A 115,343-nucleotide genomic window follows, 5' to 3' on the forward strand; every position below is an offset into this window, starting at 1 on the left:
GTGCACCGGAACGATGCTGATCGTCTGGCCCCTGGGTTACGACTTCAGACGTACCACCCCCCTCCCCAAAGCCCGTTCTGGGCACCGCCTATCCCTTCTTGTTGCAGACTACGCCTCTTGGCCCAAGCCGAGGGGGTTGGTCATTGCGTATGCTTCCTGGGCTTGAGAGTTGATGTTTAGTCCTCTGCGGGTGCTACCTGTACGATGGCAGCCCTGCGAGGGGCGGGTTCAGCCTTAGCGGCTTGCTGAACCTCAGCCTCTCGCATCAAGCCGTTGTCTATCTGCCGGGTGATCGCGCTACGCTTAGTGCTTTTTCCTCTTAGCGTGCGTTGCGAGTAACTGGTGTTCCCCTTTTGTGCGGCTGTTGTCTTCTTCTTCTTCTTCTTCTTCTTCTTCTTCTGCTGCCCACCTCGGGTAGTGACGATGTTTGGCGTTCGGTGATCCAAACACGCCTTGAGCCGCTGGCTTCATCGAGTTGTTGACTGCTAGCAGCTTATTCACAATTCCGTAGTCGGCCTATCTATCTATCTATCTATCTATCTATCTATCTATCTATCTATCTGTCTATCTGTCTGTCTGTCTGTCTGTCTGTCTGTCTGTCTGGCTATTGACCACAAGCTACTGCTCCGGCGCTCCGTGAGGCTTAGTCTCAGCCTCAGTCTTAGTTGCTGAGCTGCTTACCAGCGTCAGCTCAGACCAAGGCAGCGCCTCCCAGCTGCAGGCTCTGGCGCCCGTCTGTCTGTAGAAGGTGCCCAGACCACTGTCTAAGTTCGTTCTGCCGATCCACCCTTGATGCGCTCTGAAATTCCTACTCAGTTTCCCCGTTGCACCGTAGAATACGGATAAATACTTTAGAGCTAAAGGAGTTGCCCGTGGGTGGAGAGACAGCAGTAGACGCGATCATAATTGGCGCGGGGCATAATGGATTGGCGGCTGCCGTGGAGTTGGCCAGCAAAGGCTGGAAGGTTCTGGTCGTGGAGGCCAAAAGCTCGGCAGGTGGTGCGGTTAGCACTCAGGAACTGACTTTGCCAGGCTTCAAGCATGATGTGTGCGCCATGAACCTGTCCTCCTTTGCAGGTTCTGCATTTTTTCAACGTCATAAGGATGCGTTGGTCCGCCATGGCTTGGCCTTCGTCCCCGCAGAACACTGCTTTGCCAGTGTGTTCCGGGATCAACGCTATTTGGGCGTCAGCACGGATCTGGAAACGACTTTACAGCGGATTCGAGCCGTCTCTGAAAAAGACGCGCAGGCCTGGCAGAGCATGCTGGAGGACTTTCAGCGCAAAGCTCCTCATCTGTTTGCGGTCTTGGGTAGTCCTATGCCTTCCTTGGCTTTGTTCAAAAGCGCGTGGACAAGCTGGCGTGAGCTGGGTAAGGATGGTGTTGCGGAGTTGATGCAATTGCTGCTGGCGACACCCCGTGACTTTTTGGACCGCCATTTCGAGAGCGACTCATTAAAAGCCATGATGGCAGCTTGGGGGCTGCATGTGGATTTCACCCCAGACACCGCCGGCGGTGCCTTGTTCCCTTATCTGGAATCCATGGCTAATCAAGCCTTCGGTATGGTGATCGGGCAGGGCGGTGCTGATACGATAATCCGCGCCATGACGAGCTTGTTGCAGGAGCTGGGTGGGGAGTTGCTGTTGAATGCCCCTGTGCAAACAATTGAGCAAGAGAATGGTCGTGCCAGGGCCGTTGTTCTGGCCGATGGGCGTCATCTGAAAGCAGACAAGGCAGTGATCGCGAATCTGAATCCTCAGCTGGTCTTTGGTCGCCTGGTGCAATCTGCTGCTGTTCCCAAGGAATATCAGAAGAAAGTGGATGCGTTCCGGCCGGGGCTGGGGACCATGATGATCCATTTGGCACTGGATGGCCTGCCCGACTGGAAAGCTGGTGCCGAGTTGCAGCGTTTCTCCTACGTGCATCTGGCACCCGATCTGGCCATGATGAGTCGTGTCTATGCCGAAGCAGCCGCCGGTTTGTTGCCTGCCGAGCCTGTGTTGGTGGTTGGACAAGGTACGGCTCTTGATCCTTCTCGTGCTCCAGAGGGTAAACACACCTTGTGGATTCAAGTGCGAGTGCTGCCTGCTCAGGTCAAGGGCGACGCTGCCGGCAAGATGGCTGCAGGTGACTGGGCACAGCTGAAAGACGCATACGCCGAACGGGTTCTGGATCTGCTTGAAAGCTATGCGCCTGGTTTGCGTAGCCAGATTCTGGCCCGCCATGTCATGTCCCCCCAGGATCTGGAGCAGTTCAATGCGAATCTGATTGGGGGTGATAATCTCTCGGGTAGCCATCACCTGGATCAGAACTTCTTCTTCCGCCCGGTCGCCGGTTACTCCAAATACAAAACGCCGATCAAGGATCTGTATTTGTGCGGAGCTTCGACCTGGCCCGGTGCGGGGACTGGGGCTGGATCGGGCTATATGCTGGCCAATCTATTGGCGAAATAAACCTAGAGGCCATTCAGACGTTGCCGGGCATGCTCCAGGCGCACCTGTTTGGCTTCCATCTCCTGTAGTTGCCGCCGTATCCCATCTATATGTTCTTTAGCCGCTCGCCGGGCCAAGTCCGCTTGACCTTGCGTGACGGCATTGCATAACCGGGCATGCTGCCTGTCCAGCCTGCGTTTGGAGTCATGATCGGGATAGAGGTGCTGCACGGATACGCGTACCGTGGACAGCATCAGCTCATTGAACAGGCTGATCATGTGTACCAGCACCGGGTTGTGTGACGCCTCACAGATCGCTGAATGAAAAGCATGGTCAGCCCGAGCAATTTGTTCCGGCGCAGCATCCTGCATCTGCAGATCTTCCAGTTCCTGAAAGCGCCTCCGAATCATGATGTGATCGGCTTCCGTACCTCGGGCAGCAGCCAGTTGCGCTGCTTCGCTCTCCAGTAGTTCGCGTACTTCCAGTAGATCGTACAGCGTGCGTCCCTGTGCTTGCAGCAGGTGTTCCAACGGCGTGCTGACGCTGGAGTCAATCAGATTGGCGACGAAAGAGCCTTTGCCATGCTGCGTTTCAATCAGCCCCCGTGCTCGTAGTACTTGCAGCCCCTCACGCAGGGCAGAGCGAGATACCGTGAGTCTCTGCGTCAGTTGTCGCTCGGAAGGCAGTGCTTGCCCCGGTTTGAGGACGCCGTCCATGATCAAGGTTTCAATACGTTGGGCAACCAGTTCCGCGGTTGCCTCCAGACGTCGGGACTCCTGCATTTTCATACGTGGTCGGACCAGTTGTGTGCCTGAGTCAATGATAGCAAGCTGATTATCTATCTGTCTGATTTTTAAGTGTAAAGATAAACCCTGAGAGCTGCTTAGGGTAAAAACTGGTCGGACCAGTAGGCAAGTGGCTGGACAAGCTCATCGTCATCAAAGACCATCGGCTTTAGGAGACTTTAAAGACAGGAGGCGTCATGAGTTTGCGCTACGACGAAAAACTGGACGGCGTGCTGCCCCGCGTGGACAAGATGCAGCTGCTTAGCCGTTTACGTGATGATATTCCCGGCCTGGAGGTACTGCATACCGACGAGCAACTGCACCCTTACGAGTGTGACGGCTTGAGCGTCTATCGCAGTAAACCCTTGCTGGTGGTGCTGCCCCGTAATGTGGAGCAGGTGCAGGCGGTGATGCGTCTGGCCCATGAGGTTGGCGTGCCCGTAGTGGCTCGCGGTGCGGGTACGGGCTTGTCCGGTGGTGCCATGCCGCTGGAGCAGGGTATTTTGCTGGTGATGGCCCGGCTGAACCAGATTCTGGATCTGGACCCGGTAGCCGGAATTGCCCGTGTACAGCCCGGCGTGCGCAATATCGCAATTTCTCAGGCCGCGCAGCCTTTTGGACTGTATTATGCGCCGGACCCCTCTTCGCAGATTGCCTGTTCAATTGGCGGCAATGTGGCGGAGAATGCCGGCGGCGTTCACTGCCTGAAATACGGCCTGACTGTACACAATATCTTGCGGCTGGAAGTCATTACCGTCACGGGCGAACGACTGATTCTGGGCTCGGAAGCCTTGGATAGCCCCGGCTTTGACTTGATGGCCCTGTTCACCGGCTCTGAAGGCATGCTGGGTATTGTGACGGAAATCACGGTCAAGCTGCTGGCGCGCCCACCGTGTACGGTGGTGCTGCTGGCCAGTTTCGACGATGTGGAAAAAGCCGCTGACGCGGTGGCACAGATCATCGCTCAAGGCATTGTGCCAGCAGGACTGGAAATGATGGATCAAATGTCCATTCGCGCTGCCGAAGACTTTATCCACGCTGGCTACCCTGTCGATGCCCAGGCGATTTTGCTGTGTGAAATCGATGGTGCAGTCGAGGATGTGCAGGACGATGTGACCCGGGTTGAACAGGTGTTGTTCAAAGCCGGTGCGCAAGAAGTGCGGGTAGCACGCGATGAGCAGGAACGACAGCGTTTCTGGGCCGGACGCAAGAATGCCTTTCCCGCCGTGGGGCGCATCTCACCGGACTATTACTGCATGGACGGCACGATTCCGCGTCGCCAGCTAGCGTATGTGCTGAAAAAAACGGCCGAGTTGTCCGAGGAATATGGCTTGCGCGTCGCCAACGTTTTTCATGCGGGCGATGGCAATATGCACCCGCTGATCCTGTTTGATGCCAACCAGCCAGGCGAGCTGGAGCGGGCTGAAGCTTTGGGCGGCAAGATTCTTGAACTATGCGTGGAAGTGGGCGGCACCATTACCGGCGAGCATGGCGTGGGTCGAGAAAAAATCAATCAGATGTGCGTGCAGTTCAATGAGGATGAGCTGCAATTCTTTCATGCCATTAAAGCGGCATTTGATCCCAAGACCATGCTCAATCCCGGTAAGAACATCCCCACCTTGCATCGCTGCGCGGAAATGGGCGGCATGCATATTCACCACGGACAAGTGCCCTTTCCTGAGCTGGAGCGTTTCTGATGAATACCGTAGAACAGATCAATCAGGATCGCAGTGCCGAGCTGCTCGAGCAGGTCAAGCAGGCGCTGGCAGATCGCACGGCCTTGCGTATCGTGGGCGGAGATTCCAAAGCCTTTTTGGGCAAAGCAGTACAGGGTCAGGCCTTGAGCCTGGCTGGCCATGAGGGCGTGGTCGATTATGACCCGGCCGAGCTGGTCGTGACGGTGCGTGCGGGAACGTCCTTGAAGGCTCTGGAGGCCGTCCTGAATGAACAAGGGCAGTGTCTGCCCTTTGAGCCCCCCGTGTTTGACGGTCGTGCGACAGTGGGAGGAGCAACGGCTTGCGGCTTGTCAGGACCGCGCCGTCCCTGGGTGGGGGCCTTGCGTGATTATGTGCTGGGCTGTCGTCTGATTAGTGGAATGGGCACTCACATGCGCTTTGGCGGTCAGGTGATGAAGAACGTGGCTGGCTATGACGTGTCACGTTTGATGGTGGGCGCTCAGGGTTGTCTGGGAGTGATTACGGAAGTTTCCTTCAAGGTGTTGCCGCGCCCACGACGCCGCGCGGCACGGGTCTTGGAGGTGGCACAGCAGGATGTGGCGGGTTTGCTGCGTCAATGGCGCGATCAAAGCCGTCCTGTCATGGGAGCGGCCTGGCAGGATGGCCGTCTGCATCTGCGCCTGGAAGGCGGAGACAGTTCCGTACAGTTGGCCCAGGAGCAAATAGGTGGCGAGGAACTCGACCTGACGTACTGGGATGATTTATGTGAACAGCGCCTGGATTTCTTTAAGCAGGCAGGGAATTTGTGGCGTATTGCCGTACCGGTGGATGCGCCCGTGCAAAGCTGGCCGGGTGAGGTACTGCTCGATTGGGGTGGAACTCAGCTCTGGCTCAAGTCTGAGGCTCCAGCCGAGCTGATTCACGAACAGGCGCGGGCCCTGCAGGGGTACGCGCGATGCTGGAGCGGGCCTGATGCCGGGAATGATGAGCTGCCCGCTGCGTTGTTGCAGTGGCATCAGCGCTTAAAACAGCAACTAGATCCCGCTCATATATTCAATCCAGGCCGTTTATTTCGCTCTGCGGAGTCCACATGCAAACACAACTGACACCATGGGCTCAGCAACTGCCGCAAGCCGAGCAGGCTGAAGCCATTTTGCGCTCCTGCGTGCATTGCGGGTTTTGCAATGCCACTTGTCCGACCTACTTGGATCAAGGCAACGAGCTCGATGGTCCGCGAGGCCGCATTTATCTGATCAAAATGTTCCTGGAAGGCAATGCCACCTCGGAACTGACCCAGCACCATCTGGATCGTTGTCTGAGTTGTCGCAACTGTGAAACCACCTGTCCGTCGGGTGTGAAGTATCACAACCTGCTGGACATAGGGCGAGCGGCATTGGAACCCAAAGTAAAGCGTTCTTTAAAAGCACGTGCCATGCGTGTGGCCCTGACGCAAATTCTGCCCGAGCCGGGCCGGGTGGGGGCCCTGCTCGGGGTGGCGCGAGCCATGCGCCCCTTGCTGCCCTCATCCTTGCAGGAAAAAATTCCACCCAAGCAAACGGCGGATCTGACGCGCCCCGCACCCCGGCATAGCCAACGTGTTCTGATGCTGGAGGGCTGTGTGCAGCCAGCCATGGCTCCTTCCATTAATGCGGCGACCGCCCGGGTGCTGGATCGCTTGGGCATCAGTGTGACACCGATTGCTCAGGCAGGCTGTTGCGGTGCTTCCTCCTTTCATCTGGGTGCGCAAGAGCAGGGTTTGCAGCAGGCACGTCGCAATATCGACGCCTGGTGGCCCCAGATCCAGCAGGGCGCTTTGGCAATCGTGCAGACCTCCAGCGGCTGCGGTGCTTTTGTGAAAGAGTACGTAGACCTCTTCAAGCATGATCCGGTCTATGCGGAACGGGCCCGCCGCGTCAGTGAGCTGGCCAAGGATCTGGTTGAAGTGCTCGACGAGTTGCCCCTGGAGCAGTGCTTGAATACGCAAACCCGTCCGCGTCTGGCCTTTCATTGTCCGTGTACCTTGCAGCATGCGCAGAAACTGGGCGGGCGAGTCGAAGCGGTGTTGACCCGCTTGGGCTTTGATCTGGGGGCAGTGCCCGATAGCCACTTATGTTGTGGTTCGGCAGGCACGTATTCCCTGACGCAGCCCGAGATTGCGGGACGCCTGCGTGAGCGCAAAATGGATGCCTTGGAGAGCAGCAAACCAGATCTGATCGTTACGGCCAATATGGCCTGTGGGAATCATTTGAATGGAGCAGGGCGCACGCCGGTCAAGCATTGGATAGAGCTGGTGGATCAGTATCTGTGTGCGTAACCGCAGGACCGGGGGGCCGTAGTAGCCCTCGGTCCTGCGCTGGTATCGGTTCAAAGCCAAGGGCCAGCCAAGCGTCGTAGCGCGCTCAGGGGGAGGCGCGAGCCTGCGGGGCCAGACTTACAGCGGGTATTGGCGAGGTGTGGTCTGGACGGTAATCCAGCGCAGTTCGGTGAACTCATTGATGGCGGATTTACTGCCAAAACGGCCATAGCCGCTGGCTTTCATGCCCCCAAAGGGAGCCTGGGCCTCATCATGGACGGTGGGGCCATTGATATGACAGATGCCGCTTTGGATCTGTCTGGCGATGGCCAGACCCCGGTTCACGTCCTGCGTAAATACGGCAGCAGCCAAGCCGTATTCATTGTCGTTGGCCAATCGGATGGCCTCGCTGTCCTCGCGGTAGCGGGTCATGGTGACGACCGGGCCAAATGACTCCGTGGCATAGAGCTGCATCTCGGGGGTAACGTCATTGACGATCAGCGGATGCATCAGAGCACCCTCGATTTTCAGGGGCAAGGGCAGGGTGGCCCCCTTGGCAAGCGCGTCCTCTACCAAGGACTTGATGCGCTGTGCTGACTCGGCACTTTCCAGATAGGCAAAGCGTGTGTCTGTCTGGTCGGGCGAGCCCACGGCGATGGTCTTGATTTTGGCCACCAGTTTGTCCAGAAAAGAAGAAGCAATCGCTTCATGCACAATAAGGCGTTCGGTGGACATGCAAATCTGCCCTTGGTTGAAGTAAGCGCCAAAGGCGACGCCGGCGACGGCCTGCTCCAGATCGGCGTCTTCGCACACAATGACCGGTGCTTTGCCTCCCAGCTCTAGCAGGACGGGTTTGAGGTAGTGGGCGGCGGTGGCGGCGATGATCCTGCCAACTTTGGTGGAGCCGGTGAAGTTGATGCGTTTGACGGCCGGGTGGGCGATGAGCTGCTCGACCACCGCCGCCGCATCGTCGGGAGCGTGAGTAATGACGTTGATCACGCCCGCTCCCACACCGGCGTCATTGAGCACTTGTCCCAGCAAGACATGCGTGGCCGGGCATCGTTCGGAGGCTTTGAGAATGACGGTGTTTCCGCAAGCCAGGGGCATGGCTATGGCCCGGGTGGCCAGGATCACGGGTGCATTCCACGGGGCGATACTCACCACCACGCCGCAGGGGACGCGATAGCCCATCGACAGGCTACCGGGCAGATCCGAGGGGATGACGGCCCCGTCAATCTGCGTGGTCATGGCCGCAGCCTCACGCAAGATGTTGGCCGACAACTGCACGTTGAAACCATACCAAGAGTCTGTAGAACCTGTTTCCTGGCGTACGGTGGCGATGAACTCGGCGGCACGTTCGTCCAGCAGCTCCGCTGCTTTGAGCAGGCGCAAGCGGCGCTCGGTCGGACCCAGGGCTGACCAATGCACAAAGGCCTGTTCGGCCGCTTGCAGGGCAGCCTGCACATCCTCAGGCTGAGCGGCTGCGGCCACCGTTGCGGTCTGCCCAGTAACGGGGTTCTGACGTGTAAAAGTCTGGTGACCGCTGGCGTCACGAAGCTGGCCATTGATCAGTAGTTGACAGGTGTTCATCATGTCTCCTGCAATGCTGCGGATAAATAGAAAAAGTTCAAACGGGATTGTTCAAGTCCATACGGTTTCGAGCCCAGATTGGCCCCAGCTGCAAACCGGCTGGATTCTTTCTGTTCTTCGCCACCCGAGTTCGGATTTTTCTCCACCAATATAGTGCGGTATGAGATTGCCCCGGTACTAGCAGCCATGCATTTTCATGCAAAATGCAATGTAGCCGCCTGACCGTGCCGTTTTAAGGTATTTTGGAGGCTCGCTTCCAAAGGGGCCGTGTCTCACTTTGCTTTTCTGATGCTCTACAGACTGCTCTCCAGAACAACTGAACTTCGTTTATGGCATTGCTGCGCCCTTTAAACTCCCGATTTGCGATTCGCGCTCTGCTTGTCTGGGGCTTGTTAGTGGTGCTCGCGGCGGGTGCCCTGGCGAGCTGGCGCTATCAATCCTTGCTCAGTACTCTGGAGACCGAAAGCAATGTTCTCTACAGGCTGGCTTCACAACGGGCAGATCAGCATGATGCCCATTTAACTGCTTTATCCGCTGTTGCCAACGCCACGGATGATCCGGGGCACACCTTGTTCCTGGATGTTGCCGCAACGATTGCGCATTTTTACCCGCGTATCGTCGACATACAGCTGATCCCGTTGGCAGTGGGCAAGAAGCCCGTCGGGCTTGGCGCTTTGTCGCCCGAGACGACGGCCTTGTTGCGTGAGTCGGTGTTGAGGTCACAGGGACAGATGGTGCTGATGGCGGACCCTGAGCGTCACGGCTTTTATATATTGGGCAAACGAAGCCCGAACACTGCTGATGCGCGCTATGGCCTGATGCTGGTGATTGACGCTAGACAACTGCTGGCCGATGCCAGTCATTTCTGGTCGGAGCCGGGCGTGTTTCTACGCCTGTCACTGCCCAAGGGCCCTTTGCTTGTGGGCCAGGCCGGATCAGACGCTGAGCTGTACTTTTCCAAGGCGCTGGCCAGTCCCTCCCAGCCCTTGATTCTTGCGACGGGGATGGCACTGGGTCCCGCTGATCTTTTTCCTATGGCGGAAACGACACTGGTGTTGTTGCTGCTAAGTGCGGCATATCTTGTTGTCTTGGCCGCCTGGCGTCAGCGCGTGCGCACCCGGCTGGCGCTTGAGCAGGCGCGATTAAGCGCCCTGGAGTCTCGTCTGGCCCACGCATCACGAGTCAATGCACTGGGAGAGATGGCCAGTGGCCTGGCCCATGAACTGACCCAGCCCCTGACAGCTATTTTGGCGCAGACTCAAGCCAGTCGACGGATTGTTGCTCAGTCAAGCAGCACGCCCTTGTTACCGGTGCTCGATGAGACGGTTGCACAAGCGAAGCGAGCATCGGCCATTCTGGAGCGGTTTCGCAACTGGTCGCGTCCCCAGGCGCTGAGTGTAGGCTGCTTTGATATTCGCGACGCCTTGCATAATGTACGCGCCTTACTGGCATCTCAGGCAGCCCTGAGCAAGACACGGCTGATGTTTGAGTTGCCCTCCTATCCGGTGCTGGTTGAGGCGGACCCTGTGGAAATGGAACAAGTCATTTTCAATCTTGTACGTAATGGTCTGGACGCCGTGACCGGGCAAGAAGCAGGCCAGGTGACCGTAAGCCTTAATCAAACAGATACGCAGCTGATTATTGATGTTGCTGATAACGGCCCCGGTGTTCTGCCGGCGCTCAGGGACAGCCTGTTTACGCCCTTTACGACCAGTCGGCCCGATGGGACTGGGCTTGGTTTGGCATTGAGCCAGCGGCTGATAGAGCGTGCTCATGGTGAGGTGTTTTTGCTCGAGGATGCGCCCGAGACGACATTCCGGATTATCCTGCCGGTAAAACATGAGCCTATGGAGTCTGCTGGATGAGGTATCCCGTTTATTTGCTTGACGATGATGAGGCCGTGCGTCGCGCCTTGAGCCTGCTTTTGTCTACCGTCGATATTCACGTTACGGAGTTTGCAGACCCCCAGGGATTTCTGGCGCAGGTAGCCAAACTGGCCCCCGGATGTTTGATTCTTGACATCCGTATGCCGGTCATCTCGGGCTTGAAACTGCAGGAGCAATTGCGTGACAGGGGTATCGATTGGCCAACGATTGTGATCTCGGGCCATGGCGATATCGACGCCTGTCGTCGTGCTTTTCGAAATGGGGCCGTCGATTTTTTATCCAAGCCTATTGATGAGCAGGATCTGATCGACGCCATACAAAAAGGGCATGATGTGCTCGATCGCCATTTGCGAGAACAGGCACAGCAAGCGGAAACATTGCAGTTGTTGGCTTCACTTACTCCGCGCGAGCGCCAGATACTGGAGTTGGTGGCCCAAGGCTTTACGACCCGGCAGATTGCAGAGGCCTTGTGCCTTTCACCGCGTACGATCGATACCCACCGTGTTTCTATTGGCGCCAAACTGGGCACCACATCACAGGCGGAGCTCACTCGTCTATGGTTGGAAGGAAGCACTAAAGGATAAGGGCGAAAAAAACCACTCGGTATAACTACGTAGAGGAGTGTGAGGTCTACGAATAGGTTTCTTCTTTTTTGAGCGGTAAGCTTTGCTTGTTCGTTCTAACCAGGAAAGGAAATCACATGATTCGTACATTCTCTGTCGCCGCTCTGTTGTGTGCTCCTATCATGGCCTCTGCCGCCCCAGCGCTGCCCAGCGCGCCATACCTGCCACTGGAACTGGCCACCCAGGCCGCGCAGGCCGCCTTGAAGACCTGCGCAGCACAAGGTCATCAGGTCAGCGTGGCGGTTGTCGCCCGAGACGGGGCGACCAAAGTGTTGTTGAAAGCCGATAACTCGGGCCCACACACGGTCAGCAGCGCGCAAGGTAAAGCATTTACCTCTGCGGCTATGGGCCGCAGCACAGCGGGTCTGGCCGAGTTTATCGCCAGCAAACCGGCCAACGATGGTTTGCGGGATATGGACTCGCGTATGGTTATTCAGGGTGGCGGGTTGCCCATCAAGGTGGATCAGGTGCTGGTGGGTGGTATCGGTGTAGGCGGAGCGCCTTCTGGTGATATTGATGCTGCCTGCGCAGCCGAAGGCCTCAAAGCCATTGGCGCTACCGAATAAGCCGGCCAGCGTATTGCTCGCGTCAGCAAGGTGGTCTTGACAAGCTCAGGGCAGCATTCAGGGCGCGGGTGAAGCAGTTTCTTCTCAAAGCCAGGTGCCGTTCCCTCCGTTAAGGGGGCGAACGGCAAACTGCATGTTGCCGTAGGCACTGCTGTGTAAGACCCTTGTGCTGCAGATCTGCAGCACGCACAAGGTGGACTGCTCGTTTAGGTGGCGGGCGTTGCATTTCACCATCGCTGCAAGGTCGTTGCCGGTGGGCAAGACATAGAACGTTGTTGGAGCGGTCATCTCCACAGGCGGATCGTGGCGTGGTCCACGGCGTTTTAGGGGCTGAAGTCGTGCTGATGCCGACGAATTGCACAACACGGTGCCTCCGTTTCGGATGCGTAAAAAAGACTTCCATTTGGCGTTTCCGATTGCAAGATGTTGTTTTTTTACCCCCAAGAGTAGACCGACTTGATGGTGCCATGAACGCCTGAGACAGTATGCGAATTCGTATGGTGACATTTGGGCTCTCCCCGCTTATTGCCCTCGCGATAGTTTCCCGCCTCTGACGACTAACCTGTGAGTTTTAGTGCACTTTTAATTCGAGGCTCCTGTGTACGTTTGAGGTTTTGACAACAAGCCTCAACTCAAAAGGTTCTTGGGATGAAAATCACGCGTGCACCTTGCTCACCGGTTCCATCACACTCTTTTTATTCATTTTTATATGTTTTGTGCCGACCCTTGCACAACGCCCGTTAATAGGCGCGTTTTCGGGGGCTAAGGCACTTGTTTTGCCTATCTGGGTCTGGCATGCCGACTTCAGCGTATCGGTTCAGGCACCTCAACGAATGCAAGCCGGATTTCAGTATCAGACTGGAATGGTTCTCATTGCTCAGATTCGGTAGTGGCGGATAATGGTTTTCACCTAAATAATTGATTTTTTGTTTTGTATTTATAAATTTTTTTGGCTCTCAGCTATAGTGATCACACTCCTTTAACAACCGGGTTTTTTAATAAGAATCTGACAATAGTATTCAAGCGTCTTTGGTCACATTTATCTCATCTACCTGCTAGTAACCACGGCACAGGAGCCAACACATGAAGTTAGATGTCACACCAGCCCCATCCTCGATTGACCAGATTTTTTCCTTGGGTACTGTGCGCTCCGATCTATGGCGTGAACTCTTGTTTGCTACTAAAAGATGGTCGCGTAAGGAAGTCGACGGACAAGAGGTTCGTGAAAAGTTTCTTCACTTGCGAAATCTGGAAGTGCTGCATGCTTATCCGGGGCGTCATCTTATGGACACCCTGTCTGGCCATCTTGAATTCGAACGTTTGGATGCTTTTCTGGAGTTGGCGACCCGAATCTCATTCGCCATCCTGGCACGCTATTACAAAGATGATGCGCGCGAGTGGGAGGCCACGCCTGATGGGGACCACTTTAGGGATATTCGTCAGGACGTAGACGGTTTGGGCGGTGGGCGTCCTTACTTTGAAGTGTTGATTGTGGCACCAGCCAATAGTGCTCGCGTCGAGCGCAATGTTCAGCTTTTGCGTGCGCAGCGTCGTAAAGAAGACGACTTTGTGTATGAGCCTGTGGTCGTCGACAATTTCCAGGACGCATTTTGTGCTATTGCGGTAAACAGTAATATTTGTGCGGTTGCCATTTTTGAAGGCATTGGCTTTAAGAGCAAACAGCCAGTTCCTATCCTGGATCAAGCCATGAAAGAGCTTGATGTTCATTTCGACGACAGTCGTTTGGCCTTGCAACTGGCGGTCACCTTGGCGGGCTACCGTCCGGAGCTCGATATTTATTTGCTCTCCGATTTGCGTCCCGAGGAGGTGGCAAGTGATGAGCGTGCCAAGTGTCTGCGCCGCGTACTCTATGCGGTCGAGGAGCCCATGGAGCTGCATTTGTCAATTTTAGAGGGGGTTCGTGATCGGTACGAAACTCCTTTTTTTGACAATCTCAAGCGCTATGCCAGCAAGCCTGTCAGCACTTTTCATGCCTTGCCCATTGCCCGCGGTAAATCCGTCTTCAAATCGGACTGGATACGCGATATGGGCGAATTCTATGGCCTGAATCTGTTCTTGGCCGAGTCCTCTGCCACGACTGGCGGCCTGGACAGCCTTCTGGAACCTACGGGCAATATCAAAAAAGCCCAGGAGCGCGCTGCCAAGGCGTTTGGCGCTGAGCATTGTTTTTTCGTTACCAATGGAACCAGCACGTCCAACAAGATGGTATTGATGGCGATTGCGCGACCCGGCGATATCATTATCGTTGATCGAAACTGCCACAAATCGCACCACTACGGCATGGTTCTGGGCGGGTTGTTGCCCTACTATGTCGAAGCGTTCCCGATGCGCGAGTACTCCATGTATGGTGCGGTTCCGCTCAAGAACATCAAGCGCGCCTTACTGAAGCTGAAACAAGAGGGCAAGCTGGACAGGGTGCGTGCTGTTGATCTGACCAACTGCACCTTTGATGGTCATGTGTACAACACCCGGCGCGTCATGATGGAATGTTTGGCGATCAAGCCTGATCTTGTCTTTCTTTGGGACGAGGCCTGGTTTGGATTTGCGCACTGGTCGCCGTTCCTGCGTCCCAGAACGGCCATGGGGGCGGCGGCTTACATTGAAAATTGGTTGGAAGATCCGGCGTCGCTGCAGCACTACGAGCGTCAGCAGCAAGAGCTGGGCGAGACTCCAAGCGATGATGAACTGATGCAGGCCAATCTGGTTCCGGATCCTCGACTGGTTCGCCTGCGGGTATATCAAACTAATTCCACACACAAGTCGATGTCGGCCATTCGCCAAGGTTCCATGGTGCTGGTCAAGGATGTGGACTTTTATCGCATTGAGCCGCAACTGCACGAGGCGATATTCACGCACGCTACAACAAGCCCCAATCAGCAACTTATCGCCTCTATTGATGTCGCTCGCCGCCAGATGGAGCTGGAAGGCTATGGCTTGGTGAACAATGCCATTCAAATTGCCTTGGACATTCGCAGCCAGGTGAACAAGCACCCGATGATTTCGCGTTATTTTCGAGTGCTGGGCGCAGACGACATGATTCCGCCCGAGTACCGCCAGAGCAATTTCAAGGACTTTTTAGCGCCGGGCACGAACTGGGACGATGCCGTCACCAGTATCCGGGACGATGAGTTTTTCCTTGACCCCACCCGCATCACCTTGGTGTGTGGAACGGCGGGTTTTGATGGCACTCAACTGAAGCAGTTATTGGCGGATCGTTTTGATATCCAGCTGAACAAGACATCCCGCAATTCGGTCTTGCTGCAGTCCAACATCAACAATACGCGCAGTGACGTCGCGCATTTAATTCGTGTTTTGTTGGAAATTACCTGCGAAGTGGATCATCAACTACACAAAACCGGAGACGTGGGGCGTCAGCACTTTCAAGAGCGTGTCGATAGCCTCATGAACGATGTTCCTGACCTGCCAAACTTCAGTCACTTTCATGAAAGTTTTCGTCAAGACAGCAATGGCGATGTAGCCGTTGAAGGCAGGATTCGTGATGCATTTTTCCTGAGCTGGGAAGAGACCAATTGCGAGTACGTGGGTTTGAATAGTCCGGAGTGCGATCGTCGGCTGCGCGAGGGGCCTCCTATGGTGTCAGCCAAGATGGTGATTCCTTATCCTCCCGGTTTTCCTATTCTGGTGCCTGGACAAGTCATCAGTGCCGAAACCATTGAGTTCATGCGTAAGCTCGATGTGAAGGAAGTGCACGGCTATGAAGCGAGTCGTGGCCTGCAGTTATTGAAAGTTTAACGACTTAAACCGGGCAGAAGGTCAGCACCGGCTATGGCCGGTCTGACCTGAATTCGTGCACTTAAGGGGCTCAATATGTTGATTTGGAACTGGGTAGAGCAAACCTTGCGTAGCTACCCTGAGTTGGCCATTTTTTTGGCATTGGCAGCTGGGTATTGGGTAGGCGGAAGAAAACTAGGCAGTTTTAGTCTGGGCTCGGTTACTGGAACCTTGCTGGCGGGCGTGCTGATTGGACAGCTCGACATCGAGATCTCATCGCAGATCAAATCCGTCTTTTTCATTATGTTTTTGTTTTCGGTGGGCTTTGGCGTCGGGCCGCAGTTTGTGCGGGGGGTGGCCAACGATGGTCTGCCTCAGGCAGTGTTTGCCGTTGTCGTGTCGTGCTTGTGTTTATTGTTCGTCTATCTGGCCGCGGTGCTGTCGGGCTATGGCCCCGGCCTGGCAGCCGGTTTACTGGCCGGCTCACAAACGATCTCCGCTTCCATCGGTTTGGCCACCAACGCGATCAATCGACTGGAGTTGTCGCCCACGGAGATACAGGCCCAACTGGATGCCATCCCAGTAGCCTATGCGGTCACCTACTTGTTCGGCACCTTGGGCACCGGCTGGGTCATTGCTTACCTTGGGCCCAAGTTGCTTGGCATTGACCTGCAAAAAGAGTGTGCTCGTTATGAGAAAGAAATGTCGGCCGGAGCCCCCGAGGGCGGCATTCAATCGGCATGGCATCAGCACATTGTTCGTGCTTACGAGTTGAGCACACCGAACTTTATTGCTGGCAAGACCGTTAAACAAGCTGAAGCCCTGTCTGGTGAGCGACTTTTTTTAGAGAATCTTCGCCGCGATGGAAAGATTATTCCATTTGACGACAATACCGTATTGCAAGTGGGCGATATCGTTGCGGTTTCAGGGCGTCATGAGGCCTTGGTTGACTGGTCCAACCGCGCCGAGGAAGTGGCCGATAGGGAGTTGCTGCAAATTCCTATTGAGTCGATTGATATGGTCGTCACGAGCAAGGCGGCAAACAATCAAACATTACTGGAGCTCTCCAAACGACCCGAGGCACGGGGTGTGTATGTGACGCGTATTCGTCGAGGCTCTATGGGCGTTGATATTCCCGTACAGGCGCAAACCAAGCTGCACCGGGGCGATATTGTCAGCATCAGTGGTAGCCGCAAGCACGTGGAGGCGGTTATTGACGCTTTTGGCTTTGCGGATCGCCCGACCAGTGTGACTGACATGGTGTTTGTTGGCTTTGGCATCGTCATTGGTGGTCTTGTGGGCGCCATTGTGGTGCCGGTGGCAGGGGTGCCCATCACACTGTCCACCTCGGGCGGAGCGCTTATTGCCGGTTTGGTGTTTGGTTGGCTGCGTAGCTTTAAGCCCAAATTAGGCAGCGTCCCCAGTGCCACGCTCTGGTTCATGAACTCGGTAGGGCTGAATGTATTTATCGCCGTCGTGGGGATCACGGCTGGTCCGACATTTATTCACGGTGTAAAGCAGGTGGGTATAGAGCTGTTCTTCTGGGGCATATTCGCGACAGCAACCCCGATGATTCTTGCTCCTTTTATCGGTAAATATATTTTTCGCTTTGATCCTGCGATTAATTTGGGGTGTTGCGGCGGTGCGCGCACAAGCACTGCCTCGGTGGCGATGGTTGCCGATGTCGCAAAAAGCAATGTGCCGATGCTCGGTTATACGGTGCCGTATGCGATCAGCAATACCTTACTGACCCTTTGGGGCATGGTGATCGTGCTGTTGATGAAATAAGACCCTTGTACTTATCGATCGCCATGCGGCTTTGACAGATCAGTGCGGCATGTGATGAATGCGCTGGCCGGTGACCGGGACTCAGGTCATTGGCCAGCCGTGCGAATGTCATGCCGGTAGTGTTCGCGACCGTTGCTGTATCTATTTTTTATAAATAGCTTTTGTTTCAACCGACTACTAAAGGGAATCCATGCCTCTACACGCCAAGGATGATATCCGCAATGACCTTCTCGATGACGTTTATGCGTCCACCGATTTGTCGGTCTCCATGCCCAAGTACAAAATGCCCGAACATGAGCACGCTCCCAGGCACGCGTACCAGGTAGTCCACGATGAGCTGATGCTCGACGGTAACTCCCGTCAGAATCTGGCGACGTTTTGCCAGACCTGGGTTGAGGAGGAAGTCCACAAGCTGATGGACGAGTCAATCGACAAAAACATGATTGACAAAGATGAGTATCCCCAGACGGCCGAAATCGAGTCACGCTGCGTGCACATGCTTGCTGACTTGTGGAACTCTCCGGACGCGAAGAACACCTTGGGTTGCTCGACCACGGGCTCCTCCGAGGCCGCCATGCTCGGGGGGCTGGCACTTAAGTGGGCATGGCGCAAGAAGCGCAGCGCGGCAGGACTTTCGACCGATAAGCCCAATCTGGTTTGCGGTCCTGTGCAAATTTGTTGGCATAAATTTGCGCGTTATTTCGATGTGGAATTGCGTGAAATTCCCATGGAAGAGGGTCGGCTCATTATGAGTGCCGAAGAAGTATTAAAACGCGTCGATGAAAACACCATTGGTGTGGTGCCCACCTTGGGTGTCACCTTCACCTGTGAGTACGAGCCGGTCAAGCAGGTTCATGATGCCTTGGATAAATTGCAGCAAGACACGGGGCTGGATATCCCGATTCACGTTGACGGTGCCAGTGGCGGGTTTCTGGCTCCCTTTTGTGCCCCTCAATTGCAGTGGGATTTTCGTCTTCCTCGTGTGGTGTCGATAAACACCTCGGGTCATAAGTTTGGGCTTGCCCCCCTGGGGGTAGGTTGGGTGCTCTGGCGTGATGCCGCCCATCTTCCTGAAGAGTTGATATTCAATGTGAACTATTTGGGTGGCAACATGCCGACCTTTGCACTGAATTTTTCCAGGCCTGGCGGCCAGATCGTGGCCCAGTACTACAACTTTTTGCGTCTTGGCAAAGCGGGCTATCGTCGTATTCAGAACGCTTGCTATGACACGGCACGTTATCTTGCGAGCGAGATTGGCAAGTTGGGTCCGTTTGAGATCTTGTTTGACGGTGATCCTGATAAAGGTATTCCAGCCTTGTGCTGGAAGATCAAGGATGGCGTGAATCCGGGTTTCAATCTGTATGACTTGGCCGATCGCTTACGTTCGCGCGGTTGGCAAGTACCTGCTTACTCCATGCCGGCCAATCGTCAGGATCTAGTGATCCAACGCATCCTGGTGCGCCATGGTGTGACGCGTGACCTGGCTTCCCTTTTGCTGGATGACTTCCGTCGTTGCCTGGATTATTTCTCCGCCCATCCCGTTGCCGTACAGGGGAAGCAGGACGAGTCTGGCGGTTTTCATCACTAACTTGACGCGGTGAACCCTCTGTAAAAACGATGTGCTCAGACGTGGAATCTTCTTTTCGAGAGGCTCCACCGCATGAACGTGTCGAAATTTACGGGGGGTAGCCAGGTTCTGGAGGCCATCCAGCATCTGCTAGCCGTTTGGGCACGATGCAGGGTGCACGCAGGCTTGGCTGCAACCCCAAGCATGTATGGCGGATATATCGAGAACTTAATCTGAGTAGCGCAAGCGGCTTCATAAAGTGCGCCTATCAGTTGCTTTCGGTATGGGAAAGCGAAACCATTGATTTTATGAGTATTGATTGTTGGGTTTCAATGGTTTTAGATTAGCTGGTGCCGATGAAAGGAATCGAACCCTCGACCTTCTCATTACGAATGAGCTGCTCTACCGACTGAGCTACATCGGCTAACCTAAGACGATAAGTATATCCTGTTTTTTTCTGGTTTGTAAATTCTCTGTGCGCATGAAAGGTGCAACATGCTATGTTGAGCGTTTTCAGCCTGTTAAGGGGATGATGATGCTAGGGATCAAGATTGGTTTGGTGGTAGCGGCTTTCTTGCCTTGGTTGGCCGCCGTTTGTGCCAAGGCGGGGGGTTCAGGTTTTGATAATCATGACCCGCGGCCCTGGCTGGCGGGGTTGACAGGCTGGCGGGCGCGCGCCAATGCGGCTCAGGCCAATGCGTTTGAGGCCTTGCCTTTCTTTTTTGCGGCGGTGTTGTTGGCTTTGTGGTCAGGAGCCGATCCTCTGCGTGTGCAAAGTCTGATGATTTCCTGGATTGTGCTGCGTGTTTTGTATTTGCTGATGTACATCATGAACAAGGCAGCCTTGCGCTCCTTGGTCTGGTTCCTGGCCGTCGTGGTCAATATCTGGATTGTGTTTTTGCCCGTATTGCGGACTTGAGATACGGCGCTGGGCATGCTGGGCACCTTATGAAACCGGTGTTCAGCACGCCCTTGAGATGCTTGATGGTGAAGACGAGCAGGCCAGCCATAAGGCCGGCCTGTTTTTATTTGTTGGTGCTTTCCTGGTCTTCTGCTTCAATCCGGGCGCTGATGGCCGAGGGAAACAGATCCCAGCATGCGATGAACATGGCGGCGATCAGCGGGCCGATCACAAAGCCGTTCAGGCCGAAAATCGACAAACCGCCCAGGGTGGAGATCAAGATCACGTAGTCCGGGATCTTGGTGTCTTTGCCGACCAGCAAAGGGCGCAGCAGGTTGTCGACCAGCCCAATGACCATAATGCCAAAAGTAGTCAGGATAATCCCGGGGACGTAGTGCCCCGAGACGAAAAAGTAGATGGCAACGGGAGCCCAGATCAGCGATGCGCCCACGGCGGGCAGCAAGGAAAGCACAGCCATCAGGACACCCCAGAACAGAGCGCCCTGAATATCCAGGAACCAGAACATGACGCCGCCCAGCGCACCTTGCGTGGCGGCCACCGCAATATTGCCTTTGACGGTGGCGCGTACCACGGTGGTGAACTTGCGGAAAAGATGAGTCTTTTGGTTCTCGCTCAGTGGAATCAACTGACGGTAGTGACGGCCTAGCTCTACCCCGTCGCGCAGCAGGAAAAACAGCATGTACAGCATGATGCCCAGGCTGACCAGGAACTGGAAGGTGTTCTGGCCGACATTGAGCGCCTGTTTGGTCAGGAACTGGCCGCCCTGAACGGCGAACTGCGAAAACTTTTCTTGCAGGGAAGCGGTGTCATGCAGGCCAAAGCGGGCGGCAAAGTCAAGGACGCTGGGGGGGAGGGCACTGAGGATCTTTTGTAGATAGGCTCCGGGATTTAACTGGCCACTGTTCATCAGATCGTATAAGGAGGCGATCTGCTGCACCAGGGATATAGAGATCAGGATGACCGGAATAATGACAATCAGGATAATGATCAGCAGACTGATCAGGGCTGACAGGGAACGGCGGCCTTTGGTTTTGGCCAGGAGTTTGCGCTGCAGGGGGGCAAACAAAATGGCCAGCACCGCTCCCCAGAATACCGCGCCATAAAAAGGAAGAAGTATCCAGACAAAGGCGGCGGAGACTGCGGCCAGCAAAAGCAAAAAAGTATGGAATTGTAGATTTGGCCGGGTGGACATGGAAGTTTTCCATTAGCGTGAATTTGAGGCGATTGTAAGGGGGAATCCTGACTGCCGGAGTGAATCTTGGTATCTGTTTATTGGGTTTCTGCTGACGTTAAAACACGCCTGCGCCCTTCTTGTTTGTCACGGCGGGGGCAAATCGGCGGGCAGGGGCTGGGCCCCTGAGGTCAGCGCTTGGCCTGACGGGCCAGTTCCAGGTAATGGCTGGCGCGCCAGATGTGCTGGCTGCTGCGCTCAAACCAGCGGTGAGTATCTGTGATTCGCAACGTGCGCGAGACATCGTCCTGTCCTTGGGGGGCAGCCAGAAGCTGGCCGCGTACCGTATCCAGCAATTGGGCCTGAGACTGAGCCCGAATCTGCATTTGCTCCTGCCAGTCAACGGGGGCTTGTGCATGCAGGCTTTGCTGAGCCAATGTAGTCAGTTCTGACGCCAGGCTCCGGGCGTGCTGGTAGCGTTGGTCCAGCAGATCCGTGCCCGGCTGGTACTGTAAGCGGCCACGCAGGCGCTGCATATGATCGATGGCATGCAAAAGCGCGCTGATGTGGGCGGCCACTGCTGGATCATCCGCCGCGCTGGGAATGCGCAAGACAAACTCGTAAGCCTGATCGAGTACAGTCCCGATCTGCTGCAGATCGGTTGCTGCCGTATCGGGGCGGCTCATGGCCAGACTGTGCTGATACAGGTTCAGCAAACGTTGTGCCTGCTCTTGCAAGGTGCGTTGTGTGGTCTCCAGTGCCAGGGCAGGCACTTGCAGCAGGCTGTCGTCCAGATGATGCGGGGGGCGAGCAGCCCGGTCAGGCACCAGCTTTTGTACCCAGCGGGCAAAAGGCTGGGTAAAGGGCAGGCACAAGGCGGCGCCCAAGCCAATGAACAGGCTGTGAAAGGCCGCCAGGCCCAGGGCTCCGGGAGAGGTATTGATATAAGAGCCGGTGGCGTACATGGCTTTGAGAAACAGCGGCAGAATCAGCAGGCCCAGCAAACCGGCAATGACGTTGAACAGGATATAGGCAATGGCTGTGCGTTTGGCATAGATTGTGCCGCCAATAGCGACCAGAACGCCAGTCAGGGTGGTGCCGATGGAGGCTCCCACGACGATGGCTGCCGCTTGGTCAAAGCTGATGGCTCCTGCATCCAGCGCGGTCAAGGTCATGGCGATGGCCGCCGTCGAGGACTGCAGCACCGCGGTCAGGGCCAGCCCGGTCAACATGATCAACAAGTGAGCGCCATAACCGCCGGCAGGCAAGTGGGCCAGGCTGAAGTTGGCCGCCAGACCTTGCATGCCATCCTGCAACATGCTCAAGCCCAGAAATAGGGTGCCGAAGCCGGCCAGGGCACGGCCCAGTTCCTTGTGACGACCCGGAGCCAGCAGTTTGAGCAAAGCCCCCAGACCGATTAAGGGCAGGGTGTAAAAACCCAGATTCACTTTCAGCCCCAGGCCAGAAATGATCCAGCCGGTAGCGGTATTGCCAAGGCTGGCACCAATAACCACGCCAATGGCTTGTGTAAAGGAAATCAGCCCGGCACTGACAAACCCGATCAAGGTGACGGTCGTGGCTGTCGATGACTGGGCCAGTGCCGTAATCAGCGCCCCAGAGGCAAAGGCTTTGATGGGGCGACCGGTAAAAGCCAGCAGTATCTGTTTGAGGGAGCCGCCTGCAAACGCGACCAGTCCTTCGGACAGAAGCATCATGCCAATCAGGAACAGGCCAAGTCCCCCTAAAAAGGGGAAAAGAGTATCGAGCATAGAAGCGTGCGAACAACGGAATAATCGATAGGCCCAGGTGTGACAAACCCGGACAAAAGGTTGGATGCTGCATTATCGCCAGTTACGCTAGCAGATGGCGTGAAATTCTCCAGTGATGAACACGGCTTGTTCCTGACGACGAAGAGGGCATACGCAGTGCAGGCTCTTTGTATTGAATAAGAGCGTTGACGTTTTTAGTGCTTAGGAAAGAGCGCAGGTTCGAACACGTTGGGGAGCCGGCTTGCAGGGGCAGACGGCAGGGCGCTTTGAGGGCTGAGCAGGTATAGGGAGTTCATAGGTGGCATGTCTATGCCGTCCTGGCGCATCAGCGCTTGCGCACGACGAGTTTTATCCTTGATGCCTAACTGGAACGAGTTCAGGACTTAACAGTGCATACGCCGGTGCTGATCAGGAAAGATTATAAAGAGTGGCTGGGTACGCGATTGAGGTAGAGGATGGAGGGGGAGCCGAGCGTTTTACTCCTGATAACTGACAAAAGGAGATCGCCTGCGCTCAAGAGCTGCGGGTCCTGGCATGGGGTAAACCGCGTTGCGGGATGGCCGGTGCGTCAATCCACGGGTTGCGCAGCGTCGATAAAGCGGGATCTGTGGGAGTCGGTCTATCACCCGCACGAGTAGGCACGGCTGATGATGGTTGTGATTGGCCCTATTGAATGAACGAGGAACTTGGTTCAGGCCAGACGTAGAAAAGCCCAGCTGCTTGCGTAGCTGGGCTTTGGTATTTTTGGCTCCCCGACCAGGGCTCGAACCTGGGACCTGCGGATTAACAGTCCGTCGCTCTACCGACTGAGCTATCGGGGACCAGCAAAGAAAATAATTATAGAGTGAAGGTTGCGGGTTTGTAAAGCGTTATTTTTAGAAAAAGTGAATTTCATCGACGCAAACTGGGGAGCAGGCTTGGCAATAGGCGTAAATCCTGAGTTTTTCGGCAGGAACATACCGTCCGGTCAATAAATCAGTCAAGCCGATTTGTAGCATATGGTTGCAAGCCGTTTGTTTAAAGGCTTTGCGGCTTGCTGGCTGGCTTTTGGAAAATTCTCGACAGATGAGAAAACTAGGGAAAATGCGGATAAAACCCAGCAAATATGCGAGTTCCAGTTGATTGACATCAATATTGTTTATGTCTGAAATATAAATGCTTGCAGTATATGAGTCTCAACTATCCAGCCTGTTTTGAGCCGCGTCTCAAGATGTGCCGGTTGGGGTGTTTTGCTGTCAAGACAGAGGAGGGAGTGCAGTGAGCTCGTGCCGGGACTTTTTGTCGGCAGGCTGGCTCAGCACTTGAACAACAAGGCCGGAAAAAATCATAAGTCCTCCGGCATTCAGACGTTTACAGAGAACAGAGAACATGAAAAAAACTATCTTGGCAGCTTTGCTGATGCCTGCACTGGCAGTTCCCGCTTTCGCTGCATCGAATGTGACCTTGTATGGCGTGGTCGATACGGGCCTGGGGTACGAACAATGGAAAGGGGACGACATGAAGGGAGGGGCAGGCAAACGCAGTCGTTTTGGCTTGTATGACCAGGGTTGGATGGGTAACCGCTGGGGGCTGATGGGCAGCGAGGATCTGGGCGGCGGGCTCAAGGCCAACTTCATGCTGGAAAGCGGCTTTGATCTGGGCACTGGCAATCTGCGCCAAGGCCGCTTGTTCGGCCGTCAGGCAAGTCTGGGTTTGAGCGGTGAGTCCTGGGGGCGTGTTGACCTGGGTCGTCAGACGACGGTCACTTCCCTGTATGTGGCGGGGGTAGCCAGCCCGTTTGGTGGCAATGGCTATCAGTACGGCGTCGGGGCGGCATTTGATTCGGCCAATACGGTTCGCTATGACAATATGGTGGCTTATCAGAGCCCCGAGTTCTCCGGTTTTCAGTTCGGTGCGGGTTACTCGTTCAACACCAATGGACCTCAGCAGTGGGATCGCAGTGGTTTGAGTGGCAATGCCATCAACAGCGATGAGGCCAACGTGAAAGCCGTCAGCGTGGCCATGCGCTATACCAATGGTCCCTTGAAAGCCGCGCTGAGCTTTGACCAGGCCCGTTATGGTTCTGCTCGCGAGCGTGGCGGCAATCTGGTGGCGGCCCAAAGCGGGAATGTGAGTGCCTGGAACCTGGCTGCCAGCTACAAGTTCAGCTTTGCGACGCTGCATGCCGCTTTTGGTCAGAGCCGCAATGGGTATATTGGCGGCTCCTTGCAAACCGAGCAGTTTGGTCCCGGCTTGCATAAAGACCTCAAGGTCAACTCCTATGCGTTGGGCGTGACGGTACCGGCAGGCAAGGCAGGTTCTGTGCTGGCTTCCTGGACGATGGCTGATCCACGTTCGACACCGCGCAGCACGGATGATGCCAAGACCCAACATGTGTTCAGCGCGGGCTATTTGCACAATTTGTCCAAGCGCACCAGCCTGTATGCAATTGGCTCTTACGCTCGCAACATCGGCTACTACAGCGACCTCAAGAGCACGGTTGCCACGGTGGGTGTGACGCACCGGTTCTGATCTTTCCGACTGATTCGGTCAATTTTGAGCCGGGGTAGTGCGTTAGCAGCGGCGGCGCCGGCTCAAGCAGGAGCGAAGTCAGGGGAAAGAGCCACAGCGGGCCTGCATCTCATGCAGGCCCGCTGTCTTTTTTGGGATCGGGTTTTGTTTGTCCAAATGTTAATGACGCGGTCTACGCGTGCCGCGTAACGGACAAAGACATGCACAAAAAAAAATCAGCCCAACGCAAACGCGATGGGCTGATTTTGACGGTTTTCTTGGCTCCCCGACCAGGGCTCGAACCTGGGACCTGCGGATTAACAGTCCGTCGCTCTACCGACTGAGCTATCGGGGACCAGAGAAAAAGAATATAGCACGTATTTTGAAAAGTGTGCAAGTTTTCAGAGGGGAAAATGGCAAGGATCTGGGCGGGATGGCGGGCGGTCTGTTTTTTTGCTGCTCGCAGGCCGCCGTGGGGCGCCTCTCAGCCCTCTGAACGCGCGTGCGCTTTGTGGGGCAGCATGGTCGCTGCACAGGGCAAAGAGTAGAATCGAATTCTTCTTGCTTTTATTGACTCTTTTTTCTGTCGGGGCCAGCGGCTGTTTTGCTGACAGTGTCGCCCTGCAAAGTGATGAATCTCCATGCAAGCTCGTCAAGGCCCCAGTGCGCAGCGCAGTTCCTTTTTGATTGGACTGGCGCTCTCAGGGGGCGGCTCTATCCTTTTCTCGGCCAAAGCGGTGGTGGCCAAGCTGACGTATCAATATGATGTCACTGCGCTGACCGTCATTGGGTTTCGGATGCTCCTGTCCTTGCCTTTTTTCCTGGCCATTGCCGTTTGGCAAATCCGCAAAGTACGACAGGGCAAGCTGGCGGCGTTAACCGGCCGTCAGAAGCTGGAACTGGTGGTGCTGGGTTTTCTGGGCTATTACCTGGCCAGTCTGCTGGATTTTATCGGGCTTGAGTACATTTCGGCAGGACTGGAGCGGCTGATTCTGTTTTTGTCGCCGACCTTTGTGCTGATGTTCTCGGCCATTTTCCTCAAGCGCCGTATTCTGCCCAAGCAATGGTTGGCCTTGGCGCTGGCTTATCTAGGGGTAGGGCTGGTCTTTATACAGGATCTGAGCCTGACAGGTGACGACGTTCTGCTGGGTGCATTGTGCGTGCTGGGCTCGGCTATTTCCTATGCCATCTATCTGATTGGCTCGGGTGAGTTGCTCAAATCCATTGGCTCCACGCGTCTGGTGGCGTACGCCATGTCATTTTCGGCGGTCTACACCCTGATTCACTTTTTCGCCGTGTTGGGCTGGCAGGGGCTGGTGCAGCCTGCGCCGGTCTATGGCCTGTCCATGATTCATGCGGTCTGCAATACGGTCTTGCCCACCTTCATGACCATGTGGGCCGTGGAGCGCATTGGCGCACCGATGAGTGCGCAGATGGGCTTGATCGGGCCGGTCTCGGTACTGTTTCTGGCCAACTGGTTTTTGGGGGAACCCATTACGCTCATGCAATTGCTGGGCACGGCCTTTGTGTTGAGCGGCGCGATGGTTTTGAGCCGCCGCTAGGCGCAGGCCGGGGCGGGCTTATTTCCCGCCTGCCAACCTTTTTTCAATGTCTTCGCGGTGCACGTCATACGTAGTGAAGCCGGCCAGGTTTTGCGGCATATTCAGCTTGTCCCGATGCTGCAGGGTTTGACGGATATCCTCCAGGCCACTGCGCCAGTGCTCGCGCATGGTTGTGCGGCCAAACTGATAGTCCTTGTAATGCTGCTCGTAGGGCTGGTTGCGGTAAATCAGGTGCACTACGTTGTAGCGCTTGTTGCTGGCCAGTTCTTCCGCCAGGCGGCAGGGTAGCCGCTCTTTGCGCTGGTCCTCGGGGATCAGCGCCAGCAGTTCGGTCAGGATATGACGCATGTACTGCGAGTGGCGCATGTCCTCGGTCACCATACGTGTCCGGCTGGAGTAGCGGATTTCGTTCAAGCGGTCGCTGACCTCACCCATATTGGTTGGGACCGGTCCTCGAGCACTCCATAAATCCACTTGAAAGACCAGGGTGTCACGGCGGGGCGACTGATCCAGCACATAAGACAGTGGGGTATTGGAGACCAGACCCCCATCCCAGTAGTACTGGCCGTCAATTTCCACCGGGGCAAAGGCGGGGGGCAGAGCGCCCGAGGCCATGAAGTGCTCGGCCCGCAAGACGGTGCGATGGTTGTCAAAATAGACAAAGTTGCCCGTGCCCACATTGACCGCGCCCACTGAAATACGCTGACGCTTGTCGTTGATGCGATCAAAGTCGCATAGACGCTCCAGCGTGTCTTTCAGGGCACTGGTGTCATAGTAACTGGCTCCTTCGGGTACGCCCGGCGTGGCCTGCATAGGCGGGGGGAAGCGGGGACGGAAGAACCCGCGCTGGCCCAGAACGAGCGCATTGCTGGCATTGAAGGCGCTGATCGCCTCACGCATCATGTCGTTAATCCCAAAGAGCGCACGCTCCAGACAGGCAGGGCCAGACCAGCCGAAATAAGGTTCGCAAATGGTGTTCCAGAACTCGCGCAGACGCTCTACCTGGCGCTCGGGGGGATTGCCCGCAATAATCGCCGTGTTCAAGGCGCCAATCGAAATGCCGGACAGACAGTCGGGCTCGATTCCGGCTTCCAGCAATCCCTCGTACACACCGGCCTGATAGGCTCCCAAGGCGCCGCCTCCTTGCAGTACCAAGGCGACAGTCTCGTAAGGGGGGAGATAGGATGGGCGGGCAAAATCGGGGGTATCTTGCGCTTGCGGCATGGGGGCAAGGTTCATGACAGGGCTCGGTTCAAGAGGGGCAAAAGATCGGGACTGGTGATCCCATCTGTTTGTGCTGCACTGCAGCAAGAATACCATTGCTGTGTGTCAGAACGCGGACCAGAATGCAAACTAGCGTCAATTTTCAGGAGACGAGGAGCCGGCTGGCGGGTTGTGCAGGTGTTGTGCAAAGGCGCTTAACACCTGACTGCGGTAACGCTCTTTATGCAGCACCAGCGACAGACGACGTTTCAGATCCAGAAAGGGGGTATCCAGAATACGAAGTCGCTGATTGGCCACCGCATCCAGGGTGGCCGCCTGGGGAAGGCAGGCCAAGCCCAGTCCGGCGATGACCGCCTGTTTGATGGCCTCCACCTGGCCCAGCTCCATCAATACATGTCCACCGGGTAATGTATTCAAGGCTTGTTCGGTTAGTGCCCGCGAGGCTGAGCCCCGTTCGCGCATGATCCAGTTCATGCCTGCAAAGTCCTGTTTGTGCAGGGTGGTCCGGGTTGCCAGTGGGTGATCGGGGGCGGCGCAGACGACCAGAGCGTCCTCGCGCCAGATCCAGGTCTCCAGTTGGGGGTGGTTGACCGGCCCCTCTACGCAGGCAATATCGCAGCGGTGTTCCAGTAACTGGCTGATGATATTGGCCGTATTGTCGACCGATACATGTAAAGACACGCGCGGGTGCTGGCGTACAAACGACCCCACCAGATCGCCAATCAGGTAATTGCCCACGGTATTGCTGGCTCCGATGCGGATTTCACCGCGCAATTCACGTTCTTCCTGCTGGCTTTGCATCTCGCGCAAGCGCTCCAGAATTTCACGTGCATGCGGTAGCAATTGTTTGCCGCGACTGGTCAGTTGCATACGTCCGGGCGTGCGCTCGAACAAAGGGCTGTCCAGTTGCTTTTCCAGTTCGGCCAGCGCCATGCTGGCCGCCGGTTGGGACAGGTGAATCTGGGCCGCGCAGGCGCGCACGGTGCCTAAGGTGGCTATACCGACAAACACTTCCAGTTGCCTGATGCTGATCGCGCTCATGATAAATAAAATTGATACTTACGATAAGTAATAATGAATTTTTTAATACTCGGGGTCAACCTAAAATTACTTTTACTTATTACCCTATCTGGAATGACACGATGAGCAGTGTGACCGATTTACCCGCCGCACCTACCGCCTTGAAGGCGCCGGACACATCGGGTTTCTCTCTGAAGCCGTCGCGTTGGTGGGGATTTTTGTTGGCGGTGGCGGTGGGTGTCGCCGCCATGGGCCTGGGCAAGCTTTGGCCTTTGATTGGCGGCCCCGTCTTTGCCATTGTGCTCGGTATGGTGTTGCGTAACACGATGGGCGTGGCGACGCTGTTTCAGCCCGGCTTGCGCTTTTCGTCCAAAGTGTTGTTGCAGTGGTCAATTATCGGCCTGGGCTTTGGACTGAGCCTGCCGCAAGTAATGCGTACCGGTTTGGATTCTCTGGCGGTGACTTTGGTGACATTGACAGTGGCCTTTGTGACGGCTTTGCTGCTGGGCCGCGCTCTGGGGATTGCGTCCAAGCTGCGTACCCTGATCGGGGTGGGCACCGCGATTTGTGGCGGCTCGGCGATTGCGGCGGTCACTCCAATTCTCAAGCCTGAAGAGCATGAAACGGCGCTGGCGATCTCGACCATTTTTATTTTCAATATTGTGGCAGTGCTGGTGTTCCCCTTGGCCGGTCACATGATGAATATGTCGGATGCGGGCTTTGGGGTATGGGCTGGCACGGCGATCAACGATACCTCCTCGGTGGTGGCAGCTGGTTACAGTTACAGCCGTCAGGCAGGCGACCATGCCACGATCGTCAAGCTCACTCGCGCGACTCTGATCATTCCGATCTGTCTGATTCTGGCCGGGCTGGAAGTATGGCGCTCGCGTCAGGCCGGTCGGGATTTTGATCTGATGCGGGTGTTCCCCTGGTTCATTGTCTGGTTCATGGTGGCTTCAGCTGTGCGCTCGATGGGCTGGGTGCCCGTGCAATGGCTGGAACCGCTGCGTTTTATGGCTGAGTTCCTGATGGTGCTGGCATTGGCCGCTATTGGACTGTGTTCAGACCTGCGTGTGATGGCCCGTGCCGGTGTGCGACCTGCCTTGCTGGGACTGGGGGTGTGGATAGCGGTGGCCGTCAGCAGTTTGCTGGTTCAGCGCTGGATTGGCGTCTGGTAAAAAGCAACCGGAAAAAAACCTGGCCGTGGCTTAATCTGCCACGACCAGGTTTTTTTTGTGAGCAGCCGGCTGGTGCTCAGACGAACCAGGAAGCAGGGCTGCGGTAAATGGCCACGCCCACGATGTAGGCAAAGATCGCAATCGCGATCAGTGCCGCAACCCCCCGGCTGAAAGCCGTCTTGCCACGCTTGATGGCATAGCTGCCCACCACGATATACACGATCAGCAGCACGATTTTGGTAATGAGCCAGGGCTGATTGGCCGCGGCACCCAGCATGCCCGCCAATGCCAGGCCACAGACCAGCAAAACGGTGTCGATCACATGGGGGGCGATTCGTACAAAACGATGTTGCAGACAGGCAGAGCCACTGACTGACCAATAGGCCCGGATGATGAAAAACAAAATACTCAGCCCGGCGGCTGTCATGTGCAGGTGTTTGAGGACCATGTATGTCATGCCTGTTGTTTCCTTCTGAAGTTCAGGGTGCAGAAAAAGGCAGTATACGCAGGCTGGGCCTCAAAAGTTTTTCTGTGTCGGGGCTCACACTTGCCCCGACGCAAAAGTCCGCCGTACTTAGAGCAGATTGACAGGCAGTTTCAGATAGACCTGACCGTTGCTTTCGGGCTCGGGGAAGTGCCCCGCCCGGATATTGACCTGGATGGAGGGCAGGATCAGGCGCGGCATGCCCAGCGTTTTGTCCCGTGCCGTGCGCCGCTCGCAGAACTGCTCTTGGCTGATGCCGTCACGCACATGGATATTGCCTTCTTTTTGCGCTTGCACCGTGCAATGGGATTGAGGTTCGCGCCCTTCTGGCGGGTAGTCGTGACACATGAACAGGACGGTCTGTGCTGGCAGTGCCAGCAGGCGTTGAATGGATTGGTAAAGCTGACTGGCGCTGCCACCCGGAAAGTCACAACGGGCGGTGCCGACATCGGGCAAGAACAAGGTATCGCCCACAAATACACCCAGTCCCTGGACGTGATAGGCCATGTCCGCGGGCGTGTGACCAGGGACATGCAGGGCCTGAACCTGGAGGGCACCGATCTGGAAATACTCCTGGTCGCGAAACAAAGTATCAAACGGCGTGCCGTTGGCCTGAATTTCGGCCTCTATATTAAAGATACGGCTGAAGGTGGCCTGCACTTGCTTGATATGTTCACCAATCGCAATTTTCCCTCCGGTTCGCTCCTGAAGCCAGACCGCGGCAGATAAATGGTCGGCATGGGCATGGGTTTCCAGAATCCATTGCACCTGAAGTTGATGCTGCTGCACAAAGTCCAGCACCTGTTGAGCGGTGGCGGTGTGGCTGCGGCCCGAGGCCGCGTCATAGTCCAGCACCGAATCGATGATGGCGCATTCACGTTGGCCGGGCGCATAAACCACATAGGTGAAAGTGGCCGTATCGGTATGAAAGAAGCTGGCGACCTGGGGTTGGAGCATGTCAGACCTCGTGGTGCTTATAAAATATTAAAAGATATTATATAATAATATATATTGTGTTTTTGTAGAATGATATGAATCAAACTGAACTGGAAGCCTTGCGGCAGGTGGCTGGCCGTGCCAGCAGTCTGCTGGCTAGCCTGGCCAACCCCGACCGTCTGATGATTCTCTGCACCTTGGTGCAGGGGGAATGCAATGTGGGGGAGCTGGCTCAGCGTAGCGGTATTGCACAGCCTACCTTATCCCAGCAATTGACGGTATTGCGGCGGGAAAATCTCATTGCCAGCCGTAAAGAAGGCAAATACGTGTATTACCGCCTGGAAGATCCGGCGGTACTGGCTGTCATGCAGACGTTGTATGGAATTTTTTGCGCCCCGGGAGGCACTGATGATCACCATTGATTGGACTTCGTTTACCCCATGGAGCGCCCTGCTCGGGGGCGCCCTGATCGGTTTGGCAGCGGCCATTCTGGTGCTTTTTAATGGCCGTGTGTTCGGCATCTCCGGGCTGCTGTCGGGCACCTGGACCGGGCAGGCTGGTGACCGGGCCTGGCGTTGGATGGCGCTGCTGGGCATGGCGGCGGCCCCTTGGCTGTATCGCCTGATCGGCGAGACCGTACCCCCAGTACAAGCCCAGCCTTGGATGTGGGTCGTGGTGGCAGGCTTGCTGGTGGGGTTTGGCACCCGTTTGGGCTCGGGTTGCACCAGCGGGCATGGCGTGTGCGGTTTGTCACGCCTGTCACCGCGCTCATTGGTGGCGACCCTGGCTTTCATGGCCAGCGGTTTTTTGACTGTGTTTGTGTTGCGTCACGTGCTTTAAGGAGCCGCCATGCTTTACTTCATCGCGTTGATTTCCGGCCTCATTTTTGGCTTGGGCTTATTGATTTCCGGCTTGGCGAACCCCAGCAAGGTTCTGGCGTTTCTGGACCTGGCGGGAGCCTGGGACCCGTCTTTGGCGTTGGTGATGGCAGCCGCTATTGCCGTGGCCATTATTCCTTTCAGCGTGGCGCGTCGTCGTCCTTGCGCGTTCGTGACGGGCCAGCCCATGAACCTGCCCAAGCAACGGCAGATCGATCGTCCACTGGTATTGGGCTCCTTGATCTTTGGGGCAGGGTGGGGGATTGCCGGCTTTTGCCCAGGGCCGGCAGTGGTGTTGGCAGCCTCCGGCGCTCCCTTGGCGCTTGTCTTTCTGGTCGCGATGCTGATCGGTATGGGGGTGGCAGGCCGGGTGCGCACTTAATTGTCGGGCTCACATGTGCGGCCCACGCGGGTTAACCCAAGTGGGTGCTGGGAGCCGGAACGTGATCCGGCTCCATATTGACCAGGCCTTGCAAAATACCGCAGTGCTCCAGGCCCCCGGCTTGTCCGCAACGGTGACGCAGTTCGGTCAACTGCTGTTGCAGATGCTCCAGCTCGGCAATTCGCACCGCCACATGTTCAATGTGTTCATCCAGCAGCTCGTTGACGGGGGCACAGTCCTGGGCTGGACCATCCATAAAGGCCAGCAGGCTGCGGATTTCCTCATGGGTCATATCCAGGCTGCGGCAATTGCGGATAAACCGCAGCCGCTCCAGATGAACCGGACGATACAAGCGGTAATTGCCTTCGCTGCGCTCAGGTTCGGGCAGTAGTCCGACCTTCTCGTAATAGCGGATTGTTTCCGTGTTGCAGTGGCTTTTTTCTGCCAGTTCACCAATTTTCATTGCTCTGCCTCCAGGGGGCTTGACCTTGTAGTTACTTTAGGCTTTCTACTGGGCTCATGCAAGCAGCGAGGAATTGCGATGACATCCGCTAACAAGACATCAAGGTTCGACAAAGGGCAGGGCGCAGCCAATGTTCGTCCGGCTGAGCACGACCATGCGCATAGCCACGATCATGAACACGCCGTGGGCGATCATAGTCATGACCATAGTCATGAGCATGATCAGGTTCGTCCAGACTCCCAGGCCCATGAAGGAGCGTGCTGCTCGAGCCCGGCTGTTGGCCCTACGGTGGCGCTGGCGGCCAGCACCGACACGCGGCTGGTGGTTCATATTGCCGATATGGACTGCCCGGCCGAAGAGAATATGATCCGTTCGGGTCTGAAACGTCTGGACCAGGTACAGAGTCTGGGCTTTGACCTGATGCAGCGTGTCCTGACCGTGGAGCATGCAGAAGGGGCACGCGACAAGGTATTGAATGCATTGCGCGGTTTGGGCTTTGAGCCTCGCATGGCTGACGAGGCGCCGGTGCCAGCAGCCTCGCCCCGCCAGGGATTGGTTCGCATTGTCGCTGCGGTGGTGCTGGCCTTGGGCGCCGAGATTAGCCATTGGCTGGCGGCCCCGGAGTGGCTGATTGTGGTTCTGGCTGGGGCGGCGATCCTGTCCGGCGGCGTGCAGGTGTACAAAAAGGGCTGGATTGCCTTGCGCAATGGTCAGCTCAATATCAATGCCTTGATGAGTATTGCCGTAACCGGCGCGGTGATTCTGGCACAGTGGCCGGAAGCGGCCATGGTTATGTCTTTGTTCAGTCTGGCAGAGTGGATTGAGGCCCGCTCTCTGGATCGTGCTCGTAGTGCGGTCGACAGCTTGCTCAAGCTGGTACCCGATGAGGTGCTGGTCAGTACGGATGGTAGCCAATGGCAACGGATGCCGGCCAATCAGGTTCAGGCGGGTTGGCAGGTGCGCGTGGCGCCCGGGGAGCGTTTCGGTCTGGATGGCAAGGTCTTGCAAGGTGTAAGCACGGTTAATCAGGCTCCGATCACGGGCGAGAGTGCGCCCGTGGACAAGGCCCCCGGCGACGAGGTGTTTGCCGGGACGATTAATGGCATGGGCGAGCTGGTGTATCAGGTGCAGTCCGCGCACGATGAAACCTTGCTGGCTCGTATCACGCGCTCGGTTCAGGAAGCCCAAGCCAATAAGGCGCCCATTCAGCGTTTTGTGGATCAATTCTCGCGTGTCTACACCCCATTGGTGGTGCTTGCCGCGGTGGTGATGGCCTTGGCCTTGCCCCTGATGGGGGGGGTGAGCTGGACGGAGTCTGTGTATCGGGCTCTGGTCTTGCTGGTGATTGCCTGCCCTTGCGCTCTGGTGATTTCCACTCCGGTGGCGGTGGTCAGTGCTTTGGCGAGCGCCGCACGCGCCGGTATTTTGATCAAGGGGGGCGTGTATCTGGAGCGTGCCCGACAGTTGCGGTATCTGGCTGTGGACAAGACGGGCACATTGACCCTGGGCGAGCCTTCCTTGAGCGAATATGGCAGCCTGCGTCAGAGCCTGTCGGATGGTGATGTGCTGGACATGGCGCTTGCGTTGGCCGAGCGTTCTGACCACCCGGCCTCTCAGGCGATTGCACGAGGCCGTGTCAGTTCGGGCTCATTAAGCCTGGATCAGTTCGAGGCGGTAGCGGGTAACGGTGTGCAGGCGCAAGGTGTGACGGGTCAATTGCGTTTGGGCAAGCGCAGTTGGGTGCTGGGCTCCCATCAGGCCCAGACCAGCCCGGCCGAGCTGCAGGCCGTGCAAAGTGGTGCCACCATGGTGTATCTGGGGGACGAGCAAGGTTTGCTGGCCTGGTTCGCGATGAGCGATACGCTGCGTCCCACCACCACACAGGCGATCCGTGACTTGCAGGCGCTGGGTGTGCAGGTGGAGGTGCTCTCTGGTGACCATGAGCAAGCCGTGCGCCATGTGGCCCAGCAAGCCGGAATTCAGGATTTTCGAGGTGGTTTGCTGCCACAAGACAAGTTGGATCGGATCGAGGAAAAACTGGCTAAAGGCCTGGTAGCCATGGTGGGCGATGGCATCAACGATGCCCCCGCCCTGGCTCGTGCGGATGTGGGTATCGCCATGGGTGCTTTGGGTTCGGACATTGCGATCGAGACGGCCGATGTGGCTTTGATGGACGATGATCTGGGCAAGATTGCCGTGTTGATGCGTCAGTCCCGGGCTTTACACCTTGTGCTGTGGCAGAACATCAGCCTGGCCTTGGGCATCAAGGCTGTGTTCCTGGTGATGGCTCTGACCGGTCAGGCCACCATGTGGATGGCTGTGTTTGCCGACGTGGGGGCCAGCCTGCTGGTGGTATTGAACAGTTTGCGTCTGCTGCGTGTCCGGAACGCGTAACCCTCTTGTTTGCTAAAAAAACTCCACCTGATTGAGGTGGGGTTTTTTTATTGCCGGGCTGCCCCCCAACTCGGCTCCCCCTCTCGGTCAAAATGGGCTCCTTGGGGATGAGCTCTAACCCCCAGTAATGCATCACAGACTGCTGTGTGCCAGGCCAGTTTGAACGGCCTGCAGGTCGCGAGCTGGAGCGCAAGCCGCGGGCGCAGCATGGGGTTTCTTTTAAGCGTCATCAAATAAGGCCATCACTAACGTGAAGGTTGCGGCGTGCGCGGTAGTATCATTAAGCCTCCATTTGAGTGTAGGCCCCGCTTGTTTCTCATCTGTGTCGAGCAGGCTGGGCATGATAAGGACGCGCGATGATTGCACTGCTGGAAGCGGGTCGAGCCGGATTTCTAGGGCGAAAATATTGGCTGAATAATGTGCTGGCCGGTTTGGTGGTGGGCGTGGTGGCCTTGCCGCTGGCCATGGCCTTTGCCATTGCCTCCGGGGTCAAGCCGGAGCAGGGTTTGTATACCGCCATTGTTGCCGGTCTGGCGGTTTCATTATTTGGCGGGAGTCGGGTTCAGATTGCAGGGCCTACGGGCGCTTTTATTGTGATCTTGTCCGGCGTGGTGGCGCAGCATGGCGTGGCCGGGCTGCAGATTGCCACCTTGATGGCCGGGGTGATTTTGCTGCTGCTGGGCCTGTTGCGCCTGGGGGCGGTGATCCGCTTCATCCCCGATCCGGTCATTGTGGGGTTTACGGCCGGTATAGGCGTGATTATCTGGGTAGGGCAGTGGCGGGATTTCTTCGGTCTGCCCGCCGTTCAAGGCCAGCACTTTCACGAAAAACTCTGGTTCCTGCTGCATAATCTGCCGTCTCTGGACTGGGCAACCACGCTGCTGGGGATGTTGTCCCTGGCTATTTTGATCGTTGTGCCCAAGATTCCGTCCCTGGCGCGCTTGCCTGGGCCCTTGGTGGCTTTGGTCTTCATCACCCTGCTGCAGGCCGTGTTTCGGTTTGAGTCTGTAGCGACCATCGGTTCCAGCTTTGGCGCCTTGCCCAGTGGCTTGCCCGCTTTCCAATGGCCGCAGATTACGCTGACCCGTGTGGTGGAGTTGATCGGGCCGGCTTTTGCCATCGCCATGTTGGGGGCGATCGAGTCTCTCCTGTCCGCAGTGGTGGCCGATTCGATGACAGGCTCACGCCACGACTCCAATCAGGAGCTGGTCGGCCAGGGGATTGCCAACGTGCTCTCACCCTTGTTTGGCGGGATTGCCGCCACGGGGGCGATAGCCCGTACCGCCACCAATATTCGCAATGGCGGTAACAGTCCCATTGCTGGTGTGGTGCATGCGATTTTTCTGGTGCTGGTCCTGCTGCTCTTGGCGCCCTTGGCCGCATATATTCCTTTGACGGTACTGGCTGCCATTTTGTTCATGGTGGCCTGGAATATGAGTCAGGCCAAGTTGCTGCTGCGTTTGCAGCGGCGCATGCCCCGGGCTGACCTGTTCATTTTGTGGGTGACATTTGCCCTGACCGTGTTCGCGGATCTGGTGGTGGCCGTCAATATCGGGGTGATCCTGGCCATGTTGTACGTGCTCAAACGCACCTCTGACGGGGTGCAGGTACGGGCGCTGGAAGGCCGTCGTTTGCAGCGGGCACTGGATGTGTCTTTTAGCCAGGAGCTGCGTCAGGATATCTCGGTGCTGACCCTGGAAGGTCCTTACTTTTTTGCCAGTGTTGAAGCAGTCAATCGCGCACTGCTGTCCGTGCCAGACCCAATTCGAGCGGTGGTCGTGCGCCTGAATTATGTGCCTTTTGTGGACGCCACTGCCATGCAGGCCCTGGAGTCTGCTCTGACAGAGCTGGAGCAGCGCAATGTCATGGTCGCCTTGTGCGAGGCTAATGAGAAAGTGACTCGCAAGCTGATTCGCATGGGCTTGTTCAAACAAATCCATGCCCAGCGTGTTTTCGATAGTTTGCAGACGGCCTGGGACAGTGTCAGCGCGACACTGGACCATCGGTCTGGTCAGGACAACGGGGCGGCAAGCTCGGACGTGCAAGCGGCCCCGTAGGCCTGGAGAGCGGGTTCGGTCACCGCTGGCTGTGGGCAATGGCAGAAGGCTTAACGGAGCAGTTTGAACTCATCGTCACCCATAAAGGCATAGCGCAGGGCGTCGATCAAGGCCAGAAAGTAGGCCAGCGGGGACCAGATGGCAAATAAAACCAGGAACAGTAGGCCCATGCCGATCTGACCCAGGTAAAAACGGTGCACGCCCAGCCAGCCCAGGAAAATTGCCAGAACAATGGCAATCTTGCGATGGCTGTTGGGTTTGGTCAGCTCGTCTTTCTTGCTGGTTGAGATCCAGATGACCAGCGGGATGGTGATCAGAAGGGCGATCAATGCCTTGCCCCAGTGGACTGTCAGGTATTGCTGGACTTCACGCATCAGGTCGACGAAGTCATGAAACAGAAACCCCAGGTAGGACGCGAGGTAGCGGAGAATGGCTTCGCCAAAAGTCAGGCCCAGCATGACGATCAAAAAGATGGCAATGCCCAGAATGATTTTTTGCAGCATGGTGTTTCCGTCAAAAAAACAGCAGGTTCAATAAGTGCGGGCCTGACGCACGGCGTGCTCCCAACTGAGCATCAGGTTTTGCGCTTCATCGCGCGACATGGTCGGTTCAAAGATCCGGTCACACTGCCACAGCGATGCGATATCGGCTGGACCAGCGTACAGCCCGCTGCCCAGGCCCGCCAGGTAAGCGGCGCCCAAGGCCGTGGTTTCAATAGTAACGGGGCGCACGACGGGCAGGCCTAACAAGTCTGCCTGAAATTGCATCAGAAGATTATTCGCGCACGCGCCGCCATCTACGCGCAGCTCGTGCAGGGCCGGGCCGCCATTGGCTTGGACGTCACGATTCATGGCCTGCAATACCGCAGCGCTTTGATAGGCGATGCTGTCCAGGGCCGCGCGTGCAATGTGTGCCATGGTCGAGGCTCGTGTCAACCCGGTTATGGTCCCACGCGCCTGTGCATCCCAATAAGGCGCTCCCAGGCCGGTAAAGGCAGGCACCAGTCGCACACCCTGGGCATCGGGAACGCTGCGCGCCAGCGCTTCCACCTGAGCGCTGTGCTCCAGAGCACCCAGACCGTCGCGTAGCCACTGGACAACCGCGCCGCCGATGAACACGCTGCCTTCCAGCGCATAGGCGGGTGCGTCTTCATACTGGGCCGCGCTGGTGGCGATCAGCCCGTTCCGGGAATGGGGCACTTGCGAGCCACAGTGCATCAACAAAAAGCAGCCTGTTCCATAGGTGTTCTTCGCCATGCCTGGTGTGGTGCAGGCCTGGCCGAACAGGGCGCTTTGTTGGTCGCCCGCCACACCGCAGATAGGAATGGGGCTGCCCAGGACATCCGGGCTGCACCGGGCAAACTCCGAGGCGGAGCGCTGGACCTGGGGCAGGACGCTGGCAGGAATGTTGAACAGCTCCAGCAGCTCCTGATCCCACTGATGACGATGAATGTTGTAGAGCAGCGTGCGTGAGGCGTTGCTGACATCGGTGGCATGCACCTTGCCGCCGCTCAAGTGCCAGATCAGCCAGCTGTCGATGGTTCCAAAGGCCAGTTCGCCACGCTGTGCCCGTTCTCGGGCGCCGGGCACGGTGTCCAGCAGCCAGCGCAGTTTGGAAGCGGAAAAATAGGCATCAATCGGCAGGCCAGTTTTTCCGGTAATGCGGGCTTCGTGCCCTTGCTCGCGCAACTGGGCGCAGAAGTCCTCGGCGCGCCTGTCTTGCCAGACGATGGCCTTGTGCAGGGCTTGTCCGGTTTGCCGGTCCCATAGCACGGTGGTTTCACGCTGATTGGTAATGCCGATAGCGTGAATGTCCTGGGGGCGTAGACCTGCCTGCTCGATTGCTTGTCGGGCGGTCCGAAACTGAGTGTCCAGAATTTCCTGGGGGTCGTGTTCCACCCAGTCTGTGCGCGGATAGTATTGTTGAGTTTCCTGCTGCGCCTTGGCCAGAATGCGGCCATCTGCCGCTACAACAAGGCTGCGCGAGCTGGAGGTTCCCTGATCGAGAGCAAGTAGGAATGTCATGCGAATGAGGCGGTAAAAGCGGAGCAGTCCACAGTGTACTGGCTCTGAGTGCTACTCGGGGGGGGGAGCACAGGAGGCGGACAAGTTTCACTGGACGGTAAAAGATCAGGGGCTAAAATCAGGGTAAATCCCGAGCCAGTCAGTGTTTTTTCGGGTGTCTGCTAATTTCAGGTCCAACTTTTATTTATGACTACATTAAGTTCCCCCTTATTGACCGATAGAGCCCAGATGCTGGGTGCCCTGGCGCGCACCACGCAGGTGGATATGGTCGTGATAGGGGGTGGCGCGACAGGACTGGGCGTGGCCCTGGATGCCGCCCTGCGCGGTTTGAGTGTGGTGGTGCTGGAAGCCTGGGATTTTGCCAAGGGCACGTCTTCGCGGGCCACCAAGCTGGTACACGGTGGGGTGCGTTATCTGGCCCAGGGCAATGTCAGTCTGGTGCGGGAGGCCTTGCGCGAACGCATGCATTTGCTGAGCAATGCGCCGCATCTGGCACAGCGCCTGCCTTTTGTCATGCCCAGCTACAAGTGCTGGGAAACCCCATTCTATGGGGTGGGTTTGATGGCATACGACGGTTTGGCGGGACGCGAGGGATTGGGGCATACCCAGTTTCTGAGTGCATCCAAAATCCGGCAGCTTTTGCCCGGAGCCCGGCAAAGTGGCTTGAAAGGGGGTGTCAAATATTGGGATGGTCAGTTTGACGATGCCCGTCTGGCCTTGGCGCTGGCTCGTACGGCAGCCTTAAAGGGGGCTTTGCTGATTAATTATTGCCCGGTGGTGGAGGTGATGCACCGGGAGGGCAAGGTCTCTGGCGTGCGTTGCCAGGACAAGGAAAGCGGTCAGGTTTATGAGATCCAGAGCTCTTGTGTCGTCAATGCCACTGGAGTGTGGGTCGACCAGATTCGGCAGCTGGATGCGCAGGAAGCTGGGCGCGAACTGCGGCCCATGGTCTCACCTAGTCAGGGCGTACACCTGGTCGTCGACCAGGAATTCTTGCCGGGTGAGCATGCATTGCTGGTGCCACGCACCCAGGATGGGCGGGTCTTGTTTGCTGTGCCCTGGCTGGGCAAACTGATTCTGGGCACAACCGATACGCCTCGAGACGATATCCCGTTGGAGCCGCGTCCTTTGGCTCAGGAAGTGGATTTTATTTTGAAGGAATCCGCGAACTATCTGCAAAAAGCGCCCACCGTACAGGATGTCCGCAGTATCTGGGTGGGGCTACGACCCTTGGTGCGTCCGGCTGCTGAGTCGGCCGCGGGACAGACGCAGTCCATCAGCCGCGAACATAGTATTACGGTGAGCGCCAATGGCCTGTTGACAGTGACGGGGGGGAAGTGGACAACCTACCGGGCCATGGCTGAAGATGTGCTGGAACGCTGTCAGCAGTCCGGCCTGCTGGGGCCCTTGCCGGCCTGTCGAACGCAGGACCAGCGTCTGGTGGGCGCTTCCTATGTGGGGGATCGGCGCGTTTTGGGCCGTACGCCCGGCTTGGATGCCTATGGCAGCGAGGCCGATTGGGTGCAGACGCTGCCGGGAGCCGATCAGGAGCTGGCTCCTGGTTTGAGCGTCGCCATGGTGCGCTTTGCCTGTCGCTTTGAATATGCCCGGACGGTTGAGGATGTGCTGGCCCGTCGTTCGCGTCTTTTGTTTCTGGACGCACGTCTGGCGCAGTCGATCGCCCCGGCGGTGGCGGCGATTATGCTGGAAGAAACAGGGCGTTCGCCGGAATTGGATGCCTTTTTTCAGTTGGCCGAGCAATACGCCACGGTGCCCACGTCATAAGCTCCTGTTCTGCTGCTGACAGGCCCTTGCCTGAGAGAACGTCAATGAAAAAAGAGCCTTGCTGACCAAGGCTCTTTTTTATGTCGGCTTGCCGGGGCATCAATCAAAAAAGGTGCGGGCGGTTTCAAAGCGTTTGGCGAAATAGGGATTATCAAGCGAATCAATCCGTACCCGCCCCCCACTGGAGGGGGCGTTGATGAACTGTTGCTTGCCGATATAAATGCCTACATGTGAGTTGGGTGTGCCCAGCGTGTTGAAAAACACCAGATCACCGGGGCGCAGTTGTGCCCGGCTGACGCGACGGGCAACGCTGGCCTGATCGCGGGTGCGGCGCGGAATGGGGGAGCTCGATTCCTGGCTAAAGACATAGTGCACCAGTCCGCTGCAATCAAAACCGGTGGAGGGTTCACGGCCTCCGTAACGGTAGGGCGTCTCCAGCAGGGTCAGCGCCGACAGGACGACGGCCGAGCGACGCTGATTATCCAGGCTGATGGATTGCCCCGTAGGGAGACGGGAGGAGGGGCTATGGGCGCATGCCGCCAGCACCAAACTCAGGCATAAGGCGAACAGACGTTGCGTAAAAGCAGCAGGAACCATGGGCTGTTACAAAACGGATGAGGGCGCAGCGGGCAGGGGGGCTACTCGCAGATTATCCGATATTTCGTCGCTTTTTAGGCCAAGCCTGAGAGGGATCGTCGAAATATGCATTAATTAATGACCAATATCTGCAACAAAACATATTTTTGATACAAGCGTTTTGATTTTTGTCATGTTACATCTAGTTTATATCTACAACATTAAGTGAGCATCTGATAATATTCTGCTGTGCCTTGATGCATTTATTGCATATATACGACGTTTTATATGTTTTAAGAGCATTTATAGACAGTGTGTGTCAGAAGCGTCGATAATGTAAAAAATATATTCACGCAATAGATTGCCAGGCATGATACATATTTATGTAACTTTATATGTTTTAAATGTGTTTTGTTACAAGAAACTAGCTGATTAACAGATTTACAAGGATGGCTGACATGCCCGTATCGGAAAATTCGCTGCTGAATGATATTCAGGAAGTCAATTTGTCGTACTTGTTACTCGCGCAGCGTCTGCTGCGGGAGAATTTTTCGGCAGGTATGTTCCGTTTGGGCTTCGACACCGATGTGGCAGAGACTTTGTTGCGTCTGTCACCGGCCCAACTGGTCAAACTGGCCAGCTCCAGCTCGTTGATTTGCGGCTTTCGCTTCAACGACTACGACCTGCTCACCACGTTGACGCAGAATGTGCTGGGAGGGGTATTGCAGCAGGCTCACTCCACCATTCTCCTGTCCCAGCGGGCGACGGCAGAACAGGCTGGCTGAGCCAGTCCCGAACTTATTACATCAAGAACTATGGCTATAAAAAGCGTCGCCAAAGAGGCCCAGGAAATTGGGCTTGCTTCCGACATGATTGAGCTGGGGGCGCGCTTGCAGGTTCTGCAAGCAGAAACATCGTTAAGTTACGACCGGCTGGCCCGTTTGTACCGCGAAGTCAAAGGCTGCTCGCCGCCTAAAGGCATGCTGCCTTTTTCGGTTGACTGGTTCATGACCTGGCTGCCCAATATTCATTCCAGTCTGTTCTACAGCATTTACCAGTTCATGGCCTTGCATACGCCTTGCGACAAAAGCCGTGCGCTGGTCGAGGCGTATCGCCTGTATCTGGAGCAGTCTTCGGCAGGTCGTCTGGATGTGGGGCCAGATGAAGAACCGGTGCTGAGCTTCACCCGCGCCTGGATGCTGTTGCGCTTTTTTGATAGTGGCCTGTTGCAGTTGTCCCAATGCGAGCGCTGCAAGGGGGGGTTTGTGGCCCATGCGCACGATCCCGAAGCCGGCTTTATTTGCGCTATTTGTCGCCCGCCTCCGCGAGCTGGCAAGACGCGTGCCAGCAAGGCGCGCAGCACAGCGAAATCGCCTGCCGGCAAAAGTCGAAAATCCGACTCGACCAGAGAGCCGCAAGCCGGGGTCTCGGGGCACGTCGCCGTTCAGGCAGACGTGCCCGTTTAGCAATAGCTTTTGTCGTCAGTATGCAGCAAAGCCGGATGGATGCTGGTTTTTGATGTGGATCTGATACCAATCTGAATGTGTCAAGGCAACCGGAAGCGTTGATCTAGGCTGGAAAAAGGCCGTTAACGTGTCGTTTTAGCCCGGTTGCTTGCCGCCATCATTAGCAGCGTGTATTTGAAGAAGGCGTATCCGTGCTTATTATCCTTGGATATATCATTGTTTTCGTCTCCGTTTTCGGGAGCTTTGTAGGGCTGGGCGGGCATTTGGGTGCGCTCTACCAGCCTTTTGAATTACTGCTGATTGGTGGCGCGGCCCTGGGGGCCTATTTTGCGTCCAACAGTGGCAAGTCCATCAAGCTGCTGGCCAAAGCCTTGCCGATTGCCTTTCGCAGCAGCCCCTACAACAAGCAGTTGTACATGCAGTTGATGGGCATGCTGTCCGTACTGCTGAACAAGGCTCGTCGCGATGGCATGATGTCCATCGAGGCCGATATCGAAAACCCTGAACAAAGTCCCATCTTCGCCGATTACCCCAATGTGGTGAAAGATCCGGCCTTGATGAACTTTGTGTCCGATTACTTGCGTTTGATGATCAGCGGCAATATGAGCTCGTTTGAGATCGAAACCCTGATGGATCAGGATATTGAAACCCACCAGCACGAGCGCAATGTGCCCGCGCGCGCCTTGCGAGAGGTCTCCGATGCCTTGCCCGCCTTCGGGATTGTGGCGGCAGTGCTTGGCGTGGTGAAAGCCCTGGCATCGGTGGATCAGCCGCCTGCTGTGTTGGCCGATCTGATCTCCAAGGCTATGGTCGGGACGTTTCTGGGTATTTTGCTCGCTTATGGTTTTGTGGCTCCTTTGGCCGCGACCATCGAACGCCGCACTTCGGATTCGGTCAAGGTGCTTGAATGCATCAAGGTGACCTTGCTGGCCAACCTGAACGGCTACCCTCCCCAGTTGGCGGTGGAGTTTGGTCGCAAGGTGCTGTTTTCCTCCGATCGCCCTTCGTTCCAGGAACTGGAAGAGCATGTCCGTCAGGCCCGTTCGGGTGGCGGTCGCAAAGCCTAAGCGGATGCGTTCATGAGCAATCACAAGGATCGCGTGGTCATCCGTCGCAAGAAGATGGCCCATGCCGAACACCATGGCGGCAGCTGGAAAATTGCCTATGCCGACTTCATGACGGCGATGATGGCCTTTTTCCTGGTGATGTGGATTCTTTCGCTGGTTCCCAAGCAGGACTTGAAGGAAATCGCCGATTATTTTCGCATGCCCTTGATGGATGCGATCTCAGGCGGTTATCAGGCCGACTATTCACGCAGTGTGATTCCAGGCGGTCAGCCCAGTCTGGTTCCCAACCCCCATTCTGGAGTCAACTCCAGCCAAGCGGCAGACGACCGTCAGGATGTCGAGCGTCTGGAAGATTTGAAGTCCGCTCTGGAGGAGTTGATCCGCATCGATCCGGTCTTGAGCGAGTTTCGTCCGCAATTGCTGCTGGACATGACTCAGGACGGTTTGCGCATTCAGATCATTGACCGCCAAAGCCGCCCCATGTTTTCCACAGGCAGTGCGCATGTGCAGATCTATATGCGGGCGATTTTGCGCTCGCTTAGCGCCCCGCTCAACGAAATGCCCAACCGCATTCTGATTTCCGGTCATACCGATTCGCTGCCTTACGCCAGTGGCGAGCGCCTCTACAGCAACTGGGAACTGTCCGCTGATCGGGCCAATGCGGCTCGCCAGGAGCTGGTGGCCGGCGGTCTGGCCGAGGCCAAGGTCAAGCAGGTGCTGGGTTTGGCCGATACTGTCAGCCTGGTTAAAGATAACCCCGCCGCAGCCGTAAATCGGCGTATCAGCCTGCTCGTGCTCAATAGCCGGGCGGAACGACGCATGGACGAGCAGGCGGCAAGTGGTTCGCAAGAGTTTGATTTGCGCGAAGCCATGCAGGAGACCGACGGGCCAATCAGTATTCATATTCCCGGTTTGCCTGCCATGCCTTCTGCTTTGCCGGTAGTGCCTTAGGACCTGTTTTCAGGCCCGGATGGCCCACGGGTTTGGGCTGTGCTTTTTGTTTTGTTGTTCTAAGCCATAACCAAGAAGGAAGTGTTCATGAGCTCCGGCGTGGATCTGAGTCAGTTTTACGAAACCTTTTTCGATGAAGCCGATGAGTTGCTGGCGGACATGGAGCGCTTGCTGCTGGAGCTGGATCTGGATGAGCCAGATCGTGACCAGCTCAATGCCATCTTTCGGGCCGCGCACTCCATCAAGGGTGGGGCGGGCACGTTTGGCTGTTTCGGTCAGTTGGCTGAGACGACTCATTTACTCGAAAATCTGCTCGATCTGGTCCGTAATGGCGAGATGCAATTGCGCAAGGACATGATTGACCTCTTTCTGGAAACCAAGGACGTGCTAACCGGACAAGTCAATGCCTACCGCGAGGAACAGGAGCCTGACGAGGAAGCCTACACTCGCATCTGCGCGCAGTTAAGGCAACTGGCCCTGGAACAAAAGGGCATTCTGGCAACGGACACGAAAGGCGCAGAAGCGATTTTGCAAGCTGAAGCCGAAGCAGAGCCCGAGCCGGAACCGGCCGCCAATACGGAAGGCTTGCCGCTGTGGGTGTCCATGGGGCCGGTCTCGGATAAGGATGCCGAGGCCTTGCAACAGGAAATGGAGTTGATGGGCACCATCGTCCATCAAACTCGCGAAGGTGATCGCCTGGATATCTGGGTGGAAACCACGGGTTCGGCTGACGATATCCTGGCCGTGTGCTGCTTTATTCTGAATGCCGATCAGGTGTCGGTAAAACCGGCCGCCGCGCCTGGGCAAGCGGTGACGTCTGCGTCCACTGCGGCACCCGCCGTGGTTCCCGCGGCTGCAGTGGTTGTCGAGCCTGCAGCCCCCGCTGTCGCGCCGGCCGCTCCGGCGCCCGCAGCGGCTCCGGTTGCCGCTGAGCCTGAGAAAACGGCAACGACGGTTCCTGCTGCTCCCAAAGCGGCCGACAAACCCGCCAAGGCGGCAGCACCCAAGGAGTCCGGCACCATTCGTGTGGGCGTGGAGAAGGTCGACCAGATCATCAATCTGGTGGGCGAACTGGTCATCACGCAAGCCATGTTGGTGCAGACGGCCTCTACGCTGGACCCGGTGGTGCACGACCGTTTGCTCAACGGTATCGAGCAGCTCGAGCGCAATGCGCGTGATCTGCAAGAGTCGGTCATGTCCATTCGCATGATGCCCATGGACTATGTGTTCAGCCGCTTTCCGCGCGTGGTGCGTGAAAGTGCCGCACGCATGAACAAGAAGATTCGTCTGGTCACCAAGGGGCAGGCCACCGAGCTGGACAAGAGCCTGATCGAACGCATTATCGACCCGCTGACTCACCTGGTGCGCAACAGTATCGACCACGGCATTGAAATGCCCGAGGATCGGCTGGCAGCGGGCAAGGAAGAAGAGGGCGTGCTGACCTTGTCAGCCCAGCATCAGGGTGGCCACATCATTATTGAAGTGGTGGATGATGGTGCCGGCCTGAACCGCGAACGTATTCTGAAGAAAGCCATGTCCTCGGGCCTGCCGGTAACCGAGAGCATGCCGGACGACGAAGTCTGGCAACTGATCTTTGCCCCCGGTTTTTCCACCGCCGACAAGGTTACGGAAATTTCCGGGCGTGGCGTGGGCATGGACGTGGTGCGACGCAATATTCAAAGCATGGGTGGCCATGTGCAGCTGTACTCGCGTGCGGGCAAGGGAACGACCACCCGTATTGTTCTGCCGCTGACGCTGGCGATTCTGGACGGCATGTCGGTACAGGTGGGCAATGAAGTGTTCATCCTGCCGCTGGCTCATGTAACCGAATCCATGCAGCCTACTGAAGAGCAGTTGCGCCGCGTAACCGATACCGATCACGTCATGTTTGTGCGTGGCGAGTATCTGCCCCTGATTTCCTTGCGTGACATCTTCTCGGTTGAGGGGGCCGAGACCGATGTGACGCGCGCGATTGCCGTTATCTTGCAGGCTGAAGACATGCGCTTTGCCTTGCTGGTCGATCACCTGATCGGGCAGCATCAAGTCGTGGTCAAGAACCTGGAAGCCAACTATAGAAAAATTCCGGGTATTTCCGCTGCCACCATTTTGGGCGATGGCAGCGTAGCCCTGATTGTTGATGTTTTTGCCTTGCAACGTCTGGCGCGGGACCCCGCCTCGACGTGGGCCTGATTATTCGGAGATCTTTATGTCCAACGACTTTACTTCCCACTCCGAAGCTGCCGAGGCTGGCGGCAAGGAGTATCTGGTATTTACTCTGGGCGACCAGGAATACGGCATCGATATTCTGAAAGTTCAGGAAATACGCGGCTACGACTCTCAGACCGTAACGCGTATTGCCAACGTGCCCAACTTCATCAAGGGTGTCACCAATCTGCGCGGTGTGATTGTGCCTATCGCCGACTTGCGGGTGCGCTTTAACATGGAGCGGGTGGAGTACGACCACCAGACCGTGGTGGTGATTCTGAATCTGCACGACCGCGTAGCAGGTGTGGTGGTGGATGGGGTCTCGGACGTGCTGGTTTTGCAGTCGTCCCAGATCAGTGCCGCCCCCAGCTTTGGCACAGCTTTCTCGACCGAGTACCTGACCGGGATCGGCACGCTGGGTGAACGCATGCTGATTTTGGTGGATATTGAAAAACTCATGACCAGCGAAGAGATGGCACTGGTCGATAGCGCGGTGGCCTGATCACCCGAGTCTGCAAAGACTTGCAAAGCGGGGCCTGTTGAGCAGGTCCTTCAAGGATTGTTCGGGTCGGGGGAGGCGTCACAAGCGCCTCTGATGTTCTGATCTACTCTAGACAAGGTGCTTGCGATGCTGGATGGATTACGTTTGGCCAATCTGAAGGTGCGGACCAGTCTGATTCTGGTACTGGTGTTTTTTCTGGCAATGCTGGTGGCGGGCGCGGCTTTGGGGATTTTGTCCCTGCGTGCCAATAACGGTGCGCTGCAAAGCATCGTGGTCAACCAGCGGGTAGGCTCGGCCATGTATCAGGCGATCGAGCACTACAAAGAGACCCAAACCCTGATTGGACGAGCGGCCATCAGCTATGTGGTCAGCAACGATCTGCAAAACCAGGACCTGATGGCCGAGTGGAGCGATGCGGCGCCTGAAACCTCAGCGATCAGTTCGGCAACCCGTGATGCGCTGGAGGCGACGCGCAAGCAGTTCGAGCGTGCCCAGGAAGCGTTTTTTGAGTATCAGGGCGTGGCCACGCAGCTGGAAGGCACCAATGACTATTATCAGCGTGTAGATGCGGCATTCATGTCGCTGATGCAAGGCGGGGTGCTGCCTTTGATTGCCTATCTGGAGCAGGGCGATATTGCAGGTTTTCGCAGTTATGTCGCCACGACCACCAAGTTCCTGGAAGAAGATCTGTACAGCGCCTTGAACTCCTTGCAAGAGGCTCAGCAGCGCTCGATTGATACCCAGTACCAGAAAGAGAACGAGCAATACAACCTGGTAATCCGTCTGGTCGGACTGGCCATGGTGCTGTGTCTGTTTATTTCCCTGGCGGTGTATGTGTTCTTGAATCGCATGGTGCTGCGTCCCCTGCGTCAGGCTGGAGAACATTTTGACCGGATTGCCAGTGGTGACCTGACCCAGCGTGTAGAGGTCAAGTCCACCAATGAGATCGGCGTGCTCTACGATGCGGTCCGCCGTATGCAAAACAGCCTGCAGTCGATGGTGCAGACCGTGCGCCAGGGGGTGGAGGAGATTACCTTTGGCTCACATGAGATTTATGTGGGCAATACGGATCTGAGCAGTCGCACGGAAGAGCAGGCTGCCTCCTTGCAGGAGACGGCGGCCAGCATGGAGCAATTGGCCAGTACGGTTCGCCAGAACTCCGATAATGCCCAGCAGGCCGACAAGGTTGCCAAGAACGCATCGGAAGTGGCGCTGCGTGGCGGTCAGGCGGTCTCTACCGTGGTGCAGACCATGGAGGATCTGTCTGCCAGTTCGGGGCAGATCGCGCAGATTGTGAACGTGATTGACGGCATTGCTTTCCAGACCAATATCCTGGCCTTGAACGCTGCCGTGGAAGCAGCGCGCGCCGGCGAGCAGGGCAAGGGTTTTGCCGTGGTGGCCGGGGAAGTGCGTAGCTTGGCGCAGCGCAGTGCGCAGGCCGCCCGCGAGATCAAGGGTTTGATCGAGCAGTCGCTGGCCAAGGTCAAGGAAGGGACCCGCCAGGTGGATGAGGCGGGCAAGGTGGTGATGGAAGTGGTCAGTTCGGTACAGAGCGTGACCACCATCATGGCAGAAATTTCTTCCGCCTCGAACGAGCAGTCCGAGGGGATTGAGCAGGTAAACCGGGCGGTTGCACAAATGGATGTGGTTGTGCAGCAAAACGCGGCTCTGGTGGAGCAGGCGAGCGCAGCGGCCGGGTCTTTGCAGGATCAGGCCACCCGTCTGTCCGATGCGGTGTCGGCGTTCAAGGTGAGCGCGCACGACATTATTGATGATCCGTTTGAGTCGTCCGGACCGGAGCGTTTGCGTTCCACCGAGCGTCTGTCGACGGGGCCTTTTAGCGGGACCTTGGCCAGCCTGTAGCGATATGAGCACATCTGTGGAACCTTTTGTTTATACATTGCCCTCGATCCCGCAAGCCTCGAGGGCCGACTGTGAGCGAGCCGCGCGCTTGCTCAAGTCGTATGCGGGCATCATCTTAGGTACCCACAAAGAAGACATGGTGGCCCGCACGTTGGGCATGCGCAGCCAAGGTGCGGGGTTGCGGGAAGTGCGTCAGTACCTGGACGTTCTGGAGCAGGACACGCACAGCCAGGAATGGCAGGATTTTGTTAACGCTTTCACCATCAATCACACTGCGTTTTTTCGCGAGCAGCATCACTTCGATATTCTGGGCAAATTTGTCAGCACACGCGGCAAGCCGCTGGATATCTGGTGCAGTGCGGCCTCGACCGGCGAGGAGGCATATTCGATTGCCATGACTGTGCGCGAGCACTGCCCCTCGCCTGATGTCAACGTGTCCATCCTGGCCAGCGATATTGACTCGGCTGCCCTGGACAAGGCCCGGCAGGGGGTCTACACCCTGGAGCGCATCCAGCCTGTGCCCGATCTCTGGTTGCCCCGCTATTTTCAGCGCGGCGTGGGCGCGCGCAAAGGGCTGGCACGGGTTAAGCCCGTGTTGCGCAACATGGTGGAGTTCGAGGAGTTCAACCTGGTGGGGCCAACCTGGCCCTCGTCCAGTCGTTTTGATGTGATCTTCTGTCGAAACACCATGATTTATTTTGATCGGGATGACCAGACGCGCATTCTGGAGCGATTTGCCGCCGTGACCAAACCGGGCGGCCTGCTGTTTGTCGGGCATTCGGAGAATTTCTCTTACCTGACCAAGGCATTTCGCCTGCTTGGTCAGACGGTATATGTCCGCAATTAGGGCCTGACCGCCTCTTGCCAAGCGCCAGGCTCTGTCGGCGCTTGAAATCGGGATTATGAGTAGCATGAAGAAAATTCGAGTTTTGTGTGTAGACGATTCCGCCCTGGTGCGCAGCCTGATGGTGGAAATTATCAACAGTCATGCGGATATGGAAGTGGTGGCGGTAGCCCCGGACCCGCTGGTGGCGCGCGAGCTGATCAAAGAACACAATCCAGATGTCCTGACGCTGGATGTGGAGATGCCTCGCATGGACGGCCTGGATTTTCTGGAGCGCCTGATGCGCTTGCGTCCGATGCCGGTCGTGATGGTCTCTTCGCTGACCGAGCGCAATTCGGATGTCACCTTGCGTGCACTGGAGCTGGGCGCCGTGGACTTTGTGACCAAGCCCAAGCTGGGCCTGCGCGATGGCCTGCTCGATTACTCGGACCTGATTGCCGACAAGATCCGTGCGGCCTCCATTGCCCGTCCGCGCCGTGCTGTTCCGGCCGTGCCAGGCGCGGCCCCGGCGCGCCGCCTGACGCATAATTTTTCAACGACTGAAAAACTGATCATGATTGGCGCCTCCACGGGTGGCACGGAAGCCATCCGCCAAGTGCTTGAGCCCTTGCCGGCCAATTGTCCGGCCATCATGATTACCCAACATATGCCTGCCGGTTTCACACGCTCGTTTGTGAACCGACTCGATGGCTTGTGCTCCATGCAGGTGCATGAGGCTGAGGACGGTCAACGCGTGCTGCCCGGCCACGTGTATCTGGCTCCAGGCGGGGTCGCTCACATGAAGCTGGCCCGTTCAGGGGCCAATTATGTGGTCAAGCTGGTCGATAGCGAACCGGTCAATCGTCATCGGCCTTCGGTCGATGTCCTGTTTCACTCTGCTGCCGAGCTGGCCGGACGCAATGCCGTGGGGGTGATTCTGACCGGCATGGGCAAGGATGGCGCACAAGGCCTGCTGGCCATGAGACAGGCAGGAGCCTTGACCTTTGCCCAGGATGAGGCCACCAGTGTGGTCTTTGGCATGCCGCGTGAAGCCTTGCAAATTGGCGCAACGGATATCGCCTTGCCGTTGGGGCAGATCAGCGAACGAATTCTAGCCAGTGTGGGGGCCTTTGGGCACCGTGTATAAACGGGCCTGAACGCACTGGCATGCTACTCATTTGGAGAATGTAAATGGTACAAAAAAATATAAAGATTCTCGTCGTCGATGACTTTCCTACCATGCGCCGGATCATCAAGAACCTGCTCAAGGATCTGGGATACGAGAATGTGGATGAAGCTGAAGATGGCCAGATGGGCCTGGAGAAATTGCGTAATGGCAATTTTGAGTTTGTGGTCTCGGACTGGAACATGCCCAATCTGGACGGGCTGGAGATGCTCAAACAGATTCGCGCTGATGCGAACCTGGCTTCGTTGCCGGTGCTCATGGTGACGGCTGAAGCCAAGAAAGAAAACATTATTGCCGCCGCCCAGGCAGGGGCCAATGGCTACGTGGTCAAACCCTTTACCGCCGCAACGCTGGAAGAAAAGCTGAACAAGATCTTCGAGAAAATGGGCGGTTAATACGGAGTACGTCATGGACCCACAGCAAACACCGACTCATCCTGATTCCCAAAGCGTACCGGTTGATCTGGTCTACCGCATCGCCAATCTGACCCGCCTGCTGCGGGAAAGCATGCGCGAACTGGGTCTGGATCAAGCCATCAAAGATGCCGCGCACGCGATTCCGGATGCCCGCGATCGTCTGCACTATGTGGCTCGCATGACCGAGCAAGCCGCCAACCGGGTGCTCAATGCTGCCGAGCAGGTGCGTCCTTTGCAAGAGTCTTTGCAAGCCGACGCCCAGGCGCTCGATGTGGAATGGGAGCAATGGTTTGAGCAGCCCCTGGACCAGGATCAGGCCCGCGAGCTAGTCAAGCGCACGCGTGGCTTTTTGCGCGATGTGCCCGTCAAGGCCCAGCAGACCCAGGACAACCTGCTGGAGATCATCATGGCCCAGGATTTTCAGGATCTGACCGGGCAGGTGATCACGCGCATGCTGGGCGTGGTCGGCACCATCGAGACCGAGCTGGTCCAGGTGCTGGTCGACAATGTGCCCACGGAAAAACGCGAAGAAACTCAAAGCCTTATCAATGGTCCAGTGGTCTCGCCGGTGGCCTCGGAAGTGGTCACCAGCCAGGATCAGGTGGACGATTTGCTGGCCAATCTGGGCTTTTGAACCTGTCCCTTCGAGACGGCTTGTGTCGACATTAAAAAGGCGCTGCGCACTGCAGCGCCTTTTTGCTTGTGGGGAACAGCCTGCTTTTATCGGGCTTTCTCCGCGCTATCAGAGCGGCGGTGCTCTTTTAGAATGACCCCGCGACCTGTAGTGCGAGCGCGACATTTGTGCTGGGCGCCTGATTCATTCCTTCAATTCCTGCGTCTTGGCAGTCCATGGCAGAAGACAGCGATCTCGAAAAAACAGAACCGGCCTCGCCCCGGCGCCTGGAAAAGGCGCGGGAAGAAGGGCAGGTGGCCCGTTCCAGAGAGCTGACCACGTTTTTGATGCTGCTGGCCGGCATTGGTGGAATCTGGGTCGGGGCTGCGTATCTGTATGAAACCTTCGGCGGTATCGTGCGGCGCAGCGTCTGGTTCGATCCCCGTGTCGCCCATGACCCCAATGCCATGGTGGTCCAGGCGGCGGGGCTGGCTGGCGAAGCACTCAAGGGGCTGGCGCCCTTGTTTGCACTGCTGGTGCTTGTCGCGATACTGGCCTCCATTGCACTGGGTGGGATGAGTTTTAGCGGCAAGGCGCTGCAACCCAAGTTCGAACGCATGAATCCGGCCAAGGGCATCAAGCGCATGTTTTCCATGCAAACGGTGATTGAACTGATCAAGACCCTGGCCAAAGCGGGTCTGGTCGGCTCCGTGGCGGTCTATGTCATTTGGACCGAGCGCGAGCAGATGACAGCACTGATGTATGTGCATCCCACAGCGGCCATCGCCACGGGAATGACCTTGATCATCAAGTGTTGCGCCCTGATTGCCGCCAGCCTGCTGGTGATTGTGTTGATTGACGCGCCCTGGCAGCTGTGGAGCTTTTATAAGAAGCTGCGCATGTCGCGTCAGGACGTAAAGGAAGAACATAAGGAAAGTGAGGGCGATCCGCATGTCAAAGGGCGCATCCGGCAGCAGCAGCGGTCCATGGCGCGTTCGCGCATGATGTCCCAGGTGCCGGGCGCCGATGTGGTGGTCACCAACCCCACGCATTATGCGGTCGCGCTGAAGTACCAGGATGGCAAAGGTGGCGCGCCACGCGTGGTGGCCAAAGGAACGGGCCTGATCGCCGCCAAGATTCGCGGGCTGGCGGCAGAGCATAAGGTGGCGATGCTGGAAGCACCCGCGCTGGCGCGAGCCTTGTATTTCAATGTTGAGCTGGAGCGTGAGATTCCTGTGGACCTGTACTCGGCGGTGGCCGAGGTGCTGGCCTGGGTCTATCAGCTTCGTAACTGGAACAAGGGGCAGGGCGAACGTCCGATCATGCCCACCCGACTGAACGTGCCCACGGGCATGGATGAAGGTCCACTGCGTTCGCGCAAACATTAAAAGCAATGAACAATTTTTTTGCCTTACTGAAACAAAACGGGGGACAACACGCCCGGCTTCTCGCCGGCCCGGTGCTGATTCTCATGGTGATGGCCATGATGATTCTGCCCTTGCCGCCGTTTCTGCTGGACCTGCTGTTTACCTTTAATATCGCCCTGGCCGTCATGATTTTGCTGGTGGCCATGTTTACCAAAAAGCCCTTAGATTTTGCGGCTTTTCCGGCGGTGCTGCTGTTTGCCACCTTGTTGCGTCTGGCCCTGAACGTGGCCTCCACGCGGGTGGTGCTGATGAACGGTCATAAAGGACCGGATGCGGCGGGGCAGGTGATTGAGGCCTTTGGTCACTTTCTGGTCGGCGGCAATTTTGCCGTGGGTCTGATCGTGTTCGTGATTCTGGTCATCATCAACTTTGTGGTGATTACCAAGGGTGCGGGCCGTATTGCCGAAGTGGGAGCCCGCTTTACCCTGGATGCCCTGCCGGGCAAGCAAATGGCCATTGATGCGGATCTGAATGCCGGTCTGATTGGCGAGGAAGATGCGCGACGTCGCCGGGCGGAAGTCTCGCAGGAGGCCGAGTTCTACGGTTCCATGGATGGTGCCAGCAAGTTTGTGCGCGGTGATGCGGTGGCCGGTCTGCTGATCATGGTCATCAACGTCATCGGCGGACTGGTTATCGGCGTGCTGCAGCACGGCCTGTCTTTCTCGGAAGCCGGCCATGTGTATACCTTGCTCACCATTGGTGACGGGCTGGTCGCGCAGATTCCCGCCCTGATTATCTCCACGGCGGCCGGGGTCGTGGTCTCGCGGGTGGCCACTGATGAGGATGTGGGCCAGCAGATGGTCAACCAGCTTTTCCGCAATCCCATGGTGCTGTATATCACTGCCGGGATTCTGGGCTTGATGGGTTTGATTCCCGGCATGCCCAATCTGGTGTTTCTGTTGTTGGCGGCCATTCTGGGAGCGGGGGCCTGGCTGATGCAGAAACATCAGGCAGAACAGGCACAGCAGACCAGTGAACCCAATGATGAGGTCTTGGCGGCAGCCGATTCAGCGGCCAGCGAAGCCAGCTGGAATGATGTGTCCATGGTCGACCCCTTGGGGCTGGAAGTGGGCTATCGCCTGATCTCGCTGGTGGACCACGCTCAAAACGGTGAGTTGCTGCACCGTATCCGCAGTTTGCGTAAGAAGTTTGCGCAGGAAGTGGGCTTTTTGCCGCCCGTCGTTCATATCCGGGACAACCTTGAACTCAAGCCCAATGATTACCGCATTTTGTTGGCCGGTGTGGAGATCGGGCGCGGTACCGCCACGCCGGGCCAGTGGCTGGCCATCGATCCTGGCGGTGTCACCATGAAGCTGCCGGGCACCCCGACCAGCGATCCGGCCTTTGGTCTGCCCGCTGTGTGGGTTGACGTGAGTATGCGTGAACAGGCCCAGATTGCGGGCTATACCGTGGTCGATGCCAGCACGGTGATTGCCACGCACATCAATCATTTACTGCATCGCCACGGGGCTGAATTGCTGGGCCGTCAGGAAGTGCAGCAACTGCTCGACCATGTGGGGCGCGAGGCTCCCAAGCTGGTCGAGGATTTTGTGCCCCAGACCCTGTCTCTTAGCCTTTTGCTCAAGGTCTTGCGAGGTCTGCTGGCGGAAGATGTGCCGATTCGCGATATGCGCAGCATTGTGGAGACCTTGGCCGAACATGCGCCGCGCATTCTGGCTCCCGGTGCCGTCCAGCCCGGGCAAGAGGCAGGCGAGCTTCTGGCCGTTTTGCGGGTGGCGCTGGGCCGGGCCATCGTACAACAGTGGTTCCCCGGCGAGGGCGAACTGCGCGTGATTGGCTTGGATGCGCGTCTGGAGCGTGTCATGACGCAGGCCTTGACCAGCAGCGGCGCTCTGGAGCCCGGTCTGGCCGAGTCGGTGCTGACCGATACCATGCGGGCCGCCCAGTTCCAGGAAGAGCATGGCGACCCACCCGTGCTGGTTGTGCCGCCCATTTTGCGGGCGACCCTGTCTCGTTTCCTGCGTCACCACATTCCCCAGTTGGGTGTCTTGTCTAACGCTGAAATTCCTGAAGAACGCATTCTTCGGGTCACCACCATTATTGGTCAGTCTGAATGAATATAAGTCGCTTTTTTGGCAGTACCAGTCGTGAGGCCATGCGTCAGGTGCGCCTTGCTTTAGGCCCGGATGCATTGATTGTGTCCAACCGTCGAGTCAATGGCGGGGTGGAAATTCTGGCCACGGATTCCAGCTCGGTTCCCGGTGCTACGGCCGAGCGTGCGCCCATGCCCACGGGCACAGCGCATCAGGCAGCGGGCATACGTCAGCAGGACATGGCTGCGCCACCGGCTGCCGACAATGTGATGGGGGCAATCGGTGCGTTGCGCGGTGCCTTGGAAGGCCGGATGGATGATCTGGTCTGGAGCCATCAGATGCGCCGCTCTCCGGTTGCGGTCAATCTGTTCCAGAGCCTGTTGTCGCAGGGTTTTAGCACCGCGTTATTGCGTGCGCTGCTCAAGCGCCTGCCGCCCGAGCTGGGCGCGCGTGCTGCCTTGCAGTGGGTGCGTACCGAACTGGAAACCCATTTGCCCGTGTTGCGGGCTGAGGATTCCCTGTGGCAGCCGGGGCTGGCCCTGGCGCTGGTCGGTCCTACGGGGGTGGGCAAGACCACCACGCTGGCAAAGCTGGCGGCCCGCGCCGTACGTCGTTTCGGCCCGGATAAAGTGGTTTTGCTGACCACGGACACCTATCGGATTGGTGCTCATGAACAATTAAAGATTTATGGCGACCTCATGCGAGTGGCCGTACATATTGTTCAGGATGTGGCGCAGTTGCGCAGCGTGATGCTGGGCGTGCGGCCCGATCAGGTGATCCTGATCGACAATATGGGGATCAGCCAGCGGGATCGCTATGTGCGCGAACAGGCCGCTTTGCTGGCAGGTGCCGGTCGCCGCGTACAGCGCCTGCTGGTGCTTAACGCCGCCAGCCAGGGGGATACCTTGGATGAGGTGGCCCGCAGCTATACCCAGGACGGCGGCACGCCGTTGAGCGGCTGCATCATCTCCAAAGTGGATGAGGCCATCAAGCTGGGTGCTCCCCTGGATACAGCCATTCGTTTCAAATTGCCAATCCATTATGTGTCCAATGGCCAGAAAGTGCCCGAGGACTTGCGCTTTATGAGTGCGGGTGAACTGGTCGATTCTGCCTTGCAGGTTCGCGAAAGTCAGCGCCCTCTGTATGCGGCCAGCTCTGGCGACCTGGCCGCCTTGCTGGAAAGTGGCGGGCAGTCCGCTCAGGAACATCAGGCCGAGGAAGAGCGCCGGGCGCGTGTCTTGCCGCGTCTTTTGTCTGCTGCCTCGGCGGGTGGCCCCGTCGGCCTGGAGCAGGCACGGCGTGCCGCCGCTGATCTGGACGAGCGATTGGCCTGCGCCGAAGCTTATGACTTTTGGCGTGACTTGCACGCCCCTCATGCTGCTGTGCAGGATGGGGCTGCTGCACAACGAGCCGAAGGCTTGATGCGCGCCGCGTGTCAGGAAGTGAGCGAAGGCGATGTGTCTCGTTTGCTGGTGATCCACGCAGATCATCAGCCTGCAGGCAGTCAGGAGCAGTGTTCGTTCAGTTTCCTGTTCAGCCCCAAAGGTCAGGCTCTCAGCGTTCCCTACTATCAGCGTCAGACACCGTCACAGTGGTCGGATGTACGTGGGGTGCGCAGCATGGAACGGCCCAGTCCCACACAAGCGCTTAATCAGGCCATGCAGGTTTTGAACACCCAGGCCCAGCCGGTGAATCTGCTGCATATTTTTGAAGGCGGATCGCCCACCATGTGGCGTCAGTGGGCCGACATGCCTGCAGACTGGCTGGCGCTGATCCCCGGCGCGACCTCCCTGTGGCACAAGGACGGTAAAACCACGCCGAATGCCCTGAGCAAACAGTTGGCCTTTCATGCCATTCCCGATCTGGCTGCTCGCCTGCACCTTGAAACACTGGGCCGGGTCAGGCTCAGTGAAATCGCGCTGTGGTATGCCGTTGAGCCGGTGCAGTTGCGCCAGCGTCAGGGCGAGCCTGTTCATCTGGATCTAATTGTGCTGCGTACCGTACGTCGGCATGATGGCAAGGTGTTGAAGACCCGTTTTGCGCTCATGCATCAACATGCAGGTGCCGAGCCGATCGCTCCGGCCAGTCTGGCCTGCTACATGATGCTGCGTAGCGAAGTGCAGGAAATGGCACGCTTGTTCAACACCGTGCGCGGCATTTTGCCAGCCAGCCACTCTGAGTTTGAAGAAGAACTTCATCTGCTGGCAGCCGCCCAGTTAACGCTGGCCTGCTGGGACTTGCTGCAGGCCCCCGACAACCGTGGTGTGCGGCAACTGAGTGCCCGCCTGCTGGGCAAACCGGGGCTGAAGTCCAGTCAGTCGGTCGATGCGCTGGTGAAGATGCTGGTGTTGAAAGAAGCGATGAGTTAAGTCCAGCCGTCCAGCCCTGTGTAAAAGCCTGCCAAACGGCAGGCTTTTTTTATGTTTAGCGTCGTCGCAGATGGCCGGGCGCTCAGTTAGATGCGTTGTGATGATGCTCGGGCAGCTCGTTGCGCCGCCAGAGCGCATGATGCATGAGCAGTTCCTGCCTTGTGCAGGAAGCGCTGGCACACTGTAACTTGTCTTTGGGGGAGGTGGAGTTTGCCCTGACCGGACGTTCGCAGGCTGTCAGGGCGAGGTGTCAGACTTTCAGACTTAAAGAGGACTGCGTATTTTGCGTCTTGCCCGACGCATCGTAGAACGTATTGCGCCCCGTGAAGGCTTCTAGCGCATCCAGGTTTTGCTGGGTGTCGGCCAGAAAAGTATCAACCAAAATGCGATTGTTGTCGCTGGCGTTGCGCACTTTTTGGCTCAGCTCGATCAGTTGCTCCAGCTCGTGTTCCAGCTCGTCCTGTTCGGCAGCGTAGCGCAGGCCCTGATTGCTGTTTTCCAGTCCGCGTGCTTGCAGCAGCTGGGCGCGGGTCTGCTCCAGTTGCTCAATGCGTTCGAGCAACTGGTACTTGCTCAAGGTGATCTGGGCCAGTTCCTGAGGCTCAAAGCGACGCAGCAGCAAGGTATTTTCTTCGACCAGCAACTGCTCGAAATCCAGCAGGGCTTGGTGTTGATCGGCAAGGCAGGTTTGCAAAGGCATGGCCGTTTGGGGTGAGTTACTTGAGAAGATCGCGCACGGAGGCGATCAGGGAGTCGGCAATCCGGCTGGTGTCAATTTTGAGCTCGCCGGCGGCAATAGCCTGGCGCAAGGCCTCGACTTTTTTCATGTTCACATCGGCGCTGCTGTCTTGCAGCGAATTGAGCTGGCGGGCTGCGGCGCTGAAATCCACTTCGTTGGTGCTGGTGCTGTTGTATGCCTGGCGTGCACGACTGGGAGCCGTGCTGCGTTCTGTGGCAGAGGTTTCAGCAAGAGGTGTCTTGAGGGAGGAGGGGCTGATCTTCACGTTTTTCTCCGTGCGGCCTGTTCTTTGCGTTGATCTTGTAACGGCGCTCTGGACGCAAACTTTAGCATGCTCATCGGATTTCGTTCAGAGAATGACCTGGACCGTGGAGGCATCCAGGACAGTGGCCGAAATGATTTGCCCTGAACTGGCCTTGATCTGAATTTGGGTGCCCGGTGCTCCGCTTTGCAGAGCCTGACCCTCTCCACTGGCGACAAAGCCCATGCCGCGCGCAATGGTGCGAACCATTTGGCCGCGTGTTACCGATTGTGGATCGCGCAGCGCCGAGGCTCGTATCGCATTGCCCAACGGAATGCGCTGGCTGGCGACATAGCCGATGATCCGCTCCGGATCAATGACCACGCCATTGGCCAGCGCCAGCAAGTCCCCCTCGCGCTCGACCAGATCATCTTGCTGAATGGTCTCGCCTGGGTTGATGCGCCGGCTGCTCACGTAATAGCTGCCCTGGATCGATAGCGTGGCGCCTATCGACGTGCTCCAGCTGTGCGGGCTCAGGCAGCGCACGCCCACGCTCATGCGCGAGCGCAGGCGCTGGCCGCTGGGCAGGAAGATCTGGTTTTGGGCGCAGGCCGGCATAGTGTCAAGGCGCGAGGTATCCAGCGTGATCGTGGCGACACCAGGATACATCTGCGCCTGTTTATGTAAAAACTCCTGCGCCTGCTCCTGCATGGCTTGCACACTGAGTACGTTGGCCGGCTCCTGGGCGCGGGCAGTCACGCTCGCCCCCAGGGCGAACAGACATACGCAAAGCAGGAGTCTATACAAGGTCATGGCTGAATTTTACGGGCTCAGCCGCCGGGTCAAGAGCTGAACTGGCCGATAAATTGCGTTTTGTTCCCGGGTTTGTGATGCCGTGCCTCTGGCTACCATTCTGTCATGTCGGTGAAAAGGCGTGCGCGCGTTCACTGTATTTTGAACTTGAACACAGAATATTGGCTTGACTCCATGATTGATCGCATCGGTGAGCACCTGAAGTTTTACCAGACGGCACTGGCTGTGCGCCAACAGCGCCAAGAGGTTCTGGCCTCCAATATTGCCAACGCCGACACGCCCAACTACAAGGCACGGGATATGGACTTTACGGCCACCCTGAAAGCTGCTTTAGGGGGGCAGGGCCAGATGGCATTGCCCAATACCAGCCTGTCCCTGACATCGGTCCGTCACATACCCGCCCAGGCCAGCCGTCCGCCCAGCACGGACGAGCTGCTCTACCGCGTCCCCGTACAACCATCTTTGGATGGCAATACGGTTGAGATGGACGTCGAGCGCATGCAGTTTGCCGATAACACCTTGCACTATCAAAGCACCATCAACCTGGCGTCCCAGCGTTTGAAAGGCTTGATGGCAGCCTTGCAACAGTAATAGCGAGTCTTCATGTCCAGTTTCAGTATTTTCCAGATTGCCGGCTCTGCCCTGACAGCGCAGTCCCAACGCATGAACGTGTCGGCCAGCAACCTGGCTAACGCCGACAGCGTGGTCGGGCCCGATGGTCAGCCATACAAGGCTCGCCAGGTCGTGTTTCAGATGACTCCGCAGGGCAACAGTCCTGTCGGTGGCGTGCAGGTGCTGGGGGTGCAGGAAAGCAATGCGCCGGGTCGATTGCAGTACGACCCCGGCAATCCCTATGCCGATGCCCAAGGTTATGTGACCTTGCCCAATGTGGATGTGGTGGCCGAGACCGTCAATATGCTGGCCGCGTCGCGCTCCTATCAGGCCAATGTAGAGGTGGTGAACACCTCCAAAAACCTGATGTTGCGCACCCTGACCATTGGCCAGTAAACCGGTTTACGCAAAGAGAGAGCATGAGCACAGTCACCAACGATCGCAGTGCCCTGGACCCCACCGCCGGGGCGATGGCCGGGATAGATGCCCGTAACAAAAGCGCCATGGCCGAAACGGAAGACCGTTTCCTGACCATGCTGATTACACAGCTGCGCAATCAGGACCCACTTAACCCCATGGACAATGCCCAGGTCACCAGCCAGATGGCACAAATGTCCACGGTGGCCGGGATTCAGCAATTGAACAACACCTTGCTGGCCGTGGCCGGACAGATGGATGTCAGCCAGTCCATGCAGGCTGCCAACCTGATTGGCAAGCAGGTGCTGGTGCCAGGTGCGAAAGTGTCCCTGGGCACGAGTCCGGACGGCGAGAAAGTTGCCATGCCTTTTGGGATTGACCTGGTCAGTGGCAGCAGTACCACCTTGGTGCATATCAAAGACAGCAGTGGCAAGGTGGTGCGCGAGTACGAGCTGGGGCCCAAAGAGGCCGGGGTGTATTCGCTGAGCTGGGATGGCCTGGACAACCAGGGCTCCCCGCTGGCCGACGGTTCCTACACCGTCAGTGTGTTGGCCAGCAATGATGGCACGGCGGTGACAGCCAGCCCATTGACGCACGGCAAGGTCGATAGTGTGGCTTATACCTCCAGCGGCCTGATGCTGGATCTGGGTCTGGCAGGTTCATTCTCCCTGCTGGATATACGCAAAATTATGTAAGCGTTGCTGGCCTCTTGAGCGCGCTGGGCCAACACGACATTAAAAGGAAATTTCATGAGCTTCGGACAAGGATTGAGCGGCCTGAACGCCGCCTCCCAGAACCTGGATTCTATCGGTAACAATATCGCCAACTCGGGAACGGTTGGCTATAAAGCGTCGAGTGTGCAGTTCGCGGACGTTTACGCGAACTCGCGCGTCGGTCTGGGCGTGCAAGTATCGCGCGTCAGCCAGCGCTTTTCGGTGGGTAACATCAGCTCCTCGGGCAATATGTTTGACATGGCCATTGACGGTGCCAATGGCCTGTTCCGTCTGGAGCAAAGCAACGGTGCCGTGCTATTTTCGCGCAATGGCCAGTTCTATCCCGACAAGGCAGGCTATTTGGTGAATGCCCAGGGCCACTACCTGACCGGCTATGGCGTGGGCAGCAGCCAGCTTGAGCGCTTGCAGGTGCCATCGGCAAACGTGCCGCCCAAAGCCACGACGTCCCTGGATTTCAAGCCCAACCTGCCCGGTGGTGCCGAAGCAATTCCAGCCCAGGATGCCAATGGCAATCCCATCAATATCTTTGACCCCAAAGACAGCACCACCTACAGCGAATCGTTTAGCTACTCTGTTTACGACTCTCTGGGCAACAGTCACGAAATCTCTCAGTACTTTGTCAAGCGGCCTGCCAATGCGGGCGGTGAAAGTGTATGGGACGTGTACTACATGGAAGGCAGCACGCCTTTGTCGCCCGCCAAAGCGACACTGACTTTCAACGGCGCCGGGGTGCTGACCAGCCCGACCCCTGCAACGGTCAACCTGACCTTGGCCAACCCCGGCGGCAATGCCTCCCCAGCTGACGATCTGGTCTTTGATGTGCGCTATACCGGCACGACCCAGTTCGGTGGCGAGTTCGCCAAAGGCAAGCCTTACCAAGATGGCTACGCCACCGGTGAATACGCTGGCATGAACATCGACAAGGACGGCACCATGGTGGCGTCCTACACCAACGGCGTCACTCAACGCCTGGGTTCGCTGGTTCTGGCCGACTTTAGCAACTTGCAAGGCCTTAGCCCCGTGGGCGGCAACGCCTGGGCAGAGACCGGCGCGTCGGGTCAACCCATTCTGGGCCGTCCTGGCGAGAACGGGCTGGCCACGATCAAGGGTCAGGCCGTGGAAGACTCCAATGTGGACATGGGTCAGGAACTGGTCAATATGATCATTGCCCAGCGCACCTATCAGGCCAATGCCCAGACCATCAAGACACAGGATCAGGTTCTGCAAACCCTGGTCAACCTGCGTTAAGAGCTGTCATGGATCGCCTGATTTATACCGCCATGAATGGCGCTCAGCGCACGCTGGAGCAGCAAGACGTCATCACCAACAATCTGGCCAATGTGAACACGTCCGGTTTTCGCGAACAGCTCGCGTATTACCGCTCGGTGCCCGTTACCAGTGAGGACGGTGCGCAGACCCGTGTGGGCACCGCCACGGTGACGCCGGGCAGTCGTTTTCAACCGGGCACAATGGCCGAAACCGGTAATGCACTGGATGTGGCCATTGCAGGTCAGGGCTGGTTTGCCGTTCGTGCGCTTGATGGCCAGGAGGCCTATACCCGGGCAGGCGATCTGGTCGTCAATGCCCAGAACCAGTTGGTGACGCAGTCCGGTTTGCCCGTGCTGAGCGCCGACGGTCAGGCGATCGAGATTCCCGATCGGGGAACCGTCACTTTTTCCAGCGACGGTCAGTTGACTGCCCTGGGAGCTGGCGACAATCCGCGCGACATTCAGGTGATGGGGCAGTTGAAAATGGTCAACCCACCCGCCGCCGACCTGTTGCGGGGCCAGGATGGTTTGTTTCGTATGAGCAGCGGTGCACCGGCTCCCGCGGACCCGTCGGTGCGGATGGTGTCGGGCTTTATTGAAAAAAGCAACGTGAACCCGGCTGAAGCGATGGTGGCCATGATTGCCAATGCCCGTCGTTTTGAAACCCAGATGAAGGTCATCCAGGACGCCGGCGTACGCGAGGACCGGGCCAACTCTCTACTTTCATTTAATGGCTAAGCCTCGCGCATGACGCGAGCGCTAGCTTCAAGGATTACACACACATGATTCGCTCTCTGTGGATTGCCAAGACCGGTCTGGAAGCCCAGCAGACCAATATGGATGTCATTTCCAATAACTTGGCCAACGTCAATACCACCGGTTTCAAACGTACCCGTGCGGTGTTTGAAGACCTGATGTACCAAACCCTTCGTCAGCCTGGTGCTCAGGTCGGCGCTGCCAACCAGTTGCCTACGGGTCTGCAGATCGGTACGGGCGTGCGCACGGTGGCCACGGAGCGTATCCATAGTCAGGGCGATATGAAGCACACCGGCCACAATATGGACATCGCCATTCAGGGCAGTGGGTTTTTGCAAGTGGAAATGCCGGATGGCACCTTCGCCTATACGCGTGACGGCAGTTTGCAACGCGATCAGAATGGTCAGCTGGTGACAGCCGGCGGCTACCCCATTCAGCCTCCCATCAATATCCCGGATAACGCCCTGGAACTGACCATTGGGCGCGACGGGACCGTGTCGGTTACTCAGCCCGGTGCCGCGGGCGCCAGTGTGGAGGTGGGGCAACTGCAACTGAGCACCTTCGTCAACCCGGCCGGTTTGCAAAGCATGGGCGAGAACTTGTACATCGAAACCGATGCGTCGGGGGCCGCAAACTTTCTGCAGCCAGGTATGGATGGCGCAGGGCTGGTCATGCACAAGTACAACGAAACGTCCAACGTCAACGTGGCCGAGGAGCTGGTCAATATGATCAGTGCCCAGCGTGCCTACGAAATCAATAGCAAGGCCGTGTCCACCGCTGACCAGATGCTGGCTCGTCTGACGCAGCTGTAAACCTGAAGAGATCGTGACAATGTTCCAAGCTCTGTTGAGCCGTCTTGCCCTGTGTGCGCTGCTTGTCTTGTCCGGTTGCGCGCTGGTGCCCCCTGAAGATGTAGTCACCGGCCCCTTGACCGCGGCTCCGCCTCCCGCCATTCCTGCGGCTGTGGTGGCAAATGGCTCCATCTACCAGCCCTCGGCGTATGGCAACTATCCGCTGTTTGAGGACAGACGGCCCCGCAATGTGGGCGATATTGTCACCATCATGATTCAGGAGCGCACCAACGCTGCCAAGAATGTGTCGACCAACACGGACCGGACCGGTAGCGGCGGCTTGGACTTTACGGGTGTCCCGGCTTTCCTGCCCAATGAAATAGGCAGCAAGCAGAACTTTGAGGTGTCCGGCTCGAACAAGGCACAAGGCAAGGGCTCCAGCCGCGCCGACAATACGTTCAGCGGCACCTTGACCACGACGGTGGTGGGCGTGCTGCCCAACGGCAACCTGCAGGTCGCCGGGGAGAAGCAGATCGCCATCAACCGGGGCAGTGAACACATCCGCTTTTCCGGCGTTGTGGACCCGCGCTCCATTACCGGCAGCAATACGGTGTCGTCCACGCAGGTGGCCGATGCCCGTATCGAGTTTCGTAGCAAAGGGGTGATGGACGAAGTCCAGACCATGGGTTGGCTACAGCGTTTTTTCCTGAATATTTCCCCGTTCTGAGCCTTTTGCTTGCTATGGCATTTTCCATGAGTCGTACTCCTTTCTCTTCTTACCGCGACATGCTGCGGGCAGCCATGCTGGCAGCAGGCCTGTTGCTGGCTCCGCTCAGTCAGGCCGAGCGAATCAAGGATCTGGCGTCCATCCAGGGGGTGCGCGACAATCCGCTGATCGGTTACGGTCTGGTGGTGGGTCTGGACGGCAGTGGCGACCAGGTTCGCCAAGCGCCGTTTACGCAGCAAAGTCTGACCAATATGCTGTCGCAACTGGGGGTGACTATTCCCCAGGGCAGCAATATGCAGCTCAAGAACGTGGCGGCTGTGATGGTGACAGCCCGCCTGCCCGCCTTTGCCCGTCCTGGCCAGTCTGTGGACGTGGTGGTGTCCTCCATGGGGAACGCCAAGAGTCTGCGCGGCGGCACCTTGCTGATGACGCCCTTGAAAGGTGCGAACGGTCAGGTGTACGCGATCGCACAGGGTAACTTGCTGGTAGGCGGCGCCGGTGCCGAAGCCGGCGGTTCCAGTGTCCAGGTCAACCAGTTAAATGGCGGCACGATTCCTGGCGGTGCCACGGTCGAGCAAAGCGTGCCCACAACGTATGCGCGGGACGGGGTGATCAATCTGGAGATGAACACCTCGGACTTTGGGACCGCCCAGAACGTGGTGGCTGCCCTGAACAAACAGTTCGGTCCGTCCACGGCCACGGCGCTGGATGGGCGCCTGATTCAGGTACGGGGTCCATTGGACCCCCAGGCCCAGACTGCTTTTATTTCCCATGTGGAAAACCTGCAAGTAAATCTGCCGCCAGCGCGCGCACGGGTGGTTATCAATGCGCGTACGGGTTCGGTGGTCATGAATCGTACCGTCACCATTGATGAGGCCGCGATTGCCTATGGCAACTTGTCGGTGGTCATCAGCCGTCAACCGCAGGTCAGCCAGCCCGATACGCCGTTCGGTGGCGGCCAGACGGTCGTGGCTGACAGCACGCAGATTGAAATGCGCAGTGACAGTGGTTCGCTGCAACGCGTAAAGACCAGTGCCAATCTGGCCGATGTGGTGCGGGCGCTCAATGCCTTGGGCGCTACCCCTCAAGATTTGTTGTCCATTTTGCAGAACCTGAAAAGCGCGGGCGCTTTGCGGGCAGATCTGGAGATCATCTAATGACGGTGCAGTACTTTCCTCGTCCAGGAACGGGAACGCAGGTTTCAATTTTTGACCCGCAACAGTTGGCTCAGCTGCGTCGGCAAGCCGGGCAGGACGATCAGAATCAAGCGACTCAACTGCAAGTGGCCCGTCAGTTCGAGTCCCTGTTTATCCAGAATATTTTGAAGCAGGCGCGAGCCGCCAATCCTGAAGGCGGCATGTTTGATACCCAGTCCGTGCGCATGGCGCAAAGCCTGGGCGATGAGCAGTTGGCCCTGCAGTTGGCTGACCCGGGCATCGGATTGGCCAAGGCCTTGCAGGCTCAGATGAGCGGGCAAGACAGCGAGCCCTTTGGCGCTGCGTCCTATGACCCGGAAACCGCGTCTTCGCGTCGTGCGGATTTGCGCTCGCGCATGCCCAATGACCGCTCCATTGATGCGGCCTCCATTGCCGAACTGATCGACAAGCTCAGCAATAACAGCACGGTGCAGCGCGTGTACTCTTCGATTCAGGGGGCGCCCAACCACATCCGTCAGTTTGTAGACCGCATGAATACCGCAGCCAAAGTGGCCGCAGAAGACAGTGGTGTCCCCGCCAAGCTGATCCTGAGTCAGGCGGCCTTGGAGTCGGGCTGGGGCAAACGTGAAATCATGCATGCCGACGGTTCCACCAGCCACAATTTGTTTGGGATCAAGGCCACCCCCTCCTGGAAAGGAAAAACGGTAGAGGTCATGACCACCGAATACCAAAACGGTGTGGCCCGGAAGATGACGCAAACCTTTCGTGCCTATGACTCTTATGCCGAGTCCTTTGCCGACTACGCGCGTCTGATCGGCAATAACAAGCGCTATGAAAGCGTCAAGCACGCCGCAACGCCGCAAGAGGCTGCGCAGCGTATTCAGGATGCAGGCTACGCCACGGATCCTTCTTACGCCAAAAAACTGATTGCCATCATGGCCTACTTTGATGGTGGCAAGTCTTAATTATTGTTACAGGTCTAAATAATGCACCAAGGTGGTCGTTAAAAAGCAGCATGTTCATTTTTCGCCTTGGACACAACGGGCCGGGCAGGACAGAAAGGATTTGATATGAATCTCGCCAACCTTGGTATTACCGGCTTGTATGCCGCTCAAAAGCGCATGCAGGTGACGGGCCACAATATTAATAATATCGATACCCCTGGCTATAACCGCCAATCAGTTCTGGTTGAGACGGCTGGTTCGGTAGGAGGCAGTGCCGGTTACTACGGCCGCGGTGTGCAGGTCGTGACGGTTCAGCGCTCCTACGACAATTTTCTGTATCAACAGCTGGTGCGTTCCCAGACCGCCGGAGCGGCTCTGGTCAGCTACGGCACCGAAATTGCCCAGCTGGACAATCTGTTCTCGGATCGTACGGTCGGTGTCAGCCCCGCCTTGCAGAATTTCTTTGACGGGCTGGAAGCGGTTGCCTCGCAGCCTGCCGATCCTTCGGCACGCCAGGAACTGTTGGGCCGCGCCGAAAGTCTGGCCACCCAGATTCGTGACGCCACCTCCTACATGAACCGCGTGAACGAGAACATCAACACGCAGGTTGGAACCACGGTTACCCAGATCAACAGCTATCTGGAGCGGATCGACAACGTCAATAAGCAGATTGTGGCGGCCAAGGGAACCACGCCCGGACACGAGCCCAATGATCTGCTGGACCAGCGCGAACAGTTGGTGGCCGAACTGGGACAACTGATTGACGTTCGCACCGTCGAGCAGGACGGGCGCTTGAGCGTGACCACCGCAGGTGGCCAGATGTTGTTGGGTGGCGAGCGGGTCTATCCCTTGCATGCGGTGCGTTCCGCAGAAAACCCTGAGCGGTTTGTGGTCGGGTTTACGTCTGCCCTGAACGTGGACGGCAAGATGGTGGTGACCGAGTTTCGTGAAGGCGCGATCAAAGGCGGCACGCTCGGTGGCCTGCTGCAGTTCCGTCAGGAAAGTCTGGAGCCCGCCATCAGCGCCCTGGGGCGTCTGGCCGTGGGCCTGGCCCACACCGTGAACGATATTCACCGTCAAGGCATTGACTTGAAGGGGGAGGCGGGCAAAGACATATTCAGCGTCAGTGGCCCCAAAGTCGTGGCCAATGGCACCAATCCCGTCAGCAGTGGCGTACCCGGTGTGTCCTTCTACAAGGACCCGATTGATCCGGCTGATCCCAGCAAGGGTTACACCCAACCCGTGGACAAGCTGACCGGCGATAACTACCGGATCGAGCGTGTGGACGGACGCTTTCAGTTGCGCAATCTGAGCAGCAACGACATTACGCCCCTCAATGGACCGGACCAGGACGGCGGCATTACGCGGGTGGATGGCCTGGAAATCGACGTGTCCAGCCTGAAGACCCAGTCGCAGGATGGGGATTCCTGGCTGGTTCAGCCTACCGCCACCGCTGGCAGCAATTTACAGGTGGAGATCAAGCGTCCCCAGGATATTGCCGCGGCCAACCCGGATACCGGCTCGGCCAATGGCACGATCGCTCAGAAACTGGCGGATCTGCGCAATACCAAAGTGTTGGCGGACGGCTCCCTGAGCCTGAATGACTCCTTTGGCCAGATCGTGAACCGGATTGCGGTGCAAACGCAGCAAAACGGCACCGCGGCCAAGGCGCAACTCAAGCTGATCGAGCAGAACTATGCCGCTCAGCAGGCCTTGTCGGGCGTTAACAAGGATGAGGAATACATCATGCTCCAGCGTTTTCAGGAACAGTATCAGGCGGCCGCCCGTTTGATTGATGTCAGCTCCCAGATGTTTGACACCCTGTTGGGCCTGCGTACGTAAGTACGGCGATTCAGTCTTGAAATTGGAACCTTGCTATGCGTATTAGTTCTTCTCTTTTTTTTCAGACAGGCCTGAACTCGATCAACAAGCAGCAGTCCGATCTGATGCGTGTTTTTCAGCAGATGGGCTCGCAAAAGCGGATGATCACCCCCTCGGATGATCCTTTGGCGTCGGCCCAGACCATTAATCTGGCGCAGTCGCAGGCCATGGACAAGCGCTATGGTGAAAACCGCGAAGTGGCCATGCGTTCGCTGGGTGAGGAAGAAAACCTGCTCAATGCCGTCAACCTGCAGTTGCAGGGCGTGCAAACCCGTTTGGTGGAAGCTTCCACGGGCACCATGTCGGATGCCGATCGCAGCACCTTGGCTACCGTGATCGAAAGTGCGCTGGATACCCTGTTTGGCTTTGCCAACACCAAGGATGGTTCGGGCCAGTATCTGTTCTCCGGGGCTAAAGGGACGACTCAGGCGTTTGAGCGGACGGGAAACACCTTTACCTACACGGGTGACACCAACAGCCGTGATATTCAGGTTGAGCAAACCCGCCAGATGGACTCGGCCGATCATGGTCGCACCATCTTCGAGCGGGCCAACCCCGGATCGACAGCCTACTTCACCCAGGCCAACGCCAACAGTGGCTCGGCTGTGCTCAGCGCCCCCAACGGCAACTCGTCCTTGCCTGGCGCGCAGGCCAATTACACCATCCGATTTACCTCGGAAACGGATTACGACATCGAGGTGAACGGGGCGGTGGTCAGTCAAGGTGTGCTGGATGAGAACGAGCGTCAGCGCATCAGCCTGCCTGGCGGGGTCAGCGTGCAGATCGAAGGCAAGCCCGCCGTAGGCGACAGCTTTGCCATCAGTTCGGTGGACAGCACCAGCCCGGCTGACATGAATATGTTCAACACCTTGCAGTCGGTGGTGGACGCCTTGCGCAAGCCTGTCAGCGGGGACCCGGTTGCCCAGGCCGAGTTTCGCAACGCGATGAACTCAGCCATACAGCGTATCGGGGAGAACTTCGACAATGTGCAGACCGTAATTTCGTCGGTCGGTACGCGCATGAATGAAATTGATGCGCTCAGCGCCAATGGGGCTGCCCGAGCCCTCAATTACACCAATGAGCTCTCGCGTCTGGAAGATCTGAATATTTTTGATGCGTCCACTCAGTTGGAGCTGCGCAAGGCTGCGCTGGAAATGTCGGCGATGGCATTTCAGACGATTCAGAGCATGAGCCTGTTCAATTTGAATCGCTAGGACGCTGTTCCTTTTTTGGGTGGTTTTTCCTTAACCGGCAGTCAAGCACCACGTGCGGGAATCTTCTATGCTTTTTAAGAATTTGAGTCTAAGGGTCGGCATGACCTTTTGTATTGCTGCTCTGATGGCATTGACAGTGGCCATGGCAGCCTGGGCGCTGTATTACTTTCATGGTCTGTTGGCCCTGGGCTCCGGTGACGCGGTGTTGCGCACCTTGCAGGAGCAGCAGAGCACCTTCAACATTGTCTTGACCGTCGTGCTGGTGCTGGCCGTGTTGTTGGGGCTGGCGGCCATCAGCTACTTTCTCCGTCGGGTGGTGCGTCCCTTGGGTGACTTTGCGGCGTACTTTGATGCCATTGCCAAAGGCGACCTGACCCAACGTATCCATGTTCTGACCTCCAACGAAATCGGTGACTTGTTCGAGTCGCTGGGTCGCATGCAGGAGTCCCTGGTCAAGACCACCACGGCGGTGCGTCTGGGACTGGAGGAGATTCATGCCGGCGCGCAGGAAATTGCCCAGGGCAACACCAATATCAGCAGTCGTACCGAAGAGCAGGCTGCTTCCTTGCAGCAGACGGCTGCCAGCATGGAACAATTGGCTGGGACCGTTCGCCAAAATGCCGATAACGCCCAGCAAGCCAATCAGTTGGCCGCGACCGCCTCGGATGTAGCACATCGTGGGGGGAGCGCCGTCAATGAAGTGGTAGCCACCATGCAGGGGATTTCGGCCAGTTCCAACAAGATCTCCGATATTGTGGGCGTGATTGACAGCATTGCTTTCCAGACCAATATTCTGGCCCTGAACGCGGCGGTTGAAGCGGCTCGTGCGGGTGAGCAGGGCAAGGGTTTTGCCGTGGTGGCCGCTGAAGTCCGCGCTCTGGCACAACGCAGTGCGCAGGCCGCGCGTGAAATCACGGCCCTGATCGAGGATTCGGTGCGTAAGGTCACGGAAGGTTCCTCGCAGGTGGAACGCGCGGGCGCCACTATGCAGGAAATTGTGGATTCCGTGCGTCGTGTCACCGACATCATGGGTGAGATCACGGCCGCAACGATTGAGCAGTCCTCCGGTATCGATCAGGTGAATCGCGCTGTCTCGCAGATGGATGAGACGACGCAGTACAACGCCCGTCTGGTGGAGCAGGCCGCTCTGGCTTCCTCGGGGCTGAGCGAGCAGGTCACCAAGGTCAACCAGGCGATCGCGTTCTTTCGCTCGCCGGGCACGGAAGTGATCGACGTCAGCGCCCGCCGCGTCGCTAACCGCCGCAGTGCCAGTGCATCCTCATCGGACGCCGAGACACGTCGCACGCCATCCTTGAAAGGTGTGGCGAACGCTGCCAAACCTGCTGCGGGCGTGAGCAGGGGGCTGTCGGCTCCCGCCAAGACCTCGCCGCCTGCTGCCAAGGCCACCGCCGCTACTCAGGAAGATAGTCAGCGTCTGTTGCGTCCCGACTTGAGCGGCAAGCCTCACAGTGCTTCTTCGGACGATGATTGGGAGGAGTTCTAATGCCTTGCTCCCGACTGGGTATCTGGGTCGGGCGGGGCCGTAAGACGCTGATCGGTTTGTGCTTGCTGACCCTGGCTGCTTGCGCCACCCAGGGCTCGTCTTTCAAGGCGTCGGGGCTGAATGATTTGGTCCTGGGCCAAAGCACGCGTGCTGACGCTGAGCAGTCCTTGCAAGGCCGTCCACACCAGGTCTACCGACAGCTCGACGGCAGTGAAATGGCCGTGTGGTTCCAGGGGACAACCCTGGCAACGGACGCGGTCTATTTTCGCCAGGAGTTGTGGCTTCAGTTTGATGCCCAGGGGCGTTTCCAGCATGTGGTCAAACGCAGCCATATTCCCTCCATGTACCGCGAGCAAGCGCGTAGCGCTACTACAGGCTCGGTCACGATTGAGCACCCTGGCACGGAGATGATTACCATCTTGCCGGTCAGCCACTAGAGTTTTCTTTGGATTTAGCAAATGCTGGGTATTGAAAGCAGTCTTCCGTCCGCGTCCCGCGCATCTAAACGTCGTTCCTCCAAATCGTTTCGTCCCAGCCTGAAGTCGGCGTCGGGCTTGAAGATCAGCACCATGCTGATGATTTGCATGGGATTGTTTTTGGTCCTGATTGTGGCGGTAGGGGGGCTGGCCGCCTATTACCTGCAGCAAAGTGGCGAGGCCTTGCGTACGATCAATCGTCAGGATCAGCGTGCCATGCAGATCCTGCAGTTGAACAACAATATGATGGAAGCCCGTGTCAGCTTAATGAGCGCGGCGCGCTTCTATCAGGAAGCCGGTATTGATGATGATCAGAACCTGCTGCAAAGTGCCGAGAACTCTGTCACGCTGGCCACGCAAAAGCTGGATGAGGTGCGCAAGGCCTTTGCCGATATTCGTGCCAATATGCCGACCGAGCCTGAGCTGCGCCGTTTGGCCATGGGACTGGTTGCGTCCTATCAGGCCTATCTGGATGACGGGATTGAACCCATGGTTCAGGCACTGGAAACCCGTGATTACAGTACCTTTTACTTTGTCAGCGAAGGTTTTGGCGTTTTGCGCGCTGCCACTTTCCAGTTCCGCATTGAGGAGCTGAGCAAGTTCTACAACGAGCAGACTGACGTGTTGCTGGAGCAGGCAGAACTGCAAACCCGTGTGGCCAATATCGTCATCGCCCTGGCCTTGTTGCTGGGTCTGGCCATTATTGTGGCCTTGCGACTGGTGCTGGGCCGCACCGCGTTGACCCCCTTGCGTGAAGCCGGTATGCATTTTGACCATATTGCCAACGGCGATCTGACCAAGAAAATTACCTACCGCTCGGCCAATGAGGTCGGGGTGTTGTATGACGCCATGCGTCGCATGCAACAAAGCCTGCAGGGGATCGTGCTGACCGTGCGCCAAGGTGTGGACGAGATCGCCTCGGGTTCTTCGCAGATTTTTGCCGGTAATACCGACTTGAGTTCCCGCACCGAGCAGCAAGCTGCCGCTTTGCAGGAAACGGCGGCCAGTCTTGAAGAATTGGCCAGTACGGTGCGTCAGAATGCCGACAATGCCCATCAGGCCGATCAGTTGGCGCATAACGCCGCCAAAGTGGCACAGCAGGGTGGTGAGTCGGTCGGCGCGGTCGTTCACACGATGAACCAGATTTCCGCTCGTTCCGGACAGGTAGCCGACATTGTTAACGTGATTGACGGTATTGCCTTCCAGACCAATATTCTGGCCTTGAACGCCGCGGTGGAAGCGGCTCGCGCGGGAGAGCAGGGCAAGGGCTTTGCCGTGGTGGCCGGAGAGGTGCGTAGCCTGGCACAGCGCAGCGCCCAGGCCGCCAAGGAAATCAAAGGTCTGATCGAAGCCTCGCAAAACGAAGTCCAGACCGGAACGCAGCAGGTGGCCAGTGCGGGCGACATCATTCAAGAGGTGGTGCGTGCGGTCAATAGCGTCACCACCTTGATGAGCGAGATTTCCTCGGCCTCGCAGGAGCAGACGGCCGGTATTGAGCAGATCAACACGGCAGTGGCTCAAATGGATGCTGTGGTGCAGCAAAACGCCTCGCTGGTCGAGGAGGCGGCGGCTGCGGCAGGCTCCTTGCAGGCACAATCCGAGACCCTGGCAGAGGCCGTGTCCCAGTTCAAGGTTCAGGAAGGGGATGTGATTGATATGGCCGAACGCGATTACGACCGGTTGCGCTAAGCCTTTTGGGGGAAAAAACGGGCGGGTGCCTATAGTTGAAATCCCCTAGAAAATCAGGGTCCGCGAGGGCGATGCTGCATGGCACAATAATTCTTTGTCCCTAGCCAGCAGAGACGCCCATGTCCTTCGCGATTCCCGGTGAATCCGTGGCCAAGACGGCGGTGCGCCAGAAAGCGCCCGGCATCTTGGCCTGGTTGATTGCTTACCCACCTTTTGATCAGATGCAGGCACAGCACTGCGATTACCTGATCGAACATAGTGAGCTCCGGTTTTTCTCGGCCGGGCAGGTGCTGTTGGAGCAGGGCGCGCGCGTCGATCAGCTCTATCTTGTTCGCCAGGGACAGATCGGCACCCAGGCGCACGGCGAAACCCAGGAGTATGTGGAAGGAGACCTGCTGCCAGTGCGTGAGCTGGTGTCCGGGCAAGCGCTGGAGAGCGCCTACCAGGTACAGGAAGACTGTTTCACCTTGTGTGTGGCCGGTGAGGCCGTTGCGCATCTGTTGAGCATCAGCGAACCGTTTCGGGATTATTGTCTCCGCGGCACCAGCAGTTTGCTGGCTTCGGTCTGGCGCAGCGCTCAGAAAAGCGCCAGTGCCGATCTGGGGGCCAGTTATACCTTGGACATGAGTCTGCAGTCCCTGACAGAACGGGGACTGCTCAGTTGTCTGCCTGATTGTCCGGTCGAGCAGGCCGTCAAAGACATGCACGAGCGGCAGGTCAGCAGCATGGTCGTGGTCAATGCCGATCAGCATCTGTTGGGGATCTTCACCTTGCGCGATCTGCGCCGTCTGGTGGCTGGAGGCCAATACGATCCAGGTCAGGCCATGTCGGAAATCATGACGCCGGACCCGGTCTGGCTTGCGCCTCAGGCTTCGGCGTTTGATGCGGCGCTGTTGATGGTCGAGCATCAGATCGGTCATGTCTGCCTGGTTCAGAATCATAAAGTGGTGGGCATGGTGTCCGAGCGCGATGTGTTCTCCTTGCAGCGCGTCGATCTGGTCCACCTGTCGCGTGCCTTGCGTTGCGCCCAGGATGTGTCCGGGCTGGTGCGCTTGCAAGCCGATATTGGCCGACTGGTCGATGCCATGCTGGCCCACGGTGCGCGCTCTGAGCAACTGACAGCCGTAATTACGCGTTTGAATGACCATACGGTTCAGCGCACGATCGAACTGTCTTTGCCCGGCTCGGGGCTGGATGGCATCGAGTTTTGCTGGCTGGCCTTTGGCAGCCAGGCCCGGGGTGAGCAGACCCGCCACACCGACCAGGATAATGGCATTTTATTTAGCGCCACCTCGCCGGAGCAGGCCAACGCCTACCGGGCCTTGCTCCTGCCGTTTGCGCGTCGGGTCAACGAGGCTCTGGACCGTTGCGGCATGGCCTGGTGTACGGGCAATATCATGGCCAGCAACCCTGAGCTATGTCTTTCCGAAGCGGAATGGTTACATCGTTTTCAGATCATGATCGAGCGGCCGGCACCCGAGCAGTTGCTTGAGTCCACGATTTATTTTGACTGCCGGAGCATCTGGGGGCAGACCAGCCTGTTGCAACGTCTGCAGCGGCGCGTGCTGGGCATGGTGAACGATAATCCGGTGTTTCAGCGCATGCTGGCTCAAAGCACCTGTCAAACCCGCATTCCCAGTGGCAAAAAGCGCAGTCGTTTGGAGGCCTTGATGGGGCAGGGCGATGACAAGCTGGATATCAAGAAGCAGGCATTGGCCCCGATGGTGGATGTGTTGCGCGTGCTGGCGCTGGCCCACGGCTGTGAGTTGCCTTCGTCCATGGACCGGTTGGCGGTGTTGACCCAGCGTGGCGTCTTTAGCGCAGAGGAGTCGGAGGGCCTGCGCGAGGCCTACCGTTATTTGCAGTTGCTGCGTTTGCAACATCATCAGACGCAGTTGCAACAAGGCCAGGAGCCGGACAATCTGGTGCGTCTGGGCAGCTTGGGCGCACTGGATGCCCGCGTCTTGCGCGAGGCCTTGTCACAAGTGCGTCGTGCTCAGCGTATTCTGGCGTTCCGGTACCGCTTATGAAATTGCTCTCTTGGCTCCCCTGGCGACGCGCTTCCTTCGCCGCCCGTAGCCCCTCCCTGTCCTGGAGCGGGGTGGATGAGCTCACATGGGACGAAGCGGCATTTACCGTGTTGGACCTGGAAACCAGCGGGCTGGAACCCAAACGCCACCATATTGTGCAAATGGGCGCAGTACGACTGGAGCGGGGCTCGATTGCCCTGGGCAATGTGTGGGCCGGTCTGGTGCGCGCACACGGCGAACGCAGTCCAGAGAGTCTGCTGATTCATGAGATCAGTCCGCAGCTGCAGGAAAAAGGTGAACCCTTGCCGCAGCTCATGCGTGACTTTGCCCGTTATTCGGAAAACTCGGTCTGGGTCGCCTGGGATGCCGATTTTGATCTGGCATTTCTGGACCGTGCCTGGCCTCAGGCCGGTGTGCAACAGGCCCGGCCTCTGGCCCTGGATCTGGCTGAACTGGCAACGTGTCTGCTGCCCGAATGGCGTGGTCGTCGACTGGGCCTGGATGATTGTCTGCGGTATTGTGGTCTGCCGGTCAGTGAGCGGCATGATGCCCTGGGAGACGCGTTGATCAGCGCCCAGTTGATGCAGTTGTTGATTGGACGTGCCAAACAAAAAGGTGTCCTGACGCTGGGCCAGGCCCGGCGTCTGATGCAGGCGCACAAGCAGCGCCAGGCCCATGCCTTTTAAGGGCCAGCCAGCCCGAGGGCAACCCGCATCATGGCTTCGTAGCCGGAGTTGAACAACTGGGCGAGAAAGGGCGTGGTTTGCGGGATCACCACGACCAGCAAGGTCAGGCCGATGGTCAGCGTAATCGGAAAACCCACCGCAAAAATCGTCAGCTGTTGGGCGGTACGGTTCAAGATGCCGAAGGCTAGGTTAATGGTCAGAAGCACAATAATCAGCGGCAGGGCCAGCAGCATGCCTGACACCCACAACTCGCTGCTCCAATCCAGCAATGCCCCCCAGCCATTGATGTTCAGGTCTGCACCGATGGGCAATACGTGGAACGTGCGCACCAGCACACCCAGCAAAAGCAGATGACCGTTCAGGGCCAGAAAAGTCAGCACCGCAATCACGTTCAGCAGCCGCGACAGCACGGCGGTATTGGCGCCCGTGGCCGGATCAAAGAAGGAGGCGAAGGACAGGCCCATCTGCAGCCCGATGAACTCGCCCGCTGTCTGTACCGCTGCGAATACGATGCGCATGGTCAGCCCCAGCGCGACGCCGATAAACACTTGTTGCGCCGCAATCAGCAAAGCCTCGTACGAGGCGGTGGGCAGATCAGGCAGTGGGGGCAGCGAGGGCGCTACGATCAGAGCGAGGATAAAACCCAGCCCGATCTTGGCGCGTTTGGGAATGGCGGATTCACTGAAAAAAGGAACTGTCGCCAGGGTGGCCAGAATGCGGATGAACGGCCACAGAAAGGCGTTCAGCCAGGCATGGAGCTGGGCGGAGTTCAGGTCAAGCACGGTGCGCCTGGGGCCTGCGGGTCTGACAAGGCCGTGCGCCTTGCCAGACACATGGTGGTGGGCTCACGGCAGCCTCCTCGCTCCGGCCTGTCCTAATTGACCAGGCCGGGAATGCCGCGTAGCAGGCCCTGCATATAGTCGACCATATTGTTGATCAACCATGGGCCCAGCAGCACTACGGTAATGCCCATGGCCAGCAGCTTGGGGATGAACGACAACGTCATTTCATTGATCTGGGTGGCCGCCTGGAAGATACTGATGCCCAGACCCACGACCAGCACCACGATCAGCATGGGGCCGGCCATGGACAGAGCCAGTTTCAAGGCGGTATAGGTCATGGACATGACGGTTTCGGGAGTCATGGCGGTCCTTTATTGATAGAAGCTGCGGGCCAGCGAACCCAGCAGTAAATGCCAGCCGTCGGCCAGTACAAACAGCATGAGCTTAAAGGGCAGCGAAATGGTCACGGGCGGGACCATCATCATCCCTAAGGACATCAGCACGCTGGCAATGACCAGGTCGATGATCAGAAAGGGAATGAAGATCGTAAAACCGATCTGGAAAGCGGTTTTCAGTTCGCTGGTGACAAAGGCGGGCACCAGCACACGCAAGGGAACTTCTTCGGGCGTTTGCAGCTCGCCCACGCCCGCCATATCGCCAAACAATTTCAAGTCGGCTTCGCGGGTCTGATGCAGCATAAAGGTTTTCAGGGGCTGAGCGCCTTGCTCCAGGGCCGCCTCAAAGCTGATCTTGTTTTCCGACAGCGGCTTGTAGGCGTCCTGATACACCTGGTCAAACACCGGCGACATCACGAAGAAGGTCAGAAACAGAGCCAGACCCACCAGCACCGTATTGGGTGGCGCTGTCCCCGTGCCCATGGCATTGCGCAGCAGGCCCAACACGATAATGACACGGGTAAAGCCGGTCATCATCAGCAGGGCCGCCGGCAGAAAGGACATCATGGTCAGCATGGCCAGGGTCTGGATGCTGAGCGACCAGGTTTGCGAACCGTTCGGGCCCGCGGTGCTGGTGATGGCCGGAATGGCCTGCCCCACGGCCTGGGAAGGCAGGAACAGGCAGATCAGAGCCAGAAGCAGAGCGATACTGACGTGTGCTCGGGCAGGGGATGAAAATGCAGTCATGATGCGTTCAGCGGGGCGCACGGTGCTGGTCCAGATGGGTCTGGAAATCTGCCTCGGGGCTGGCAGACGCCTGTGTGTGCAACAGGCTGATCTGCTGGGGAGTGATGCCAATCAGAATTTCGCGCTCGTCAATCCGGATCAGGGCGACGCTGCTGCGCGGGCCCAGCCGCCGGTTGTCCAGAATCTTGATGCGTTGCTGATTCTGATTCCTGAGCAGCCCGCCGCGGCGGGCCACCCAGGCTGCTGCCAGAATCAGGCCCACAACCAGCAGCAGGCTAAGCATGATTCTGACGAGCTGGGCTTGTTCCATGTTCTAGCGACGACCGTTCAGTCGCTGGATACGGTCCGAGGGCGTCACAATATCGGTGACGCGAATCCCGTACTTGTCGTCTACGACCACCACTTCACCCTGGGCGATGAGGTAGCCGTTCACATAAATATCCAGGGGCTCTCCGGCCAGGCCATCCAGCTCCACGACCGAGCCCTGGCCCAGTTGCAGAATGTTCTTGATGGTCAGGCGGGTGCGACCCAGCTCTACCGACAGCTGGACGGGGATGTCCATAATCATGTCGATATCGGTGGTTGCCGTGTTCTGGGCCGGTTCCATGGGGGGGAACAGATTGCTGGCCGGGCTGGGTTCGTGCACCGGCGTAGCCGCGCTTTGCTCGGCCAGGGCCGAGGCCCAGTCATCTTCCAGGGGCTGTTCCAGACCTTGGGCCTGGGTGCTGCTTTGGGTGCCGGCCTGTTGCTCAGCCATCGCGGCTGCCCAGTCGTCCTCGGGCGCAGACCGGTCGTTAGGGTTGTGAGGGTCGCTCATAGGGACTTACCTTTAGTCAAATCGCTGTCGTTGGTGGCCAGGATGTTTTCTACCCGCAGGGAGTAACGGCCGCCGGAAGTGCCATACTGGCATTCCAGAACCGGCACCCCATCCACGTGGGCTTCAATTAGAGTGGGGATGTCAATGGGCAACACATCATTGACCTTGAGCTGAGTGAGCTCGGCAATGGTCATGTCGATATTGACAAAGTTGGCAATCAGCTCGACTTCGGCGCTGCGCACCTGGCGCGAGAGCTGCTGGGTCCAGCGCTGGTCGATGGCATCGGTGCCCTTGTCTTGCAAGGGGCGCGTCAACAGGTCGCGCACCGGCTCGATCATGGAGTAGGGCAGGCAGATGTTCAGATTGCCGCCTTGGGCGCCGAATTCAATATTGAACGAGGTCACCACCACGATATCGTTGCTGCTGCTGATGCTGGCAAACTTGGTGTGCATTTCCGAGCGCATGTACTCCGCCTCAAGCGGGTAGATCGACTCCCAGGCGCCGCAATAGCTCTCCAGGGTCAGGGTCAGCAAACGCTGGATAATGCGTTGTTCTGTGGTGGTGAAGTCGCGACCTTCCACACGCGTGTTGTAGCGGCCATGGCCACCAAACAGGCTGTCGATAATCAGAAAGACCAGGTTTGGGTCGTAGGTGAACAGCGACACGCCACGCAGAGGCTTTAAGGCAACCATGTTCAGGTTGCTGGGCACGGGCAGGTTGCGCTCGAAGTCCGAGTACTTCTGAATGCGAATGGAGCCGACGGTAATGTCGGCGTTGCGGCGCATGAAGCTGAGCATGGTCGAGCGCAGCCGACGGGCAAAGCGCTCGTTGATCAGCTCCAGCGTCTGCATGCGGTGGCGCACCACCCGATCTGGCGAGGTCAGGTCATAGGCCCGCACGCCAGAGAGGTTTTCATTCAGGGGCTTGGTGTCAGCGCCTTCGCCGGTAACACCGGCCAGCAGTGCATCGACTTCGTCTTGGGATAAGAAGCTCTGATACGACATTTATTGGATGACAAAGGCGGTGAACAGGACATCATTGATGTGCGGAACAGCAGGGTTGGGCGGGTAGGGCTCTTTCAGGCCCGCGCTCAGCTGTGCAACCAAGGCTTGACGCCCTTCGGAAGTCTGGATGTAGGTGGGACGCTGTTCAGCCAGGATCTTGAGCACCCGGTCACGAACCATGGGCATGTACTCCACCAGCATGGCGCGCGAACCATCATCCTGAACGCGCAAGGTGATGCCCACATACAGAATGCGCGAGCGGCCATTCTCGTTCAGGGTGACGGTGAACGGGTCCAGCGGCGCAAAAATGGGCTTAGCGTTGATCTTGACGGCGGCAGGCTCGTCAGGGGCAGGCGCGGCTTCAACCGACTGGCCTTTTTCTGCCCAGGCCAACCACGCAGGCGGGCTGCTTTGTTGCCAGGAGTAGTACAGGGTTGCGCCCACGCTAGCGGCGATAATAAACAGAACCAGCAGACCGGTTTTCATCAGGCGTGCAAGTTTGGTGGGTGCTTTTCGGGCCATGTGATGTGAGCGATGTATTTTCTAGCGTATGACAAACAGACAAACGCATGTCTGGCCTGAGCCTGACTGCATGCCTGAGCTATTGTGCCGGAGGTCAGACAGGACAGGCCCGGCGAATAGACGCTGCTTTTCGAGCTTAATCATGCTTTTTGCCGGGCGGTCCGTGGGGCTGGGAGTCAGGCGAAGGTATCAACCAGCGCATCCGGGTTCAGCGAGCGGGTAGCGCTGCGGTTCACCAAGAGGTCGGTCTCCTCTGGGGATGCCACCGTGTTCAGGCTGAAGGCGGCCTGCTCGCCCTGGCTGCCTTGGGCTGCCAATTGCTCGCGAAAGGCCTGATGCGAGGCGTGCTGGTCACCCACGTCCGCCTGGCCCAGAGTCAGGCCGTTTTCCGCGAACTGCTGTTGCAGTTGTTGCAGGGACTGCTCCAGGGCCTGACGCACTTGGGCGTGGGGTGAGGTAATCATGGCGTGGGCCATGCCGTCCTGCATCTGCAAAGTAATGCGCAGGGGGCCCAGTTCCGGCGGGTCCAGGCGGATATCAGCACTTTGAATGCTGCCTTGGGCTTGCTGGGCCAGTGTAATCATCTGGCGTCCCATGGCAGCGCCCCATTCAGGGGATTGAACCGGTGTGGCAATGGCCAGCGTCATTGCGCTGGGTAAGGCGGCGGGACTGTTAGCCGGGAGCGTGCCGGGCGTGGCGCTCAGTTGGGCCAGCAAGGACGCATCCAGAGCGGGCAGATTCAGGTTCACGCCTGCACGAGCATCCTCCGCCATGTGTCGACCCAGGGCCGCCAGAGACGCTGAAGCGTCATCCATCAGATGAGCTTGAGACGACGCTGTGCTCGCGACGAGCTTGGTGTTAAATGCGGTGTCGTTTACGACGTGGGCCGCATTGACAGCCGCTTTGCGGACGGGGGTGGCAGCCAGCGGATTACTGTTCTCAAGGGATTTGGGCAAGGCCAGTTCAGCACTCAGGTCAACATCTGCTTGCGCCGCAGTGGTTTCCAAGGGGGTCGCCACGGCTGCGGCGCGGGTACTGCTCAGCTCGGCGGCCAGAGTCTGGCGCGTGTGGGCGGCGGTCACAGGTAGCGTGCGCTCTGTCTGCGCTGCTTTGATCTCGGTTTTGCTGTTCTTGATGGCTTGCACTTGCGACAGAATGGACAAGGCCATTGCGGGCAGGCCGCTATCGGCCGGTGCCTCGGTGTCCAGCTCCAGGTCGCTCTGATCGGCGATCATCAAGGCCGGGTCTGTGATCAGGGTGTCCAGCTCACTGGCCCCCGCTGGCCCGGCTACTGTCTCAGCCTGTTTGGGGCTGCGTGCGAGAGCCTGGGTGTGAGCGTGGTCCTGTCTGGCAGCGGTCCCTGTCTTGCCAGCCCCTTTGCCTTGCACGTGTTGCTGTTGCGTTTGCAGATGCTGGGCAAAGCCTTCGTCCTTGGGCGCGTGCGCAGCCGCAGGCCCGGCCGTAGGGGCGACGGGGGCCGAGGGTGCGGCAGGAGCCGCAGGTAAAACCGAAAGAGTGGGCGAAGTCATGGCGGCGCTTGTTTAATAGGCGGTCTGGCTGCGGGTAAAGAGACGAGCAGCGATTTCGTCGCTGTTTCGTTGTTCCATTCTTTGCTGCTGGACGTGTTGAGTCTGGAGACGACGATCGATCAGGGTTTCATAGGCTTTCAGGCGTTGCTGGTGGCCATACCAGATCTGTCGTCCCTGTTCCATCTTCTCTTCCAGCGCATGGATAACACTATTTTGCTGGGAAATGGCCTGGTCCAATGTCACGATAAAGCGGCGGAAATTGTGATAGTTCGCCATGGTTACCCCCGCCTGACCCACATTGAGCAGGCGCTGGGCATAGTCCTGTCGATAGGTTTGCAGCATTTCCAGTTGCGATTGGGCCGCATCGCGCTGCGTGCGCAGTTCCTGCAACTGACGGGCGGCGTCGTCAACCTGATTCTGACTGAGATCGACCAGCGTATGTAAGGAGGCGTTGGCTTTCATGCTTATTGCTCGCTATTTAAAACGGCATTCAACTCATCAAAGGCGCGTGGCATATCCACACGTTGCTGCATGCCCTGGCGCAGGTAGGCTTCTAGCCAAGGGTAGCGATCAATGGCCTGGTCAATGGCCGGGTCGTTGCCCCGGGTGTAGGCGCCCACCGCAATCAGGTCGCGGTTGCGTTGATAGCTGGAGAGCAGACCCTTGAAACGGTGCACCATCTTGACTTGCTCAGGGTCCACGATGCTGGGCATGACCCGCGAAATGGAGGCTTCAATATCAATGGCAGGGTAGTGGCCGGTTTCGGCCAGACTGCGCGACAGCACAATATGGCCGTCCAGGATTGCTCGGGCCGAGTCGGCAATCGGGTCCTGCTGGTCGTCGCCCTCGGTTAGCACGGTGTAAAACGCCGTGATTGAGCCGCAACGGCCCTGCGCATTCGGTTCGCCATTACCGGCGCGTTCCACCAGTGCGGGCAGTTTGGCAAATACCGAAGGGGGGTAGCCTTTGGTAGCGGGCGGCTCGCCGATCGCCAAGGCGATCTCGCGCTGCGCCATCGCATAGCGCGTCAGCGAGTCCATGATCAACAGGACATTTTTGCCCTCATCGCGAAAAAACTCGGCCAGACGGGTGGCATAGACCGCGCCTTGTAAACGTAGCAGGGGAGAGACGTCAGCCGGGGCAGCGACCACTACCGAGCGTTGCAGACCTTCCTCGCCCAGGTTGTGCTCAATGAATTCCTTGACTTCTCGGCCCCGTTCGCCAATCAGGCCGACGACAATAATGTCGGCCTGGGTGTAGCGCGCCATCATGCCCAGGAGCACACTCTTGCCTACACCGGAGCCGGCAAACAGCCCCATGCGCTGACCACGACCGACGGTGAGCAGACCATTGATGGCGCGCACGCCGACATCCAGCACCGTGTCGATCGGGCTGCGCTTGAGCGGGTTGGGTGTGGTGTGGCTGAGCGGGACGCAGGATTGGGCGTCGATCGGACCCAGGCCGTCCAGCGGGTTGCCGCTGCCGTCCACGACCCGGCCCAGCAGCCCCGGGCCAACCGGAACGTGGCGAGAGCGGGCCTGGGCAGGCAGCCTGTCGGGTTGATCGGAGTCGGGCAGGGGAACGGGGGGCTGCAGTTGGGCCTCGACGGGCACCACGCGTGCCCCTGGCGGCAGGCCTGAAATTTCGCTCAGGGGCATCAGGTACAGGGACCGGCCCTCAAAGCCCACAACCTCGGCTTCTGCCCAGATATTCTGGGCGGCAGACAGCTCCACTTTACAGGCGGCACCTACTGCCAGTTTCAAACCTGTGGCTTCCAGCACCAGACCGGTGGCGCGCACGACACGGCCGCTGCGCAAACTGGGCTCGATCGCTTGTACCCGTTGTTGCGCCGATAGCAGTTGGGCACGCCAGCGTTCGGGGGTGGGGGCCAGCTTGGCAGGGACCATTCAGGGCTCCGAGGGGACCGCTAAGCCCAGGCTGGCCAGTGCCCGTTTCCAGCGGGTTGCAAAGGTCGCGTCGATATCGCCGTAGCTGGAGCGCACTCGACATTCGCCACGTTGCAGCTGGGCATCTTCCTGCAGGCGCCAGGCGCGGGGCTCGCCCTGTTCAATCAGAAATTCACGCACCAGACTGATGTCGTCCGGGTGCAGGCTCAGTTCCAGGGCGCTGGTATCACCGGGATCGCTGCGCAGCACCTCGGCGACCAGATCGCGGATGCGGCCGGGCTCGGAGGTGATGGTGCTTTGCAAGACATGCTCGGCAATGCGGGTGGCCAGCTGAATCAGCGCCTGCCCCATTTCCTGATTCATCATTTCGATGGATTGGGCGCAGTTCTGGTTCAGGGCAACAAATTCCTTGATGTACTGATCGATTTGTTCTTGCGCCTTGGCCATGCCGGCGCTGATGCCGGCCTCATAACCCAGGGCATGGCCGCTTTCCTGGCCCGCAGCCAGTCCTGCTGCGTGACCTTGATCGAAACCAGCCTGATAGCCTTGCTGATGGCCTTCTTCCTGTGCCTGACTGCGCTGCTCGTCCAGTTCGCGTTGCAGCTCTTCCTGGGTGGGAGGCACAAATTCTGGTTCTTGCGGCTCGTTGGCAGGGGCCGGGTCATCGAGCCCTTGCATCTGCCAGCGGGTCCAACTGTCCTGCAGCTCTGAGTACGCCGAGGCTTTGCGATGGCTGGGCATCTATAGGCCCCCTTGACCAGCGCCGTGCGCCAAGGCCGGACGCAAAAAACAAACGGCCCACGCCAGCCGGGCCTGTTCAGACACGGCCATCCTAGACATACTCGTCCCCGCTCAGGCCACCCAGTGTGATCTGGCCGGCTTCGGCCAGACGGCGTGCCACCTGCACAATGGCTTTTTGCTCCTGCTCCACCTTGGACATGCGGATCGGGCCCTGGGCGTCGATATCCTCGCGCAACATTTCGGCGGCACGGTTGGACATGTTGCGAAAGAACTTGTCGCGCAGCTCTTCGGGCGCGCCTTTGAGGGCGATAGTCAGTGCAGAAGTTTCGATTTCCTTGAGCAGCAACTGGATAGCGATGTCTTCCACATCGGCCAGGTTCTCGAACACGAACATTTCGTCCACGATGCGCTGGGTCAGGTCGGCATCCATGCCGCGCAGGCTGGTCAGTACGGACTCTTCCAGGCTGGCGTTCATGTAGTTCAGCATCTCTGCTGCCGTGCGCGGCCCGCCCATCTTGCTGCGTTTGGCGCCCTGGCCGGACAAGATGCCGTTCAACACTTCGGTCAGCTCGTTCAGCGCGGTAGGCTGTACGCCGCCAAAGGTGGCAATGCGCAAGACCACATCGTCACGCAGGCGATCCGGGATGTGTCCCAGAATATCGGCGGCACGGTCACGTTCCAGGTGTACCAGAATGGTGGCGATAATTTGCGGGTGCTCGTCGGCAATCAGCTCGGCCACGCTGGAGGCGTCCAGCCAGTTCAGGGCGTCAATACCGCTGCTGGCGCCTTCGCCGTTCTCCAGCAAGTCCTCGATCAGGCCAGCGGCACGGTCCGAGCCCAGCGCTTTGGTCAATACCGAGCGGATATAGGCGTTTGAATCCAGCGCCACGGCCATGAACTGGTCGGCTTCCTGACGAAAACTCTCCAGCGCCTCGTCCATATCGGCACGGGTCAGCTGCTTCAAGGAGGCCATTGCCGTACTGAGCTGCTGCACTTCACGGGGCGAGAGGTGACGAAACACTTCGGCAGCGGCATCTTCCCCCAAGGACATCATCAAAATCGCACTGCGTTCGATGGAGTCGTCCGGTTTAGCCGTTTTCATTTTTTTCATCTTTGTTTAACCAGGAGCGCAACACCATAGCCACGGCGCGTGGATCGTCGTGAGCCAGCTTGCGGGCGGTGTTCAGATTCTCTTCGTAACGGCTCATTTCAGCAGCGCGCTGTTCAGCGGCATGCTCACGAGCGGCATCCTCTTTCTGACGCTCGACGCGGGCATCCGCCACCGCCTTGGCCTGAATCAGGCCCTGGACGATGGGGTTGATGACGATGCGCCACGCCATGAACAGAATGAATGCAAAGACCACATACTTGATCAATTCCATGGCCAGCTCTCGGTACTCCGGATTTTTCCAGAAGGGGGTATCAATATCGCCTTGCTCGTTGAACTGACCGTTCACCACGCTCAGGCTGTCGCCTCGCTCAGCCGAGTAGCCTACGGCCTGTTTGACCAGATCGCGGATTTTGTCCAGTTCTTCCTGGTCCAGCGGCTGGTTGTCCTTGTCGGTGTTGCGATAGTTCACCACCACGGCCACCGACAGACGGCTTAGCTGGCCCATGGGCCCTTTGACGTGGCTGATCGTGCGGTCCACTTCATAGTTGACGGTGGAGTCGTTGCGCGCATTACCGGTGTTTTGCAAAAGACGGGCCTGCTCGGCCAGGGAAACCAGTGAAGGGTCCGTGCTGGCAGCGGCATCGGCCGTCTGTGTCGTGTTAGTTGCGGCCGTGTCATTACCGGCGGCAGCGGGCGCTTGTGGCTGAGTGGGAGCGGCTGGCGGGTTGACCAGATTGGCCGTGGCATTGTTGGGGGCCTGATTGCTCAGGGCACCGGGAACGCCCTGGGGCTGTTGCGGATTGCGTTGCAGGGAGGAACTGGTCTGCTGGCTGCGTACCGCTGCCTGGCCAGGTTGCTGATTGGGCTTGTAGACCTCGGAGGTCTGTTCGCGCCGTGAGAAGTCCACCTCGGCGGTCACTTGTGCACGCACATTGCCCGGGCCCACCAGCGGGTTCAGCAAGGTCAGAATACGTTGTACGGCGCGGTACTCGATGTCGTTGACAAAGTTGCGCTGCTGATTGTCCGCGCCCATCTCTCCCGCGGGTGCGGTGAGCAAACGACCATTCTGGTCGATGATGGAGACCTTGTCGGCTTGCAGATTGGGCACGCTGGAGGAGATCAGCCAACTGATGGCCGAGACCTGACCCTCACTCAGATCGCGGCCGGGGTAGAGCGACAGCACCACCGAGGCGGTGGGCGACTGGCGATCGCGTACAAACAAGGTCTCACGTGGCATGGCCAGGTGAACCCGGGCTTCCTTGACGGCATGCACGGCCTTGATGGAGTTGGCCAGTTCGCCTTCCAGCGCCCGCTGATACGTGACTTGCTCCGTGAACTGGCTGGCCCCAAAGCGGCTTTGATCCAGCAGCTCGAAACCGGCATTGCCGCTGCGCGGCAAACCTTGCGAGGCCATTTGCATGCGCACATCGTGGACCCGATCCTCAGGAACCAGAATCGCAGTGCCGTTCGTGTTGAATTGGTAAGGCACATTCATCTGGCCCAGGGCCGAGACGATGGCGCCGCCATCACGGTCGTCCAGATTGGAGAACAGAACCTGGTAGGTTGGGCCACGGCTCCACATCAGGATGGCGACAATCAGGGCGATCAGAGCCGCGCCCAGCCCGATCAATGCCGTCTTGGGCAGGGTGCGCAGCGTGTCGTAGCCAGGAATTTTATTCAGCATCTGTGCTGTCTGACTCATGGATGACCTTGGTGAGGCAGAGGCAGGGTTCTGCATGGAATCAGGGGAGTTCAAATCAGGACGTGCTCAGGCAGCATTAAGGGAAAGGGCGGCGGGCATGAAAGGATCAGGCGCTTACACCGGCATACTGGCAATTTCTTGGTAGGCGGCCACTAAGCGGTTGCGTACCTGGACGGTGGCCTGAAAGCCAACGCTGGCTTTTTGCAGGTCAATCATCACGTCATTCAAGGAGATTCCGGGCTCGCCCATTTCAAAGGCCTGGGCCTGAGCGCTGGCCTCGTTTTGCGCCTGTGACACCCGGTTCAAGGAGCGTGCCAGCTCGGCGGCAAAGCCCCCAGGCGCAGCGCTGCTGGCTGGGGAGGACACAGAACTGGAAGCCCCGGCAGCCTGCGCGACAGCGCGCATCTGGGCCAAAAGGTTTTCAATGCTGGAGAGATTGGAAATCGACATGTTCGCTTGCCAGAAAGTCAGGATGGGCTGCACGCACAGGTGCGGGCAGCTTGCCGTGCTTAATGTAACGTTTTGAACGCGAGGCTAAGCAGGGTATCTAAGCCCAAAAACAGGGGCTTTTCAGCCCTTCTAAACGAGGGCATCAAGGTTTTGAGGCATCGTGCAAGGCCTGCAAGGCTTGTGTGGCTTGGGGATGGCCTTGTTCCAGCGCATACAGCCAGGCCAGCAATTCGGCGACGGCCTGATAGAGCTGGGGAGGAATATGACGGTCCAGGTCCACTTGCATCAGCAGGCCCACCAGCTCGGGGGACTCGTGGACGTACAGGTTATGCTCCCGGGCCGTTTCGATGATTTTTTCAGCCAGGGTGCCGTAGCCTTTGGCGACTACGCGCGGAGCCCCATCCTTGGGGTCGTAGCGCAAGGCCAGGGCCTGCGGACGATGGGTCGGTGAATCAGGCTTCATCGGGCAGGTCCTGCGGCAGGGTCGGGTCAGCCTCGATCTGCAACTGGCTCAGAATCAGGCCCTGGCCCTGCAGGCGTTCACGCAAGGGCAGGCTGTGCTCGTCCAGGTAGGGAGCGGACTGCTCGGCCTGGATATGGACCAGCAACTGCTGATTCAAAAGATTGAGGCGCAGGGTGATCGGGCCCAGGGTGGGCAGGTCCAGTCGCACGGTGCTGGACCAGTGCTCTGTCTCTTCGTCTGATTGGGCTTCGTGACGCTGAACGCTCCAATCCATCTCCGCCTCTGGCCAGGCCTGGCCCTGCCATTGCAGACTCTGGTGGGCCAGTGTGTCCAGTTGCTGGCGCAGCAGCAGGCTGTTGGCCGGGTCCGGGGCAGAGGAGGGCGTTTGGCTGGCAGGGCTGTGGGCGGGTGCCGGTTCGGCCGAAGGGCGGTGCTGATTTTGTGGTTCCAGCTGCAGTTCGCTGACGCTACGTTGACCAAAGTGCAGATCACTGAGGTGAGACTCGTAAAACAAGCCGCTGTGTTGCAGGGCCTGGGGTAACGCCTGGGCGAAGTGTTGCGCCAGTGCGGCCGTGCTGCCGGTGGGCAGGGCTCCGGTGGCCGTCGTGCCCGTGGCCGCCGTCCCGGTGCCGGACAGGCCTGCGGGGTTTGCGGGTGTGCCGGCCGTGCCGCCAGCCGTCGCGCCTGGCCCCGTGTGGGCACCTCCCGTTGCGCTGCTGCCGGGCAAGGGCAGCCCTTGCTGAGTCAGGGTGGCCGTGGTGCTGGTGGCCGTTTGTGCCATGCCGGCGCGTCCACCTGCCTGACCATCGGTGCCGGGGCGGGCGGCTTCGCTGGCGTCTGCTTGCAGTGTAGGGTGGCTGGACAATAAGGCCTGTCTGCCCTGAATGGCGGGCGTTCGATCCGGAAAGCGCTCCAGCAGGGAAAGAATCAGTTGAGCGGTGCGTCCCAACGTTGTCGGGGCTGAACTGGTGGTGCTCGTATTGGGGCCGCGTGCAGTCAGGGCCGGATCGGTCAGGCTTTGACCGGTTTGTGTACGCAGATTCCGGCTGTCGCGACCCTGGGTGTGGGCACGAGCCTGATCTACGCTTTGGCGTTGATCTCGCGCGGTCTGATTTTCAAGGCGCTCGGCGCGTTGACTGCCCGGTGTCTGGCTGATCGCATCCGGTCGGGCGCCCGTGGCGATATTGCTTTGCTGTCCTGTGCTGATACCCAGAACGGCATCCAGCCGCTGAATAAGCAGCGTCCCCAAGGGGGAGGGGCCGCCAATGCTCATGGATGAACGCTAGGGCTGTAGTACGCTTGCAATACCGTTTGCTGGCGTTTCATATTGCCCAGCAGGGCGCCCAGCCGGCTCAGTTCCGGGGTGGCCAGGTGACGGATCTGGGCGTCATCGGCCAGAATCTGCGTCAGCAGCTGACGACGTGCCTGCTTTTCGGTTGCAGACAGATCTTCCATGTTTTTGAGTTTTTCCACGGCGAGTTGATAGTGTTCGGATTGCTCAAACACATCCTCCCAGCGTGCTGATTGGGCAAGCTCCAGCATGTGACGGGTGATGCCGGCGATTATTTGATATTGGTCGACGATCGGGTTAGAGGTATCGCTCATGTTCGTACCAGGCGCAAAAGGCGCAAAGGAGGTTGGAGGTGCGGATCAGAGACGCGCTCTGGTCTGCGAGCCCCGGAGTCAAGCTGGCTGCTTGGCACGTTGGGTGTCAACATTGCTGCGCCAGGCATCGGCAATATCGGTCAGCATACGTTCGGCCAGCGTCAGCTTTTCCGCGTCATTGCGAAGATTGGCCAGCATCAGGTTGTGCAGGATCAAGTCATAGGTTGCGACCAGATTGCGAGCCAGCTCTCCGCCCTTTTCGGTATCGACAGCCATTTTCAGCCCGCTATCGACGATATCGATGGCCTTCGATAAGGATTGCCCCCGCCCGGCAATATTGCCTTGTTCCATGTGTAGACGGGCTTGCAACATGGCTGTGCGCGCGCCGTTGAACAACAGGGTAATCAGATGTTCGGGACTGGCGCTCAGGACCTCGGTTTCCAGGCCTACCTGGGCGTAGGTGCGAACCGATTGTTGGCCAAAGCGACGGGAAGGGGCAGGATAGCTCATAGGGGTTTATTTATTGCTGTTCATATTGCCCAGCATGGACAACTGCTGGCTCAGGTAGTTGCTGGTGCCTTGCATGCGGTTGATCATGACATCCAGCTGGACAAACTGTTTGCGGTAGGCTTCGATCTTGTTTTCAATACGCTGGTCGGCGACGTCAAACTGGTCCTGCAGTTTTTTGCCGACCTTCTCGGCGCCTTCCTGGGCATTGTCAATGCGACCGCCTTTTTTGATGAACTCGTCCGCGGCAGCATGGACACGGGCGGCAACGCCTTGCTCGCCAATGAACATGTTCTTGACGTCCGCCATATTGGTTTTCAGAACTTCATTAAGCTTTTTCTCGTCCAGCTGCAGATCGCCCGTTTTGGGGTCCACGTTAATGCCCAGGCCCACCATGGAGCGGATCTCGCCGCCATTGGGCACGTAGCCCAGGGTGGCGTCACGCATGGCGTTCTGGGAGTCGCGCGCCATCGAGTCACCCGTCAGAGCGGCGCCTTTTTTCAGATCGACGTTATAGGCAGTCAGAGAACGGATCGCATTGTTGAACTTGTTGTACGCCGCCACATAGTCTTTTACGGCATTCAGAGCCACGCTGTCGTCTTTGGTGACCTCCACGTTAATGGGGTCTTCATCCGCCTTGTTCAGGGTGATCTCAAGCCCTTCAATGGTGTTTTTCAAGGTGTTGCTCTGGCTGGTGATGGCAATGCCATTGACCGTCAGTTTGGCGTTGACCGCTTTGGTCTGCTCAAAGCCGCTGGCAGCCGGGTCGCTGGCATCCACATTGAGCAAGGTGGCCAGATCGTCGTTGCCATCAACGCGGATGGTGCTGATCGAGGCGGCTTCACCGGTCGCGGCGGCCGACAGTTGCAGGCGATACGGATTGCTTGGATCACCGGTATTGATGATGGTGGCCTTCATCCCCAGTTCGGCATCGGCGTTGATGGCGTTCATCACACCTTGCAGGGACGTGTCCTTGCCCTTCATGTCCAGGCTGTGTTCTTTGCCATTGGCCAGGCGAACCGTAATTTTCCCGCCCTCGCCAATTGCGCTGTCGCGTGAGTTGTGAGCGGCCGCGGTCAGCGTCTGGCGGGTGGCCAGACTGTCGACCTTGATGACGTATTGACCGGGGGCGGCTTTGGCATTACCGGTGATTTTGATGCTTTCGCTATTGGCGGTCACTTTCACCGCGCCAAACGAGTCTTCCGAAAGTGCTTTGGTGGCCGATTGCAATTCACCCAGACTGCTTTTGAGCTGGCCATAGGCCGAGATCTTGTTGGTGTTGGCAATCTGGCGACTCTGGATGACGGCAAGGCTCTTCTTTTCCGTGGTTCGCAAGTTTTCCAGCAGCTCGTCCAGCTTCAGGCCAGAGCCCACGCCAATTGAAGAAATAGCCATATCAAATACTCCTGTAGTGTCCTATTTTGTCGCGAATATGCCGCGCGCAAAGCCCATGTCAATGGGACGTTTCGATGCCAGTTTGGTTTTTAAACCTTCACGCTGACGGCGTTGCCCTGCAACTGAACGATCATTTTGGCAATCTGGATAACCGCGTCGGACGGTACGGTGCGCAGTACCTCGCCGGTCGTGTTGTCCACGATCGAAACTACCAGTCGCTGTGCCTCGTCATCCATATCAAAGCGAATGCCCGTGGACCAGGCCTGCAATGAGTTGTTGATCTGCTCCAGCGTGTCGTCCAGCGTGTTGACCATGCCGGGCACGGGTTCGCGCTTGTCGGGCCAGCGCTGCTGCAACTGGGTATCCGTACCGGTTTCCTTGACAGGCGTCACTGTCGTGGCCGCTGACGGCAGGGGGGGGCCAGGGTTTTGTTCCACCGGGGAAGCCAGGGGCACCAAGGCCGTCGTTTGAGATGAAACTGAGTTGATCATGACATCACTCCAGAAGAGGCTTGGTGGCAGGCCGCAAGAGCATGGCAGGGCTTGGCACCTGTAACGCTCCAATTACGGCACCTTGGCGCGTATCTTTAGTCGGTATTTCAGGTTTTGCCCCTGTCCCTGGCGTTTAAAGCCTGAATAAGATGGCGAAAGACAGTTTGATTTGGGGACTGTGTGGCAGGAGTGGCAGGCAAAATAGCCCCATCTTTATTGTCCGGATTCGTGCCTGTCCATGCCTCGTTCAGAAGACGTCCTGGTTGAGCAGTACGCCCCATTGGTGCGCCGTCAGGCGCTCCAGCTTGTGTCGCGCCTGCCCCCCAGTGTTGAGCTGGACGATCTGATGCAGGCGGGCATGATGGGTCTGCTCGATGCCGTGCGCCGATATCAGGTGGTGGCCGAGGCCCAGTTTGAGACCTACGCCGTCACCCGTATTCGGGGTGCCATGCTCGATGAACTGCGCAGCCAGGATTGGTTGCCCCGCAGTGTTCGCAGCAAAGCGCGACAAATTGAAGTGGCCGTCAGCGCCTTGCGCCAGGAGCTGTTGCGTGAGCCCTCCGAGTCGGAAATTGCACAGGCCCTGTCCCTGAGCATGGACGATTATTACGAACTGCTGGACGAGGCGGTTGGGGTTCAGGTCATTCACTACGAAGACCTTAAGCGCCACGCCGATCCCTCAGCCGACGCGCTGGAGTTTCTGGAAGACAATTCGCGTGAGCAGGCTTACTTCGACAACCCCCTGAATCTCTTAACCTCCCAAGGCCTGCGGCAAGCCTTGATCCTGGCCATCGATCAACTGCCCGAGCGTGAAAAGCTCCTGTTTTCCCTGCAGTTTGAACAAGACCTGAATCAGAAGGAAATCGCCCTGGTCCTGGGGGTGACAGAGGGGCGTGTCTCGCAGCTGCGTAGTCAGGCTGTGGCTCGCATTCGTGCCAGTCTGGCGAAAGATCAGTGGGATGCGATCTCCGACAGCGCGGAGTTTCAGGTTTTGTTGTAAGTCCGCTTTTTGGCAAGCCAGTTTTGGCGATTCTTGTTTTTTCTTGCTGACGACATAAGGGCCCAGAGTGGGCCTTTGTGTTTTGGCGCCCCTCAAAATCATTGCCCTGGTCTGGCGGGTATGTCCGCGCTCCCCCCCCAGCGCGTGGGGCCAGCGCAATCCGCACACGGTATTCCGCTTGACTTGCAGCGAGCGCGGATCTGATCGGGCCTTTTGCGCGGGGAAGCAGAAAAGGCCCGGTCGGCATTACCGGTAGTCCTGCTGGAAGGCCGTTTTTACGGCCTTGAGATGGTTTCGATTGATGTTGGTCTTGATTTTGAACAGACCTGCCGTTTCAACGGTTTTTTCGGCATCCAGGAACTCCAGGACCGGTTTGTAGAATTCGCGGTTCCAAAAGTCATGGATGAAGATCCGGGCCGAGCGCGGGTCTCCTTTTTCCAGCAGGTAGTCGATACTTTCCAGCGTGCTGGCCACACGGAAGCGGCCATCGACCAAAATCAGGTCAAAAGGCAGGTCCTGGGTGTGAATGGAGCGGCTGTAGTTGGGGAACTGATCCGCTGCCCGCAGATCCACGGGATAGCCCCATTCCCGGGTGGGGCCGATGTCCACATGAGCGACTTTGCACGCATCGCCCACTTCGGCGTGCAATTGTTCCAGCCAGCGCCGGTCGCTTTCCACGCCATGTACGTTCAGGCCCATGCTGGCTGCCAGCTTGGTAGAGCCGCCACTGCCGAATTCATAGTAATGTTGGGCGCGATCCAGGCAGGATTCAAAAAACTCGATCTCGGCCGCCGTCATGGCCGGAATATCGGGAATGGTCATGGTAGGCAGATTGCGCAGGCGTGCCTGGCGCAGGTATTGCTCGGCTTTGGGGTACTGATGCTGTGTCAGCAAGCGCTGGGCATAATCGTGCGCCCCAAAATAGGCATGCAGAATAAAGGCCAGTTTTTCCAGTCGCTCGATAGGAAGCGCATCGGTGTTGCGGGGCAGAAACAGGGCAATGGCCGAATGGAGGCGGCTGCCGCTATGACTTTCCTTGAGTTGGGCGTCGGTGTAGCCGCTTTCGCAGTCGAAGGCCATCAGGGTGTAGAACTCCAGATCATGCGCGGCGAGCAGATCACGCGCCTGAGATAGATCCAGCTGCTGGGCGTTGCCCGGTGCAAAATGCACTTTGATGGAAACTGCCAGCGCCTGTGCCAGTGTACGACCGGCATGGCTTAGCAAGGCGCGGTTGTCGTAGTTGTCAGCCAGCATCAGCCAATCAATGGGGGCATCGCGCTCCAGATCGTCCAGACGGATGGACGGCAGATCAAACTGGGCCAGCTCCTGGCTGGCATTCATTACCGGCGGCAAGGTGCCGCTTTGACGGTTGTCCAGTCGGGCCTGGAAGCTGACGGCGCCGCCATGTCCCAATACGGCTTGCTGGACGATTTGCAGGCGGTTGCGATTCAGGGGTAAAAGCAGGTCCTGCGTCGTGGCGGCCGGGTCAAAGCAGATCAGGTGCAAGGCACCGGTTGCGTAAAGCTGTTCGAACTTGGCATCCTGAACCAGGCGCGCACCATGATCGATCACGACCACCGGGCTCTTGAGCTCGAAATGGAAATCCTGCTCATCATCGGCTGATTGCATCGGCACGGCAAGCCGCGCGCTGTCCTGGTCCTCAAAGCGAACCTGGTGATCGGCCTGAATGCTGAGCGCGGCAGGGGCGATGCCCTCGCAGTGGCGCTGCCAGATGGCACGCAATCCCTGGCGCAAGGATTGGGCAAACGCCTTGTGGTTGCAGACCGGGGAGCTGAGAAAGACCTGGCGCATTTCACTGCGCAAGGACGCCAGCAGGGCATGATCCTGGGCCAGCATGCAGGCCAAAGAGACATAGTGCTCCCAGGACTGGGCCACCAGTTGCGGATAGCCCGCATTGCTGATGTGGCTGGTGGAATGGCGGCTGGCAAAAGTGGGGCCGGGCAGGGTGATGACCGGGGCACCCATCAGCATGGACTCCAGGGTGGTCAAGCCGCCCGAGAAGGGCCAGGGGTCCAGGGTGATATCGACGCGGTTATAGGTTCTGAGCAGTTCCCGATGGTTGGACTGACCTTCAAAATCCAGTCGCGACGGATCGATTCCCTGTGCCTGAAAGCTATTCTGGATTTTTTGTTTGAATTCTTCGCCCTCATACAACGAGCCTTTCAATAAGAGTCGCGCAGTGGGTACCGCCGTCAAGATAGCAGACCAGGCCGCAATGGTGGGCTCATTGATCTTGTTGGCATTGTTAAAGCAGCCAAACGTAATGTGACCATTTTCGACAAGCGGAGCCGGGCCGACTTCAGGCACGTAAAACGGGGGCAGGTAGCTGATGTAGCCGTCAGGCATGCGAATCAGCTTCTCGGTGTAATCCGAATCGGTTCCCTCGGGGCTTTCGAAGCGGTCAGAGATCAGGTAGTCAATATAGTCCAGGCCCATGGTGTTATTCAGGCCCCCTACCCATTTGACGATGAGCGGGGCTGGCTTCATGGACAGCATGCGCAGCCGGGTACCTTTGTGATAGCCGCTCATGTCGATGAGGATATCAATCCGGTCACGACGGATCTGTTGATTGAGCTGATCATCGCTCATGGCCGCGATGTCGCGCCAGGCATGGCACAGCTCACGCCATTTCTCGGTCAGGTCGTCCGGATTGTCGGTGCTGCTGTAGGCATACAGCTTGAATTCTTTTTTGGGTAGCTCGGATAGCGAGCCGCAGGTCATGCGTGTGACCGGGTGGTTGCTAAAGCCGTCCGACAACAGGCCGATGCGCAGGGTGCGGCCAGGTATGCGACGTGTATCGGCCGCGGCATGCAGGGTATAGGCAAAACGCTTTTGCCAGTCCTGCTGCAACTGACGAATCGTGGCCAGATCCAGATTGGGATTGAAGTGCTCGTCAGTAATGACTTTACCCAGTATCCGGTCATTTTTCGGGTCCAGGCGATGAGCCTGCCGAAGCAGTTTGCGCGAACCTTCCTGGTCGCCCCGTTTAACGTACAGTTCGGAGAGTTTGAACAGGGCCACCGCGCTGGGCTTTTGTTTGATTTCTTCTTCCAGCAGGGCCTGAGCTGCCGTGTAGTCTCGGCAGGCTACATACACATCCACCGCCAAATCTCGTGCCGCCAGGTCTTTTTTTATTTTGAGCTGTGGCAGGTACTCCCGCGCTTCGTGGGGGCGTTTTTCGTTGATCAGCGCCTTGATGATGAGCGACAGGCTGGCCTGATGCTCGGGGTGTTGGGCAAGCAGCTCATTCAGAACGCTGATGGCAGACGAAAACTGGCTGCCATTGAATAATTGGAGAGCATCTTGGTAGCGCGTATCAGGGGACACGGAACGGTCAGAGGAGGACATGGCGTAGTAGGAAGCTGAGGTCTCGTTCAAATGTGACTAGCATACCGGCCGGGCCTGGCTATCAATGCGTGAAACAAACCGGTTTTTCAGGGCTTCGCCATAAAAAAACCGGATATTGCAAGCAATATCCGGTCTGTGGTGCCACTGACCGACAGGGCAGGCCTGCCGGTCCGGTCTAAGGCCGCTGAATTAACGCAGCAGCGACAGAACCGTTTGTGGAACCTGGTTGGCCTGGGCCAGAACCGAGGTGCCAGCCTGTTGCAGGATCTGGGCACGAGTCATGTTGGAGACTTCGACAGCGTAGTCGGCGTCTTCAATGCGCGAACGCGAAGCGGACAGGTTGGTAACCGTGTTGTTCAGGTTGGCGATGGTGGACTCGAAACGGTTTTGCACAGCACCCAGGTCGGAACGCAGGTTGTCCACGTCTTGGATGGCGGCGTCGATCGATGCCAGAGGAGCGACCAGCGACAGGGTTTCTTTGTCGGTCACTTCAGCGCCACGAGCTACAGCGATGGTGTTGGTTGTCGCGTTGGCGGTCATGGTGCCAGCAGCGTATACCTTGCCTTCGTGCAGGATGTAGTTGGTGGAAGTGGCACCTGTGGTCTGAGTCAGAACAGTACCACCGCCAGCGGCGTTAACCACGGTGTCAGCGTTACCCATTTGAGCAGGAACGGCTGTGCTGGTGGTGCCCGAAGCAGCTTTCATTTCGAACTTGGTGGCGTCGAATTTCTTGGCCAGTTTGGAAACGTCCAGATCTTTCAGGTTCAGCGTTTCGGAGTCGATCTTTTTCAGGTTAACCGAGATGGTTTCACCGTCGTTGGCGCCAACCTGGATAGCCAGGGACTGGTCTTCGGCCAGCACTTTCACGCCGTTGAACTGAGTTTGTTCGGAAACGCGGTTGATTTCGGCCAGACGCTGGTTGATTTCAGCCTGGATCGAAGCCAAGTCGGTTTCGGAGTTGGTGCCGGTGGTCGCTTGCACGCTCAGAGTACGGATGCGTTGCAAGTTGTTGTTGATTTCGTTCAGCGAACCTTCGGTGGTCTGAGCGATCGAGATACCGTCGTTGGCGTTGCGGGCAGCTTGGGTCAGACCGTTCACGTTGGCGGTGAAGCGGTTGGCAATAGCCTGGCCGGCGGCGTCGTCTTTGGCGCTGTTGATGCGCAGGCCGGAGGACAGACGCTCAATGGCTTGACCCAGTGCGCCTTGCGATTTGCTCAGATTGCCTTGGGCAACGAGGGAAAGCGAGTTCGTATTGATAACAGACATGGTAACTCCCAATGTTGAGTAGAGCGGCGAAACGGTTTCGCCCTTTGCCCAGGAAAGCGTTGGCGTTCTGCTAGGCCCCAGGGGGCTGATCGCGCATTCGACACACTGCGTTCTTCCTGTACAGCAACATTAACGGAAGGGGTGAAAAACTCTTTAGGGGCCTGTTGAGAAAATTTTCTTCACGTGGCCTTCACGCCTTGATTGCCGCGGCTTCAAGCAGGGTGCTTCGGTGTGCTGAGCAGTCGGCTTGCTGTCGTGCTCTGGCCCTCAAGCCCGATTTTTCCCTGGTCGCTGCTCGAAAATGGAGCAACTGGCTCCGTGCCCCAGCATCCAAACCCGTGGTTTTGTCTGAATGGCGTAATGCTAAAAAGCAGGCGGGGCCATCGATTGACGGCCCCGCATGGAAAAAATTGAGCATGACACTCAATCAGGCGGATTCAAACCCCTGATCCGCCCTGGTGCTTACACGGCAATGGGCTTGCCGTCCGTACGCTGGATCACCACGGTCGAAGAACGTGGACGTACCGTGTTCATGCTGACGACGGTGGCGTCCTGCGTGTCATAAGCGGGCCAGTTCGAGGGGTGCTGAATGTTCAGGAACAGGCTGGTGTGATCCGGGGTCATGGCAAAACCGGTGATCTCGGCTTCATTGGGCCCCACAAAGAAGCGGCGCAGCTCGGCCTGATTGGAGGCGTTAATGGCCGGGCCGGTACCTGTGCTATCAGCCAGGGCGCCGGGGATAACGGCCAGCATCTGGTCGTTGGTGGCGCGGGCGACATTGTTTTTACGTCCACCATCGATGCCGTTGTCCGTCTGGATCCAGAGGATGCCCCGGCTGTCAAAAGCCAGGCCGTCCGGGCTGGCCAGCTGGTTCAGATCCGTCAGGCCAGAACGGTTGGTGTCCGCATCCGCACCGGCATCCGAGCCGAACACAAAAATGTCCCACTTGAATTTGTTCGAGTCTGCCTCGTCGTGCCAGCGAATCACGTGGCCGTTTACGTTGTTCAGACGTGGGTTGGCCGGGTTGGTGCCCGTAGAGGCATTGCGGCTGGTGTTGTTGGTCAGCGTCAGGTAGATGTCGCCGTTGCTTGGGTGGGTGGCGGTCCACTCGGGGCGATCCATCGGGGTGGCACCCACAAAGTCAGCGGCACCGCGTGTGTTGATCAGGATGGCATCGAGGCTGCCAAACTCTTGAGCCAGCGTGCGCCCATTTTTGCCAACCGTTGTTCCTGTCAGGGCTAGCCATTCGCCCGAGCCGTCTTCGTTGAAGCGGGCGACATACAAGGTTCCCTTGTCCAGATACTTGGCGCCAACGGCCAGACGGTCGGTGCGCTGTGCGTCTTTCGGGTCCCAGTTGGCCTCGGAGACAAAGCGGTAGACATACTCAAAACGCGAGTCGTCACCACTATAGAAAGCCAGTGGCTTGCCAGCCTCAGGTTTGCTGTAGGCGCATCCTTCATGCGCGAAGCGACCCATGGAGGTGCGTTTGGTGGCGATGCTGGTGGGGTCGTACGGGTCGATCTCGACCAGATAGCCAAAGCCGTTGACCTCGTTGCGCCAGTCTTCAGTGGGGCCTGCGCCGGTTTCAGTTACGTTAAAGCGCGCGAATTCGCCCAGAACTTCCGATGGGTCTTGGGCGGCGGTTTCCCACTGGTAACGGCCGGTGGGGCCGGACGAGACGCCCACACGCTGCTGGTGTGCGGGACGATTGCCGGTATTGACAAAGCAGGCGGCCCAGTTCTCTTCGGCGGTGATGTAAGTGCCCCAGGGGGTCGTGCCGTTACCGCAGTTATTGTTGGTGCCACGCACTTGCGTGCCGTTGGGCGAAAAAGGCGTTTTGGTCCAGTCCGTGCCGCCGATGGGGCCGGCCAGCTTCATGGGGGTGGCGGAGGTGAAGCGACGGTTGTAACGCGAGTTCTGGACGATGTCCCAGCGGCCCTGGTCGCGACGAATGTGGATGATCGCTACGCCATGGGCATTGATTTCCTTGCGCACTTCCTCGGCAGGCCGTTTGCCATCGACCAGGGTCGGGCCATTGGGGTGCAGGGCATTGGCGTCAATGTATTCGTGGTTGACGGCCAGCAAGCCCTCAGTGGAGCTGCCTTCCAGTGGGAAAAAGTGCATGCCGTCATGGTGCATGCCCATGGAGTTGAGCAGATCACTGGAGCTGTTGTTGCCGTTTTGGTCCCAGGGCAAGGCGTTGTCGTTAATGGGCGTTCCCCACGGGGCCAGCACATGGGCGGTATAGCCGGGAGGCACAACACAGCCATCTGTCATGGAAGTGGGCAGGGACTCAAACCCCAGTTTGAGCTTTGCCGGTGGTTCTGGATCAGGATTGGGGCTTGGGGTAGGGGTCTGGCCACTGCCGCTATCGGACGAGCTGCTGCCGGTGCTGTTGCTGTCACAGCCAGCCAGGCCAAAGCCGGTCATGGTGGCCAGCGCAGCGGCCAGGCCTCCGCGCATGACGGCACGGCGAGACAGGCTTCGTTCCAGAATTTCGCTAAAAGGGGTGTTCTGACTGGCGTTACGTACAGTCTTGTCGGAGATATGTTTGCTCATAGTGATGAATAGCGCCAAGGCTGAGTTAGGGGGTAGCGCTCATCCTAGTCGGTCAACGTGAAAGGTCTATGACAAAGGCCGGAATGTTGCCGGGGTCTGGCCGGCAAACGTGCCGCAGATCGGGTCATAGCGCGGGTTGGCGGGCTGGATGCGCGTGACCAGTCCTTTTTTTGGGCCTTTTTCCACGGACTGAAACTGGGGGGGCAGGGTCTAATTCTGATTGGTAAGTCAAGGCGGCGCTTATTTCTGCAGGGTCAACGTTGATTTGCGTACGACGGCGTACATTTTTATCAGCAGGGCCGAAAGGTAGGCGGTTTTATTTCCCTTTTTAATTGGTCTCTCAGTATCAAAACGACTTTCCGTTCTTTTTGGTTCCGGTTTTTTTAAAACCCTTAAAGGGGTTTTTTCTCCCTGTGCACACCCTATGACTGGGCATTTTCCTGAGGCTGTGGAAGTAGCTATTTGTTGTACTATGTTTCTTTTTTTTATTCGGGAACTCAATGAAGCAAGGGGTTTTACTGCGCAGTGGCCGTGCCGATGCTTTCATGGCTTTAGGTGAGGGCGGCCGACCGGTATTTCGCTCCGCTTTACAGTTACGAGAAGCTTTGCGCCGTCGGGCCGGCCATGTTGCCGATCATCTGGCGATTCCGCAAAGCAATGAAACAGGCTCCACACTGGACTGGTACAGCCCGATCCCAGGTCAGGTGGTGCCTTGGACGGCAGCAACGGCGCAGGAACGTGAGGAAGGCCTGAAACAATTAACGGCTTTTCAGGCCAGGCTGGATGAGATGACGCCCGCTGTGGACGCCGATGAGCAGGAAAAGGACGCCTTGGGCGACAAGGCCCTGTTCTCCAGTCTGCTGCGCCGTGTTCTGTATTTCCCGGATGAAAACTTTGTCTATCTGGTCAACGGCAAGCCCGTTCTGACCTTCTGGGGCTTTTTGCACCACGGAGCGGACCAAACCCAAGATCCCTTACTACCCTTGAGACCCGCTCCTCAGGTGGCGCCTGCCGTCGTGCCTGCCCCGCTGCCGCCAGTCGAGCCCGCCGTGGCTCCGGTTGCGGCTCCCGTGGCAGCAAGCTGGTGGTCCCGCTGGTGGTGGCGTTTGCTGGCCTTATTGCTGCTGCTGGCCTTGCTCCTGTTTGGCTTGCGCTGGTGTTCGACGCCCCTTGTGCCCAATACCCCTGTGGCGTCGTTGAGTTCCAGTGTCGGCAGCTACCTGCCCGAGAAAGTGCGTAACTGGCTGGGTTGGTCCTTGCCCACGCTGGATACGGGCGTTCTGCTGCCCAATGCTCGTGTCGATGCGACGGGGCGTGTTACGGCAGGCTCGGTGCCCGTGGTACCGGGCGCGCCAGGCTCGGGTATGGCTCCAGGGGTAAGGGCGCCTGACGCTGTTGCTCCGGGAACGGGCGTTCCTGTCGTGCCGGGTGCTCCAGAGGGAGGCCAGGCTCTGGATGCTGCGCCGCCAGCTGATCCGGCCGCGAACGCGCATGCCCATCCCCAGCCGCCGCAGTTGCCAGACGGGCCTGCCAACCCGCCTGCCGATCCTGCCGCGCCTCCGACTCTGGATGCCAATCCGACTAGCCCTGCAACGTCTGCGGCAGTTCCCCCCGGTTCTCTGGTGGTGCCGCCCGATGCCTTGCAAACGGGCAAGATGGATTTCCTTAACGGCCAATGGGCCGCCCGCATGGGAGTGCAGGACAGTCAGACCGGTAAACCCGTGCAACTGCAATATCAATTGAAAGACGGTGCAGGCCATGTGCAGATCAAGCGCGGGGACGGCGTGCAGTGCGAGGCTCCTGTGTCGGCCTTGGCCGATCAGGGCCGTCTGATCTTGAATGCTAATTCCGCCGCCAAATGTACTGACAATGCGGCCTACGATATGCCCAAGATTGTGTGTGATCCCGGTGCCGCAGGAGCTGCCGCCCATTGCGCGGGCATGTACGGCTCCAATGCCTTTCCTCTGATCTTGCAGCAATCCGAATGATGAGTGCCTGAATCTTATGTTGCCTGAATTACTCAAACACGATGGCTTGGTTACTTTGATTGAAAATACCGGAGTCCAGTTCATGGACTTCGGTTTTGACATCAACGCTCCCACTTTGGGTAGCAAGAAGCTGGGCACCTTGAACCATTCTTTTTTCAGCACAAATGGCCAGAACTGGCGTTTGCTGTTTGAAGGTCTGCAGTTTGGCCAGGAGCAGACCCTCTTTCACCAGCCCGAAGGCGAGGTGGGGGTCTATCAGGGGGGGGGGCGCAATGATCAGGAATGCGATGTGTCCCTGAGTCGTACCCTGGACCTGTTCGATGGCCTGTGGCTACCGGTACCCTATGTGCGTTTTGTCGCCCCCCATCGTTTCGATCATGGGCCAGCCAGTTGGAGCCGCCTGCGGGTGGTGCGTCTGGAAACGCCCGATCGGGACGGCAACACGCACCGTATTACGCTTGCCTGCGACACCAGCGTGGTGGACCTGACTGAAGGCGCGGCCTATCTGGCCCCCTTGCGAGAGGATATCAACGCCGGCGCCCTGTTTCGCCTTGCTTGCGATAGCGCCCATATGGACTGGTTCCTGAACCGCGACTGGGTGCAGGAATGGCTGCTGGAAGTTTATAAAGACAACGTCAACAAAACGCGCAACATCGACTTTGGCGAAGAGGTCAGCGCCTTGCGCTCGGCTCAGTTGCACTTTTTGAACCTGCTCAGTCTGTTCGCGCCCCCGCATGAGAGTGTGGAAGAGCGTACGGAAGCCTGGGTACGCTTGCCGGACATCAAGGTGTTGGCGGCCAACTGGCAAAGCGAGCAGATCATTCCGGTAGATCTGGTGCTGGATGTAGGGAACTCGCGTACTTGCGGGATTCTGATTGAAAACCATGGCCAGGACGATTCGGGGCTGCGGCAAAATTACGTGCTGCAGTTGCGCGATTTGTCCCACCCGCATCAGGTGTACAGCAAGCCATTTGAAAGTCGTGTCGAGTTTGCGCAGACGGACTTTGGCAAGAATCATCTGTCCCTTAAAAGTGGCCGTCCCACCGCTTTTTCCTGGCCTACGCTGGTGCGTGTTGGCGATGAGGCTGCGCGTTTGGCGGCACGCCGTCGTGGCACCGAAGGCACCACCGGCCTGTCCAGTCCTAAACGCTACTTGTGGGACGAAAACGAATACAAGCACGGCTGGCGTTTCAGTCAGCAGTACGACCGTTCCGATGCAGAGCCGCGTGCCCTGGCAGCACCGTTCTCCCTGCACATTGACGAGCGGGGCGAAGCGCTGTTCACCTTGGAAGAAGACGACCGCCTGCCGGTGTTTGAGCCGTTCTATTCGCGCAGTTCGGTCATGACATTCATGCTGACCGAAGTGCTGGCCCAGGCGCTGTTGCAAATCAACAGTCCGGCCCAACGGGTGCGTCAGGGGCATTCCAACAAGCCGCGTCGCCTGAGCAACATCGTGTTGACGGTACCGCCCGGCATGCCTTTGGTAGAGCGCAGCCTCCTGTCTGAGCGTTTGCGTCAGGCCATTGGTCTGCTGTGGACCAGCCTGGACTGGTATCAGGGTGAAGAAGATCCTTATGCGCTCGAGCCTGTCGAATCGGGTCGCATGCCAGAGAGCCTGCGTGTGCCTTTGCCCGAATTCCGGGTGGAATGGGACGAGGCAACCAGTTCGCAGTTGGTCTATCTGTTTACCGAAATTACCCAGAACTTTGCCGGCCATGCAGATGAGTTCTTTGATGCCGTTGCGGCCCCCTACAAGGAAGATCGGGAAACGCTGACCTTGGGCATTATTGACATTGGTGGGGGCACCACCGATATCGTGATCAGCGACTACACCTTGCGTCGCCCGGCAGGAGCGGGCGGTGGCAGCAACCTGACCATCTCGCCCAAACAGCGTTTTCGCGACAGCTTCCGCGTGGCCGGTGACGATATCTTGCTCGATGTGATTCAGCGTTATGTCCTGCCCGCGTTTGAACACGCCCTGAGTCATGCCGGTGTGCAGGATACGGACGTCTTCCTGTCGCGTCTATGCGGCAATGAAAAAGCCGATGCCAATAAAGCCGTCTTGCGCCAGCAACTGGCCCTGCAGGTCTTTGTGCCGCTGGGGCTGGAGTTTCTGAAACGCTATGAAGCCTACGATCCGCACGAGGACCCGCGCGCTGTTCAGTCGGTGCCCTGGGGCCAGTTGCTGGACTTTGAACATGTGCATGGCGATCAGGGCAATGTTCCCCTGTCCCATGCCTCGGCGGGGGCGGCCGATGCCCTGCCACGCGTTTCCGGCAAAGTGGTGCAGTATGTGCTGGACGAACTGCACAAGCATGTCGGTCAGCGCGTGGAGCTGGAGCTGGCCCATGTTGAGCAGTCCTTTGATCTGGCCCATTTGCACCAGGGTTTGGTCACGGGTTCGCTGAACATTAACGACCCTTTGCGCGCTTTTTGCGAAGTGTTGAACTATTACGACTGCGACATTGTGCTCATGGCCGGGCGTCCTTCGCGCCTGCCGGGCGTGCAGGCCTATGTGCGCTCACAGATGCCTGTCTCGCCTGCGCGATTGTTGCCTTTGCACAATTACCGCACCGGCAGTTGGTATCCCTTCCACACCAATGGCCGGATCGATGATCCCAAGAGTACGGCCTCGGTGGGCGCCATGCTGTGCCTGCTTTGCTACAACATGAATATTGACCAGTTCAATTTCAAAGTATCGAATCTGCGGCCGCGCTCCACCCTGCGCCATATCGGGATTATCGATTCCAATAATCAGATCAAGGATCAGGATCTGGTCTACAAGGATGTGCTCCAGATTGACCCGGATACCCGCGAGGAAATGGTGACGCTGGAAAGCGTCAGCAGCGAGGACTCGGACGGTTATCACCTCTTGATGCAGGGCAGTTACCTGCGTCTGGGCTATCGACAGCTGGATGTCGAACGCTGGCCCGCCTCGCCCTTGTATTACCTGCATTTGAACGAGAAGGTGCGTCGCCAGATGGCGGATGCGCCTGACGATGATGGGCAACTGCCTTCCATGGAAGTGAGTTTGCAGGTCAACCAGAAAGTGCGTGACAAGCAAGGTCGCCGCATGATCAGCGACCGCCTGGAAGTGCGTCGCTCCAATCCGCGCGACTTCAAATTGTCCAGCCCTGTGCCCAAGGCCGTGCGTATTCAGCTCAACACCATGCTGGAAGCAGGTCTGGGTGATTCTCCATATTGGCTCGATAGCGGGAGCGTAGTGCTCAAATGACGGACATGACGACCTTACAGAAGGATTTGTGCCAGGACTGGCAGAACGTATATCACGGTGCAGGACAGGCGATTGAGTGGGTCATGCAGGCGCGTGGCTCGTCGCAACGCCTGAATGCGCAAGCCGACAGTCTGGTGCTGGAGCTGCGCCGTGCCCGTAATACAGCCCGCAGTCTGAGCGTGGTGTCGGGGCGCCCCATGACGATTGGGTTTTTTGGTCTGTCGCAAGCGGGCAAATCCTATCTGATTTCCAGCCTTGCCGCGGGGGGCAACGGACGCCTGGAAACCCGTTACGGTGGTGAAACCATCGACTTCTTGCGCCACGTGAACCCACCGGGAGGCGGTAAAGAAGCCACGGGTCTGGTGACGCGTTTCAGCCGTAATGCGAGCGCAGGTCCCGAGGCCTACCCTGTCGAACTGCAGATTTTTTCTGAGGTCGATATGGTGAAAATCCTGGTCAACAGTTATTTCAATGACTTTGACAAGGAGCAGGTCGGTTATACCTTTGCTCCTGATCGTATCAAGGCCTTGATCGACTCGCTCAAAGGCCGCGCGGGCCTCACCGATACCGGCTTTAGCGCCGATGATGCCGTGTCCTTGTGGGATTACGTGCGCGGCAGTTTTGGCAATTCCACCCGCTTGCTCGATAGTGTTTATTGGCCCGAGCTCATTAATCTGGCCCCCGCTTTGCGTCTGGAAGATCGGGCACAGCTGTTCTCCATCTTGTGGGGTGAACAGGCTGAGTTGAGTGAACTTTATATCGGCCTGGCTAAAGTGCTGCAGGCCCTGGGCCATCCCAGCAAGGTGTATGCACCCTTGACCGCCCTGATCCGTCGCGAAGGCGATGGCTTTGTGCAGCAGGACAGCATCATGAACGTGGATGTGCTCGAATCCTTGGGCAGTCCCGCCGAGAAAAGCCTGAGCGTTTTGCCCGTGCGCGAGCACGATGGCCAGACCGTTGTTGCTGCCCAGGCGGTGGACGTGCCCTTGGCCCATCTGGCCGCGCTGACCGTTGAGCTGACCTTTCCCTTGATCGGTGAAACCCAGGCCAGCGGTGTGGACAAGGTAGACCTGCTGGATTTTCCCGGTTACCGCGGTCGCCTGAACATTCGCTCGGTGCAGGAGGCCGGTGCCGCGTCGGAGAGCAGCGGTGGCAATCCTGCCTCGCAGCTGATTCTGCGCGGCAAGGTGGCCTATCTGTTTGAGCGCTATACCGACCAGCAGGAGATGAATGGCCTTGTCATGTGTACGGCCTCGGACAAGCAAAGTGATGTCAAGGACGTGGAACCCGTGCTGACACGGTGGGTGCATCGCACTCAGGGGGCCACACCGCAGGAGCGCCAGAACCGCAAAGTAGGCCTGATGTGGGCCATTACCATGTTTGACAAACGTATTGGCGCCTCCCTGATTCAGGATGATGCTCAGGTGCGTGACAGCTGGGATGGCTTGATGAAGATGAGCTTCAAGGAGCGTTTTGGCCACTGCGAATGGTTGCAGCAATGGCGTCCCGATCAGCCGTTTTCCAACACCTTCCTGGTGCGCAAGCCCGGCATGCCCACGCCGTTTATCGATCTGGATACAGAGAGCCGGGAGCTCTCCATTACCGCCTCTGTGGCCGAGAAAATGGGGCGCATGCGCGGCAGCTTTATTGAGAACCCGCTGCTGGCGCAGCAACTGAGTGATCCAGCCCAGGCCTGGGATGCCATGCTCGCCTTGAACGATGGTGGCATGCAGCGTTTGCGCGCTTATGTGGCCCAGATCGGCGGCCTGGATTTCAAGCTGATGCGCCTGCAAGAGCAGTTTCGCAGTTTGCATGACAGCCTGGTCAAGAAGTCCCTGTATTCCTGGTACAGCCAGGATGGCGATCAGCAATCGGTAGTCAAAGAGGCGCTGGCCAAACAGTTCCGTGAAGAATTGCCTGCCTATCGTGCCCTTGTGGGCGAACTGCTGGCGGCCTTGCACCTGTCGCAAGACACCTTGCGAGATCTGTTCTTGAGCCTGGGTTCCAGCAAGAGTGAGCCCGATGAACCGGGCGTGTTGGTTCAGGAGCAGCCTTTCGAGCAGCAGTATGCCGATCTGGTTTATCGCAGTTGGGTCAGTCAGTTGCGTGACCTTCCTGCCAGCCGCACCAATCAGAATGTGTTGCGCATGCCGGTCGATTTGCTCGCCAGCCTGGTGGAGGAGTTGATTGTGGCCTCGGATCGTTGGGCCTTGCGCGACAAGCTGCTGGCCGCGCTGACCAAGCGTCGTCAAAGCGGTGTGCGGCGCGAGCGCCTGGCTGATCGTCAGGTCTGCAATGTGTCCATGACGATCAGCGAGTTTGTGACCTGGTTCTACCTGAAAGGCGGCACCGAGGATTTCTTCAAGACCCCCAGGACGTTTGCCCCCGATGGCATGCCGGCATTGCCCGCCCAGCCCCAGGATCACGGTGCTCTCTTTTTTGAGCAATGGCTGGCCGCTTTGGCGCACACCACCTTGCATAACGCGGGTTATGAGGGCGGGCGCGAACTGAGCCTGGAGCAAAATCAGGCCTTGGGCCGCATTTTGGACTGTTTTACCGATAAGAGCGTGGCATGAAATTAAGATTTAGTTTGCAGGCGTTGGAGCCTGCTGTTCCGGGCCGCGCTCGTTTGTATGTGCGTGATCTGGATGATGAGCTGGAGCTGGGGGACTATGCGATCGCCATTCAGCGCAGCCAAAACAGTTATTACCTGCATTCGGCACAAAGCTGGGATGCTTCTTTGCGTTGGTTGCCGCAACAAGGCTGGACCGAGCATGAAGAGGGTATTGCGGTTCTGTTGAACGCCGACATTGTGGATTCGCTGCTGGCCAATGCCAGCGATGCGTATCAGATCACCTTGGCGGATAGCGGTGGTGAAGAGTTGGGTCGCAGCCCGCTGAAACTGGACAAGGCCATCTTGCCTTCTACTGCGGGTGGCCATGCCCAGGCAATGGAACTGACCATGCCGGTAGCCGCTGCACCCGAAACACCCGCGCCCGAGCCTGTTGTGGAAACGCCTCCTGTGGTTGAGACGGTGGCTCCTCCAGCGCCGGAACCCGTCAAGGTGGAGATGCCTGCCCCCAACGTGGACACGGTGGCTCCTGTCGAGCCTCCCGCCAAAAAAGGTGGCATGGCCAAATGGATTGTTCTGCTCGTCCTTTTGCTGACTTTGCTGGGCGCAGCCGCCTACTGGTTCTACAGCCAATCCGCCAAGGACGACAGCCCGGCGGCCCCCGAGGCACCCGAGCCCAAGCCCGCCGTGGTGGAGACTGACAACTGCACCATGGACAAGCTGGCAGATCGGCCTGGGCTGCAGTTCGTGCAAGAGTGTGTCAAGGAAAGCAAAACGTCCGAGCAGTGGCTGGCTGTGATTGAGGAAGTCAAAAAGGAGGGGCAATGCGACGTCGCCCAACGCCTGTATGTGAACAAGGCACAGTCTGGTGATGTGAAGATTGCCCTGGCCTATGCCCGTGAATATGATCCCCAGGATCACCCGGCGCATGCCTGCTTTAGCAAGCCCAATCCGGCTACCGCTGCGTACTGGTATGAAACCGTCTTGCTGTCCGATCCCGATAATGCGCACGCCAAGGCCCGCTTTCAGGAGCTGAGCCAATGATGATCCGTCCGCTGGTTCGATTCAGTTTGCTTGCTGCGCTCTTGTTGGGGGCAGGCCAGGCACAGGCGGCCGCCCCCTTGCTGCAAGAGGGTAAAAAGACGCTTTATCAACGCGTCCTGACCACGCCTTCCTGCCGTCTGTTTTCTTCGGCAACGGATCAACAGGGCAAGCCAGTTCCCGCCTTTAGCCGTTTTTATATTTATCAGCGCACCGAGCAGGCCGGGGCAGAGCGCTTGCAGGTGGGCCCGGACAGCCAGGGCAAAACCGTGGGCTGGCTGGACAAGGCCTGCACGGTGGACTGGAAAATGCAGTTGACCCTGGCCTTTACCAACCCGGCCAACCGTGACCGCATGTTGTTTTTCCAGGAGCGCACCTTGCTGGAAAAAGTCCTGGACACGCCTGACCCGGCAACCCTGGTGGCTCCTATCCGTCAGGCGCTGCGTAAAGACGCGCAGGCCGAGGGTGTGCTGGCCCAGGAACCTGAGTATTTTGTGGATGTGCAAGAGCAGTTCTACCTGTTGCCCGTTTTGAGTGGCGAAGAGGTGATGACTGAAAACGGTTTCCGTACGCGTTTGCTCAATGTGGCCTCGGTCAGCAAACAGACAGCCGATCAGAACGAGCCGGACGCCGCCAAGAACGAGCCGCAGCCGGATCAGGATGCCCTTCGCACGTCCCAGATCAAGGGCTTTAGTGCGGCAGTCGTTTTTGTGATTGACTCCACCATTTCCATGGACCCCTACATTGAACGTACCCGCGAGGCGGTACGCAAGGTCTATAGCAAGGTGGAAGAGCAGGGCCTGTCAGAGCAGGTCAAGTTCGGGTTGATCGCGTTTCGCTCCAATCTGGACGCGGCGCCGGGCATTGAGTATCTGACGCGCATGTATGCAGATCCCAATACCGTCACCAGCAGTGAAGACTTCCTGGCTAAAGTGGCCGATCTGAAGCAGGCCAAGGTCTCGACGGTTGCCTATGACGAAGACGCCTACGCCGGGGTGCTCGAAGCCCTGGACAAGGTGAACTGGAATGATTTTGGCGCGCGCTACGTGGTGCTGATTACCGACGCCGGGGCGCTGGAAGGCAATAACACGTACTCCTCGACCGGCCTGGATGCGCCGCAACTGCGTATTGAAGCGGCCAAGCCGGGGGTGGCGATCTACACCCTGCATCTGAAGACGCCCTCGGGCAAGAACAACCACGCCAAAGCCGAAGACCAGTACCGCGAGCTGTCCACGTATGGGGGCACGCAGACTTCGCTGTACTACCCCGTCAATGCCGGTGATGTGAACCAGTTTGGCAAGATGGTCGATAACCTGGCCACGGCGCTGACGGAGCAGGTCAAAGTGGCCTATCAGGGCGGAGATGCCATTGGCAGCGCGGCCCGCGCCGAGGAAACGGGCGATAGCACGACTGACCAGATGCTCTCGGACGCCGAGTTGATCGGCCATGCCATGCGCCTGGCCTATCTGGGTAAGACAACCGGCACCACCGCGCCCGAGGTATTTCATGCCTGGATCAGCGATCGTGACCTGGTGCGCCAGAACATTCCCACAACGGATGTCCGTGTTCTGTTGACCAAAGCCCAGTTGAGTGATCTGAGCGCTGTGGTTAAACAGATTCTGGAGGCGGCCAACGAAGGCATGATTTCGCCTACCGACATGTTTAACCGCTTGCGTTCCGTGGCCGCCGCCATGGGGGCGGACCCCAGCACCTTGAAGCAGGAAAAGGGCACCAAGCTCGCCGAGCTGGGCCTGATGAGCGAGTATCTGGACGACTTGCCCTACCAAAGCGCGGTACTGAGTCTGGACGAAGATACCTGGAGCAGTTGGGATGCCCTGAGCCAGGAGAAATTCATTCGTGATCTGGGCATCAAGTTGCGCCATTACGAGCGTTACAACGCGGATGCGGATCGCTGGGTGTCATTGGCCGAAGGGGCAGATGCGCGGGATGACGTGTATCCCGTGCCGTTGGAGATGATGCCCTGACATGCTCCGCATTCAGCAGTTAGAGGTTTCCCGGGGGCAAGGCCCCCGGGCTTTTCGTGTGCAATTGCCTGCGCTCGCTCTGGAAGCGGGGCAGATCGTGGCCGTGACCGGCGTCAGCGGATGCGGCAAAAGCACCTTGCTGGAGACCCTGGGGCTGTTGCTCAAGCCCAAACAGGTCAAAGCGTTTCGTTTGGGCAGGCAGGCCATGGATATCAAGGCCTTGTATGCCGATGGTCGTGAATCCGAGTTGGCGCAATGGCGTGCCAGAAACCTGGGCTTTGTGCTGCAAAATGGTGGTCTGCTGCCCTACCTGTCGGTCTGGGAAAACATGGTTCTGCCACGGCGCTTGTTAGGCATGCCGATCAAGGCCGATCATCTGGATGCCGCGATTGCCACCCTGAAGCTGGAGCGGCTGCTGAATCTGTACCCCTCTGCCTTATCGATTGGCGAGCGCCAGCGAGTTGCTTTTTCGCGCGCGATTGCCCACGCTCCCGGCCTGGTGCTGGCCGATGAGCCTACCGCAGCCCTGGACCCCGAAACCGCTCATGATGTGTTCCAGCTGTTTTTCAGCCTGGCCAGGGAGCTGGATCTGGCGGTTTTGCTGGTCTCGCATGATTGGGACAGTCTGAGCCAGTTCGCCATTCCGCGCCTGCAAGCCAGATTGGAGCCCGGTTTGAGTGTTTTCCTTCCTCAGGGGGATGCGACATGCTGCTAAGCGTGTGTCGACTGGCCTGGGCTGACTTGCGCTTTGACTGGCGCATCTCTTTTTGCATGGTTGCGGCGATGGTCGCCGTGGTTGCGCCTTTGCTGCTGCTCTTTGGCCTGAAGCACGGAGTTGTCACTCAATTGCAGCAAGCGTTGCTGCATGATCCGCGCAATCTGGAAGTAAAGATGCTGAGCAGCGGCAGCTTTGATCAGGCCTGGCTGGACCGGCTGCGACAGATGCCCGGTGTGGCATACGCCGTGGGCATGACGCGTTCGCTGAACACGCAGGCGGATCTGCGCCTGGACCGACGTCGTTTTCTGGAAAACGTTGAAGTGCTGGCCAGTGCGCAGGGCGATCCTTTGTTGCAGACCCAGGCTCGTGATCTGTCCCCCCAGGAAATCATTCTGACGCAGGAGGCTGCGCGCCGATTGAACTGGCAGGCGGGCGAGTTGGTTCATATTCGTGTTGACCGTCGTCTGGACGGGCAGCGCGAGCAGGGCGATAAAGCCATGACCGTGGTGGATGTGCTGGCTGAACATCGCTATTCGCGTCCTGCCGTGTTCGTGGCCCCGGAAACCCTGCTGGCCCTGGAATACGCTCGCGATGGTTTTCAAGTGCCCGATTTTGCCCTGTTCAGCGGCAAACCCCTGGCCGCTGATATGCCCGCGCTGTATGCCCGCGCCCGGGTCTATGCCAGCACGATCGATCAGGTCGGGGCGGTGGCCAAGGGGCTGGAACAGCAGGGTATTCCGGTGGCCAGCCGGTATGCCGACATTGAAAACGTTCGTGCCATCAATCGTGTGCTGAACCTGATTTTTGGCGTGATTGCTCTGACGGCCATGGTGGGCTGCGCGGCCTCGTTGGGCGGTGCCTTTCTGGCTAATGTGGATCGCAAACGTAAAGATCTGGCGGTTCTGCGGCTGCTGGGTATTGATAGTGGCGGTGTCATTCGTTATGTGCTGATTCAGGCACTGGTGCTGAGCCTGATCGCCTATGCCCTGGGGCTGGGCCTCTATGGCCTGGGCAGTGCTTTATTTAATCAATTACTAGTGGGAGATGGCCTCCAGACGGACTTCGTATGTCGTATCACCCCGGCCCATGCCTTGTACGCCTTATTGATGGTGGCGAGCCTGGCCTGTGTGGTGGCGGCGATCGGAGCCTGGCGTGCCGTTCGCGTTCAACCTGCGGAGAGTCTGCGTGAAATGTAAATTGTGGTTCAGTGCGGCGACGGCGCTGCTGGGTATGAGCGCGCTTGCTCAGGCGGCACCTTGGGAGGAGAAGTACTACAACCCCAAACCTGCCGAAGGCGATGTAGTGTTGCCCATGCCCTGTGAGGGTGCCATGGTGTTTCGCCGTGTCGCGGTGCCGGTGGCCGGCCCTCTGGATGATATGCGTGTGGTGGTGGGGCAGGAAGCGCAAGAATGGGGTTATATCGAACATAAACGCCCTGACTTTATTGCGGGCAGTTTTACCGACGGCAAGGCCGGTTCATCGCGCTACTACCTGATGGCCAAGTATGAGCTGAACAAATTGCAGTACCAGGCCCTGACTGAAGCCAC

Annotated in this window: 99 protein-coding genes and 3 tRNA genes (1 of these 102 running past the window's edge); 59 read left to right on the plus strand and 43 right to left on the minus strand. The window is 58.0% G+C overall.

From position 1 onward, the window contains the following. Window positions 1-303 precede the first annotated feature (303 nt). A complete protein-coding gene (locus tag VF694_RS07770; protein ID WP_440164043.1) occupies window positions 304-501 on the minus strand; it encodes a hypothetical protein in 198 nt (65 codons plus the stop codon). 371 nt (window positions 502-872) lie between these two features. Between VF694_RS07770 and VF694_RS07775 the strand changes: the two genes are divergently transcribed. Then, a complete protein-coding gene (locus tag VF694_RS07775) occupies window positions 873-2,453 on the plus strand; it encodes a phytoene desaturase family protein (protein WP_440164044.1) in 1,581 nt (526 codons plus the stop codon). A 2-nt stretch (window positions 2,454-2,455) separates the two neighbouring features. Here VF694_RS07775 and glcC read toward each other — a convergent pair whose 3' ends face one another. After that, entirely contained in the window at window positions 2,456-3,220 is a 765-nt protein-coding gene (glcC, locus tag VF694_RS07780) for a transcriptional regulator GlcC (RefSeq protein WP_059317925.1), read from the minus strand. A 194-nt stretch (window positions 3,221-3,414) separates the two neighbouring features. Here glcC and glcD point away from each other — a divergent pair, with 194 nt between their 5' ends. Genes glcD through glcF form a run of 3 tightly spaced genes read left to right on the plus strand, consistent with a single transcriptional unit; the run spans window position 3,415 to window position 7,207 of the window. After that, on the plus strand, window positions 3,415-4,914 hold the full coding sequence (glcD, locus tag VF694_RS07785) for a glycolate oxidase subunit GlcD (RefSeq protein WP_059317924.1): 1,500 nt from the start codon (window positions 3,415-3,417) through the stop codon (window positions 4,912-4,914). Continuing rightward, window positions 4,914-5,999 (plus strand): glycolate oxidase subunit GlcE, encoded by a 1,086-nt coding sequence (gene glcE, locus VF694_RS07790; protein ID WP_440164045.1) that lies wholly within the window; start codon window positions 4,914-4,916, stop codon window positions 5,997-5,999. The genes glcD and glcE overlap by 1 nt, the downstream gene beginning before the upstream one ends. Further along, window positions 5,984-7,207 (plus strand): glycolate oxidase subunit GlcF, encoded by a 1,224-nt coding sequence (gene glcF, locus VF694_RS07795; RefSeq protein ID WP_003804749.1) that lies wholly within the window; start codon window positions 5,984-5,986, stop codon window positions 7,205-7,207. Before glcE ends, glcF begins: the two co-directional genes overlap by 16 nt. Before the next feature lie 117 nt (window positions 7,208-7,324). Here the strand turns inward: glcF and VF694_RS07800 are convergent, their stop codons facing one another. After that, window positions 7,325-8,776, minus strand: coding sequence for an aldehyde dehydrogenase (locus tag VF694_RS07800; protein ID WP_059317922.1), 1,452 nt, complete (start codon window positions 8,774-8,776; stop codon window positions 7,325-7,327). Between the two features lie 329 nt (window positions 8,777-9,105). On the opposite strand from VF694_RS07800, the gene VF694_RS07805 reads away from it, so the two are divergent. The 6 genes from VF694_RS07805 (at window position 9,106) to VF694_RS07830 (ending at window position 18,980) form a co-directional block, all read left to right on the plus strand. Then, on the plus strand, window positions 9,106-10,641 hold the full coding sequence (locus VF694_RS07805) for a sensor histidine kinase (RefSeq protein WP_426345623.1): 1,536 nt from the start codon (window positions 9,106-9,108) through the stop codon (window positions 10,639-10,641). Next, the gene (locus VF694_RS07810) at window positions 10,638-11,246 is read left to right on the plus strand and encodes a response regulator transcription factor (RefSeq protein WP_240209359.1); all 609 of its coding nucleotides are present in this window, start codon (window positions 10,638-10,640) and stop codon (window positions 11,244-11,246) included. Before VF694_RS07805 ends, VF694_RS07810 begins: the two co-directional genes overlap by 4 nt. Window positions 11,247-11,362: 116 nt before the next feature. Then, the gene (locus tag VF694_RS07815; RefSeq protein ID WP_440164046.1) at window positions 11,363-11,851 is read left to right on the plus strand and encodes a GlcG/HbpS family heme-binding protein; all 489 of its coding nucleotides are present in this window, start codon (window positions 11,363-11,365) and stop codon (window positions 11,849-11,851) included. 1,083 nt (window positions 11,852-12,934) lie between these two features. Continuing rightward, window positions 12,935-15,625: a decarboxylase gene (locus VF694_RS07820; protein ID WP_426345624.1), complete on the plus strand. Its 2,691-nt coding sequence runs from the start codon at window positions 12,935-12,937 to the stop codon at window positions 15,623-15,625. A 75-nt stretch (window positions 15,626-15,700) separates the two neighbouring features. After that, window positions 15,701-17,392, plus strand: a complete 1,692-nt coding sequence (aspT, locus tag VF694_RS07825; protein ID WP_440164047.1) for an aspartate-alanine antiporter — start codon at window positions 15,701-15,703, stop codon at window positions 17,390-17,392. A 190-nt stretch (window positions 17,393-17,582) separates the two neighbouring features. Continuing rightward, window positions 17,583-18,980: a glutamate decarboxylase gene (locus tag VF694_RS07830; RefSeq protein ID WP_440164048.1), complete on the plus strand. Its 1,398-nt coding sequence runs from the start codon at window positions 17,583-17,585 to the stop codon at window positions 18,978-18,980. 327 nt (window positions 18,981-19,307) lie between these two features. Here the strand turns inward: VF694_RS07830 and VF694_RS07835 are convergent. After that, a tRNA-Thr gene (locus VF694_RS07835) sits at window positions 19,308-19,383 on the minus strand. A 111-nt stretch (window positions 19,384-19,494) separates the two neighbouring features. Between VF694_RS07835 and VF694_RS07840 the strand changes: the two genes are divergently transcribed. After that, the gene (locus tag VF694_RS07840) at window positions 19,495-19,878 is read left to right on the plus strand and encodes an MAPEG family protein (RefSeq protein ID WP_003804738.1); all 384 of its coding nucleotides are present in this window, start codon (window positions 19,495-19,497) and stop codon (window positions 19,876-19,878) included. Between the two features lie 106 nt (window positions 19,879-19,984). On the opposite strand, the gene VF694_RS07845 is transcribed toward VF694_RS07840, so the two are convergent. From VF694_RS07845 to VF694_RS07855, 3 genes are all read right to left on the minus strand, one after another. Beyond that, the gene (locus VF694_RS07845) at window positions 19,985-21,073 is read right to left on the minus strand and encodes an AI-2E family transporter (RefSeq protein WP_003804737.1); all 1,089 of its coding nucleotides are present in this window, start codon (window positions 21,071-21,073) and stop codon (window positions 19,985-19,987) included. Window positions 21,074-21,243: 170 nt separating this feature from the next. Next, window positions 21,244-22,821 (minus strand): Na/Pi cotransporter family protein, encoded by a 1,578-nt coding sequence (locus VF694_RS07850; protein WP_039943999.1) that lies wholly within the window; start codon window positions 22,819-22,821, stop codon window positions 21,244-21,246. 745 nt (window positions 22,822-23,566) lie between these two features. Further along, window positions 23,567-23,642 (minus strand) — tRNA-Asn (locus VF694_RS07855). A gap of 547 nt (window positions 23,643-24,189) precedes the next feature. Here VF694_RS07855 and VF694_RS07860 point away from each other — a divergent pair. Further along, window positions 24,190-25,332 (plus strand): porin, encoded by a 1,143-nt coding sequence (locus VF694_RS07860; protein WP_003804735.1) that lies wholly within the window; start codon window positions 24,190-24,192, stop codon window positions 25,330-25,332. 159 nt (window positions 25,333-25,491) lie between these two features. Here the strand turns inward: VF694_RS07860 and VF694_RS07865 are convergent, their stop codons facing one another. After that, entirely contained in the window at window positions 25,492-25,635 is a 144-nt protein-coding gene (locus tag VF694_RS07865; protein WP_440164314.1) for a DUF3649 domain-containing protein, read from the minus strand. After that, a tRNA-Asn gene (locus VF694_RS07870) sits at window positions 25,591-25,666 on the minus strand. The genes VF694_RS07865 and VF694_RS07870 overlap by 45 nt, the downstream gene beginning before the upstream one ends. 286 nt (window positions 25,667-25,952) lie before the next feature. Between VF694_RS07870 and VF694_RS07875 the strand changes: the two genes are divergently transcribed. Beyond that, window positions 25,953-26,873 (plus strand): DMT family transporter, encoded by a 921-nt coding sequence (locus VF694_RS07875; protein ID WP_003804734.1) that lies wholly within the window; start codon window positions 25,953-25,955, stop codon window positions 26,871-26,873. Between the two features lie 18 nt (window positions 26,874-26,891). Here the strand turns inward: VF694_RS07875 and VF694_RS07880 are convergent, their stop codons facing one another. Together VF694_RS07880 and VF694_RS07885 are read right to left on the minus strand one after the other, a co-directional pair. After that, window positions 26,892-28,112, minus strand: a complete 1,221-nt coding sequence (locus tag VF694_RS07880) for a DUF3734 domain-containing protein (RefSeq protein WP_219235853.1) — start codon at window positions 28,110-28,112, stop codon at window positions 26,892-26,894. A gap of 120 nt (window positions 28,113-28,232) precedes the next feature. After that, entirely contained in the window at window positions 28,233-29,138 is a 906-nt protein-coding gene (locus VF694_RS07885; RefSeq protein ID WP_440164049.1) for a LysR substrate-binding domain-containing protein, read from the minus strand. A 101-nt stretch (window positions 29,139-29,239) separates the two neighbouring features. Between VF694_RS07885 and VF694_RS07890 the strand changes: the two genes are divergently transcribed. Then, window positions 29,240-30,295 (plus strand): YeiH family protein, encoded by a 1,056-nt coding sequence (locus VF694_RS07890; RefSeq protein WP_003804730.1) that lies wholly within the window; start codon window positions 29,240-29,242, stop codon window positions 30,293-30,295. Window positions 30,296-30,371: 76 nt separating this feature from the next. Here VF694_RS07890 and VF694_RS07895 read toward each other — a convergent pair whose 3' ends face one another. Both VF694_RS07895 and VF694_RS07900 read right to left on the minus strand, forming a co-directional pair. Further along, window positions 30,372-30,752, minus strand: coding sequence for a SirB2 family protein (locus tag VF694_RS07895; RefSeq protein WP_003804729.1), 381 nt, complete (start codon window positions 30,750-30,752; stop codon window positions 30,372-30,374). A gap of 117 nt (window positions 30,753-30,869) precedes the next feature. After that, entirely contained in the window at window positions 30,870-31,736 is an 867-nt protein-coding gene (locus VF694_RS07900) for an MBL fold metallo-hydrolase (RefSeq protein ID WP_003804728.1), read from the minus strand. Window positions 31,737-31,810: 74 nt separating this feature from the next. On the opposite strand from VF694_RS07900, the gene VF694_RS07905 reads away from it, so the two are divergent. The 3 genes from VF694_RS07905 to VF694_RS07915 are packed head-to-tail and all read left to right on the plus strand — an operon-like array spanning window position 31,811 to window position 32,975. Next, on the plus strand, window positions 31,811-32,137 hold the full coding sequence (locus VF694_RS07905) for an ArsR/SmtB family transcription factor (RefSeq protein ID WP_003804727.1): 327 nt from the start codon (window positions 31,811-31,813) through the stop codon (window positions 32,135-32,137). After that, window positions 32,127-32,555 carry a YeeE/YedE family protein gene (locus VF694_RS07910; protein WP_059317953.1) on the plus strand — a complete coding sequence of 143 codons (429 nt, stop codon included), beginning with the start codon at window positions 32,127-32,129 and terminating at the stop codon, window positions 32,553-32,555. The genes VF694_RS07905 and VF694_RS07910 overlap by 11 nt, the downstream gene beginning before the upstream one ends. 9 nt (window positions 32,556-32,564) lie before the next feature. Next, window positions 32,565-32,975 (plus strand): DUF6691 family protein, encoded by a 411-nt coding sequence (locus tag VF694_RS07915; RefSeq protein ID WP_440164053.1) that lies wholly within the window; start codon window positions 32,565-32,567, stop codon window positions 32,973-32,975. Between the two features lie 31 nt (window positions 32,976-33,006). On the opposite strand, the gene cadR is transcribed toward VF694_RS07915, so the two are convergent. Next, the gene (cadR, locus tag VF694_RS07920) at window positions 33,007-33,438 is read right to left on the minus strand and encodes a Cd(II)/Pb(II)-responsive transcriptional regulator (RefSeq protein WP_003804724.1); all 432 of its coding nucleotides are present in this window, start codon (window positions 33,436-33,438) and stop codon (window positions 33,007-33,009) included. A gap of 288 nt (window positions 33,439-33,726) precedes the next feature. On the opposite strand from cadR, the gene VF694_RS07925 reads away from it, so the two are divergent. Together VF694_RS07925 and VF694_RS07930 are read left to right on the plus strand one after the other, a co-directional pair. Then, window positions 33,727-35,832: a heavy metal translocating P-type ATPase gene (locus tag VF694_RS07925; RefSeq protein WP_440164316.1), complete on the plus strand. Its 2,106-nt coding sequence runs from the start codon at window positions 33,727-33,729 to the stop codon at window positions 35,830-35,832. Window positions 35,833-36,188: 356 nt separating this feature from the next. Then, entirely contained in the window at window positions 36,189-37,889 is a 1,701-nt protein-coding gene (locus VF694_RS07930) for a SulP family inorganic anion transporter (RefSeq protein ID WP_059317910.1), read from the plus strand. 50 nt (window positions 37,890-37,939) lie between these two features. Here VF694_RS07930 and VF694_RS07935 read toward each other — a convergent pair whose 3' ends face one another. Continuing rightward, window positions 37,940-38,392 (minus strand): TM2 domain-containing protein, encoded by a 453-nt coding sequence (locus VF694_RS07935; protein WP_003804721.1) that lies wholly within the window; start codon window positions 38,390-38,392, stop codon window positions 37,940-37,942. Window positions 38,393-38,419: 27 nt separating this feature from the next. Then, complete coding sequence (glpK, locus tag VF694_RS07940) at window positions 38,420-39,913, minus strand: glycerol kinase GlpK (protein WP_131071433.1); 1,494 nt, start codon at window positions 39,911-39,913, stop codon at window positions 38,420-38,422. Window positions 39,914-40,099: 186 nt separating this feature from the next. Here glpK and VF694_RS07945 point away from each other — a divergent pair, with 186 nt between their 5' ends. Then, complete coding sequence (locus tag VF694_RS07945; RefSeq protein WP_440164055.1) at window positions 40,100-41,698, plus strand: FAD-dependent oxidoreductase; 1,599 nt, start codon at window positions 40,100-40,102, stop codon at window positions 41,696-41,698. A gap of 99 nt (window positions 41,699-41,797) precedes the next feature. Here the strand turns inward: VF694_RS07945 and VF694_RS07950 are convergent, their stop codons facing one another. Continuing rightward, complete coding sequence (locus tag VF694_RS07950) at window positions 41,798-42,295, minus strand: C40 family peptidase (RefSeq protein ID WP_003804718.1); 498 nt, start codon at window positions 42,293-42,295, stop codon at window positions 41,798-41,800. A gap of 437 nt (window positions 42,296-42,732) precedes the next feature. On the opposite strand from VF694_RS07950, the gene flhD reads away from it, so the two are divergent. The 14 genes from flhD to flhF all read left to right on the plus strand — a co-directional run bounded on the left by flhD (window position 42,733) and on the right by flhF (window position 59,216). Beyond that, complete coding sequence (gene flhD, locus VF694_RS07955) at window positions 42,733-43,059, plus strand: flagellar transcriptional regulator FlhD (RefSeq protein ID WP_003804716.1); 327 nt, start codon at window positions 42,733-42,735, stop codon at window positions 43,057-43,059. Between the two features lie 30 nt (window positions 43,060-43,089). Then, complete coding sequence (gene flhC / locus VF694_RS07960; protein WP_003804715.1) at window positions 43,090-43,740, plus strand: flagellar transcriptional regulator FlhC; 651 nt, start codon at window positions 43,090-43,092, stop codon at window positions 43,738-43,740. Window positions 43,741-43,931: 191 nt separating this feature from the next. Next, complete coding sequence (motA, locus tag VF694_RS07965; protein ID WP_003804713.1) at window positions 43,932-44,807, plus strand: flagellar motor stator protein MotA; 876 nt, start codon at window positions 43,932-43,934, stop codon at window positions 44,805-44,807. Window positions 44,808-44,819: 12 nt separating this feature from the next. Then, complete coding sequence (motB, locus tag VF694_RS07970; RefSeq protein ID WP_003804712.1) at window positions 44,820-45,758, plus strand: flagellar motor protein MotB; 939 nt, start codon at window positions 44,820-44,822, stop codon at window positions 45,756-45,758. 87 nt (window positions 45,759-45,845) lie between these two features. Beyond that, the gene (cheA, locus tag VF694_RS07975) at window positions 45,846-47,948 is read left to right on the plus strand and encodes a chemotaxis protein CheA (RefSeq protein ID WP_003804710.1); all 2,103 of its coding nucleotides are present in this window, start codon (window positions 45,846-45,848) and stop codon (window positions 47,946-47,948) included. A 16-nt stretch (window positions 47,949-47,964) separates the two neighbouring features. Continuing rightward, window positions 47,965-48,465, plus strand: a complete 501-nt coding sequence (locus VF694_RS07980; RefSeq protein ID WP_003804708.1) for a chemotaxis protein CheW — start codon at window positions 47,965-47,967, stop codon at window positions 48,463-48,465. A 126-nt stretch (window positions 48,466-48,591) separates the two neighbouring features. Then, a complete protein-coding gene (locus tag VF694_RS07985; RefSeq protein ID WP_003804706.1) occupies window positions 48,592-50,328 on the plus strand; it encodes a methyl-accepting chemotaxis protein in 1,737 nt (578 codons plus the stop codon). 4 nt (window positions 50,329-50,332) lie between these two features. After that, window positions 50,333-51,175 carry a CheR family methyltransferase gene (locus VF694_RS07990; protein WP_230406275.1) on the plus strand — a complete coding sequence of 281 codons (843 nt, stop codon included), beginning with the start codon at window positions 50,333-50,335 and terminating at the stop codon, window positions 51,173-51,175. A gap of 64 nt (window positions 51,176-51,239) precedes the next feature. Beyond that, on the plus strand, window positions 51,240-52,298 hold the full coding sequence (locus tag VF694_RS07995) for a protein-glutamate methylesterase/protein-glutamine glutaminase (protein WP_003804702.1): 1,059 nt from the start codon (window positions 51,240-51,242) through the stop codon (window positions 52,296-52,298). 44 nt (window positions 52,299-52,342) lie between these two features. Then, window positions 52,343-52,732 carry a chemotaxis response regulator CheY gene (gene cheY, locus VF694_RS08000; RefSeq protein WP_003804700.1) on the plus strand — a complete coding sequence of 130 codons (390 nt, stop codon included), beginning with the start codon at window positions 52,343-52,345 and terminating at the stop codon, window positions 52,730-52,732. 13 nt (window positions 52,733-52,745) lie between these two features. Next, window positions 52,746-53,387 carry a protein phosphatase CheZ gene (gene cheZ / locus VF694_RS08005; RefSeq protein WP_003804698.1) on the plus strand — a complete coding sequence of 214 codons (642 nt, stop codon included), beginning with the start codon at window positions 52,746-52,748 and terminating at the stop codon, window positions 53,385-53,387. A 215-nt stretch (window positions 53,388-53,602) separates the two neighbouring features. After that, window positions 53,603-54,754, plus strand: a complete 1,152-nt coding sequence (gene flhB / locus VF694_RS08010) for a flagellar biosynthesis protein FlhB (RefSeq protein ID WP_003804696.1) — start codon at window positions 53,603-53,605, stop codon at window positions 54,752-54,754. A 5-nt stretch (window positions 54,755-54,759) separates the two neighbouring features. After that, complete coding sequence (gene flhA, locus VF694_RS08015; RefSeq protein WP_003804694.1) at window positions 54,760-56,871, plus strand: flagellar biosynthesis protein FlhA; 2,112 nt, start codon at window positions 54,760-54,762, stop codon at window positions 56,869-56,871. Further along, window positions 56,868-59,216 (plus strand): flagellar biosynthesis protein FlhF, encoded by a 2,349-nt coding sequence (flhF, locus tag VF694_RS08020; protein WP_003804692.1) that lies wholly within the window; start codon window positions 56,868-56,870, stop codon window positions 59,214-59,216. The genes flhA and flhF overlap by 4 nt, the downstream gene beginning before the upstream one ends. A gap of 250 nt (window positions 59,217-59,466) precedes the next feature. Here the strand turns inward: flhF and VF694_RS08025 are convergent, their stop codons facing one another. The 3 genes from VF694_RS08025 to flgA all read right to left on the minus strand — a co-directional run bounded on the left by VF694_RS08025 (window position 59,467) and on the right by flgA (window position 60,955). Next, window positions 59,467-59,916 carry a flagella synthesis protein FlgN gene (locus VF694_RS08025; protein WP_240209352.1) on the minus strand — a complete coding sequence of 150 codons (450 nt, stop codon included), beginning with the start codon at window positions 59,914-59,916 and terminating at the stop codon, window positions 59,467-59,469. A 16-nt stretch (window positions 59,917-59,932) separates the two neighbouring features. Next, window positions 59,933-60,220: a flagellar biosynthesis anti-sigma factor FlgM gene (gene flgM, locus VF694_RS08030; RefSeq protein ID WP_240209351.1), complete on the minus strand. Its 288-nt coding sequence runs from the start codon at window positions 60,218-60,220 to the stop codon at window positions 59,933-59,935. 84 nt (window positions 60,221-60,304) lie between these two features. Then, window positions 60,305-60,955, minus strand: a complete 651-nt coding sequence (gene flgA / locus VF694_RS08035) for a flagellar basal body P-ring formation chaperone FlgA (protein ID WP_003804687.1) — start codon at window positions 60,953-60,955, stop codon at window positions 60,305-60,307. Window positions 60,956-61,183: 228 nt separating this feature from the next. Here flgA and flgB point away from each other — a divergent pair, with 228 nt between their 5' ends. The 16 genes from flgB (at window position 61,184) to VF694_RS08115 (ending at window position 77,895) form a co-directional block, all read left to right on the plus strand. After that, window positions 61,184-61,600 (plus strand): flagellar basal body rod protein FlgB, encoded by a 417-nt coding sequence (gene flgB / locus VF694_RS08040; protein ID WP_003804685.1) that lies wholly within the window; start codon window positions 61,184-61,186, stop codon window positions 61,598-61,600. A 12-nt stretch (window positions 61,601-61,612) separates the two neighbouring features. Then, window positions 61,613-62,017, plus strand: coding sequence for a flagellar basal body rod protein FlgC (gene flgC / locus VF694_RS08045; RefSeq protein WP_003804683.1), 405 nt, complete (start codon window positions 61,613-61,615; stop codon window positions 62,015-62,017). Window positions 62,018-62,040: 23 nt separating this feature from the next. Beyond that, on the plus strand, window positions 62,041-62,733 hold the full coding sequence (locus VF694_RS08050) for a flagellar hook capping FlgD N-terminal domain-containing protein (protein ID WP_003804681.1): 693 nt from the start codon (window positions 62,041-62,043) through the stop codon (window positions 62,731-62,733). Between the two features lie 54 nt (window positions 62,734-62,787). Beyond that, complete coding sequence (flgE, locus tag VF694_RS08055) at window positions 62,788-64,020, plus strand: flagellar hook protein FlgE (RefSeq protein ID WP_003804679.1); 1,233 nt, start codon at window positions 62,788-62,790, stop codon at window positions 64,018-64,020. Between the two features lie 8 nt (window positions 64,021-64,028). Then, a complete protein-coding gene (flgF, locus tag VF694_RS08060) occupies window positions 64,029-64,778 on the plus strand; it encodes a flagellar basal-body rod protein FlgF (RefSeq protein WP_131071437.1) in 750 nt (249 codons plus the stop codon). Window positions 64,779-64,822: 44 nt separating this feature from the next. Next, window positions 64,823-65,608 (plus strand): flagellar basal-body rod protein FlgG, encoded by a 786-nt coding sequence (gene flgG, locus VF694_RS08065; protein WP_003804676.1) that lies wholly within the window; start codon window positions 64,823-64,825, stop codon window positions 65,606-65,608. Window positions 65,609-65,627: 19 nt separating this feature from the next. Then, window positions 65,628-66,314: a flagellar basal body L-ring protein FlgH gene (locus VF694_RS08070; RefSeq protein WP_003804673.1), complete on the plus strand. Its 687-nt coding sequence runs from the start codon at window positions 65,628-65,630 to the stop codon at window positions 66,312-66,314. A 26-nt stretch (window positions 66,315-66,340) separates the two neighbouring features. Further along, on the plus strand, window positions 66,341-67,471 hold the full coding sequence (locus VF694_RS08075) for a flagellar basal body P-ring protein FlgI (protein ID WP_080585005.1): 1,131 nt from the start codon (window positions 66,341-66,343) through the stop codon (window positions 67,469-67,471). After that, complete coding sequence (gene flgJ / locus VF694_RS08080) at window positions 67,471-68,436, plus strand: flagellar assembly peptidoglycan hydrolase FlgJ (RefSeq protein ID WP_003804669.1); 966 nt, start codon at window positions 67,471-67,473, stop codon at window positions 68,434-68,436. The genes VF694_RS08075 and flgJ overlap by 1 nt, the downstream gene beginning before the upstream one ends. 105 nt (window positions 68,437-68,541) lie before the next feature. Further along, a complete protein-coding gene (gene flgK / locus VF694_RS08085) occupies window positions 68,542-70,257 on the plus strand; it encodes a flagellar hook-associated protein FlgK (RefSeq protein WP_003804667.1) in 1,716 nt (571 codons plus the stop codon). A 35-nt stretch (window positions 70,258-70,292) separates the two neighbouring features. After that, on the plus strand, window positions 70,293-71,510 hold the full coding sequence (gene flgL, locus VF694_RS08090) for a flagellar hook-associated protein FlgL (RefSeq protein ID WP_003804665.1): 1,218 nt from the start codon (window positions 70,293-70,295) through the stop codon (window positions 71,508-71,510). A gap of 124 nt (window positions 71,511-71,634) precedes the next feature. Next, window positions 71,635-73,014 carry a methyl-accepting chemotaxis protein gene (locus tag VF694_RS08095; protein ID WP_426345635.1) on the plus strand — a complete coding sequence of 460 codons (1,380 nt, stop codon included), beginning with the start codon at window positions 71,635-71,637 and terminating at the stop codon, window positions 73,012-73,014. After that, window positions 73,014-73,451, plus strand: coding sequence for a hypothetical protein (locus VF694_RS08100; protein ID WP_003804661.1), 438 nt, complete (start codon window positions 73,014-73,016; stop codon window positions 73,449-73,451). The genes VF694_RS08095 and VF694_RS08100 overlap by 1 nt, the downstream gene beginning before the upstream one ends. Window positions 73,452-73,472: 21 nt before the next feature. Further along, window positions 73,473-75,179 carry a methyl-accepting chemotaxis protein gene (locus VF694_RS08105; RefSeq protein ID WP_003804659.1) on the plus strand — a complete coding sequence of 569 codons (1,707 nt, stop codon included), beginning with the start codon at window positions 73,473-73,475 and terminating at the stop codon, window positions 75,177-75,179. Between the two features lie 119 nt (window positions 75,180-75,298). Continuing rightward, the gene (locus VF694_RS08110; RefSeq protein ID WP_440164061.1) at window positions 75,299-77,209 is read left to right on the plus strand and encodes a DUF294 nucleotidyltransferase-like domain-containing protein; all 1,911 of its coding nucleotides are present in this window, start codon (window positions 75,299-75,301) and stop codon (window positions 77,207-77,209) included. Beyond that, window positions 77,206-77,895, plus strand: a complete 690-nt coding sequence (locus tag VF694_RS08115; protein ID WP_003804656.1) for a 3'-5' exonuclease — start codon at window positions 77,206-77,208, stop codon at window positions 77,893-77,895. Before VF694_RS08110 ends, VF694_RS08115 begins: the two co-directional genes overlap by 4 nt. On the opposite strand, the gene fliR is transcribed toward VF694_RS08115, so the two are convergent. The 20 genes from fliR to VF694_RS08215 form a co-directional block, all read right to left on the minus strand. Continuing rightward, on the minus strand, window positions 77,892-78,677 hold the full coding sequence (gene fliR / locus VF694_RS08120) for a flagellar biosynthetic protein FliR (RefSeq protein ID WP_039943987.1): 786 nt from the start codon (window positions 78,675-78,677) through the stop codon (window positions 77,892-77,894). The two genes, VF694_RS08115 and fliR, sit on opposite strands and share 4 nt — an antisense overlap. Before the next feature lie 92 nt (window positions 78,678-78,769). Next, window positions 78,770-79,039, minus strand: coding sequence for a flagellar biosynthesis protein FliQ (fliQ, locus tag VF694_RS08125; protein ID WP_003804652.1), 270 nt, complete (start codon window positions 79,037-79,039; stop codon window positions 78,770-78,772). Window positions 79,040-79,048: 9 nt separating this feature from the next. After that, window positions 79,049-79,819: a flagellar type III secretion system pore protein FliP gene (fliP, locus tag VF694_RS08130; protein ID WP_039944016.1), complete on the minus strand. Its 771-nt coding sequence runs from the start codon at window positions 79,817-79,819 to the stop codon at window positions 79,049-79,051. 7 nt (window positions 79,820-79,826) lie between these two features. Continuing rightward, window positions 79,827-80,102 (minus strand): flagellar biosynthetic protein FliO, encoded by a 276-nt coding sequence (gene fliO / locus VF694_RS08135; protein WP_003804646.1) that lies wholly within the window; start codon window positions 80,100-80,102, stop codon window positions 79,827-79,829. A gap of 30 nt (window positions 80,103-80,132) precedes the next feature. Continuing rightward, window positions 80,133-80,636 carry a flagellar motor switch protein FliN gene (gene fliN, locus VF694_RS08140; RefSeq protein ID WP_003804644.1) on the minus strand — a complete coding sequence of 168 codons (504 nt, stop codon included), beginning with the start codon at window positions 80,634-80,636 and terminating at the stop codon, window positions 80,133-80,135. Beyond that, window positions 80,633-81,640 (minus strand): flagellar motor switch protein FliM, encoded by a 1,008-nt coding sequence (gene fliM, locus VF694_RS08145; RefSeq protein ID WP_059317899.1) that lies wholly within the window; start codon window positions 81,638-81,640, stop codon window positions 80,633-80,635. The genes fliN and fliM overlap by 4 nt, the downstream gene beginning before the upstream one ends. After that, window positions 81,641-82,126, minus strand: coding sequence for a flagellar basal body-associated FliL family protein (locus VF694_RS08150; RefSeq protein ID WP_230406276.1), 486 nt, complete (start codon window positions 82,124-82,126; stop codon window positions 81,641-81,643). A gap of 212 nt (window positions 82,127-82,338) precedes the next feature. Next, window positions 82,339-83,691, minus strand: a complete 1,353-nt coding sequence (locus tag VF694_RS08155) for a flagellar hook-length control protein FliK (protein ID WP_440164064.1) — start codon at window positions 83,689-83,691, stop codon at window positions 82,339-82,341. A gap of 12 nt (window positions 83,692-83,703) precedes the next feature. Continuing rightward, window positions 83,704-84,153: a flagellar export protein FliJ gene (fliJ, locus tag VF694_RS08160; protein WP_003804635.1), complete on the minus strand. Its 450-nt coding sequence runs from the start codon at window positions 84,151-84,153 to the stop codon at window positions 83,704-83,706. Between the two features lie 2 nt (window positions 84,154-84,155). Then, on the minus strand, window positions 84,156-85,598 hold the full coding sequence (gene fliI / locus VF694_RS08165; protein WP_003804631.1) for a flagellar protein export ATPase FliI: 1,443 nt from the start codon (window positions 85,596-85,598) through the stop codon (window positions 84,156-84,158). Further along, complete coding sequence (gene fliH, locus VF694_RS08170) at window positions 85,599-86,339, minus strand: flagellar assembly protein FliH (protein ID WP_003804630.1); 741 nt, start codon at window positions 86,337-86,339, stop codon at window positions 85,599-85,601. It lies immediately after the preceding gene. A gap of 91 nt (window positions 86,340-86,430) precedes the next feature. Beyond that, the gene (fliG, locus tag VF694_RS08175; protein ID WP_039943984.1) at window positions 86,431-87,441 is read right to left on the minus strand and encodes a flagellar motor switch protein FliG; all 1,011 of its coding nucleotides are present in this window, start codon (window positions 87,439-87,441) and stop codon (window positions 86,431-86,433) included. Next, complete coding sequence (gene fliF / locus VF694_RS08180) at window positions 87,428-89,152, minus strand: flagellar basal-body MS-ring/collar protein FliF (protein WP_003804626.1); 1,725 nt, start codon at window positions 89,150-89,152, stop codon at window positions 87,428-87,430. Before fliF ends, fliG begins: the two co-directional genes overlap by 14 nt. A gap of 114 nt (window positions 89,153-89,266) precedes the next feature. After that, window positions 89,267-89,602 (minus strand): flagellar hook-basal body complex protein FliE, encoded by a 336-nt coding sequence (fliE, locus tag VF694_RS08185; RefSeq protein WP_003804624.1) that lies wholly within the window; start codon window positions 89,600-89,602, stop codon window positions 89,267-89,269. A gap of 142 nt (window positions 89,603-89,744) precedes the next feature. After that, complete coding sequence (locus VF694_RS08190) at window positions 89,745-90,065, minus strand: EscU/YscU/HrcU family type III secretion system export apparatus switch protein (protein ID WP_003804622.1); 321 nt, start codon at window positions 90,063-90,065, stop codon at window positions 89,745-89,747. Then, window positions 90,055-91,338, minus strand: a complete 1,284-nt coding sequence (locus VF694_RS08195; RefSeq protein WP_003804620.1) for a flagellar hook-length control protein FliK — start codon at window positions 91,336-91,338, stop codon at window positions 90,055-90,057. Before VF694_RS08195 ends, VF694_RS08190 begins: the two co-directional genes overlap by 11 nt. Next, window positions 91,335-91,670 (minus strand): flagellar protein FliT, encoded by a 336-nt coding sequence (locus tag VF694_RS08200; RefSeq protein ID WP_003804618.1) that lies wholly within the window; start codon window positions 91,668-91,670, stop codon window positions 91,335-91,337. Before VF694_RS08200 ends, VF694_RS08195 begins: the two co-directional genes overlap by 4 nt. Before the next feature lie 78 nt (window positions 91,671-91,748). Beyond that, complete coding sequence (gene fliS, locus VF694_RS08205) at window positions 91,749-92,180, minus strand: flagellar export chaperone FliS (RefSeq protein ID WP_003804615.1); 432 nt, start codon at window positions 92,178-92,180, stop codon at window positions 91,749-91,751. Between the two features lie 6 nt (window positions 92,181-92,186). Further along, window positions 92,187-93,572, minus strand: coding sequence for a flagellar filament capping protein FliD (fliD, locus tag VF694_RS08210; RefSeq protein ID WP_440164065.1), 1,386 nt, complete (start codon window positions 93,570-93,572; stop codon window positions 92,187-92,189). An 89-nt stretch (window positions 93,573-93,661) separates the two neighbouring features. Then, entirely contained in the window at window positions 93,662-94,063 is a 402-nt protein-coding gene (locus VF694_RS08215) for a flagellar protein FlaG (protein WP_440164066.1), read from the minus strand. 238 nt (window positions 94,064-94,301) lie between these two features. On the opposite strand from VF694_RS08215, the gene VF694_RS08220 reads away from it, so the two are divergent. Further along, window positions 94,302-95,063: an RNA polymerase sigma factor FliA gene (locus tag VF694_RS08220; RefSeq protein WP_003804610.1), complete on the plus strand. Its 762-nt coding sequence runs from the start codon at window positions 94,302-94,304 to the stop codon at window positions 95,061-95,063. A gap of 246 nt (window positions 95,064-95,309) precedes the next feature. Here VF694_RS08220 and VF694_RS08225 read toward each other — a convergent pair whose 3' ends face one another. The 3 genes from VF694_RS08225 to VF694_RS08235 all read right to left on the minus strand — a co-directional run bounded on the left by VF694_RS08225 (window position 95,310) and on the right by VF694_RS08235 (window position 102,257). Further along, on the minus strand, window positions 95,310-98,462 hold the full coding sequence (locus tag VF694_RS08225; RefSeq protein ID WP_440164067.1) for an O-linked N-acetylglucosamine transferase, SPINDLY family protein: 3,153 nt from the start codon (window positions 98,460-98,462) through the stop codon (window positions 95,310-95,312). A gap of 159 nt (window positions 98,463-98,621) precedes the next feature. Continuing rightward, a complete protein-coding gene (locus VF694_RS08230; protein WP_440164068.1) occupies window positions 98,622-99,698 on the minus strand; it encodes a FliC/FljB family flagellin in 1,077 nt (358 codons plus the stop codon). A gap of 462 nt (window positions 99,699-100,160) precedes the next feature. After that, the gene (locus VF694_RS08235; protein ID WP_440164069.1) at window positions 100,161-102,257 is read right to left on the minus strand and encodes a PhoX family protein; all 2,097 of its coding nucleotides are present in this window, start codon (window positions 102,255-102,257) and stop codon (window positions 100,161-100,163) included. A 500-nt stretch (window positions 102,258-102,757) separates the two neighbouring features. On the opposite strand from VF694_RS08235, the gene VF694_RS08240 reads away from it, so the two are divergent. The 8 genes in view from VF694_RS08240 to VF694_RS08275 are tightly spaced (at most 16 nt apart) and all read left to right on the plus strand, a layout consistent with a single transcriptional unit that may run on beyond the window. Next, window positions 102,758-104,245: an SrfA family protein gene (locus tag VF694_RS08240; RefSeq protein ID WP_440164070.1), complete on the plus strand. Its 1,488-nt coding sequence runs from the start codon at window positions 102,758-102,760 to the stop codon at window positions 104,243-104,245. A 16-nt stretch (window positions 104,246-104,261) separates the two neighbouring features. Continuing rightward, window positions 104,262-107,480: a virulence factor SrfB gene (locus VF694_RS08245; RefSeq protein ID WP_059317891.1), complete on the plus strand. Its 3,219-nt coding sequence runs from the start codon at window positions 104,262-104,264 to the stop codon at window positions 107,478-107,480. Window positions 107,481-107,485: 5 nt separating this feature from the next. Then, complete coding sequence (locus tag VF694_RS08250; protein ID WP_161937123.1) at window positions 107,486-110,056, plus strand: virulence factor SrfC family protein; 2,571 nt, start codon at window positions 107,486-107,488, stop codon at window positions 110,054-110,056. Next, window positions 110,053-111,096, plus strand: a complete 1,044-nt coding sequence (locus VF694_RS08255; RefSeq protein ID WP_440164072.1) for a hypothetical protein — start codon at window positions 110,053-110,055, stop codon at window positions 111,094-111,096. Before VF694_RS08250 ends, VF694_RS08255 begins: the two co-directional genes overlap by 4 nt. After that, window positions 111,093-113,078: a vWA domain-containing protein gene (locus VF694_RS08260; RefSeq protein ID WP_003804595.1), complete on the plus strand. Its 1,986-nt coding sequence runs from the start codon at window positions 111,093-111,095 to the stop codon at window positions 113,076-113,078. Before VF694_RS08255 ends, VF694_RS08260 begins: the two co-directional genes overlap by 4 nt. Before the next feature lies 1 nt (window position 113,079). Then, window positions 113,080-113,793 carry an ABC transporter ATP-binding protein gene (locus VF694_RS08265; protein ID WP_003804594.1) on the plus strand — a complete coding sequence of 238 codons (714 nt, stop codon included), beginning with the start codon at window positions 113,080-113,082 and terminating at the stop codon, window positions 113,791-113,793. Beyond that, a complete protein-coding gene (locus tag VF694_RS08270) occupies window positions 113,784-114,992 on the plus strand; it encodes an ABC transporter permease (RefSeq protein WP_440164073.1) in 1,209 nt (402 codons plus the stop codon). The genes VF694_RS08265 and VF694_RS08270 overlap by 10 nt, the downstream gene beginning before the upstream one ends. After that, window positions 114,982-115,343: the beginning of a formylglycine-generating enzyme family protein gene (locus VF694_RS08275; protein WP_440164074.1), read on the plus strand. Its footprint extends 1,195 nt past the window's final position; the window shows 362 of its 1,557 coding nt (coding positions 1-362); the start codon lies at window positions 114,982-114,984; its stop codon lies beyond the right edge, outside the window. The genes VF694_RS08270 and VF694_RS08275 overlap by 11 nt, the downstream gene beginning before the upstream one ends.

The sequence above is a fragment of the Alcaligenes sp. Lyrl_28 genome (assembly GCF_051948705.1).
In the GTDB taxonomy this organism is placed as follows: Bacteria; Pseudomonadota; Gammaproteobacteria; order Burkholderiales; family Burkholderiaceae_B; genus Alcaligenes; species Alcaligenes ammonioxydans.

Coding starts and splice junctions, on each gene's coding strand:
- glcC (WP_059317925.1), bottom strand. CDS start 3,220: ATGAAAATGCAGGAGTCCCGACGTCTGGAGGCAACCGCGGAACTGGTT.
- glcD (WP_059317924.1), top strand. CDS start 3,415: ATGAGTTTGCGCTACGACGAAAAACTGGACGGCGTGCTGCCCCGCGTG.
- glcE (WP_440164045.1), top strand. CDS start 4,914: ATGAATACCGTAGAACAGATCAATCAGGATCGCAGTGCCGAGCTGCTC.
- glcF (WP_003804749.1), top strand. CDS start 5,984: ATGCAAACACAACTGACACCATGGGCTCAGCAACTGCCGCAAGCCGAG.
- VF694_RS07800 (WP_059317922.1), bottom strand. CDS start 8,776: ATGAACACCTGTCAACTACTGATCAATGGCCAGCTTCGTGACGCCAGC.
- VF694_RS07805 (WP_426345623.1), top strand. CDS start 9,106: ATGGCATTGCTGCGCCCTTTAAACTCCCGATTTGCGATTCGCGCTCTG.
- VF694_RS07810 (WP_240209359.1), top strand. CDS start 10,638: ATGAGGTATCCCGTTTATTTGCTTGACGATGATGAGGCCGTGCGTCGC.
- VF694_RS07815 (WP_440164046.1), top strand. CDS start 11,363: ATGATTCGTACATTCTCTGTCGCCGCTCTGTTGTGTGCTCCTATCATG.
- VF694_RS07820 (WP_426345624.1), top strand. CDS start 12,935: ATGAAGTTAGATGTCACACCAGCCCCATCCTCGATTGACCAGATTTTT.
- aspT (WP_440164047.1), top strand. CDS start 15,701: ATGTTGATTTGGAACTGGGTAGAGCAAACCTTGCGTAGCTACCCTGAG.
- VF694_RS07830 (WP_440164048.1), top strand. CDS start 17,583: ATGCCTCTACACGCCAAGGATGATATCCGCAATGACCTTCTCGATGAC.
- VF694_RS07840 (WP_003804738.1), top strand. CDS start 19,495: ATGCTAGGGATCAAGATTGGTTTGGTGGTAGCGGCTTTCTTGCCTTGG.
- VF694_RS07845 (WP_003804737.1), bottom strand. CDS start 21,073: ATGTCCACCCGGCCAAATCTACAATTCCATACTTTTTTGCTTTTGCTG.
- VF694_RS07850 (WP_039943999.1), bottom strand. CDS start 22,821: ATGCTCGATACTCTTTTCCCCTTTTTAGGGGGACTTGGCCTGTTCCTG.
- VF694_RS07860 (WP_003804735.1), top strand. CDS start 24,190: ATGAAAAAAACTATCTTGGCAGCTTTGCTGATGCCTGCACTGGCAGTT.
- VF694_RS07875 (WP_003804734.1), top strand. CDS start 25,953: ATGCAAGCTCGTCAAGGCCCCAGTGCGCAGCGCAGTTCCTTTTTGATT.
- VF694_RS07880 (WP_219235853.1), bottom strand. CDS start 28,112: ATGAACCTTGCCCCCATGCCGCAAGCGCAAGATACCCCCGATTTTGCC.
- VF694_RS07885 (WP_440164049.1), bottom strand. CDS start 29,138: ATGAGCGCGATCAGCATCAGGCAACTGGAAGTGTTTGTCGGTATAGCC.
- VF694_RS07890 (WP_003804730.1), top strand. CDS start 29,240: ATGAGCAGTGTGACCGATTTACCCGCCGCACCTACCGCCTTGAAGGCG.
- VF694_RS07895 (WP_003804729.1), bottom strand. CDS start 30,752: ATGACATACATGGTCCTCAAACACCTGCACATGACAGCCGCCGGGCTG.
- VF694_RS07900 (WP_003804728.1), bottom strand. CDS start 31,736: ATGCTCCAACCCCAGGTCGCCAGCTTCTTTCATACCGATACGGCCACT.
- VF694_RS07905 (WP_003804727.1), top strand. CDS start 31,811: ATGAATCAAACTGAACTGGAAGCCTTGCGGCAGGTGGCTGGCCGTGCC.
- VF694_RS07915 (WP_440164053.1), top strand. CDS start 32,565: ATGCTTTACTTCATCGCGTTGATTTCCGGCCTCATTTTTGGCTTGGGC.
- cadR (WP_003804724.1), bottom strand. CDS start 33,438: ATGAAAATTGGTGAACTGGCAGAAAAAAGCCACTGCAACACGGAAACA.
- VF694_RS07930 (WP_059317910.1), top strand. CDS start 36,189: ATGATTGCACTGCTGGAAGCGGGTCGAGCCGGATTTCTAGGGCGAAAA.
- VF694_RS07935 (WP_003804721.1), bottom strand. CDS start 38,392: ATGCTGCAAAAAATCATTCTGGGCATTGCCATCTTTTTGATCGTCATG.
- glpK (WP_131071433.1), bottom strand. CDS start 39,913: ATGACATTCCTACTTGCTCTCGATCAGGGAACCTCCAGCTCGCGCAGC.
- VF694_RS07945 (WP_440164055.1), top strand. CDS start 40,100: ATGACTACATTAAGTTCCCCCTTATTGACCGATAGAGCCCAGATGCTG.
- VF694_RS07950 (WP_003804718.1), bottom strand. CDS start 42,295: ATGGTTCCTGCTGCTTTTACGCAACGTCTGTTCGCCTTATGCCTGAGT.
- flhD (WP_003804716.1), top strand. CDS start 42,733: ATGCCCGTATCGGAAAATTCGCTGCTGAATGATATTCAGGAAGTCAAT.
- flhC (WP_003804715.1), top strand. CDS start 43,090: ATGGCTATAAAAAGCGTCGCCAAAGAGGCCCAGGAAATTGGGCTTGCT.
- motB (WP_003804712.1), top strand. CDS start 44,820: ATGAGCAATCACAAGGATCGCGTGGTCATCCGTCGCAAGAAGATGGCC.
- cheA (WP_003804710.1), top strand. CDS start 45,846: ATGAGCTCCGGCGTGGATCTGAGTCAGTTTTACGAAACCTTTTTCGAT.
- VF694_RS07980 (WP_003804708.1), top strand. CDS start 47,965: ATGTCCAACGACTTTACTTCCCACTCCGAAGCTGCCGAGGCTGGCGGC.
- VF694_RS07985 (WP_003804706.1), top strand. CDS start 48,592: ATGCTGGATGGATTACGTTTGGCCAATCTGAAGGTGCGGACCAGTCTG.
- VF694_RS07990 (WP_230406275.1), top strand. CDS start 50,333: ATGAGCACATCTGTGGAACCTTTTGTTTATACATTGCCCTCGATCCCG.
- VF694_RS07995 (WP_003804702.1), top strand. CDS start 51,240: ATGAAGAAAATTCGAGTTTTGTGTGTAGACGATTCCGCCCTGGTGCGC.
- cheY (WP_003804700.1), top strand. CDS start 52,343: ATGGTACAAAAAAATATAAAGATTCTCGTCGTCGATGACTTTCCTACC.
- cheZ (WP_003804698.1), top strand. CDS start 52,746: ATGGACCCACAGCAAACACCGACTCATCCTGATTCCCAAAGCGTACCG.
- flhB (WP_003804696.1), top strand. CDS start 53,603: ATGGCAGAAGACAGCGATCTCGAAAAAACAGAACCGGCCTCGCCCCGG.
- flhA (WP_003804694.1), top strand. CDS start 54,760: ATGAACAATTTTTTTGCCTTACTGAAACAAAACGGGGGACAACACGCC.
- flhF (WP_003804692.1), top strand. CDS start 56,868: ATGAATATAAGTCGCTTTTTTGGCAGTACCAGTCGTGAGGCCATGCGT.
- VF694_RS08025 (WP_240209352.1), bottom strand. CDS start 59,916: ATGCCTTTGCAAACCTGCCTTGCCGATCAACACCAAGCCCTGCTGGAT.
- flgB (WP_003804685.1), top strand. CDS start 61,184: ATGATTGATCGCATCGGTGAGCACCTGAAGTTTTACCAGACGGCACTG.
- flgC (WP_003804683.1), top strand. CDS start 61,613: ATGTCCAGTTTCAGTATTTTCCAGATTGCCGGCTCTGCCCTGACAGCG.
- VF694_RS08050 (WP_003804681.1), top strand. CDS start 62,041: ATGAGCACAGTCACCAACGATCGCAGTGCCCTGGACCCCACCGCCGGG.
- flgE (WP_003804679.1), top strand. CDS start 62,788: ATGAGCTTCGGACAAGGATTGAGCGGCCTGAACGCCGCCTCCCAGAAC.
- flgF (WP_131071437.1), top strand. CDS start 64,029: ATGGATCGCCTGATTTATACCGCCATGAATGGCGCTCAGCGCACGCTG.
- flgG (WP_003804676.1), top strand. CDS start 64,823: ATGATTCGCTCTCTGTGGATTGCCAAGACCGGTCTGGAAGCCCAGCAG.
- VF694_RS08070 (WP_003804673.1), top strand. CDS start 65,628: ATGTTCCAAGCTCTGTTGAGCCGTCTTGCCCTGTGTGCGCTGCTTGTC.
- VF694_RS08075 (WP_080585005.1), top strand. CDS start 66,341: ATGAGTCGTACTCCTTTCTCTTCTTACCGCGACATGCTGCGGGCAGCC.
- flgJ (WP_003804669.1), top strand. CDS start 67,471: ATGACGGTGCAGTACTTTCCTCGTCCAGGAACGGGAACGCAGGTTTCA.
- flgK (WP_003804667.1), top strand. CDS start 68,542: ATGAATCTCGCCAACCTTGGTATTACCGGCTTGTATGCCGCTCAAAAG.
- flgL (WP_003804665.1), top strand. CDS start 70,293: ATGCGTATTAGTTCTTCTCTTTTTTTTCAGACAGGCCTGAACTCGATC.
- VF694_RS08095 (WP_426345635.1), top strand. CDS start 71,635: ATGGCATTGACAGTGGCCATGGCAGCCTGGGCGCTGTATTACTTTCAT.
- VF694_RS08100 (WP_003804661.1), top strand. CDS start 73,014: ATGCCTTGCTCCCGACTGGGTATCTGGGTCGGGCGGGGCCGTAAGACG.
- VF694_RS08105 (WP_003804659.1), top strand. CDS start 73,473: ATGCTGGGTATTGAAAGCAGTCTTCCGTCCGCGTCCCGCGCATCTAAA.
- VF694_RS08110 (WP_440164061.1), top strand. CDS start 75,299: ATGTCCTTCGCGATTCCCGGTGAATCCGTGGCCAAGACGGCGGTGCGC.
- VF694_RS08115 (WP_003804656.1), top strand. CDS start 77,206: ATGAAATTGCTCTCTTGGCTCCCCTGGCGACGCGCTTCCTTCGCCGCC.
- fliQ (WP_003804652.1), bottom strand. CDS start 79,039: ATGACTCCCGAAACCGTCATGTCCATGACCTATACCGCCTTGAAACTG.
- fliP (WP_039944016.1), bottom strand. CDS start 79,819: ATGACTGCATTTTCATCCCCTGCCCGAGCACACGTCAGTATCGCTCTG.
- fliO (WP_003804646.1), bottom strand. CDS start 80,102: ATGCTTAGCCTGCTGCTGGTTGTGGGCCTGATTCTGGCAGCAGCCTGG.
- fliN (WP_003804644.1), bottom strand. CDS start 80,636: ATGAGCGACCCTCACAACCCTAACGACCGGTCTGCGCCCGAGGACGAC.
- fliM (WP_059317899.1), bottom strand. CDS start 81,640: ATGTCGTATCAGAGCTTCTTATCCCAAGACGAAGTCGATGCACTGCTG.
- VF694_RS08150 (WP_230406276.1), bottom strand. CDS start 82,126: ATGAAAACCGGTCTGCTGGTTCTGTTTATTATCGCCGCTAGCGTGGGC.
- VF694_RS08155 (WP_440164064.1), bottom strand. CDS start 83,691: ATGACTTCGCCCACTCTTTCGGTTTTACCTGCGGCTCCTGCCGCACCC.
- fliJ (WP_003804635.1), bottom strand. CDS start 84,153: ATGAAAGCCAACGCCTCCTTACATACGCTGGTCGATCTCAGTCAGAAT.
- fliI (WP_003804631.1), bottom strand. CDS start 85,598: ATGGTCCCTGCCAAGCTGGCCCCCACCCCCGAACGCTGGCGTGCCCAA.
- fliH (WP_003804630.1), bottom strand. CDS start 86,339: ATGCCCAGCCATCGCAAAGCCTCGGCGTACTCAGAGCTGCAGGACAGT.
- fliG (WP_039943984.1), bottom strand. CDS start 87,441: ATGAAAACGGCTAAACCGGACGACTCCATCGAACGCAGTGCGATTTTG.
- fliF (WP_003804626.1), bottom strand. CDS start 89,152: ATGAGTCAGACAGCACAGATGCTGAATAAAATTCCTGGCTACGACACG.
- fliE (WP_003804624.1), bottom strand. CDS start 89,602: ATGTCGATTTCCAATCTCTCCAGCATTGAAAACCTTTTGGCCCAGATG.
- VF694_RS08190 (WP_003804622.1), bottom strand. CDS start 90,065: ATGAAGCCTGATTCACCGACCCATCGTCCGCAGGCCCTGGCCTTGCGC.
- VF694_RS08195 (WP_003804620.1), bottom strand. CDS start 91,338: ATGAGCATTGGCGGCCCCTCCCCCTTGGGGACGCTGCTTATTCAGCGG.
- VF694_RS08200 (WP_003804618.1), bottom strand. CDS start 91,670: ATGAGCGATACCTCTAACCCGATCGTCGACCAATATCAAATAATCGCC.
- fliS (WP_003804615.1), bottom strand. CDS start 92,180: ATGAGCTATCCTGCCCCTTCCCGTCGCTTTGGCCAACAATCGGTTCGC.
- fliD (WP_440164065.1), bottom strand. CDS start 93,572: ATGGCTATTTCTTCAATTGGCGTGGGCTCTGGCCTGAAGCTGGACGAG.
- VF694_RS08215 (WP_440164066.1), bottom strand. CDS start 94,063: ATGATCAACTCAGTTTCATCTCAAACGACGGCCTTGGTGCCCCTGGCT.
- VF694_RS08220 (WP_003804610.1), top strand. CDS start 94,302: ATGCCTCGTTCAGAAGACGTCCTGGTTGAGCAGTACGCCCCATTGGTG.
- VF694_RS08230 (WP_440164068.1), bottom strand. CDS start 99,698: ATGTCTGTTATCAATACGAACTCGCTTTCCCTCGTTGCCCAAGGCAAT.
- VF694_RS08235 (WP_440164069.1), bottom strand. CDS start 102,257: ATGAGCAAACATATCTCCGACAAGACTGTACGTAACGCCAGTCAGAAC.
- VF694_RS08240 (WP_440164070.1), top strand. CDS start 102,758: ATGAAGCAAGGGGTTTTACTGCGCAGTGGCCGTGCCGATGCTTTCATG.
- VF694_RS08245 (WP_059317891.1), top strand. CDS start 104,262: ATGTTGCCTGAATTACTCAAACACGATGGCTTGGTTACTTTGATTGAA.
- VF694_RS08250 (WP_161937123.1), top strand. CDS start 107,486: ATGACGACCTTACAGAAGGATTTGTGCCAGGACTGGCAGAACGTATAT.
- VF694_RS08255 (WP_440164072.1), top strand. CDS start 110,053: ATGAAATTAAGATTTAGTTTGCAGGCGTTGGAGCCTGCTGTTCCGGGC.
- VF694_RS08260 (WP_003804595.1), top strand. CDS start 111,093: ATGATGATCCGTCCGCTGGTTCGATTCAGTTTGCTTGCTGCGCTCTTG.
- VF694_RS08265 (WP_003804594.1), top strand. CDS start 113,080: ATGCTCCGCATTCAGCAGTTAGAGGTTTCCCGGGGGCAAGGCCCCCGG.
- VF694_RS08270 (WP_440164073.1), top strand. CDS start 113,784: ATGCTGCTAAGCGTGTGTCGACTGGCCTGGGCTGACTTGCGCTTTGAC.